Annotated in this window: 93 protein-coding genes, 1 tRNA gene and 1 pseudogene; 57 read left to right on the top strand and 38 right to left on the bottom strand. The window is 67.7% G+C overall.

Annotation, left to right across the window (positions count from 1 at the left end; translation table 11 throughout):
- Together ACI3KT_RS16960 and dapD are read right to left on the bottom strand one after the other, a co-directional pair.
- A partial coding sequence (locus tag ACI3KT_RS16960; RefSeq protein WP_404905667.1) for a DEAD/DEAH box helicase occupies positions 1–1308 on the bottom strand: 1308 nt, incomplete at its 3' end.
- A 227-nt stretch (positions 1309–1535) separates the two neighbouring features.
- On the bottom strand, positions 1536–2489 hold the full coding sequence (gene dapD / locus ACI3KT_RS16955; RefSeq protein WP_404905666.1) for a 2,3,4,5-tetrahydropyridine-2,6-dicarboxylate N-succinyltransferase: 954 nt from the start codon (positions 2487–2489) through the stop codon (positions 1536–1538).
- Positions 2490–2556: 67 nt separating this feature from the next.
- Here dapD and dapE point away from each other — a divergent pair, with 67 nt between their 5' ends.
- The 3 genes from dapE (at position 2557) to ACI3KT_RS16940 (ending at position 5097) form a co-directional block, all read left to right on the top strand.
- A complete protein-coding gene (dapE, locus tag ACI3KT_RS16950) occupies positions 2557–3630 on the top strand; it encodes a succinyl-diaminopimelate desuccinylase (protein ID WP_404905665.1) in 1074 nt (357 codons plus the stop codon).
- Complete coding sequence (locus ACI3KT_RS16945; protein ID WP_404905664.1) at positions 3612–4829, top strand: hypothetical protein; 1218 nt, start codon at positions 3612–3614, stop codon at positions 4827–4829. The genes dapE and ACI3KT_RS16945 overlap by 19 nt, the downstream gene beginning before the upstream one ends.
- Before the next feature lie 94 nt (positions 4830–4923).
- Positions 4924–5097 (top strand): DUF3117 domain-containing protein, encoded by a 174-nt coding sequence (locus ACI3KT_RS16940; protein ID WP_017203323.1) that lies wholly within the window; start codon positions 4924–4926, stop codon positions 5095–5097.
- Between the two features lie 91 nt (positions 5098–5188).
- Here ACI3KT_RS16940 and ACI3KT_RS16935 read toward each other — a convergent pair whose 3' ends face one another.
- Positions 5189–5824 (bottom strand): O-methyltransferase, encoded by a 636-nt coding sequence (locus ACI3KT_RS16935; RefSeq protein WP_307295706.1) that lies wholly within the window; start codon positions 5822–5824, stop codon positions 5189–5191.
- Between the two features lie 89 nt (positions 5825–5913).
- Here ACI3KT_RS16935 and ACI3KT_RS16930 point away from each other — a divergent pair, with 89 nt between their 5' ends.
- The gene (locus tag ACI3KT_RS16930; protein WP_404905663.1) at positions 5914–6300 is read left to right on the top strand and encodes a Sec-independent protein translocase TatB; all 387 of its coding nucleotides are present in this window, start codon (positions 5914–5916) and stop codon (positions 6298–6300) included.
- A gap of 17 nt (positions 6301–6317) precedes the next feature.
- Here the strand turns inward: ACI3KT_RS16930 and ACI3KT_RS16925 are convergent, their stop codons facing one another.
- The 4 genes from ACI3KT_RS16925 to ACI3KT_RS16910 are packed head-to-tail and all read right to left on the bottom strand — an operon-like array spanning position 6318 to position 9684.
- The gene (locus ACI3KT_RS16925; RefSeq protein WP_404905662.1) at positions 6318–6800 is read right to left on the bottom strand and encodes a YcxB family protein; all 483 of its coding nucleotides are present in this window, start codon (positions 6798–6800) and stop codon (positions 6318–6320) included.
- Between the two features lie 3 nt (positions 6801–6803).
- Positions 6804–7922 (bottom strand): Mrp/NBP35 family ATP-binding protein, encoded by a 1119-nt coding sequence (locus tag ACI3KT_RS16920; protein ID WP_404905661.1) that lies wholly within the window; start codon positions 7920–7922, stop codon positions 6804–6806.
- Positions 7919–8422, bottom strand: coding sequence for a DUF1003 domain-containing protein (locus ACI3KT_RS16915; protein WP_292907226.1), 504 nt, complete (start codon positions 8420–8422; stop codon positions 7919–7921). Before ACI3KT_RS16915 ends, ACI3KT_RS16920 begins: the two co-directional genes overlap by 4 nt.
- Complete coding sequence (locus ACI3KT_RS16910) at positions 8422–9684, bottom strand: magnesium transporter MgtE N-terminal domain-containing protein (RefSeq protein WP_292907228.1); 1263 nt, start codon at positions 9682–9684, stop codon at positions 8422–8424. Before ACI3KT_RS16910 ends, ACI3KT_RS16915 begins: the two co-directional genes overlap by 1 nt.
- Positions 9685–9771: 87 nt before the next feature.
- Between ACI3KT_RS16910 and ACI3KT_RS16905 the strand changes: the two genes are divergently transcribed.
- The 4 genes from ACI3KT_RS16905 to ACI3KT_RS16890 all read left to right on the top strand — a co-directional run bounded on the left by ACI3KT_RS16905 (position 9772) and on the right by ACI3KT_RS16890 (position 12866).
- Complete coding sequence (locus tag ACI3KT_RS16905) at positions 9772–10428, top strand: general stress protein (protein ID WP_404905660.1); 657 nt, start codon at positions 9772–9774, stop codon at positions 10426–10428.
- Between the two features lie 16 nt (positions 10429–10444).
- Positions 10445–11095: an alpha/beta family hydrolase gene (locus tag ACI3KT_RS16900; RefSeq protein ID WP_404905672.1), complete on the top strand. Its 651-nt coding sequence runs from the start codon at positions 10445–10447 to the stop codon at positions 11093–11095.
- A 15-nt stretch (positions 11096–11110) separates the two neighbouring features.
- Positions 11111–12295 carry a MalY/PatB family protein gene (locus tag ACI3KT_RS16895; protein ID WP_404905659.1) on the top strand — a complete coding sequence of 395 codons (1185 nt, stop codon included), beginning with the start codon at positions 11111–11113 and terminating at the stop codon, positions 12293–12295.
- A gap of 178 nt (positions 12296–12473) precedes the next feature.
- Positions 12474–12866, top strand: a complete 393-nt coding sequence (locus ACI3KT_RS16890; RefSeq protein WP_404905658.1) for a VOC family protein — start codon at positions 12474–12476, stop codon at positions 12864–12866.
- 112 nt (positions 12867–12978) lie between these two features.
- Here the strand turns inward: ACI3KT_RS16890 and ACI3KT_RS16885 are convergent, their stop codons facing one another.
- Both ACI3KT_RS16885 and ACI3KT_RS16880 read right to left on the bottom strand, forming a co-directional pair.
- Positions 12979–14400 (bottom strand): aminopeptidase P family protein, encoded by a 1422-nt coding sequence (locus tag ACI3KT_RS16885; RefSeq protein WP_404905657.1) that lies wholly within the window; start codon positions 14398–14400, stop codon positions 12979–12981.
- Positions 14401–14521: 121 nt separating this feature from the next.
- A complete protein-coding gene (locus ACI3KT_RS16880; RefSeq protein WP_404905656.1) occupies positions 14522–15547 on the bottom strand; it encodes an endonuclease/exonuclease/phosphatase family protein in 1026 nt (341 codons plus the stop codon).
- A 58-nt stretch (positions 15548–15605) separates the two neighbouring features.
- On the opposite strand from ACI3KT_RS16880, the gene ACI3KT_RS16875 reads away from it, so the two are divergent.
- A complete protein-coding gene (locus ACI3KT_RS16875; RefSeq protein ID WP_404905655.1) occupies positions 15606–16475 on the top strand; it encodes a PHP domain-containing protein in 870 nt (289 codons plus the stop codon).
- A gap of 57 nt (positions 16476–16532) precedes the next feature.
- Positions 16533–17522, top strand: coding sequence for a DUF817 domain-containing protein (locus ACI3KT_RS16870; RefSeq protein WP_404905654.1), 990 nt, complete (start codon positions 16533–16535; stop codon positions 17520–17522).
- Here the strand turns inward: ACI3KT_RS16870 and ACI3KT_RS16865 are convergent.
- Positions 17435–18940, bottom strand: a complete 1506-nt coding sequence (locus tag ACI3KT_RS16865; RefSeq protein ID WP_292909888.1) for a DEAD/DEAH box helicase — start codon at positions 18938–18940, stop codon at positions 17435–17437. The genes ACI3KT_RS16870 and ACI3KT_RS16865 overlap by 88 nt on opposite strands.
- 166 nt (positions 18941–19106) lie before the next feature.
- Between ACI3KT_RS16865 and ACI3KT_RS16860 the strand changes: the two genes are divergently transcribed.
- Entirely contained in the window at positions 19107–19823 is a 717-nt protein-coding gene (locus tag ACI3KT_RS16860) for a ferritin-like fold-containing protein (RefSeq protein ID WP_292909890.1), read from the top strand.
- An 11-nt stretch (positions 19824–19834) separates the two neighbouring features.
- Here ACI3KT_RS16860 and ACI3KT_RS16855 read toward each other — a convergent pair whose 3' ends face one another.
- Positions 19835–20122: a hypothetical protein gene (locus ACI3KT_RS16855; RefSeq protein WP_404905653.1), complete on the bottom strand. Its 288-nt coding sequence runs from the start codon at positions 20120–20122 to the stop codon at positions 19835–19837.
- A gap of 3 nt (positions 20123–20125) precedes the next feature.
- Positions 20126–20350 carry a DUF3107 domain-containing protein gene (locus ACI3KT_RS16850; RefSeq protein ID WP_292909894.1) on the bottom strand — a complete coding sequence of 75 codons (225 nt, stop codon included), beginning with the start codon at positions 20348–20350 and terminating at the stop codon, positions 20126–20128.
- Between the two features lie 156 nt (positions 20351–20506).
- Between ACI3KT_RS16850 and ACI3KT_RS16845 the strand changes: the two genes are divergently transcribed.
- Both ACI3KT_RS16845 and ACI3KT_RS16840 read left to right on the top strand, forming a co-directional pair.
- A complete protein-coding gene (locus tag ACI3KT_RS16845) occupies positions 20507–23716 on the top strand; it encodes an ATP-dependent helicase (protein ID WP_404905652.1) in 3210 nt (1069 codons plus the stop codon).
- Between the two features lie 11 nt (positions 23717–23727).
- Entirely contained in the window at positions 23728–27228 is a 3501-nt protein-coding gene (locus ACI3KT_RS16840) for a UvrD-helicase domain-containing protein (protein ID WP_404905671.1), read from the top strand.
- On the opposite strand, the gene ACI3KT_RS16835 is transcribed toward ACI3KT_RS16840, so the two are convergent.
- Entirely contained in the window at positions 27174–28478 is a 1305-nt protein-coding gene (locus ACI3KT_RS16835) for a phosphotransferase (RefSeq protein WP_404905651.1), read from the bottom strand. The genes ACI3KT_RS16840 and ACI3KT_RS16835 overlap by 55 nt on opposite strands.
- A gap of 79 nt (positions 28479–28557) precedes the next feature.
- Between ACI3KT_RS16835 and nudC the strand changes: the two genes are divergently transcribed.
- A complete protein-coding gene (gene nudC / locus ACI3KT_RS16830; protein ID WP_404905650.1) occupies positions 28558–29424 on the top strand; it encodes an NAD(+) diphosphatase in 867 nt (288 codons plus the stop codon).
- Complete coding sequence (locus tag ACI3KT_RS16825) at positions 29421–31142, top strand: ATP-dependent helicase (protein WP_404905649.1); 1722 nt, start codon at positions 29421–29423, stop codon at positions 31140–31142. Before nudC ends, ACI3KT_RS16825 begins: the two co-directional genes overlap by 4 nt.
- 890 nt (positions 31143–32032) lie before the next feature.
- Here the strand turns inward: ACI3KT_RS16825 and ACI3KT_RS16820 are convergent.
- Positions 32033–33463 carry a zinc-dependent metalloprotease gene (locus ACI3KT_RS16820; protein ID WP_404905648.1) on the bottom strand — a complete coding sequence of 477 codons (1431 nt, stop codon included), beginning with the start codon at positions 33461–33463 and terminating at the stop codon, positions 32033–32035.
- Positions 33464–33571: 108 nt separating this feature from the next.
- Here ACI3KT_RS16820 and ACI3KT_RS16815 point away from each other — a divergent pair, with 108 nt between their 5' ends.
- The 9 genes from ACI3KT_RS16815 to ACI3KT_RS16775 all read left to right on the top strand — a co-directional run bounded on the left by ACI3KT_RS16815 (position 33572) and on the right by ACI3KT_RS16775 (position 41392).
- Complete coding sequence (locus tag ACI3KT_RS16815; protein ID WP_404905647.1) at positions 33572–34651, top strand: PDZ domain-containing protein; 1080 nt, start codon at positions 33572–33574, stop codon at positions 34649–34651.
- Positions 34652–34723: 72 nt separating this feature from the next.
- Entirely contained in the window at positions 34724–35062 is a 339-nt protein-coding gene (locus ACI3KT_RS16810) for a hypothetical protein (RefSeq protein WP_404905646.1), read from the top strand.
- Positions 35062–35382 (top strand): hypothetical protein, encoded by a 321-nt coding sequence (locus ACI3KT_RS16805; RefSeq protein WP_292909912.1) that lies wholly within the window; start codon positions 35062–35064, stop codon positions 35380–35382. Before ACI3KT_RS16810 ends, ACI3KT_RS16805 begins: the two co-directional genes overlap by 1 nt.
- A complete protein-coding gene (locus ACI3KT_RS16800; RefSeq protein ID WP_292909914.1) occupies positions 35379–36206 on the top strand; it encodes a hypothetical protein in 828 nt (275 codons plus the stop codon). The genes ACI3KT_RS16805 and ACI3KT_RS16800 overlap by 4 nt, the downstream gene beginning before the upstream one ends.
- A gap of 2 nt (positions 36207–36208) precedes the next feature.
- Entirely contained in the window at positions 36209–36610 is a 402-nt protein-coding gene (locus ACI3KT_RS16795; RefSeq protein ID WP_404905645.1) for a hypothetical protein, read from the top strand.
- Entirely contained in the window at positions 36597–37358 is a 762-nt protein-coding gene (locus ACI3KT_RS16790; RefSeq protein ID WP_404905644.1) for a hypothetical protein, read from the top strand. Before ACI3KT_RS16795 ends, ACI3KT_RS16790 begins: the two co-directional genes overlap by 14 nt.
- A gap of 57 nt (positions 37359–37415) precedes the next feature.
- The gene (locus ACI3KT_RS16785; RefSeq protein ID WP_292909919.1) at positions 37416–40319 is read left to right on the top strand and encodes a UPF0182 family protein; all 2904 of its coding nucleotides are present in this window, start codon (positions 37416–37418) and stop codon (positions 40317–40319) included.
- 101 nt (positions 40320–40420) lie between these two features.
- Positions 40421–40494 (top strand) — tRNA-Met (locus ACI3KT_RS16780).
- Between the two features lie 88 nt (positions 40495–40582).
- Complete coding sequence (locus ACI3KT_RS16775) at positions 40583–41392, top strand: carbon-nitrogen hydrolase family protein (RefSeq protein WP_404905643.1); 810 nt, start codon at positions 40583–40585, stop codon at positions 41390–41392.
- 110 nt (positions 41393–41502) lie between these two features.
- Here the strand turns inward: ACI3KT_RS16775 and ACI3KT_RS16770 are convergent, their stop codons facing one another.
- On the bottom strand, positions 41503–42696 hold the full coding sequence (locus ACI3KT_RS16770; RefSeq protein WP_404905642.1) for an aminotransferase class I/II-fold pyridoxal phosphate-dependent enzyme: 1194 nt from the start codon (positions 42694–42696) through the stop codon (positions 41503–41505).
- A gap of 100 nt (positions 42697–42796) precedes the next feature.
- Between ACI3KT_RS16770 and ACI3KT_RS16765 the strand changes: the two genes are divergently transcribed.
- From ACI3KT_RS16765 to ACI3KT_RS16755, 3 genes are all read left to right on the top strand, one after another.
- Positions 42797–44437, top strand: coding sequence for a trypsin-like peptidase domain-containing protein (locus ACI3KT_RS16765; RefSeq protein WP_404905641.1), 1641 nt, complete (start codon positions 42797–42799; stop codon positions 44435–44437).
- A 78-nt stretch (positions 44438–44515) separates the two neighbouring features.
- Positions 44516–45769, top strand: coding sequence for a CDP-glycerol glycerophosphotransferase family protein (locus tag ACI3KT_RS16760; protein WP_292909927.1), 1254 nt, complete (start codon positions 44516–44518; stop codon positions 45767–45769).
- A complete protein-coding gene (locus ACI3KT_RS16755) occupies positions 45766–47202 on the top strand; it encodes a CDP-glycerol glycerophosphotransferase family protein (RefSeq protein WP_404905640.1) in 1437 nt (478 codons plus the stop codon). Before ACI3KT_RS16760 ends, ACI3KT_RS16755 begins: the two co-directional genes overlap by 4 nt.
- Positions 47203–47205: 3 nt before the next feature.
- Here ACI3KT_RS16755 and ACI3KT_RS16750 read toward each other — a convergent pair whose 3' ends face one another.
- A complete protein-coding gene (locus tag ACI3KT_RS16750) occupies positions 47206–48228 on the bottom strand; it encodes a glycosyltransferase family 2 protein (RefSeq protein WP_404905670.1) in 1023 nt (340 codons plus the stop codon).
- 177 nt (positions 48229–48405) lie between these two features.
- Between ACI3KT_RS16750 and ACI3KT_RS16745 the strand changes: the two genes are divergently transcribed.
- The 6 genes from ACI3KT_RS16745 to ACI3KT_RS16720 all read left to right on the top strand — a co-directional run bounded on the left by ACI3KT_RS16745 (position 48406) and on the right by ACI3KT_RS16720 (position 54435).
- The gene (locus ACI3KT_RS16745; RefSeq protein WP_404905639.1) at positions 48406–49686 is read left to right on the top strand and encodes a CDP-glycerol glycerophosphotransferase family protein; all 1281 of its coding nucleotides are present in this window, start codon (positions 48406–48408) and stop codon (positions 49684–49686) included.
- A gap of 4 nt (positions 49687–49690) precedes the next feature.
- Positions 49691–50458, top strand: a complete 768-nt coding sequence (locus ACI3KT_RS16740; RefSeq protein WP_404905638.1) for a biotin--[acetyl-CoA-carboxylase] ligase — start codon at positions 49691–49693, stop codon at positions 50456–50458.
- Positions 50459–50509: 51 nt separating this feature from the next.
- Complete coding sequence (locus ACI3KT_RS16735) at positions 50510–51055, top strand: PH domain-containing protein (protein WP_404905637.1); 546 nt, start codon at positions 50510–50512, stop codon at positions 51053–51055.
- A gap of 125 nt (positions 51056–51180) precedes the next feature.
- Positions 51181–52344, top strand: coding sequence for a 5-(carboxyamino)imidazole ribonucleotide synthase (locus tag ACI3KT_RS16730; RefSeq protein ID WP_292909945.1), 1164 nt, complete (start codon positions 51181–51183; stop codon positions 52342–52344).
- A 154-nt stretch (positions 52345–52498) separates the two neighbouring features.
- Entirely contained in the window at positions 52499–52966 is a 468-nt protein-coding gene (purE, locus tag ACI3KT_RS16725) for a 5-(carboxyamino)imidazole ribonucleotide mutase (protein WP_292909947.1), read from the top strand.
- Positions 52963–54435: an LCP family protein gene (locus ACI3KT_RS16720; RefSeq protein ID WP_404905636.1), complete on the top strand. Its 1473-nt coding sequence runs from the start codon at positions 52963–52965 to the stop codon at positions 54433–54435. Before purE ends, ACI3KT_RS16720 begins: the two co-directional genes overlap by 4 nt.
- Positions 54436–54704: 269 nt before the next feature.
- Here the strand turns inward: ACI3KT_RS16720 and ACI3KT_RS16715 are convergent, their stop codons facing one another.
- Together ACI3KT_RS16715 and ACI3KT_RS16710 are read right to left on the bottom strand one after the other, a co-directional pair.
- On the bottom strand, positions 54705–55286 hold the full coding sequence (locus ACI3KT_RS16715) for a hypothetical protein (protein ID WP_404905635.1): 582 nt from the start codon (positions 55284–55286) through the stop codon (positions 54705–54707).
- A 142-nt stretch (positions 55287–55428) separates the two neighbouring features.
- Positions 55429–57192 carry a DUF4012 domain-containing protein gene (locus ACI3KT_RS16710; RefSeq protein ID WP_404905634.1) on the bottom strand — a complete coding sequence of 588 codons (1764 nt, stop codon included), beginning with the start codon at positions 57190–57192 and terminating at the stop codon, positions 55429–55431.
- A 123-nt stretch (positions 57193–57315) separates the two neighbouring features.
- Between ACI3KT_RS16710 and ACI3KT_RS16705 the strand changes: the two genes are divergently transcribed.
- Positions 57316–58389, top strand: coding sequence for a glycosyltransferase (locus tag ACI3KT_RS16705; protein WP_404905633.1), 1074 nt, complete (start codon positions 57316–57318; stop codon positions 58387–58389).
- 90 nt (positions 58390–58479) lie between these two features.
- Here the strand turns inward: ACI3KT_RS16705 and ACI3KT_RS16700 are convergent.
- Both ACI3KT_RS16700 and rfbB read right to left on the bottom strand, forming a co-directional pair.
- Positions 58480–59037, bottom strand: a pseudogene (locus ACI3KT_RS16700) (dTDP-4-dehydrorhamnose 3,5-epimerase family protein); the annotation flags it as partial.
- A complete protein-coding gene (gene rfbB / locus ACI3KT_RS16695) occupies positions 59034–60032 on the bottom strand; it encodes a dTDP-glucose 4,6-dehydratase (protein WP_404905632.1) in 999 nt (332 codons plus the stop codon). The pseudogene ACI3KT_RS16700 and the gene rfbB, both read right to left, overlap by 4 nt.
- Positions 60033–60102: 70 nt before the next feature.
- Here rfbB and rfbA point away from each other — a divergent pair, with 70 nt between their 5' ends.
- Positions 60103–60978 carry a glucose-1-phosphate thymidylyltransferase RfbA gene (gene rfbA / locus ACI3KT_RS16690; protein ID WP_404905631.1) on the top strand — a complete coding sequence of 292 codons (876 nt, stop codon included), beginning with the start codon at positions 60103–60105 and terminating at the stop codon, positions 60976–60978.
- Positions 60979–61041: 63 nt separating this feature from the next.
- Here the strand turns inward: rfbA and ACI3KT_RS16685 are convergent, their stop codons facing one another.
- Entirely contained in the window at positions 61042–61887 is an 846-nt protein-coding gene (locus ACI3KT_RS16685) for an NAD-dependent epimerase/dehydratase family protein (RefSeq protein WP_404905630.1), read from the bottom strand.
- A 139-nt stretch (positions 61888–62026) separates the two neighbouring features.
- Between ACI3KT_RS16685 and ACI3KT_RS16680 the strand changes: the two genes are divergently transcribed.
- Both ACI3KT_RS16680 and ACI3KT_RS16675 read left to right on the top strand, forming a co-directional pair.
- Positions 62027–62941 (top strand): ABC transporter permease, encoded by a 915-nt coding sequence (locus tag ACI3KT_RS16680; RefSeq protein ID WP_404905629.1) that lies wholly within the window; start codon positions 62027–62029, stop codon positions 62939–62941.
- A 65-nt stretch (positions 62942–63006) separates the two neighbouring features.
- Positions 63007–64140 (top strand): ABC transporter ATP-binding protein, encoded by a 1134-nt coding sequence (locus ACI3KT_RS16675; RefSeq protein ID WP_404905628.1) that lies wholly within the window; start codon positions 63007–63009, stop codon positions 64138–64140.
- A gap of 41 nt (positions 64141–64181) precedes the next feature.
- Here the strand turns inward: ACI3KT_RS16675 and ACI3KT_RS16670 are convergent, their stop codons facing one another.
- Complete coding sequence (locus ACI3KT_RS16670) at positions 64182–65567, bottom strand: glycosyltransferase family 4 protein (protein ID WP_404905627.1); 1386 nt, start codon at positions 65565–65567, stop codon at positions 64182–64184.
- Positions 65568–65788: 221 nt separating this feature from the next.
- Here ACI3KT_RS16670 and ACI3KT_RS16665 point away from each other — a divergent pair, with 221 nt between their 5' ends.
- From ACI3KT_RS16665 to ACI3KT_RS16655, 3 genes are read left to right on the top strand one after another with little or no spacing between them, the layout of a single operon-like run.
- A complete protein-coding gene (locus ACI3KT_RS16665; protein WP_404905626.1) occupies positions 65789–67669 on the top strand; it encodes a rhamnan synthesis F family protein in 1881 nt (626 codons plus the stop codon).
- Positions 67666–68895: an acyltransferase family protein gene (locus ACI3KT_RS16660; RefSeq protein WP_404905625.1), complete on the top strand. Its 1230-nt coding sequence runs from the start codon at positions 67666–67668 to the stop codon at positions 68893–68895. Before ACI3KT_RS16665 ends, ACI3KT_RS16660 begins: the two co-directional genes overlap by 4 nt.
- Positions 68892–70109: a hypothetical protein gene (locus tag ACI3KT_RS16655; RefSeq protein WP_404905624.1), complete on the top strand. Its 1218-nt coding sequence runs from the start codon at positions 68892–68894 to the stop codon at positions 70107–70109. Before ACI3KT_RS16660 ends, ACI3KT_RS16655 begins: the two co-directional genes overlap by 4 nt.
- 133 nt (positions 70110–70242) lie before the next feature.
- Here the strand turns inward: ACI3KT_RS16655 and ACI3KT_RS16650 are convergent, their stop codons facing one another.
- Positions 70243–71772 (bottom strand): DUF2142 domain-containing protein, encoded by a 1530-nt coding sequence (locus ACI3KT_RS16650; protein WP_404905623.1) that lies wholly within the window; start codon positions 71770–71772, stop codon positions 70243–70245.
- A 61-nt stretch (positions 71773–71833) separates the two neighbouring features.
- Positions 71834–72847, bottom strand: coding sequence for a glycosyltransferase (locus tag ACI3KT_RS16645; RefSeq protein WP_404905622.1), 1014 nt, complete (start codon positions 72845–72847; stop codon positions 71834–71836).
- 288 nt (positions 72848–73135) lie between these two features.
- Here ACI3KT_RS16645 and ACI3KT_RS16640 point away from each other — a divergent pair, with 288 nt between their 5' ends.
- Genes ACI3KT_RS16640 through ACI3KT_RS16625 form a run of 4 tightly spaced genes read left to right on the top strand, consistent with a single transcriptional unit; the run spans position 73136 to position 78516 of the window.
- Positions 73136–74026 (top strand): glycosyltransferase family 2 protein, encoded by an 891-nt coding sequence (locus ACI3KT_RS16640; RefSeq protein ID WP_404905621.1) that lies wholly within the window; start codon positions 73136–73138, stop codon positions 74024–74026.
- Between the two features lie 53 nt (positions 74027–74079).
- On the top strand, positions 74080–75216 hold the full coding sequence (locus ACI3KT_RS16635; RefSeq protein WP_404905620.1) for an NAD-dependent epimerase/dehydratase family protein: 1137 nt from the start codon (positions 74080–74082) through the stop codon (positions 75214–75216).
- On the top strand, positions 75213–77363 hold the full coding sequence (locus tag ACI3KT_RS16630) for an acyltransferase family protein (RefSeq protein WP_404905619.1): 2151 nt from the start codon (positions 75213–75215) through the stop codon (positions 77361–77363). Before ACI3KT_RS16635 ends, ACI3KT_RS16630 begins: the two co-directional genes overlap by 4 nt.
- A 52-nt stretch (positions 77364–77415) precedes the next feature.
- Entirely contained in the window at positions 77416–78516 is a 1101-nt protein-coding gene (locus ACI3KT_RS16625) for a glycosyltransferase family 4 protein (protein ID WP_404905618.1), read from the top strand.
- On the opposite strand, the gene ACI3KT_RS16620 is transcribed toward ACI3KT_RS16625, so the two are convergent.
- The 4 genes from ACI3KT_RS16620 to ACI3KT_RS16605 all read right to left on the bottom strand — a co-directional run bounded on the left by ACI3KT_RS16620 (position 78506) and on the right by ACI3KT_RS16605 (position 83692).
- Positions 78506–79750 (bottom strand): hypothetical protein, encoded by a 1245-nt coding sequence (locus ACI3KT_RS16620; protein ID WP_404905617.1) that lies wholly within the window; start codon positions 79748–79750, stop codon positions 78506–78508. The two genes, ACI3KT_RS16625 and ACI3KT_RS16620, sit on opposite strands and share 11 nt — an antisense overlap.
- On the bottom strand, positions 79747–80145 hold the full coding sequence (locus tag ACI3KT_RS16615) for a DUF2304 domain-containing protein (RefSeq protein ID WP_404905616.1): 399 nt from the start codon (positions 80143–80145) through the stop codon (positions 79747–79749). Before ACI3KT_RS16615 ends, ACI3KT_RS16620 begins: the two co-directional genes overlap by 4 nt.
- Positions 80142–80879 (bottom strand): glycosyltransferase family 2 protein, encoded by a 738-nt coding sequence (locus tag ACI3KT_RS16610; protein WP_404905615.1) that lies wholly within the window; start codon positions 80877–80879, stop codon positions 80142–80144. Before ACI3KT_RS16610 ends, ACI3KT_RS16615 begins: the two co-directional genes overlap by 4 nt.
- A 62-nt stretch (positions 80880–80941) precedes the next feature.
- A complete protein-coding gene (locus ACI3KT_RS16605) occupies positions 80942–83692 on the bottom strand; it encodes a hypothetical protein (protein ID WP_404905614.1) in 2751 nt (916 codons plus the stop codon).
- A gap of 233 nt (positions 83693–83925) precedes the next feature.
- Between ACI3KT_RS16605 and glf the strand changes: the two genes are divergently transcribed.
- From glf to ACI3KT_RS16590, 3 genes are read left to right on the top strand one after another with little or no spacing between them, the layout of a single operon-like run.
- Positions 83926–85062: a UDP-galactopyranose mutase gene (gene glf / locus ACI3KT_RS16600; protein ID WP_404905613.1), complete on the top strand. Its 1137-nt coding sequence runs from the start codon at positions 83926–83928 to the stop codon at positions 85060–85062.
- Between the two features lie 10 nt (positions 85063–85072).
- Positions 85073–85891 carry an ABC transporter permease gene (locus ACI3KT_RS16595; RefSeq protein WP_404905612.1) on the top strand — a complete coding sequence of 273 codons (819 nt, stop codon included), beginning with the start codon at positions 85073–85075 and terminating at the stop codon, positions 85889–85891.
- Entirely contained in the window at positions 85891–86628 is a 738-nt protein-coding gene (locus tag ACI3KT_RS16590) for an ABC transporter ATP-binding protein (RefSeq protein ID WP_292905417.1), read from the top strand. The genes ACI3KT_RS16595 and ACI3KT_RS16590 overlap by 1 nt, the downstream gene beginning before the upstream one ends.
- A 115-nt stretch (positions 86629–86743) precedes the next feature.
- Here the strand turns inward: ACI3KT_RS16590 and ACI3KT_RS16585 are convergent, their stop codons facing one another.
- The 4 genes from ACI3KT_RS16585 to ACI3KT_RS16570 all read right to left on the bottom strand — a co-directional run bounded on the left by ACI3KT_RS16585 (position 86744) and on the right by ACI3KT_RS16570 (position 91108).
- Positions 86744–87355 (bottom strand): hypothetical protein, encoded by a 612-nt coding sequence (locus ACI3KT_RS16585; RefSeq protein ID WP_404905611.1) that lies wholly within the window; start codon positions 87353–87355, stop codon positions 86744–86746.
- Positions 87352–88308 carry a glycosyltransferase gene (locus ACI3KT_RS16580; RefSeq protein ID WP_404905610.1) on the bottom strand — a complete coding sequence of 319 codons (957 nt, stop codon included), beginning with the start codon at positions 88306–88308 and terminating at the stop codon, positions 87352–87354. The genes ACI3KT_RS16585 and ACI3KT_RS16580 overlap by 4 nt, the downstream gene beginning before the upstream one ends.
- Before the next feature lie 89 nt (positions 88309–88397).
- Positions 88398–89696: an O-antigen ligase family protein gene (locus tag ACI3KT_RS16575; protein ID WP_404905609.1), complete on the bottom strand. Its 1299-nt coding sequence runs from the start codon at positions 89694–89696 to the stop codon at positions 88398–88400.
- A complete protein-coding gene (locus ACI3KT_RS16570) occupies positions 89693–91108 on the bottom strand; it encodes an O-antigen ligase family protein (protein WP_404905608.1) in 1416 nt (471 codons plus the stop codon). Before ACI3KT_RS16570 ends, ACI3KT_RS16575 begins: the two co-directional genes overlap by 4 nt.
- A 56-nt stretch (positions 91109–91164) precedes the next feature.
- Here ACI3KT_RS16570 and manA point away from each other — a divergent pair, with 56 nt between their 5' ends.
- From manA to ACI3KT_RS16550, 4 genes are all read left to right on the top strand, one after another.
- A complete protein-coding gene (gene manA, locus ACI3KT_RS16565; protein ID WP_404905607.1) occupies positions 91165–92331 on the top strand; it encodes a mannose-6-phosphate isomerase, class I in 1167 nt (388 codons plus the stop codon).
- Positions 92332–92447: 116 nt separating this feature from the next.
- Entirely contained in the window at positions 92448–92765 is a 318-nt protein-coding gene (locus ACI3KT_RS16560; RefSeq protein WP_292905405.1) for a WhiB family transcriptional regulator, read from the top strand.
- An 82-nt stretch (positions 92766–92847) separates the two neighbouring features.
- The gene (locus ACI3KT_RS16555) at positions 92848–95886 is read left to right on the top strand and encodes a glycosyltransferase (protein ID WP_404905606.1); all 3039 of its coding nucleotides are present in this window, start codon (positions 92848–92850) and stop codon (positions 95884–95886) included.
- Entirely contained in the window at positions 95883–97265 is a 1383-nt protein-coding gene (locus tag ACI3KT_RS16550; protein ID WP_404905605.1) for a DUF5719 family protein, read from the top strand. Before ACI3KT_RS16555 ends, ACI3KT_RS16550 begins: the two co-directional genes overlap by 4 nt.
- A gap of 33 nt (positions 97266–97298) precedes the next feature.
- On the opposite strand, the gene ACI3KT_RS16545 is transcribed toward ACI3KT_RS16550, so the two are convergent.
- Entirely contained in the window at positions 97299–97727 is a 429-nt protein-coding gene (locus ACI3KT_RS16545; protein ID WP_292905399.1) for a hypothetical protein, read from the bottom strand.
- Positions 97728–97799: 72 nt separating this feature from the next.
- Here ACI3KT_RS16545 and ACI3KT_RS16540 point away from each other — a divergent pair, with 72 nt between their 5' ends.
- The 5 genes from ACI3KT_RS16540 (at position 97800) to ahcY (ending at position 102453) form a co-directional block, all read left to right on the top strand.
- Positions 97800–98006: a DUF3499 family protein gene (locus ACI3KT_RS16540; protein WP_292905397.1), complete on the top strand. Its 207-nt coding sequence runs from the start codon at positions 97800–97802 to the stop codon at positions 98004–98006.
- Positions 98007–98085: 79 nt separating this feature from the next.
- The gene (locus ACI3KT_RS16535) at positions 98086–99012 is read left to right on the top strand and encodes an efflux RND transporter periplasmic adaptor subunit (RefSeq protein ID WP_292905395.1); all 927 of its coding nucleotides are present in this window, start codon (positions 98086–98088) and stop codon (positions 99010–99012) included.
- Positions 99009–99776, top strand: a complete 768-nt coding sequence (locus tag ACI3KT_RS16530) for an ABC transporter ATP-binding protein (protein WP_307295892.1) — start codon at positions 99009–99011, stop codon at positions 99774–99776. The genes ACI3KT_RS16535 and ACI3KT_RS16530 overlap by 4 nt, the downstream gene beginning before the upstream one ends.
- Positions 99773–100987, top strand: a complete 1215-nt coding sequence (locus ACI3KT_RS16525; protein ID WP_404905604.1) for an ABC transporter permease — start codon at positions 99773–99775, stop codon at positions 100985–100987. The genes ACI3KT_RS16530 and ACI3KT_RS16525 overlap by 4 nt, the downstream gene beginning before the upstream one ends.
- A 20-nt stretch (positions 100988–101007) precedes the next feature.
- Positions 101008–102453 carry an adenosylhomocysteinase gene (ahcY, locus tag ACI3KT_RS16520; protein WP_307295896.1) on the top strand — a complete coding sequence of 482 codons (1446 nt, stop codon included), beginning with the start codon at positions 101008–101010 and terminating at the stop codon, positions 102451–102453.
- 30 nt (positions 102454–102483) lie between these two features.
- Here ahcY and ACI3KT_RS16515 read toward each other — a convergent pair whose 3' ends face one another.
- Complete coding sequence (locus ACI3KT_RS16515; protein WP_292905387.1) at positions 102484–103293, bottom strand: RDD family protein; 810 nt, start codon at positions 103291–103293, stop codon at positions 102484–102486.
- 16 nt (positions 103294–103309) lie between these two features.
- Between ACI3KT_RS16515 and ACI3KT_RS16510 the strand changes: the two genes are divergently transcribed.
- Positions 103310–104302, top strand: coding sequence for a stage II sporulation protein M (locus ACI3KT_RS16510; protein ID WP_404905669.1), 993 nt, complete (start codon positions 103310–103312; stop codon positions 104300–104302).
- Positions 104303–104330: 28 nt separating this feature from the next.
- On the opposite strand, the gene ACI3KT_RS16505 is transcribed toward ACI3KT_RS16510, so the two are convergent.
- The 4 genes from ACI3KT_RS16505 to ACI3KT_RS16490 are packed head-to-tail and all read right to left on the bottom strand — an operon-like array spanning position 104331 to position 108444.
- A complete protein-coding gene (locus tag ACI3KT_RS16505) occupies positions 104331–105638 on the bottom strand; it encodes a DUF58 domain-containing protein (RefSeq protein WP_404905603.1) in 1308 nt (435 codons plus the stop codon).
- 1 nt (position 105639) lies between these two features.
- The gene (locus ACI3KT_RS16500; protein WP_404905668.1) at positions 105640–106563 is read right to left on the bottom strand and encodes an AAA family ATPase; all 924 of its coding nucleotides are present in this window, start codon (positions 106561–106563) and stop codon (positions 105640–105642) included.
- Between the two features lie 31 nt (positions 106564–106594).
- Complete coding sequence (locus ACI3KT_RS16495; RefSeq protein ID WP_404905602.1) at positions 106595–107806, bottom strand: DUF4350 domain-containing protein; 1212 nt, start codon at positions 107804–107806, stop codon at positions 106595–106597.
- Positions 107803–108444, bottom strand: coding sequence for a DUF4129 domain-containing protein (locus ACI3KT_RS16490; RefSeq protein WP_404905601.1), 642 nt, complete (start codon positions 108442–108444; stop codon positions 107803–107805). The genes ACI3KT_RS16495 and ACI3KT_RS16490 overlap by 4 nt, the downstream gene beginning before the upstream one ends.
- Between the last annotated feature and the right edge of the window lie 85 nt (positions 108445–108529).

Genomic DNA, 108529 nt, shown 5'->3' with positions numbered 1-108529 from the left:
GCCCTGGCCGCCGCCCTGACCCGAGCGGGGCCGGCGACGACGGGCAGGAGGCGTGGAGGCGCCGCTGCGCTCGCCACCGGCCGGGCGCTGCTTGGCCTGGCGCTGCGGCTGCGCCTGCACGGGCGCAGGGCGCACGTGCGCGGCGCGCTCGGGGACGAGCTCGGTGACCGCGGCCGCGGTGACGTCCTCGAGCGGCGCGGTGATCGCGGCCTTGCGGAGCAGATCCTTCACGTCGCGACGCTGCTCGGGCAGCACGACGGTGACGACGGTTCCCGCAGCTCCCGCGCGGGCGGTACGTCCTGAGCGGTGCAGGTACGCCTTGTGCTCCATGGGCGGGTCGACGTGGACGACGAGGTCGACGTTGTCGACGTGCACGCCGCGAGCGGCGACATCGGTCGCGACGAGAACGCGGACTCCGCCGTCTTCAGGAGCGGAGGAGAAGGCGCCGAGGTTGCGCTCGCGGGCGTTCTGCGACAGGTTGCCGTGCAGATCGACGGCGGGGATGCCGGCCGCGGTGAGCTGCTTGGCGAGCTTCTTCGCCTGGTGCTTCGTGCGGGTGAAGAGGATGCGGCGACCGGTGCCGGAGGCGAGATCGCGCACGAGCGTGGTCTTGTTGTCCGTCGAGTCGACGACGAGCACCCGGTGGGTCATCTCGCCGACGGGCACGCTCTCTTCGTCGACCTCGTGGCTGACCGCGTTCGAGAGGAACCGGCGGGCGAGCGTGTCGATGCCGCGGTCGAGCGTCGCGCTGAAGAGCAGTCGCTGACCACCGGCGGGAGTGGCGGTGAGGATGCGGGTGACGCCGGGGAGGAAGCCGAGGTCGGCCATGTGGTCGGCCTCGTCGAGCACGGTGACCTCGACGGCGTCGAGCTGCACGACCTTCTGCTTCATCAGGTCTTCCAGGCGGCCAGGGCAGGCGACGACGATGTCGACGCCGTTGCGCATCGCCTGCTCCTGCGGACGCTGGCTGACGCCGCCGAAGACGGTCGTGACGCGCAGGCCCTTGGCCTCTGCGAGCGGGGCGATGGTCGCGGCGATCTGCGTCGCGAGCTCGCGGGTCGGAGCGAGCACGAGGCCGCGCGGGTGACCCGGGCGGCTCTTGCGCCCCGACGCGGCGAGGCGCGAGACGAGGGGAAGTGCGAACGCGATCGTCTTGCCGCTGCCGGTCCGGCCGCGGCCCAGCAGGTCGCGCCCTGCGAGGGAATCGGGAAGCGTGTCGCGCTGAATCGCGAACGCCTCGGTCTTGCCGTCCTTGGAGAGGACAGCGGCGAGGTCGGCGGGCACGCCGAGATCGAGGAAAGAGGTCATGAAGTATCTCCGAGATTGCACGCACGGAACCGGGCCGGGTGCGGGGAAAGGTGGGCGACGGCGCGGGATCGCGCATCGTTTCGCCGTTCGAAAAGGCCAGAACCAAGCAAGTGGCGCGGGAGCGTGTCGACGACGCAGACGTCTCGCATAACGAGTGGCGTCACCCTGACACTATCACGCGTCCATGGCAGAAGGCTGGGACGAGGTCCCGTCAGCGAGTCGTGAGGTCAGGCGTGCAGAGCGTCGTTGAGAGTGACGCCGACGCCTGCGCGCTGCACGGCCTCGACCGCACCGCTGAGCGAGTTGCGGCGGAACAGCAGCCCGTTCCGGCCCGACAGCTCGGCCCCCTTCACGGTGGCCCGGCCGCCATCCGCGGTCACGGGGCCGTCGACCATGACGATCTTCGTGCCCGCCGTGACGTAGAGACCCGCCTCGACCACGCAGTCGTCGCCGAGCGAGATGCCGATGCCCGAGTTCGCGCCCAGGAGGGTCCGCGCACCGATCGAGACACGGTGCTGTCCGCCGCCGGACAGCGTCCCCATGATCGAGGCGCCGCCACCGATGTCGCTGCCGTCGCCCACCACGACGCCCTGAGAGATGCGCCCTTCGACCATCGAGGCGCCCAGGGTTCCTGCGTTGAAGTTCACGAAGCCCTCATGCATGACGGTTGTGCCGGGGGAGAGGTGGGCGCCGAGGCGCACGCGCGACGCATCAGCGATGCGGACGCCCGCGGGCTGGACATAGTCGGTCAGACGAGGGAACTTGTCGAGTCCCTGCACCTGGATGCCGGCGCGCTGCAGCAGCGGGCGCAGGCGGTTGGCGTCGTCGGGGTGCACCGGCCCGGCGTTCGTCCACGCGACAGTGGGCAGGTGCGCGAAGATGCCGTCGAGGTTCAGCTCGTTCGGGCGGACGACGAGATGCGACAGCGCGTGAAGACGCAGGTAGGCGTCGGCCGTCGAAGTGGGCGCCGCGTCGAGATCGATCACCAGGTGCACGGATTCGACGGTGACGTTGCGGCGCTCGTCGGGACCCGCCAGCGCCTCGACCGTCATGATCGCTGCCGCGGCGTCCGCGGCATCCGGGGTACCAGCGCCCACTTCCGGGAACCAGGCGTCCAGAACGGTGCCGTCGCCGGCGATCGTCGTGAGACCTGTACCCCATACCGTGCGTGCGTCAGTCATGGCTACAACGCTAGCGCTCCGCGGCTTCGCACTCGGCGCATATGTCGCCCTGAGTAGGCTTGAGGGCATGGCGCTCGATCTCACCTCGTCCTCCGTCGACCTGACTCGCGCGATCTGCGACATCCCGAGCGTCTCGGGCGACGAACTCGCGCTGGCGGACGAGATCGAGCGGGCCGTGTCGGCCTATCCGCACCTCGAGGTGATCCGCCACGGCAACACGATCGTCGCCCGCACGGATCTCGGACGAGCGCAGCGGGTCGCGATCGCCGGCCACATCGACACCGTGCCGATCAACGGCAACGTCCCGGTGCGCGATATCGAGATCGACGGCGTGCCGCACCTGTGGGGGCGCGGAACCGTGGACATGAAGGCCGGCACCGCCGTGCAGCTGAAGCTCGCCGCCGAGCTCGTCGATCCCGCGGTCGACATCACCTGGATGTGGTACGACAACGAAGAGGTCGAGGCGTCCAAGAACGGCCTCGGTCTGCTCGCCGCAGTGCGACCCGATCTGTTCGTCGCGGACTTCGCCATCCTCGGGGAGCCGTCCAACGGTGAGGTGGAAGGCGGATGCAACGGCACGCTCCGCGCCGTCGTGCGCACCCACGGCGTGCGTGCGCACGCCGCCCGCGCGTGGATCGGAGAGAACGCGATCCACGCCGCCGCTCCGATTCTCACCCGGCTCGCCGAGTACCGTCCTCGGGAGATCGAGGTCGAGGGACTCGTGTACCGCGAGAGCCTGAGCGCCGTCCGTATCGCAGGGGGAGTGGCGGGCAACGTGATCCCCGATTACTGCGAGGTCGAGATCAACTACCGCTTCGCGCCGAGCAAGACCGCCGCAGACGCGGAAGCGCACATCAGGAGCATCCTCGAAGGGTTCGAGGTCGAGATCACGGATGCTGCCGAGGGTGCCCGTCCGGGGCTCGACGCTCCGATCGCCCGGCAGTTCGTCGCGGCGGTCGGCGCCCAGCCGCGTCCGAAGTACGGCTGGACCGACGTTGCGCGGTTCTCCGCGCTCGGCATCCCGGCCGTGAACTACGGGCCGGGCGATCCGCACCTCGCCCACCATGACGAGGAGCGGGTACCGCTCGCGCAGATCGATGCCGTCGAACGCGGGCTGCGCGCATGGCTCAGCTCGCGCTGAACGTCGCGCGCCGTTGGGCGCACGCCCCGCACGCCCTGCGCATCGCGATCATCTACCTGTGCGCGCGCTTCATCACCACGGGCTTCCTGATCGTCGCCGCAATGCAGTCGACATCGCTGTCGCGCTTCGGAGCACAGCCCGGGCTCGGGGACTTCGTGCTCGGCTGGGATGCGCAGTGGTACTGGTCTGTGGCCGACTTCGGCTACCCGACGACCCTTCCGCTGACCGCCTCGGGCGAGATCGCGGAGAACACCTGGGCCTTCATGCCGATCTACGCATACGCGGCGAAGATCGTCGGGCTGCCGTTCGGATCGTGGGGGTTCGGCGCGTTCGTGATCTCTTTCGTCTCCGGGTATCTCGCCTGCCTTGCGCTGCACAGGCTTCTGCGCGAGCGCATCGGCCGTTCTGCGGCGACGTGGGCGGTCGTGTTCTTCGCCGCGGGTCCCCTCGCGGCGATGTTCCAGGTGGGTTATGCCGAAACGCTGTTCCTGCTCCTGCTGTTCCTTTCGCTCGAGGCCGTCGCGCGGCAGCACTACGCCAGGCTCTACGTCCTCATTCCACTGATGGCGTTCACCCGACCGGGGGTGCTCGCCTTCGCGCTGTACCTCGGACTTCACGGCGTCATGCGCTGGATCCGCCGCCGGGAAGAGCCGCTGCAGCCCTCCCACGTCGTGCACATCATCGCGTCGGGCCTGCTCGCCACGCTCTGCGGCTTCGCGTGGCAGGTGATCGCCGGCATCGCGACGGGCGATGCCGGCGCGTATCTCGCGACAGAGCTGGCCTGGCGACGGCACTGGATCCTCGGCGGAGTCGACGGTTTCATCCCCTTCGAAGGGTGGATCCAGGGTGCGCAGTTCTGGTTCGCGCAGTGGGGCATGCCGCAGTTCTGGGGTCCGATCGGACTCGCGCTGCTCGTCGTCGCCGTGGGCGGGGCACTGATCTACTCGAGGCACGTGCGAGCGCTGGGTGGGGACATCCGCCTGTGGAGCGCGAGCTATCTGCTGTACCTGCTCGCCGTCTTCTTCCCGCAGTCGAGCACTTTCCGCCTGCTGCTGCCACTGTCGCCGCTGTGGGGCGCCGTGGCGGTGCCACGATCGCGACTCTGGAGAACATGCGTGCTGGTGGCCTGCCTCGCCGGTCAATGGGGGTGGATCCACTTCGTCTACGCGCTCGGCAACACCTACTGGCAGGTGCCGTGAATGTTAATGATTGATGCATTTATCCACATGCGAACTCCTGGCGTGAGTAACACCCGATAAACTGGTTGCATACCACCGAGGAAAAGGAGCCACGATGGCAGCGATGAAGCCGAGGACCGGAGACGGACCCATGGAGGCTGTGAAAGAAGGACGACTCATCATCGTGCGCGTCCCGCTCGAAGGCGGTGGGCGCCTGGTCGTCTCCGTGAACGATGCGGAGGCCAAGGAGCTTCACGACGTGCTCGCCGCTGTCGTGGCGCCGGCCTGATACTTCGACGAGCTCAGCAGCCCAAGGGGCGAGTTCTACGAAGGAGGGCGACGGATCAACTGATCCGTCGCCCTCCTTCTGCGTTCCGGGCTCAGTCGTTGTCGACGCTGACGAGCTGGAGCAGACCCTCGCCCGTGGTCGACACCGTGGCGAGCACGGCGGACGACTCCTGGGTCTCCTGGATGAGCGAGCGGTAGGCAGAGGTGACCTCATCGCGCTGCACGGGGTCGGCGACCCGCCCGCCGGCCAGCACGCGGGGAACCAGAACCATGCCGCCGGTGCGCGCCAGTCGGAGTCCGTGCTCGACGTACTCGATCACGTTCTCGGAGTCGGCGTCGATGAGGACGATGTCGTAGGAGGCTTCGTTCATGCGCGGCAGCACATCGGAGGCGCGACCCGTGATGAAACGCGCCTTGGTGGCGGGTATCCGTGCATCGGCGAACGCCTGGCGTGCGGCGGCGAGATGCTCGGGCTCGTTGTCGATGGAGGTGAGCACGGCCTGCGGGGCGCCGTGAAGCAGCCAGAGGCCGGAGACTCCCGCCCCGGTGCCGATCTCGACGATCGATCGGGCGGCGGTCGCGGCGGCGAGAACGGCGATCTGCGATCCGACCGCCGCGCTGACCGGCGCCGCGCCGAGTTCGATCGCGTGCGCACGGGCGCGGGCGATGGATGCAGGCTCGACGATGGATTCGCGGATGAAGCGCGCGTTTGCGTCGTGCTCGCTCATAGCCCTGGTTCTCCCACCTGGATGTGTGTGTTCTCAGCGTATGCGCTCGGTGTGCGGCGCGAGGGCAGGCGCGGCGGTAGCCTGGGGAGATGGGATTCGGGCTCACCTTCGAGAAGATGCTGCTGATCGGTCTGATCGCTGTGCTGCTCGTCGGCCCCGAGCGCCTGCCGAGGTACGCCGAGTCGTTCGCCAAGCTGGTCCGTCGCGGCGGTGAACTGCTGCGCGACACGAAGTCTCGCGTGCGCGAGGAGATGGGCCCGGAGATCTCGGACGTCGACTGGCGCAAGCTCGACCCTCGGCAGTACGACCCGCGGCGCATCATCCGCGACGCTCTGTTCGAAGACGACCCGGCTCCCGTCACGGCCGCGACTGCGCTCGTGGAGCCGGCGGCCAGCGCATTCCCGGTGCGGCCGCCGATCGAACGCCACGAGTTCTCGCGGGCCAGCCTGCCTCCGTACGACCCCGAAGCGACGTGAACGTCGGCGCGCGGTGATCAGCCGATCTTGGCGCGCAGCGCGGCGAGCTCCTCGTCGGTGAACAGCGCCCGCGGCAGCGCGGTCACGACCGAGGCGTTCCGCACCTTCAGCAGCACCGCATCCCGGCCCGCACGCAGGCTCTGGAATTCTTCGTAGGGGATCTCCGACCGGCGTCGGGCGGCGCCGATGCGCAGGAGACGCTCGCCGACCTCCACCCACACGGTCGTCTCGGGCGGCATGGCGGCGCGAACGGCACGACGAGCGTTCGCGATGGTCAGCCAGATCGCATACGCGGCGAGGGCGACGACGGCAACCGGCATCCATGCTGTGAGGACGTCGGCATCCGTCCCCGCCGAACTCAGATTCAGGATGCTCGTGATCAGAGCAGCCGCGAGCGCCGCCCACATGACGATCGCCCAGGGACGGGTGAGCGAGTAGACAGAGGCGTCACGTGCCATCCCGCGCAGCAGAGGCTCGTCGACCGTCAGCGATGCAGGCACGGCTCACCCCACCCGCATGGGCAGGGAGCGTCCGGCGAGCCCGCGGCCCCGGCCGCTCAACGTGCGGGCGAGATCGCTGATCGCGAGAGCTGCAGCATCCGTCGGCTCGCCGATCACGACCGGCACGCCGTCGTCGCCGCCTGTGCGCAGCGCGGGGCTCAGCGGTATGGACGCCAGCAGCTCGACGGACGCATCCGCAGAGAGCGCCTCGGCGACCGCCGTTCCGCCGCCCGAGCCGAACAGATCGATCACCGTGCCGTCGGGCAGGGTGAAGGCAGCCATGTTCTCGACGACGCCGATCACCTGCTGACCGGTCTGGCGCGCCACGAGCCCGCTGCGGATCGCGACGTCGGATGCGGCGGTCTGAGGTGTCGTCACCACGAGGACCTCGGCGTGCGGGAGGATCTGGCCGATCGAGATCGCGATGTCGCCGGTGCCCGGGGGCATGTCGATCAGCAGGACGTCGAGGTCGCCGAAGAACACATCGGTGAGGAACTGCTGCACCGTGCGATGCAGCATCGGCCCTCGCCAGGCGACCACGGCTTCGCCGTCGCGCAGGAACATGCCGATCGAGATCGTCTTCACCCCGTACGCGACAGGGGGCAGCATGAGGTCGTCGATGCGGGTCGGCTGGGTGCCGGCCGGGATGCCGAGCAGACCGGGAATCGAGAAGCCGTGCACATCGGCGTCCACCAGGCCGACTGCGAGTCCCTGTTCGGCGAGTGCGACGGCCAGGTTCGCCGTCAACGTGGACTTGCCGACGCCGCCCTTGCCGCTGGAGACGAGGATCACCCGGGTCAGCGAGTCGGGGCCGAAGGGCATCTGCCTGGCCGGCCGGCCCTCACGGAGCTTCTCTGTGAGCGCTTTGCGCTCGCCCGGTGTCATCACCCCGACAGACACCTCGACCTCGTCGACGTCGGCGACGGATGCTGCCGCCGACCTCACATCCGATTCGATGCGGGCAGCCGCCGGGCAGCCGACGATCGTGAGCACGATCGACACGCGAGCCGTCGAGCCGTCGACGACGACGTCGCGCACCATGTCCAGCTCGCCGATCGGTCGGCGCAGCTCGGGGTCGGTGACAGCCGCCACCGCCTGCCTGACGGCGTCCGCGGTCGTCATGACGCCTTGTCGTCGTGGTCGTCGAGCTCTGCCAGCAGGGCCTTCAGCTCCTGACGCAGCACGTCGCGGGTCACGACCTGCGCGTTGCGCTCCTCGAGAGACATGCGCAGGGCGACGATCTCGCGGGCGAGGTACTCGGTGTCGGCGAGGTTGCGCTCGGCGCGCTGCCGGTCCTGCTCGATCTGCACGCGGTCTCGGTCGTCCTGGCGGTTCTGGGCGAGCAGGATCAGGGGAGCGGCGTACGACGCCTGCAGCGACAGCATGAGGGTGAGGGCCGTGAAGCCGAGCGCCGCGTCGTCGAAGCGGACGCTGTCGGGCATCAACGTGTTCCAGCCGATCCAGGCCACGCAGAACAGGCTCAGCAGCAGCAGGAAGGCGGGGGTTCCCATCGCGCGGGCGATCCACTCGGTGAAACGGCCGAAGCGGTCACGCGATACGGGTCGCTGGCGCGTCGTGCCGCGGCCGAGCGGCGCGTCGAGCCGTGCACTGTTCTTCGCCATCAGCGCACCTCCTTGGCGGGCTGCTCGTCCTCGTCGTGCGTGCGCCAGTCGTCCGGCAGCAGGTAGTCGAGCACGTCGTCGACGCTGATCGCACCGACGAGACGATGGGCCGCATCGATGACGGGGAGCGACACGAGGTCATAGCTCGCGAGCATCCGGGCGACCTCCGCGGCCGATGCGGTCACTGGCACCGGCTCGAGGCTGTCGTCGACGATCGCGCCCAGGCGCTCGTGCGGGGGATAGCGCAGCATCCGCTGGAAGTGAACCATCCCGAGCAGGCGACCCGTGGGTGTCTCGAACGGAGGCAGCGTCACGAACACGGCCGCGGCGAGGGCCGGGTGCAGCTCGTGGCGGCGGATCAGAGCGAGAGCCTCTGCGACCGTCGCATCGGCCGACAGGATGATCGGCTCGGGCGTCATCAGACCGCCCGCCGTGTCGGGACCGTAGCGCAGCAGCATCCTGACGTCCTCGGCCTCCTCAGGCTCCATGAGGGCGAGCAGGTGCTCGAGTCGCTCGGGCGGAAGCTGGGCGAGAAGATCGGCAGCGTCGTCAGGCTCCATCTCGTCGAGCACATCGGCGGCGCGCTCGTCGCCGAGGCGGTCGAGGATGTCGACCTGATCGTCCTCCGGCATCTCTTCGAGCGCGTCGGCGAGGCGATCGTCGGAGAGCTCCTCGGCGACCTCGATGAGGCGTTGCTGAGGCAGATCGAGAAGCGTCGTCGCGAGATCGGCGGCGTGCAGCTCGGAGTACGAGGCGACGAGCTGCTCGGCCGACTGCGATTCGCCGGGGGAGTGCCGCTCGGAGACGTCGTTCCACGCCGCGAAGGTCGTCGGGCCCTTCGCGAACGGAGAGGCGCTGGTCTTCGGGCGCCGCAGGAAGAGCTGACTGATCGCCCACTCTCCGAGGCGGTTCGGCTCGATCGCGACGTCTTCGATCACCGCGGTGCCGCTGCCGTCGACGAGGTTCACCCTGCGTCCGAGCATCTCGGCGAGGATGCGCACTTCACCGGCGCGCGGCGAGAACCGTCGCACGTTGATGAGGCCGGTGCTGATGACCTGGCCGGCGCGGATCGAGCTGACGCGTCCGATCGAGAGGAACACCTGGCGGCGCCCGGGGATCTCGACCACGAGACCGATCACGCGCGGGGTGGCCGTACTTCGGTACACGACGACGACGTCCCGGACTTTGCCGAGCCGGTCGCCCACGGGGTCGAAGACGGCGCAGCCTGCGAGGCGCGCGGCGAATACCCGTTGTGTGCTCACTGTTCCAGCGTAGTGCGCGACCATGATCGGGGTGGCCCTGATCACGGTTCCGCGCCGACGCGCAGGGGGACGTGGAACAATGGCCGCATGAGCATGATGAATCGTCCTGCAGCTGGCGTCGACACCGGCGAGGTGGTCGCCTCGATGCGCGACTACGAGGGTGCGCAGAAGACGGTGTCGAAACTCATCGCCGAAGAGGTCCCTGCGCGAGACATAGCCATCATCGGACAGAGCGTGCGCACGGTCGAGCGGATCACCGGACGCCTCGGCTACGCGGCGGCGGCGCGCTCCGGCGCGATCAACGGCGTGCTGATCGGTCTGTTCCTCTCGGCGATCCTGGTGCTCGGAAACCCCGATGTGCCGATGCAGCTGTTCGTCGGCTTCGTCTTCATCGGCGTCGCGCTCGGCATGCTGCTGAGCCTCGTCACCTATGCGATCGTGCGCCGTCGCCGCGACTTCGCGAGCGTGACGCAGTTCGCCGCCGACCACTACGAGGTGACCGTGCAGCCGGCTTCGGTCGCCAAGGCCAAGAAGGTCCTGGGCACCGCGACGCAGACGACCGTTGTACGGCCTCCTGTCGACCTCGACGAGCCGCCGCGGTACGGCGAGCGCATCCCCGCGCCCGGCGCCCCCGCACCGGCCGCCCCTGTGATCCCGCCGCGTCCTGCCGACCCGGTGCCCCAGCCGCAGGAGCCCGAGCAGGCCGATTCTGAGGGAGAGTCGACCGAGCCTCGGCAGCCGTGACCGGCATCCGCTCGTGATCGTCTCGATCCCTGTCGAGCTGCCCACGGGTCCCGTCGCCGTCTCCGGCGACTGGCATCGCGGAGCGAACGGCGTGACGGCGATCGTCGCGCATGGCGCGGGCGCCGGCATGGATCATCCTTTCCTCACCGGCTTCACCGCAGCTCTGCACGACCAGGGGTTCTCGACGCTCCGGTTCAACTTCCCGTACGTGGAGCAGGGCAGGCGCATGCCGGGGCCGGCCTCGCACGCGATCGTGACTTGGCGGGCAGTGGCCGACTTCGCCAGGGGGCAGGATGCCGACGCTCCCGTGTGGGCGATCGGAAAGTCGTACGGCGGGCGCATGGCGTCGATGGCCGTCGCCGAGGGGATGGAGGTCGCGGGCCTGGTCTATCTCGGCTATCCGCTGCACGCGCCCGGCAAGCCGGAGAAGCCGCGCGCCGAGCATCTGCCGTCGATCGGCGTGCCGCAGCTGTTCATCGAGGGTGAGAACGATCCGTTCATCCAGCCGGTGTCGCAGTTCGAGGAGGTCGTGGCGACGTGCCAGGACGCGACCGTGGTGTGGATCGAGGGCGGCGGGCACACTTTCGAGGTGAAGGGACTGCGGCGCCCGGCATCCGAGATCGGGTCATCATTGGTCACATTCGTGACGGAGTTCCTGACCCGCTGACAGCATGGAGGTGCAATGGGCACCTCACACCACTACGACGCGATCACGCTCGACCAGCTCCGGGCGACCGGAGCCTTCAAATGGTCGACCCATCCCGAGGCGATCGGCGCGTTCATCGCCGAGATGGACTTCGGCGTGGCTCCGGCGATCGGCGACGCGCTGACCCGATCGGTCGAGGCGCTCGTCGGCTATCCGACGCCGGGGCTCGTGAACGCGATGTCCGAGGCGACGGCCCGATGGCTGCGCGACGAGTACTCCTGGGAGGTGCCGCCGGCGAGGATCAGACCGGTCGGCGATGTGCTCATCGCGATGCGGGCGACGATCGATCACTTCACCGAGCCCGGGTCGAAGATCATCCTCCCGACGCCCGCGTACATGCCGTTCCTGAAGATCCCGCCGATGCACGACCGGGAGATCATCGAGGTGCCGTTGCTCCTCGATGAAGGTCGCTACGTGTTCGACCTCGACGGCCTCGAGCGCGCCTTCGCCGACGGCGGCGGGATGCTGATCCTGTGCAACCCGTACAACCCCGTCGGACGCGTGTTCACGCGCGACGAGCTGCTCGCCGTCTCCGAGATCGTCGAGCGGCACGGCGGACGGGTGTTCGCCGACGAGATCCACGCCCCCCTCGTGTTCGCGCCGCATCACCACATCCCATATGCGAGCATCAGCGCGGCCGCAGCTGCTCACACGATCACCTCGACCAGCGCGTCGAAGGCGTGGAATCTGCCGGGGTTGAAGGCGGCGCAGGTGATCCTCAGCAACGACGCCGACGCCGAGATCTGGGCGACCCCGGTCGTCACCCGCAACGAGCTGCTCGCGAGCAATCCGGGCATCATCGCGAACACGGCGGCCTACGACCACGCTCGCGACTGGCTCGCGGACACGCACGCCTACCTCGACGGCAATCGCACCCTGCTGGGTGAGCTGCTCGCCGAGCACATCCCCGACATCGGATACACGCCCGCCGAGGGCAGCTACGTCGCCTGGCTGGACGCGCGTGGTCTCGGCATCGAGGGATCGCCGGCCGACTTCTTCCGTGAACAGGCGGGGGTCGCGCTCACCGATGGCATCGCGTGCGGAGCGGCTGGAGAAGGGTTCCTGCGCTTCATCCTCGCCACGCCGCGCCCGATCATCGAGCAGGCGGTGCGGCAGATGGCGGCGGCGCTGGCTCGGCGCGGGGTTCCCGTCGGCGTCTGAGGCCCGGCATCCGCCCTCCGTCGCCACGACGTCCGCCCCGTCGCCTTGACGCCTCCCCTTCTGCTTCGCTGCGCTCGCGAAGGACAACCGCAGCAGAGAAGGACGATTCTGCTCAGTCGGTCCTTCTCAAGCGCAGTTCTCCGTCGCTGACGGTGGTTTCGGATGAGAGGATGAGCGGATGACGGCGAGGAGAGGGCTGCATCACGTCGAAATCTGGGTCGCCGAACTCGGCACGTCATGGTCGTGGATGCTGGCGCGACTGGGGTTCTCGCTGTCGGCCGCATGGGACGGCGGCCAGACGTGGGATGCCGGGGGCGCCTACATCACGCTGACCACCTCGCCGACTCTGACGGATGCCGCGCATGATCGTCGTCGTGCGGGCGTCAACCATCTCGCGTTCCGGGGCGGATCGCCCGCGGACGTCGACGCGCTCATGCAGGCAGCTCCTGCACACGGGTGGGCGCCCCTGTACGACGACAGATACCCGCATGCCGGCGGTCCCGACCACTACGCGGGCTGGGTGGAGAACGCGGAGGGCTTCAAAGTCGAGATCGTCGCCGAGACGGCCTGACACCGCCGCCGAGAAGAGGTCGACCGCTCCAGATCAGGACGATCCACGAAGGATGTCCTTGTCCGGAGCGGTTGACCTGTTCTCGCGTGGGGCGGGCGTGGCGGGAAGCGGCTCAGGCCTGCTGTACCCGAGCGATCCACGCCTCGACCTCGTCGGCCGTGCGGGGGATGCCGGCCGAGAGGTTCACGGGGCCGTCTGCGGTCATGAGGATGTCGTCCTCGATGCGCACGCCGATGCCGCGGTATTCGGCGGGAACCGTGAGGTCGTCGATCTGGAAGTACAAGCCCGGTTCGATCGTGAAGACCATGCCGGGTTCGAGCACGCCGTCGTAGTACATCTCGCGCCGGGCCTGTGCGCAGTCGTGCACGTCGATGCCGAGGTGATGCGAGGTGCCGTGCACCATGTAGCGGCGGTGCTGGCCGCCGGCATCCGCGTCGAGCGCCTCTTCGGCCGTCACCGGCAGCAGTCCCCACTCGGCGGTGCGAGCGGCGATGACCTGCATGGCGGCGCCGTGCACGTCGCGGAACGGCACGCCGACCTGAGCGGCGGCGAAGGCCGCATCGGCTGCTTCGCGCACGGTCTCGTAGACGCGGCGCTGCACCTCGGTGAACGTGCCAGAGACCGGCAGTGTGCGGGTGATGTCCGCCGTGTACAGGCTGTCCGCCTCGACACCGGCGTCCACGAGGATCAGGTCTCCCGGGACCACGGTGCCGTCGTTGCGGGTCCAGTGCAGGTAGCAGGCGTGCGGGCCCGACGCCGCGATGGTGTCGTAGCCCTCGCCGTTGCCTTCTTCACGTGCGCGACGGTGGAAGACACCCTCGACCACGCGCTCGCCTCGGGCGTGCTCGATCGCCTGAGGGAGGGAGCGGATGATGTCGTCGAAGCCGCTCGCCGTGATCTCGACGGCACGGCGCATCTCGGCGATCTCGAACTCGTCCTTGATCAGTCGCAGCTCGGAGACGAAGCGGGAGAGCTCTGCGTCGTCGAGCGTGACGTCCTCATCGCCGGCTTCGAAGGCGTCTAGGTGATCGGTGGCGACGCCGAGGTCGGCCGCGACGCCGGCGAGGGCGGGACGCGGTCCGATCCAGAACTCGCCGATCGTCGCATCCGCGTAGAACTCGGTCGTCGTGCGGTCGGCGCGCTCGCGGAAGTACAGCGTGATGTCGTGTCCGGCATCCGTCGGCTCGAAGACGAGCAGAGAATCGGGTTCGGCATCCGACGCCCAGCCGGTGAGGTGCGCGAAGGCGGAGTGCGCGCGGAACACGTAGTCGGTGTCGTTGCTGCGCTGCTTGAGGGCGCCTGCGGCGATCACCAGGCGCTTCCCGGGGAACGCGGCCGAGACGGCGTCGCGCCGAGCTGCTGCGTACGGCGCCTGAGCGCGCGGCGCGGGCAGCGACTCGGGGCGCTCGGCCCAGCCTGTCGAGATGGTGTCGAGGAAGCCGCGCGGGAACGGCTGCTTGCGGTTCGTCGTGCTGTTCTCGGTGGTGGGCTCAGCCGTGGGCTCGGCGATCGTGTCGCGTTCTCCGGTGTTCATGGATCAAGTCTGTCACCCCGTCGGCCGATTCGCTCGGCTCGCAGGAGAGGGGGAGCGGATGCCGGCGATTCGTCTCGTCCGAGGCACGGATGCCGGTCGCGATCGAGCGTTTCGTCTGGGCTCAGCCGGCTGCGGGCTCGAGCTGCACGACGAGTCCACGGTGATCGCTGCCGCTGGCATCCGAGATGATCATCGATCCCGTCGGAGTCCAGTTCTGCGATGCCATCACGTGGTCGATCGGTGCGCTGAGCAGTTCGGGCAGCGAGCTCGGCCAGGTGCCGCTGAGGCCGTTGCCCGTTCGGGACGCGACATCCCGGCAGTAGCCCAGGTCGCCGCCGCCCACGCCGAAGGGAGCCATGTGGTCGATCGTCGCGTTGAAGTCGCCGGCCAGGATGAAGTCGCCCTCCGGGCACTGATCGGCGATCCACTGCAGGTCGCTGCGCCACTGGCCCATCTCCTCCCGACGCGGCGCGACGGCATGAACCGCCACGATCGTGGGACCGGTGCCGTCGACCGGCATCAGCACGACGCTCGGTACGGAGCCGGTGTTGCTCGACCCGTCCTGAGCCGATTCGATGACCGAGTATTGGCCGAGATCGGCCGCCACCAGCACGGTCGTCTGCCACGATTTGGGCCCGTCGACGACATCGGGATTGAACTGCACGGTGTGCACCCACATCGGGTGCCCCTGTTCTCGGAGCATCACGGCGATCTGTTCGCCGACGGCCTCGGTCGTCTCGGGCAGGGCGACGATATCGGCACCGCTGTCGACGACCTGCTGCGCGATGGTCTCGGCGGAGACCACTTCGCCCGCCGTGTTCCAGCTGAGAACTCGGATGCTGGTGTCGGTCGCCTCTGGCAGGGTGTCGCGCCCGAATCCTCGGTTCATCCCGATGAGCGCAGTCGCCCCGGCGCCCAGCAGCGCGGTGATCAGAACGGATGCCGCGAACCCGCGCAGGGTCTTCGAGAACATGAGCAGCAGGGCGAGCACGGCAAGCAGGAGGAGGGCGCCCAGCACCGCACCGCGAGCCGCGACGATCTGCGTGAACGGGTACGTCTGCTCGAGATGGAAGAACTGCGGCCACACCGCGATCGCCGTGGCGATCGCGAGCAGCACGGTGACGAGTATCCCCAGTAGTCGAAGCATCGCATCCAGCCTAGAAGCGCAGTCTGTGAAGTCTCTGCCGCCGGGATACGCTCGGAGCATGTCGCACCTGTTCTCCGGCCCCGCGGATCTGCATCTGCACTCCAACCATTCGGATGGCACGGAGGCTCCCGCCGAGGTCATGCGCCAGGTGCACGGGTACGGCGTGCGGACGGCCGCGCTGACCGATCACGATCGCACGACAGGGTGGGACGAGGCGGCTGACGCCGCGAACGCGCTGGGAATGACGTTCATACCGGGTATGGAGCTGTCCGCGAAGCACGAGTGGCGCAGCGTGCACGTCCTGGGGTATCTGTTCGACCCGACCGACGCGGCGCTCGTCGCGGAGACCGAACGCATCCGCGGTGACCGGATCGGCCGGGCGGAGCGCATCGTGCGCAGCATCGGCCGCGACTACGACCTGCGCTGGGACGACGTGCTCGCGCAGACCACCGCGGATGCGACTGTCGGCCGCCCGCACATCGCCGACGCGCTGGTCGCCCGCGGGATAGTGCGCGACCGCACGGAGGCGTTCGACGGCATCCTGCACCCGCGAGAGGGGTACTACGAGCCGCACTACGCGCCCGACCCGCTCACGGCCGTGCGCCTGATCACAGAGGCAGGGGGAGTCGCGATCATCGCCCATCCCTCGACGGCGGGACGCGACCGGATGATGCCCATGCCGTTCGTCGAACAGCTCATCGCCGCCGGCCTCGGCGGGTTCGAGATCGAGCATCGAGAGAACACGGCGTCCGGCAAGCGCGTGCTTCGCGAGATCGCGCACAAGCACGACCTCATCGTCACGGGTTCGAGCGACTACCACGGCGCGGGGAAGCCGAACCGTCCGGGGGAGAACACGACGTCGGACGACATGGTGGCGCGTCTGATCGATCGTGCGTCCGGTACCACACCCCGGTACCCGCGAAGCTGAGGGTGCTGTCGGCACTCTCCCGGGCATCTGTCGACCTGCGGGCCTAGTCTTCGACGCATGCAACGGGGGACCACTCTCGAGCGGCGCATCGATGCGGTCGCTCACCGCCTTCTCAAGGACGCGCCCGGTGGGGGCTTGCGGGCGGCGCTCATCGAGGTCGCGGTGTTCGTGCTCAAGCAGGCGTGGGCGTGCGTGTTCGGCGCGACTCTGCTCGCCGCGATCGTCGCGGCCCGCCTCTGGTACCCCGATGACGCGATCGTCGCCCGTAACGACGCGCTGACGATCACGGCGGTGCTCATCCAGGTCGCGATGCTCGTCTTCCGACTCGAGACCGGGCGCGAGCTGTGGGTGATCGTGCTCTTCCACATCACCGGAACGGTGATGGAGCTGTTCAAGACAGACGTCGGCTCGTGGGCATACGCCGCAGACGGAGTGCTCCGCATCGGCGCCGTCCCGCTGTTCAGCGGTTTCATGTACGCCGCCGTCGGCTCGTACATGGTGAGAGTGCACAGGCTGTTCGATCTCGGCTTCACGCGCTATCCGCGCCGCTGGCTCACGACGGTGCTCGCGGCCGCCGTCTACGTGAACTTCTTCACCCACCACTGGTGGTGGGATGCGCGCTGGGTGCTGCTCGCCGGCGTCGTCGTGCTGTGGCTGCCCACCGTGATGCATGCGAGAGTGTGGCGGCGCACGCTGCGGCTTCCACTGGTGGCCGTCTTCGCCGGAGTCGCGGTGTTCATCTACCTGGCGGAGAACATCGGCACCTGGGCGGGGGCGTGGGCGTATCCCGACCAGGCGGTGAACTGGCAGCCCGTGTCGCTCAGCAAACTGAGTTCGTGGTTCCTGCTGATGATCATCTCGGTCGTGATGGTCACCTGGGTCTATCCGCCGCGGAGGCCGGACATCGCGCAGGACGACGATGGGGCGGATGCCGCAGCATCCGCCCCATCGGAGATATCTCAGGCGCCGGTGACGGGAGCCGCTCCCGCGCCCCCTGCGCCGCGGCGGCGACGGCGACGGCGCGCCGGAGCCGGCTTGCCGTCGTGATGCTCTTTGCCCGCACCGTCATGCGTGCCTGCGCCTTCGGCGCTGCGGTCGGCGGCGGGCGCGGGGGACTCGGTCGAGTCGGATGCGGAGCCTTCGACGAAAGTCGATCCGACCGCTTCGGAGCCGCGGCGGCGACGGCGACGGCGAGTGCCGCCCTCCGCAGTGCCTTCGGCGGCGACATCCGCCGCCCGCTCCGCGCGAGGAGCGCGTGCCGGCTTCTCAGCCTTGGGCGCCGTCACGAGACGACCCTTCGTGCCGGCGGGGATGTCGAGGTCTTCGAACAGCTGCGGGCTCGACGAGTAGATCTCGACCGGCTCGGGCTGGCCGAACTCGAGGGCGCGATTGATCAGGGCCCACTTGTGCAGGTCCTCCCAGTCGACGAAGGTGACCGCGATGCCGGTCTTGCCTGCGCGGCCGGTGCGGCCTGCGCGGTGCAGGTACGTCTTGTCCTCGTCCGGGATGGTGTGGTTGATCACGTGCGTCACGTCGTCGACGTCGATGCCGCGCGCGGCGACATCGGTGGCGACCAGCACGTCGCGCTTGCCGGCCTTGAACGCCGCCATCGAGCGCTCGCGCTGATCCTGGCCCATGTCGCCGTGCACACCGCCGACGTTGAAGCCGCGGTCGCCCAGCTCGTCGACGAGGCGCTGCGCCGCACGCTTGGTGCGCGTGAAGATCACCGTCTTGCCGCGGCCCTCGGCCTGCAGGATGCGGGCGATGATCTCGTCCTTGTCCATGGAGTGCGCGCGGTACACGAGGTGCTTGATGTTCGCCTGCGTGAGGCCCTCATCGGGGTCGGTCGCGCGGATGTGGATCGGGTTCGACATGAACCGGCGCGCCAGGGCGACGATCGGGCCGGGCATGGTCGCCGAGAACAGCTGCGTGTGCCGGACGGCCGGGACCTTCTGGAAGATCTTCTCGATGTCGGCGAGGAAGCCGAGGTCGAGCATCTTGTCGGCCTCGTCGAGGACGACCTCGGTCGCGTTCGACAGGTCGAGCAGCCGCTGACCGGCGAGGTCGATCAGACGCCCGGGGGTTCCGACCACGATCTGGGCACCGGCCTTGAGCTGATCGATCTGGCCCTCGTACGCCTTGCCGCCGTAGATCGCGACGACACTCGTGGAGCGGTTGCTGGTGAGCAGATCGATGTCTTCGTACACCTGCACCGCGAGCTCGCGGGTGGGCACCACGATGAGCGCCTTCACTCCGTGCTCCGGGTTCAGGCCGAGGCGCTGGACGACGGGGATGCCGAATCCGAACGTCTTGCCGGTTCCGGTCTTGGCCTGGCCGATGATGTCCTGGCCCGGAAGGCCGAGGGGGATGGTCTGCTCCTGGATGGGGAACGCATCGACGATGCCTTTGGAGGCCAGCGCGTCGATGATGTCCTGATCGATACCGAGATCAGCGAAAGTTGTCACTATGTTCAGATGCCTGTCCGGCGACATGGGAGAGTCGCCTCGTCATGGATCCACGCCGTCTGCGTGCCACAGGCGCGGGGCCCCGCTCCGACGGCGGGGACGACACCAGCCTACCCGAGGGGCCGTCGCGCCCTCGAGGGATGGCCGCCCCGAGTAGTGTGAAGCCGTGGTGAACTGGTTCTGGAATCGCAGCAAGACCCCGCGGCGCACGCTCGCGCTGCGCAGCCGCGGAGAGCAGAGCGGCGCGACCCGCGTCGACTTCGCAGAGCTCGCCCCCGAGCTGAACCGCTTCCTCGGGCAGGCCGCGTACCTGCAGCTCGGCTACTTCGAGACGCTCACGCGTCTGATCCGCGCGACGCCCGAGCTCTCCGAGAAGGAATCGCTCTCGCGAGCGGCCGGCGCCACCCTCACCAAGCACCGCGCGATCGTCGATCTGATCACCGCACGCGGCGAAGATCCCACGCAGCTCATGCTGCCTTTCCGCGAGAACCTCGACGCGTTCCGTCGCAAGACGATCGGCGCGCGTCCGCGCGAGACCATGCTGGCCGTGCACATCACCGCCGGCATGCTCGACGACTTCTATCTCGCGCTCGCCGCGAGCTATGGCGAGACAGGGGAGAAGGTGCGCCGGATCCTCAGCGAGGACGACGCCCGCCATGAGATCGTCGCGATCATCCAGGAGACGATCGAGAGCGATGAGGAGTGGCGCTCGCTGCTGTCGATGTGGGCCAGACGCCTCGTCGGCGACACGATCCTCGTGTGCCGCTCGGCGCTGCGCCCCGACGCGCTCGCGGCCGCTGACGACGAGCGCATCGAACCGGTCTACACCGAGCTCATGGGCGCGCACGCTCGACGTATGGACGCGATGGGGCTCGCCTCTTAGCGCTGCTCGCGTCAGATGCCGAGTGCGGCCTTCGCCGCGGCATCCGACCGCCGACGCGCCGCGACGATCGCGACGGTCGCGAGGGCGGCCACGAGCACCGAACCGAGGACGCTCGCGAGCCACAGCCAGACGCTGTCCTCGCCGACGCCTGCCCACTGGGAGCCGGTGTAGACGATCGCGGCCAGCGCCGTGGCGATCGCCGGCGTCACGGCGACGCCGCGCAGCTCACGTCCGCCGATCATGTAGTGGGCGGCGATGCCGAGCGCGCACGCCCCGATGAGCGCGAGAAGGATGTACACGACTCAGGCGACGAAGCCGACGCGGCGGGACTCTTCGGTGCCCAGCTCGATGTAGGCGAGGTTCGCGGTCGGAACGAGATAGGAGTTTCCCTTGACGTCAGCGAAGTCGAGGTGCGTCGAGCTCTGCTCGAGGGCGGCCGTCACCTTGGTGCGCACCTCATCGGCGCTGGCGGAGGTCTCGAAGTTCAGTTCGCGGCCGGTGTTGACGATGCCGATGCGGATTTCCACGCGTGCTCCCTGTGTATGAGGCTACTGACTGCGCCCAACTCTACCCCGGGCGACCGTCGCCGGATCTGTCCCGGCGCCGGTTACGCCGTGAGCGCACAGAAGGGCGGACGAGGCGGGCCGATCCTGATGTCCGCGCATCCCAGTAGCGTGGAATCCATGACACGGGATGCTGCGCAGGGGGCCGTCGTCGGTGCTGCCGTGACGGCTTCCGGCGTGATCATCGGCGCTCCTGGTACGGGCAAGACCCGCGCGCTCGTGGACCGCGTGGTGCACCTGCTCGACGAGGAGGGGCTGTCGCCGGAGGAGCTGATCGTGCTGACCCCCAACCGCCAGGCGGCGACTGCGCTGCGCGATCGCATCGGCGTGCGGATCGGACAGGCCACACCGGGGCCGCTGGCCCGTTCGCTGGGCTCCTTCGCCTTTCAACTCGTGCGCGGCGCGATGGTGCGGGCCGGTCTCGAGCCACCGGCACTCCTCACCGGCGCCGACCAGGACCGACTGATCGCCGAGCTGCTCGCGGGCGACGCGGAAGACGAGCAGGTCGCCTGGCCCGAAGCGCTCAGCCCGTCAGTGCGCGCCTCGAAGGGGTTCCGGTCGGAGCTGCGTGCTTTCCTCGCCGAATGCACCGAGCTCGGCGCGCATCCCGCCGAGCTCAGAGCGGCGGGAGACCCGGTGTGGTCGGCGGTGGCCGACTTCCTGGTCGACTACCGTCGCGTGCTCGACGCCGCGCGAGCGGCGCACCGCGATGCCGCCGATCTTCTCGCCGAGGCATCCGCGATCCTGCAGAGCGCCGATGCCGCGACCCTGGGGCCTCTGTCGGCCCTCCGGGTCGTTCTCATCGACGATGCACAGGAGCTCACGCGCGGCGGCGTCGCCATCGTCCAGGCGCTTCGGGAGCGAGGAGTCGCCGTGCTCGCCTTCGGCGACCCCGACATCTCCTCGGGCGCGTTCCGCGGTGCGAGCCCCGAGCTGTTCGCCCGACTCGCCGGCGCGCTCGGCGAGGTGCACGTGCTCGAGAGCCCGCACCGGCAGGCGCCCGCACTCACTGCGCTCACGCGCACGGTGACGCAGGCGATCGGTGCGTCGGGGCGGGTCGACCATCGCCGCGCGCCGGTGCCCGTGGCCGAATCGGAGACGGATGCCGCGGTGACCGCTTTCATCGCACCGTCGCCCTACGAGGAGCTCGACCGCATCGCCGGCGTCATGCGCGGGTGGCATCTCACCGACGGAGTGCCCTGGGACCGCATGGCGGTCATCGCGCACGACACCCGTCAAGTGACGACGCTGGAGGCGGAGCTCGCGGCGCGCGAGATCCCGACCCGCGCCGCCGGCGTGCAGCGTCCGCTCGGCAGCGAGACCATCGTGCGTGACATCGTGGGCGTCGTTCGCCTGGCGTTGACCCCGGTCGACCAGCGCACCTCGCAAGAGCTCGAGGAGGCGCTGCGCACCCCGTTCGGCGGGATGGACGCGATCGGCCTGCGGCGCCTGCGCGCCCGGCTGCGACACATCGAGCTCGAGAACGGGGGATCGACACCGGCGCGCGAGCTGCTGCGGCAGGCCTTCGCCTCGCCTGCGCATTTCGACCTCATCGACGCGGCCGAGTCGCGCACGGCCGCGCGCTTCGCGACGACCATCGCCGAGGTCTCGGCGGCGGCCGAGCGCGGAGAGACGATCCACGATCTGCTGTGGCGCGTGTGGGACCAGTCGCGCGCGATCGACGGGAGACGCCTTCATGTGGCCTGGCGCGAGATGGCGCTGCAGGCCAGCGGTGCGGAGACCGCGCGTGCCCTCGACGCGCTGGTCTCGCTGTTCGACGCGGCGAAGAGGTTCGTCGAGCGCACGCCCAACGAGAAGCCCGAGATCTTCGTTCGCGACGTCCTCGACAGCGAGGTGCCCGAAGACACCCTGTCGAGTCCCGAACGGCCGGGTCGGGTCACCCTTCTCACGCCGGCGACGGCGCTCGGGACCGAGTTCGATGCGGTCGTGGTCGCAGGCGTGCAGGACGGCGTCTGGCCGAACGTGCGGCTCCGCGGGGGGATGCTGCAGACCTGGCGTCTCGCCGATGTCCTCACGGCGGCGCGCGAGGGACTGGCGATCGAGGAGCCGGGGGCGCTCGATCGACGCCGTTCGGCTCTGCACGACGAACTGCGTCTCTTCGTGCGCGCGGTGTCGCGCGCGCGGCGGCGCCTGCTGGTCACCGCAGTCGAGGACGATGACATGACGCCGAGCGCGTTCTTCGGCTTTCTGCCTCAGCCGGGCCCGCCTGAGATGCACGCCTCCGCCGAGCATCCGCTCACCCTGCGAGGGCTCGTGGCGCGTCACCGTCGTGCGCTGACGACGTCCTCGTCCGCGTCGGTCAGGGCGGATGCCGCGCAGCAGCTCGCGGTCCTGGCGCGTGAAGGCGTACCGGGCGCCGACCCCGCCGACTGGTACGGAGTGCTGCCGCCGTCGACCGACGCCCCGCTCCGCGACCTCGCGGTCGATGGAGCGAGGGTGTCGCCGTCGAAGATGGAGTCCTTCGAGGAGTGCGGCGTCAACTGGGTGGTCTCTGCCCTCGGCGGAGACACGGTGATGCCGCCGACCGCGGGTATCGGCACGATCGTGCATGAGGCGATGGAGAAGGTTCCGGACGGCGACCTGGAGCGTATGCGGGCGATCGTCGACGAGCACTGGCCCGAGCTCGACTTCGAGACCGAGTGGATCGGACGCAAGGAACGGCGCCGCGCGGACCTGCTGGTCGACCGTCTGCACGCCTACCTCGGCGACGTCCGAGCCGACGGAGGGCGGGCGATCGCGAGCGAGGTGGAGTTCCGCTTCGCGGTCGACGTCGGCGACGAGCCCGCCGTGCGTGAGGTGGGAGACGACCGAGGCGGTCAGGCGATCATCCACGGATTCATCGACCGTGTCGAGGCGTATCCGGCGGGAGCAGGCGACCACGGCCACGCGCGGGGGCGCGGGTCGGAGCCCATCACGGCGCAGGCTGAGAACGAGAGGGTGGTCGTCGTCGACCTCAAGACAGGCAAGAACGACCCGGAATCCGACTCCGGGGTGATCGAACACGCACAGCTGGCCGCCTATCAGGTGGCGGTGCAGCAGGGACTCATCGACGGGGCGGACCCTGCGGCGCTCGCCGGAGCGAGGCTCGTCCTCGTGTCGAAGACGCTGGCCAAGAGCGACTACCGGATCGCCCATCAGCACACCCTCGATGACGACGGGCGGACCGCCTTCCTGCTCCGCGTGGCCGAAGCCGCCCGCGGCATGGCCGCGTCCAGCTTCACGGCCCAGGTCGAGGCGCACTGCGCCGACACCCAGGGGAACCGTGTCAAGCCGTGCCGCATCCACACGGTGCCGGCGGTGAGCGCGTGAGCCTTCTGCAGATGACGGAGCCGAGCTGGCCGGGCACACTCGACCTCTCCGCGACCGACGTGGCGGCCGCGCTCGGACAGCCGTCGCCGACCGCGGCTCAGCAGCGGGTGATCCAGGCGGCTCCCGTTCCCGCTCTCGTGGTCGCCGGAGCCGGCAGCGGCAAGACCGAGACCATGTCCGGCCGCGTCGTCTGGCTCGTGGCCAACGGCCACGTGCGGCGAGACGAGATCCTCGGTCTCACCTTCACGCGCAAGGCCGCGGGAGAGCTCGCTGAGCGCATCGGCGCCCGTCTCGCCGTGATCGACGAGTACGGCCGGCGGGGGCTCCTCCCGTATCTCTCCGAGATCGTCGCCTCTGGAGTGCTGCGTCGTGTCGATGACGCGGCGTCGGGGCGACAGCGTGAGCTCGTGCGACGGCATGTGCTCGACGAACTCGCAGATTCCTACGAGACCGGCTGGGATCCGACCACGCCGCCCTCGGCTGAGGATCTGATGATCCGACCTCGGGTGTCGACCTACAACGCGTTCGCCGACGGGATCGTGCGCGAGCACGCCGCACGCATCGGCCGCGACTCCGATGTCGCGATGCTCAGCCAGGCGGCATCGTGGATGCTGGCGCGCGAGGTCGTGCTGCGCAGCGACCTGCCAGAACTCGAAGGAATCGACTACACCCTCGGCACCGTGATCGATGCGGTGCAGCGGCTGGCGGGCGACGCGCTGGATCATCGGGTCGACCTCGACGAGGCGGAGCGCATCGCGCGTGCGCAGGCGCTCGCGTTCGAGCCGTACCGGAGCAACGCCGACATCGACAAGGCGACGGCGAATCTGCTGAGTCTGCCCACGCTCGGCACGCTCGTCCGCGAGTACATCTCCGAGAAGGCGCGACGCGGAGTGCTGGACTTCGCCGACCAGGTCGGCGGCGCCTACGACATCGTCGAATCATCGCCCGACGTGCGGGACGAGCTGCGCGAGCAGCACCGTGTGGTCCTCCTCGACGAGTACCAGGACACTTCGGTGATCCAGACCCGGTTCCTCGCCGAGCTGTTCCGCGATTCGGCGGTGATGGCCGTCGGGGATCCGCATCAGTCGATCTACGGCTGGCGCGGTGCCAGCGCCGACAACCTGTACGCCTTCTCGGGGGCGTTCTCGAGCTCCCGACCTGCGCAGACGTACAGCCTGATGACGAGCTGGCGCAATGACCGCCGCATCCTCGACATCGCGAACGAGGTGCTGGTGCCGTTGCAGCGCCCCGGTCTCGATGTGCCGCCGCTGGAAGCGCGTCCGGGTGCAGGCGAGGGCCGTGCGGAGGTCCGCTTCGCGTTCACGGTCGACGACGAGGCCGACGAGGTGGCGGGGTGGTTCGCCGAGCGTCGCTCAGAGCACGACGCCACTGCGGCCGGACGGCCGCACACGGGCGCGATCCTCTTCCGCTCGAAGAAGCACATGCAGACGTTCGCCGCCGCCCTGGCCGCCCGCGGCATTCCTCACCGCATCCTCGGACTCGGCGGGCTGCTGTCCACTCCAGAGGTCGTCGACGTCGTGTCGACGCTGCGGGTCGTGCATGATCCGACAGCCGGTTCCGCGCTCATCCGTGTGCTCACGGGACCTCGATTCGGCGTCGGCGTCGCCGACATGGCCGCGCTCTACGACCTCGGCCGTCGCCTCTCCGAGACCGACACCGGCATGGGACCCCTGCCGGAGGAGGTACGCATGCGTCTGCGCTCCTCGCGCGGAGCCGACGAAGCGATCTCGATCGTCGACGCCGTCGACGTCGTACGCGCCGTGCGGGACGACTACCGCATGCTCGAGGGAATCAGCGCGGAAGGACGCTCGCGCATCAGAGCAGCGGGGGAGATGCTCGAGCGGCTTCGCCGGGCGTCGTCGCAGCCCATCCCCGAGCTGATCAGATTGATCGAGCTCGAGCTGCGCCTCGACGTCGAGCTCGCCGCGAACGAGACCCGGGGACCGGCGCGCGTCGCGGCGACGCAGTTGAGAGCCTTCGCCGACGAAGTGCGCGCGTTCCTGTCGGCCGACGAACGCGGGACCATCGGGAGCCTTCTGGCCTGGCTCGACAAAGCCGAGAGCACCGATGAGCTGATGCCGCGGCCCGAACCGCCAGAGCCGGGAGTGGTGCAGCTGCTGACGATCCACGGCTCCAAGGGGCTGGAGTGGGATGCGGTAGCCGTCGTGCGCCTCGTCGCGGACGAGCTGCCCAGCCGTCCCACCGACACCTCGGGGTGGTTCGGGTTCGGGGTCGTCCCGTTCGCCCTGCGCGGAGACCGTGATGCGCTTCCGTGCTTCGCGTGGGATCCGGATGTCGCGGTCGCGGGCGAGACCGATCCGGCCAGGAAGCTGAAGGCGGGAATCGCCTCGCTGACGAGCGCGAGCAAGAACGCGCCTGGCGCCCTCACGGTGTTCAAGGCGGCATACCGCGACTATCAGCAGCAGGAGGAACGCCGGCTCGCGTACGTCGCGGTGACTCGCGCTCGCACGGATCTGCTGCTCTCAGGAGCCCATTGGGCCGGGCAGAAGAAGCCTCGTGTGCCGAGCCCGTACCTGCGCGAGGCGATGGACGTGCTCGGACTCGACCCGATCGGAGAGATCGACCCCGAGGAGAATCCGTACGACGGCCCCGGTGCCACCCTGGCATGGCCGCTCGACCCGCTCGGCGCCCGGCGCAGTCGGGTCGAGGCAGCAGCGGATGCCGTTCGCGAGGCGCATCAGCGGGATCCCGAGCCGAGCACCGAGCTCGCGCGCCTGCTGGCCGAGCGTGCCGCCCGCCTGCGGGGGACGGACGTGCCGCCCCCGACACGCGTCCCTGCGTCGAAGTTCAAGGACTACGTCACCGACTTCGGCGGCACGCTCTCATCGATCGTGCGGCCGATGCCCGAGCGCCCCTATCGCCAGACGCGGCTCGGCACCCTGTTCCACGCCTGGGTGGAGCAGCGCAGCGAGCAGGTCGGCGTAGGCAGCCGGGTGGACGAGGCGCTCTGGGAGATCGACGACGATGAGATGACCGCGGCAGCGGATGTCTCGGCCGCGGACGCCGCCGACCTCGGTACGCTGCAGGAGATCTTCGAGCGCAGCGAATGGGGCCCGCTCAAGCCGATCGCCGTCGAGATCGAGATCGACTTCGCTCTCGGCGGACAGCCAGTCGCCACGTCGTCGAGCGAGCGAAGCGAGCCGAAACCCGACGAGGAACCGGCAGGAGTCGGCGCCCACGTCGTGATCTGCAAGCTCGACGCCGTCTACCGGCGGGAGGATCGCGGGGGGCGGATCGAGATCGTCGACTGGAAGACCGGCAAGGCTCCGCGCACTCCGGCCGAACGCGAGGAGCGGATGCTCCAGCTCGCTCTGTATCGACTGGCGTATCACCGCCGGTTCGGGGTGCCGCTGGAAGACATAGACGTCGCGCTCTACTACGTGGCCGACGATCTCGTGATCCGCGGAGACCGGATCTACTCGGAGTCTGAGCTCTTCCAGCGCTGGAGCGCGGCGCGCGCGGCGCGCTGAGCCTCGTCTTCGGGCGACGAACTGTCGTCGTCGGCACGCTCGGGAAGACCCGGGCCCGATCCCGCGTCGCCCGACGTCGTCGACGCCCTCAGGGAGGAGAGGTCTTCGGTGTCGAGACCCGCGACCTCCGCGCGATGCGCGGCGTCGTCTCTGGCCGGGTCGTCGCGGTCGGCAGTGTCGAGGTCTTCATCTCGCCAGAGCTCGTTCGGGTTGTAGGCGTCCGTCCGCATAGACGTGTCGGCGGTCGGAACAGCGCCCGCGGGCACGCTGTCCAGCGCATCCATCGCCGAGTCCACGCCTTCGCTGCGTGCTGCGATCACGGTCAGATCGCCAGCGTGAAGACCGTCGGCGAGAGCCTCGAGCAACGCGGCCGCGTCGTCGACGATGTCGGGGCGGCGCAGAGAGTCGCCGTGTACGAGCCAGCGCGCGAACTCCAGCTCGGCGAGCAGGCGGGCGCGCACGTCGAGCGCCGCGTCGGGCGTGCGCGCCGAAGCCTGCGCGTACGCCGCCTGTACGTCGTCGGCCGCTTCCGGTGCTGCCGAGAGCCACGCGAGGTCGACAGCCGGGTCGCCGACCGACAGTGCGTGCCAGCCGACGATGCCGGAGACCTGCGGCCCCCGATCGGCATCGTCGGTGAAGAGGAACGACGTGGACTGCACCCCACCGAGGGTCACGGCGGACTCGAATCGCCATAGGTCGTCGTCAGCGACGGCCTCGCGCCACCGCACCGTCAGGCGCGCGGGGACACGCCCGGTCGATGCGGCCGCGTCCACCACGCGGGCGATCTCATCGCGGCTCTCCTGGGCCGAGCGGGCAGGCAGACCGGCGCCGCGCACGACGGAGGTCGGCATGGAGTGCACGGCGGCGATGGCCGCGCCCATCGACTCGGCCGCTCCTCGCCCAGCAGGCACATGGGCGGCTTCGATCTGGAATCCCGGCAGCAGTTCGGTGACGAGAGCACGGCCGTCGCTCACGCGCGTTTCGCCGATGTACTCGGGAACGCGGAAGGGCAGCATCGCGCGCGCGCCGGCGGTCAGCGCGCGCAGCGCCAGAGCCTCTGCGGCCAGCTCCGTGGCCGCATCATCGTCGTCGGCGACGCGGATCGCGAGCTCGCGTCCGTCGCTCAGCGATGCGACGGCGGAGTCGAAGCGGCCGTCGCCATCGGCGGTCAGGGCACGCGCGCCCGTCACCTCCGCCCCGGGCAGTGCGGCCGTCACTGCCGCGGCTAGAGTGAAAGGAGAGCGTCCCATCCCCCCAGGGTAGGTCGGCTCAGGGGCGGTCCTGCCTCCGCCACGCCCGTGAGAGAGGGAGTCGATGACCATTCCGCCCATGTCCATCGATCGCGCAGGCGATCTGCGTGACATTCCGGGCATCCTCGAAAGGCTGCGCGCCGATCCGACGACGACGGTCGTCGCAGTGCGCGACAGGCGAGTGCGGATGGATGGCGATCTCCTGGTGCGGGTCGGCCCTGCCGAGGTCACGGACGCGACCTGGGCGCTTCTCGGACGCGACCCCGACGGAGGCGCCGTCCTCCTGGCGTCACTGGCGCCCGAGACCGGGAGCATCGATGCCGCCCCCGAAGAGACCTGGCTCGGACTGCGCGACGTCGGAGGACGGCTCGGCGACGTCGAGACGGAGCTTCTCATCGAAGCGCTCGCGCTGGCCGGATGGCTGCGCGACGCCCCGTTCTGCCCGAGCTGCGGCGGCGGAACCGAGCTCCGGCAGGCGGGCTGGTCGCGTCGCTGCCTGGCGTGCGGTCGCGAGCACTTCCCCCGCACCGACCCCGCCGTCATCGTCGCGGTCGAGAGCCGAGATGGCGAACGGCTGCTGCTGGGAGCCAACGCGAACTGGGGCGGGCGCATGTACTCGTGCTTCGCCGGGTTCACCGAGGCGGGGGAGTCTCTCGAAGCGACTGTGCACCGCGAGATCGAGGAGGAAGCGGGTGTCCGTCTGCACGCCCTCCGCTACGTCGCCTCTCAGCCCTGGCCGTTCCCGCGGTCGCTCATGCTCGGCTTCCGCGCCGTCGTCGACGACGAGGCCGCGGCGCGCCCTGACGGCCAGGAGATCATCGACGTGCGCTGGTTCACCAGAGCCGAGATCGGTTCATCGCTCGACGGTGAAGGGCCGGTCGGACTGCCTGGAAGAGCGTCGATCGCCCGGGCGCTGATCATGGACTGGTACGGGGAGCGCGCGTGAGCGCGCTGGACGCGCTCGACGAACGGCAGCGGGAAGCGGCATCCGTGCTGCGAGGTCCCGTCGCGGTGCTCGCCGGCGCCGGCACAGGCAAGACCCGGGTGATCACGCACCGCATCGCCCACGGGGTCGACACCGGCGCCTATTCGCCGTCGCGCGTGATGGCGGTCACCTTCACCGCAAAAGCCGCGGGAGAACTCCGTGGGCGTCTGCGCGCACTCGGGGTGGAGGGGGTGGCCGCCCGCACCTTCCACGCGGCCGCGCTCGCCCAGCTGAACTTCTTCTGGCCCACTCTCGCCGGTTCCCCCGCGCCCAGCATCATCGACAACAAGGTGCGGATGCTTGGCCAGGCGGCCGATGCCATGCGTCTGCGTCCGAGCACCGCCACGCTGCGCGACATCGCTTCGGAGATCGAGTGGCGCAAGGTCTCGATGCTGTCGATCGATCAGCACGCAGCTCTCGGCAGGACGGTGACCGGCGTCGACGCCACGCAGCTCGTCGAGCTGCAACGGGCGTATGAGGCGCTCAAGGACGAGCGTCATCAGCTCGACTTCGAGGACGTCCTCCTGGCGTGTGCGGGGATGCTGGAGGCGGAGCCGCGGGTGGCGGCATCCGTCCACGAGCAGTATCGGCATTTCACCGTGGACGAGTTCCAGGACGTCTCGCCGCTGCAGAACCGGCTGCTCGAGTTGTGGCTGGGCGATCGTCGAGACATCTGCGTCGTGGGAGATGCCAGTCAGACCATCTACTCCTTCGCCGGAGCCGAGCAGCGGTTCCTCCTCGAGTTCGGGCGCCGTCACCCCGACGCCACCGTCGTGCGCCTCGAGACGAACTACCGTTCGCAGGCGCCGATCCTCGCCGCTGCCAACGCCCTGATGCACGGCCGACCCGGCGCTCTCGAACTGGTGCCGGCGCGAGACTCCTTCTCCGCCGATCCGCCGACGGTCACCGCCTACGAGACCGAGGGCGAAGAAGCAGCAGGCATCGCCGCAGAGATCGCCGCACGCATCGAGGGCGGATCGTCGCCGGCCGAGATCGCTGTGCTCTACCGCGCCCACTCCCAGTCCGGCGTGCTGCAGCAGGCGCTCGCGGCACAGGGCATCCCCACGTCCGTCCTCGGCGGAACCCGGTTCTTCTCGATGCCCGAGGTCCGCCAGGCGATCCTGGCCCTCCGGGCCGCCGCCGTGGCGCCGACCGAACAGGGCTTTCTCCCCGGTGTGCAGCGGGTACTGCGAGAACTCGGTCTCACGGATGAGCCGCCCGCTGCCGGTGGTGCGCAACGCGACGGCTGGGAAGCGCGGCGCGCGATCCTGCGACTCGCCGAAGAAGCCGGCCCCCAGGAGACGCTGCGCAGTTTCAGCGACGCGCTCATGGCCCGGGCGAAGGACCAGCACGAGCCGACTCTGCGAACGGTGACCCTGTCGACTCTGCACGCGGCCAAGGGGCTGGAGTGGCCGCACGTGCACCTCGCCGGATGGGCCGAGGGTGCGCTTCCGATCTCGTACGCCACGGGGTTCGAGGCGATCGACGAGGAACGGCGGCTGGCCTACGTGGGCGTCACGCGCGCTGCGCGGACGCTGTCTCTGTCGTGGTCGCGGACGGCAGGGCGGGGCGAGCGGGCGCCGTCGCGCTTTCTCGCGGAGATCGGAACGGCTGCTCGCGGCACCGGCATTCTCCGTGAAACGCCACCGAGCGCCACACCCGGCCGCCGGACTCGCTGACCTCGACGTACGAACCCGTGGCGGCGTCGTCGGCCAGCAGCCGAGCGGCGAGAGCAGCCGCCTCCGCGAGCTGAGCCGTGCCGATCGGCCCCGGGTCGCGGCCGATGAGCTGAGCGTGCATGCGCGGCCAGGCGGAATCCCGGTCGCGCTCGTGTCCGTCGCGACATGTCAGGCAGGGCGTCTCGCCCGGGATCACGAGCGGTCCGACCGTCGTGCGTCCGCGTTCGAGGGCAACCGGAAGATGGGCGACGTCGTCCCTGAGATAGCGAGCGAGGTGCAGGGCGGCTGCAGCGCCCCGCACCAGGATCACTCCGCAGTCATGCGGATCCCGGCGATCACCCGGTTCGACGCCCTCATCGGCGAGGGCCTCGCGCATCCGGTACTCGCAGCGCCCATCCGGCATCCCGATGCTCTCGACCCACGCTGCGCGCGAGGTCGCTGCATCGTCGATCAGCAACGGGCGCAGCCGGGCCAGAAGCATCTGCGCCTCGTGCCGAGGGGCGCCGGCGCCGTGCGCGATCACATCGAACGAGTTCATCCGGAATCCAGCGGCCATACGAGACAGCAACGGCACGACCCATGGCGCGTCGACGGTCAGCCTGACATCGCCGTCGACTCCCAGCTGCACCGTCTCGCTGTCACGCCACAGCAGCGGCACCCCGGGGTCCAGTCGGGTGATCGTCTTCGGGCTCAGCGGTGACATGTCCCGATTCTGCGGAATGCTGCGCACCGACGGGGCGCGTCGGAGGGGATCGGTGGAGAACAGCCGCCCTTTTCGAAGCCTGTGCAGGAAGAGTGACCACCCCGACTCGCGGCCATCCGGAGCTTCTGCGGCCGTGCCTGCGATGCAGGGCCGCAGAAGCTCGAATACACCGAGTCGCGGCCTCCGCTCAGACTGGCCTGTCGTCCCCGCCCGCGTCGCCTTCCGTGGAATCGCCCTCGGGGGTTTCGCTCGGGGAGGAGCTCTCGCTCGGGGAGGAGGTTTCGCCCGCCGAGAAATCCTCGCCGTCGAGCAGTCTCGCCAGCGCCTCGTCCATCTCATCGGCGACCGGCTGCTCGCCGCGGGCCGTGGCCTGCAGGCGTGCGATCAGAGCGGACGGGTCGTCGATGTCTGATGCCTGCGGCATGAGGTCGGGGTAGTCCCACAGCGAATCGCGGGCCGAGATGCCGACGGCATCCGCCACCGCCTGCCACATCGCCGACGCCTCGCGAAGTCGACGAGGGCGCAGCTTCAAGCCGACCAGGGCGCCCAGGGCGTCTTCGGCCGGACCACCCACCGCGCGACGACGGCGAGCGGCCTCGGCGATCCTCACGCTCTCGGGCAGGCGGGAGGTGGCCTGTGCGGTGACGACGTCGACCCATCCGTCGATCGTGGCGACGAGGTTCTCGAGCCTGTCGAGCGCTTCGCGCTGCGCCTCGGTCTGCACCGGGAGCAGCGCCCCGCCCTCGATCGCCGCTCGCAGCTCCTCGGGATTGTTCGGGTCGAGGCGGCTCGCGACGTCTTCGAGGGCGTCGACGTCGACGGTGACCCCGCGCGCGAAGTCGGTGATCTGCGACATCACGTGCAGGTGAAGCCACCTCGCGTGTCGGTAGAGCCGCGCGTAGGCGAGTTCGCGGGTCGCGAGGTAGAGCGCGATCTGGTCCTCGGGGATCTCGAGGCCCTCGCCGAACGCAGTGAGGTTCTGCGGGATCACCGCTGCGGTGCCCGCGGGAAGTACAGGAATGCCGACATCGCCGCCCGAGACGACCTCGAGCGACAGGTTGCCGAGAACCTGCCCGAACTGGGCCGCGAACACCGAACCGCCCAGACCCCGCATCAGCTTGCCGGCGCCCTGGACGAGCCCGCGCATCTCCTCGGGCACCTGGGTGTCGAGAGCGCTGGTCAGAGCATCCGCGATGCTCGTCGACACGGGGTCGGCGATCTCCTTCCATACCGGCAGGGTCGCCTCGACCCACTCTCCGCGGGTCATCGCCTTCGGAGCGTCGGCGAGTTCGGAGATCGTCGTCACCTCGCCCAGCCACAGGTCCGCGAGCGCGAACGAGTCGACCAGCGAGGTCCGCGACCCGTCGCCTATGCCCTGGCCGTCGCGGTTGGCGATGTGCAGCGCCTGCCGGAGGGCGTTCTCCCACGGGTCACCGCCGAACGCGCCCTGGAGCTGCGACATGATGGTCTGCATCATCGCCGGGTCGAACTGGATGCCCTCCATGCCGCCGAGCATCTCGCGCAGCTGTTCGGGGTCGATGTCACCGCCGCCCTGCCCGGACATCATCCGTCGCAGGAACTCCTGGAAGTCCTCGGGTGTGGGGTCGTTGTCTGACATGTCGCTCGCCCTCTCAGCACGCCTATAGCCGTGGCATCTACGCTAGTCACAGAGACAGGCTCGCGACCCCGATCGCTGTACGCCGCTCGCGAACGACGGAGGAATGCTGTGGATCGAACCCGGTCTGTGAAGGTCGGACTGGGCGTCTGGTCGCTGATCGTCGCGCTGATCGCGCTGGTCGTGCTGACCTTCCTGCCGACGCCCTACGTGATCCAGCGTCCGGGGCCCGTGTACAACACGCTCGGCACCGCAGCCGACAAGGACGGCGAGCAGCTTCCGCTGATCGCCGTAGAGGGCGCCGAGACCTTCGAGACGGCCGGCTCTCTCGATCTGACGACCGTGCAGGTGGTCGGCAACCGCCAGCGCACGCCCAGCTGGTTCGAGCTCGCCCTGGCCTGGACGGATTCCTCCAAGGCCGTCGTGCCGCTCGATTCCGTCTTCCCCGAGGGAGTGACCACGGAGGAGCGCGACGCGCAGAACGCCACGCTCATGGTCGACTCCCAGCACGAGGCGACCGCGGCGGCGCTCGGCGAGCTCGGCTACGACACCGGGGCGCAGGTCGCCGTCGTCGAGGCCGTGAAAGATACGCCCGCCGACGGAGTGCTCGAGGCCGATGACATCATCACCGCGATCGACGGTTCACCGGTCGATTCCGCCAAGCAGCTCCGGCAGAAGATCCAGGATGCCGAGGGGTCGGCCGTCGAGCTGACGCTGCTCCGCGGCGGCGAGGAGAAGACGGTCGAAGTCACACCGCAGGAGCGCACCGCCGACGGCAAGACGACCTGGGTCGTGGGCGTGACGCTGCGCACGGATTACGACTTCCCGATCGACGTGACGATCCAGCTCGACAACGTCGGCGGCCCGAGCGCCGGCATGATGTTCGCGCTCGGGATCATCGACACGCTCACCCCCGGAGAGCTCAACGGCGGCGAAGACGTCGCGGGCACCGGGACGATCGAGGCGGACGGGACCGTCGGCCCGATCGGCGGCATCCGTCAGAAGCTCTACGGAGCACGGGATGCCGGGGCCGACTACTTCCTGGCTCCCGAATCCAACTGCGACGACGTCGTCGGGCACGTGCCCGACGGGCTCACGGTCGTCAGCACCTCGACCCTGGAGGAATCGGTGCACGCCCTCGAGGTGATCGCCGACGGGGGAGACGTCAGCGCCCTGCCGACCTGCGACTGAGCGACAGGTCCTCTTCCGGATGGGGAGATCTGCCCTCACCGGATCCGCAGGCTCACCGCTAGCATCGCAAGCATGCACACGGATGATCTCGCGACCGTTCTCGCCAGCGGGTACGCGACCTTGAAAGAAGCTCGCGCCGTCGAAACGCCGCAACCCGCCGTCGGCACCCGAGGACAGGATCGTGCGGGGCACGTCGAGGTCGCCGTCGACGGCCACGGGCTGTTGACCGGGGTCGTCTTCTCCGATGGCATCGACGAGCTGCGGCCAGCCGAGCTGGAGTCCGCTCTGCTCGAAGCGCTGCAGAGTGCTCACGACGCGACAGGGCGCACCCGCGTTCGCTCTCTGCCTGAGATCGGGAACAGCGAAGTGAGCTCTCAGGCACGACGGATTGTCGGAATGGAGGGCGACTGATGGAGGGTTTCGAGGTCGACTACGAGCGCCTGGCGGCAGAGGTCTCGGATCTCTTCGTCGCGAGCGACGGGCTCGCCGAGGCGGTGGACGGCGGGATCGCCGCCCAGCAGATGTCGGAGAACGCCTTCGGGCTCCTGTGCATCGCCATGGTGCCGCCGTCGCAGCTGGTGCAGAGCATCGCGGTCTCCGCGCTGAAGGCCGAGGCCGCCGCTTTCGAGGCTGCCGCGATGAACCTGCGCAACACCGCCATCGACTACGAGACGGCAGACATGGAGTCCGTGCTGCGTCATCGCGCGATCATGATGAAGGTGCGCCGATGAGCCTGGTCGTCGAACCCGAGCAGTGGCAGGCGCCCGGATGGTTCGAGGGAAGCGCGTTCGGGATTCCGGTCGTCGGCTCGCTGTTCTCCACGGGCTACAGCCTCGGCTCCGGCGATTGGGCCGGGGCTCTCGCCTCCGGAGTCGGAAGCGTCGGCGATCTCGTCGGAGTGGCAGTCGATCCGCTGGGGACCCTGGCGTCGAGCCTCGCCGGCTTCCTCCTCGATCGCTTCGTCTGGTTCCAAGAAGCGCTCGACGTGCTCGTCGGAGATCCGGCGATCGTCACGGCGGTCGGGCTGACGTGGGCGAACGTCGGTGCGGCGCTCGCCTCGCAATCGGAGCGGTTGATCGCGATCCGCGACCGGACGGTCGAGTACTGGCAGGGCCCGGCGGCCGAGGCGTTCCGGCGTCGGATGACGGAGATGGCGCAGCGTGCAAGTGTCGAAGCCTTCGCATGCCGGTGCTTGAACACCGGCTTCGCGATCGGCAGCGGCATCGTCACCATCGTCCGTCAGATCGTCTCCGCCATCTGCGCAGAACTCGTCGGCAAGCTGATCGTCTGGGTTGGGGAGGCGATCGCCTCCCTCGGATTCGGCACACCCGTCATCGTCGCGCAGGCGACCTCGGCCATCGCTCGATGGGTCGATGACGCCGCGAAGTGGACCGACGAACTGCTCCAGTCCTCTGGCCGGTTCTGCGATCTGCTGCAGAAGCTGTACCGCGGGTTCGACGATGTGGGACTGTACAACCTCGGCATCGGACCGGATACCGTCATCGGGGCCGGCGCCGAGGGCGTCGACCAGGGCGCGCAGACGGCAGGAGCGTGAACATGGTCATGGACGACGCACGGCTCACGGCCGCTCGCGAGCGGCTGGAGAAGCTCCGCCAGGAGGCGCATTCCGCAGCTGAAGAGACCGCACTGATAGCCGCGCGGATCGAGCAGACCACGTACAGCGCGTGGTCGCGAGGACGCGAGGTGAGGATCACGATCGGTCCCGACGCATTGATCCAGGGTGCAGAGTTCACCGAAGACGCGATGACGAGATCGCCCCGCTCACTCGCTGCTGCGACCATGGATGCCCATGACTGCGCCATCGCCTTGCTGCGGTCGTCGGTCGAGGTCGCTGTCGGGGCGGCGTCTCATTCGGTGCAGGGACTCGCGGACACGGTCCTCTCAGAGGCGGAGGCGATGCTGTCCTCCGCCGAGCCGCGGCCTGATGATCGGCACTGAGACGGCGCCCCTCCGAACCGGGCTGACCCGCCGGGCGTGGACGAGGGCTGCGGGCATCATGCCGGTGACCGCGGTCGCCGTGATCGCCGGTTGCTGCCTCGCGGCGGCGTTCACCAGCGGTCAGGTACGATTCGTCGCGGTCGCGGTCGTGATTCTGGTCGGTGTGGTCGCAGGTCTCCTGTGGACGAAGCATGGAGGCGTGGACGCCGTCCATCGTCGTGTGGCGGCCGCGCGCTCTGCGTGGTCCGGCAGCCGAGATGGTGCCGCGAGCGTGCAGGACGGCGCGGCGGATGCTCGCGATGTCGCTCTCGCGCTGCCGCGAGGATGGCGCGTCGAGGCGGCGCGGGGCAGGATGCGGTTCCCCCTGGGGGAGGTGACGGTGCGTGGCGAGACGTGGGTGCTCCGTGCCGTCGTCGGGTCACGTCGTGCCCCTCGGCGCCGTGAGGTGGTCGGTGTCGATGCGCCGACCGACGGCGCGTTCCTGTCCATCCCGGTGGGCACGACGGCGGACTCGATGCTCGTGGCGCCTGCCTGGGCGGGGAACACGAGCGCCTCCGCGCCCGTCTGGCTGCCCACGGTCCGCGACCGGGTCGCAGAGCACGAAGATCTTCTAGCGTCTCTCACGGTCGGCGACGACCGGGTGATCCTGTTCGCGCTCGACGACCCGCGTCCCGAGACGATCCTGAACAGAGCCCGACTGGTCCGTGACGTGGCCGCTATCATCCAGGCGGCGCACGGGCGTCCGTGATCTCGCTGTGACCGGACCAGGAGCCGCCCCATAGTAAGGCATGCCTAGGATGGGAGCGTGACCTCGACCTCATCCCCGAATCCGGCCGCGCCTCGAACATCGCGGAGGATCGTCGGCATCTCGCTGGTGATCCTGGCAGCGCTGATCGCGGCCTTCTTCGTCTTCGCATCGCTGTACACCGAATTCCTCTGGTTCGACCAGCTGGGCTTCACGACCGTGCTCACGACGCAGTGGTTCGCCACTGCTCTGATGTTCACCCTCGGGTTCCTCGGCATGGCGGTGCCGCTGTTCGTCGTGATCCAGCTCGCGTACCGGCTGCGCCCCGTCTACGTCAGGCTCAGCTCGCAGCTCGACCGGTACCAGGAGGTCATCGAGCCGCTGCGGCGTCTGGCCATGTGGGGGATGCCGGTCTTCTTCGGCCTCTTCGCCGGCTTCTCGGCCGCGAGCCAGTGGAAGACCGTCTGGCTCTGGGCGAACGGCGTCGCCACCGACTCGGTCGACCCGCAGTTCGGGCTCGACACGGGCTTCTACATGTTCGCGATGCCGTTCTACTCGATCCTCCTCGCGTTCGTGTCGGCCGTCCTGCTCCTGTGCCTGCTGGTGACGGCTCTCGTGTCGTACCTGTACGGCTCCGTGCGCATCGGCCAGGGCGAGTTGCGCATCTCGAAGCCTGCACGCATCCAGCTCGCCGTCATCGCGGGGCTCTATCTCCTCGTGCAGGCGGTGAGCCTGTGGCTCGACCGCTTCAAGACGCTGGTCGCGCCCGAGGGGCGCATCACGGGCGCCGCGTACACGAGCGTCAACGCGACGATCCCGGGTCTCGCGATCGTCGCCGTCATCGCGGCCGTCGTCGCGGTGCTCTTCTTCGTCACCGCCGTCATCGGCCGTTGGCGCTTCCCGCTGGCGGGCACCGCGCTGCTGATCGTCGCCTCGCTCGTGGTCGGCGTCGGCTACCCCTGGATCGTCACCACCTTCCAGGTGAAGCCGAACGAGAACGCGTATCAGGCCGAGTTCTACCAGCGGAACATCGACGGCACCAAGGACGCGTACGGCCTCTCCGACGTCGAGATCACGTCCTTCACGGCCAAGACGGACGCCGAAGCAGGCCAGTTGCGCGAAGACGCCGACACCACGGCGTCCATCCGCATCATCGATCCGAAGATCGTCGACGACGTCATCCGTCAGCAGGACCAGGCGCGCGACTACTACCAGTTCCCGCAGACCCTCGACGTCGACCGCTATCAGATCGACGGCAAGAGTCAGGACGCCGTCGTGGCTGTGCGCGATCTGGACATCAAGAACCTCGGCGACAGCGACACCTGGAACAACCGCGTCGCGGTGTACACGCACGGCTACGGTCTGCTCGCGATGGCGGGCAACGACCGCACCGCGTCCGGCGAGCCGGTGTTCCTCGAGCGCGGCATGCCGACCTCGGGCGCTCTGAGTTCCGCGGAGGAGTACGAGCCGCGCATCTACTTCGGCGAGAAATCGCCCGAGTACTCCATCGTGGGCGCCCCCAAGGGTTCGGACCCGGTCGAGATCGACTACGCGAGCGGCACCGACGGTGAGAGCAACACGACGACGACCTTCACCGGCAACGGTGGACCGGCGATCGGCGACACGTTCACCAAGCTGCTGTACGCACTGAAGTTCCAGTCCGAGCAGATCCTGTTCTCGAACCTCGTGAACGAGAAGTCCCAGATCCTCTACGACCGCGACCCGAAGACTCGTGTGCAGAAGGTGGCGCCGTACCTCGAAGTCGACAGCGACCCGTATCCCAGCGTGGTCGATGGCCGCATCGTGTGGATCGTCGACGCCTACACGACGAGCGACTCGTATCCGTACTCGAAGAGCGTCAGCCTGTCCGAGGCGATCGCCGACTCCAGCACGCCGACGCCGACGCTCGCGATCGACGAGATCAACTACATCCGCAACTCGGTCAAGGCGACCGTCGACGCCTACGACGGTTCGGTCACGCTGTACGCATGGGACGAGACCGACCCGGTGCTGCAGACCTGGCAGAAGGTGTACCCGTCGACGCTGAAGCCGATCAGCGAGATGTCGGGCGACCTGATGAGCCATGTGCGCTACCCGACCGACCTGTTCAAGGTGCAGCGCGATCTGCTCGGGATCTACCACATCGACGATGCGGGGTCCTTCGCGCAGCTCGACAACCGGTGGCAGACGCCCAAGGACCCGCGCAGCAAGGACCTGCTCCAGCCGCCGTACTACCTGAGCATGAAGATGCCGGGTCAGGACACCGCGCGGTTCTCGATGTTCTCGACGTTCATCCCTGCGTCGGGGACGTCCGGCAGTTCCCGCGATGTGCTGATGGGCTATCTCGGAGTGGATTCGGATGCCGGTTCAGAGGCGGGGGTGAAGGCGGAGGGCTACGGCACCCTGAGGCTGTTGGAGATCAACGATGCGACGACGGTGCCGGGCCCCGGTCAGGTGCAGAACTCGTTCGACACCGATCCCTTCGTCGCTCCCAAGCTCAACGTGCTCGCGATCGGAAAGTCCGAGGTCGCCTACGGCAACCTCTTGACGCTTCCGGTCGGTGGCGGCCTGCTCTACGTGCAGCCGGTCTATCTGCAGTCGACCGACAACACCCAGGTTCCGAAGCTCCGATCCGTGCTCGTCGCCTTCGGTGGGAATGTGGCGATCGAAGACACGCTGACGGCCGCGCTGGATTCGCTGTTCGGCGGTTCGGCAGGAGCGACGGGTGGTGACGATCAGGTGACCCCGACCACTCCGCCGGACACGGGAGAGACGCCCGGCACCGGTGAGACGCCGCCCGCCACCGATGCACGCGCCGAGGCGCTCGCCGCAGCCGGTCAGGCTCTCTCCGACCGCGAAGCGGCACTGAAGTCGGGCGATCTGACGAAGTTCGCCGAAGCCGACGAGCGGCTCACCGACGCCGTGCAGACGCTGATCGAGCTCGACGACGCCGCGGGAGAGTAGACCTGCGGCAGACGAATGGGCGTTCCCGTGAGGGGGCGCCCATTCGCGTGTCGGCCCTCGATTCGCGCCTGCTGAAATCGCGTGTTAGGCTATTGATGTGCCGCGGGGTGGAGCAGTTCGGTAGCTCGCCGGGCTCATAACCCGGAGGTCGCAGGTTCAAATCCTGTCCCCGCAACAAGAAGAAGAGGCTCGATCCGCAAGGATCGGGCCTCTTCTGCGTATGCGACCGTCTGCGGGCAGGCGGATGCTGGGAGGATGGGCACATGTCAGAGAACGTTGCCGTGCCCGTCGCCGTGTGCCAGTTCGCACCCACCGCGTCGCGGGAGGCCAACCTCGAGCGGATCGCGGAGCTGACGGCGGATGCCGCGGCACGCGGCGCCCGCCTGGTCGTGTTCCCCGAGTACTCCAGCTACTTCGTCGACCCGATGGACGCATCGCTCGCCGAGAACGCGGAGGACCTGGATGGTCCGTTCGTGTCGACGCTCAGCGCCCTCGCGGCCGAGCATGCCGTGGTCATCGTCGCAGGTCTCGTCGAGCGCGCGTGGGATGCCGGGCACGTGCGCAACGCGGTCGTCGCCGTACGAGGCGACCGCGTGCTCGCGGTCTACCGCAAGCAGCACCTGTACGACGCGTTCGGGCAGACCGAGTCCGACTGGATCGAGGCGGGCGAGACCGGGGGAGCCGCGATCTTCGAGGTCGCCGGCATCCGCTTCGGGCTCATGACCTGCTACGACCTGCGATTCCCCGAGGTCGGACGCACACTCGCGGATGCCGAGGTCGACGTGATCGTGGTTCCGGCCGAGTGGGTGCGCGGACCCCTCAAAGAGCACCACTGGACGACCCTGCTGGCCGCCCGCGCCATCGAGAACACGGCGTACGTGGTCGCGGCTGATCATCCGGCGCCGATCGGGGTGGGCCATTCGCAGATCGTCGATCCGCAGGGAGTCGTTCTCGCGGGCGTCGGAAGCGCCGAGGGCATCGCAATAGGCGTGGTCGAACGCGCGACGGTCGGACGCGTCCGGGCGGCGAACCCCGCTCTGCGGCTGCGCCGCTACCGCGTGATCCCTGCCTGACCGGCCTGACATCCGTTCCGCTTGCCGTTTCCGGTCGCGATTCCTGCCGCTTCTCGCCTCTCACGGCGGCACGAACTGCGACCGGAAGCGCCGATGCGTGCTGTGCGCCGTCAGCGGGCCAGGCGGGCAGCGGCCTCTTCGAGGACCTCGATGCGCTTGCATGCTGCGAACCGCACGAGGCCTGCGTAGCGATCACGGTGCCCGGGGGAGACGAAGGCGCTCAACGGGATCGCGACGACGCCGGAGCGCTCGGGGAGCGCGCGGCAGAATGCGGCGGCATCCGCCCCGCCCAGCGCGGTCGCATCGGCGACGGTGAAGTAGCCGCCCTGTGGAGCATGCACCTCGAAGCCCGCCGCGCGAAGCCCCTCGCCGAGGATCTCGTGCTTGCGGGCGAGCAGAGCGGCGGCGTCCGCGAAGTACGACTCCGGCAGGCGCAGTCCCACCGCCACCGCAGGCTGGAACGGCGCGCCGTTCACGTAGGTGAGGTACTGCTTGACCGTCAGCACCGCCGTGATGAGGTCGGCCGGGCCATGAACCCAGCCGATCTTCCAGCCGGTGGCCGAGAAGGTCTTGCCGGCCGACGAGATGGTGAGCGTCCGCTCCGCGGCACCGGGCAAGGTCGCGATCGGCGTGTGCGCAGCATGGAACGCGAGGTGCTCGTACACCTCGTCGGTGACGATGACCGCATCGTGCAGGTGCGCCAGACGCACGACCTCGGTGAGGACCTCGCGTCTGAAGACGGCGCCCGTCGGGTTGTGCGGATCGTTCACGAGGATGATGCGGGTGTGGTCGGAGACGGATGCTGCGAGCTGAGCGAGATCGGGCTGGAAGTCCGGGGCCCGCAGCGGCACCGTGACCAGCTTCGCCCCCGCGAGGGCCACCGCCGCGGCGTAGGAGTCGTAGTAGGGCTCGAACACGACGACTTCGTCGTCGGGACCGTCGATGAGCGCGAGCAGCGTCGCGGTGAGGGCCTCTGTCGCTCCGGCCGTCACGATCACCTCGGTGCCCGGATCGACGTCGAGAGAATAGAAGCGGCGCTGGTGCTCGCTGATCGCCAGGAGGAGATCCGGCATCCCACGGCCGGGCGGATACTGGTTCACGCCGGCCGAGATCGCCTTGCGTGCGGCCTCCAGGACCTCGATCGGACCGTCTTCGTCGGGGAAGCCCTGGCCGAGGTTGATGGCGCCGGTTCTCACCGCCAGTGCAGACATCTCTGCGAAGATGGTGGGCGCGACGCCCCCGTCGGATGCCAGCAGTCCTGCGCCCGCTGCCGCGCGCCTCCATGCGCCGGGAATGACACTCATGAAGAACAGGCTAAGGCCATAGCGGAAACTCATCTTCGACATAAGGAACGCACAGACACGGGCGGCACTCTGAAGAGGCGTTGCTGAAGGAGCAGACACCATGAACGAAGACAACACCCAGGACAACCCGGCACTCCCGTCGAACGACGTCGTGCCGTCCACCGATGCCGCACCGTTCGTCGACCGTTCGACGAGTGATGCGCCCGTACAGAACCCCGGCATTCCCGCCGCACCGATCGCCTCGGCTGGGCACGAGGTGCCTCATACGTTCGCCTCGGCTCCGGCAGCACCAGCCGCCCAGCCGGCACCGACCGTCCCGGCTCCGGCCGCCCCCGCGGTGCAGACGGCTCCGGCCTTCTCCGCCCCGGGCTACGCGGCACCCGGTGCGCCGCATCCGTACGGCGCACCGGCGCCGCAGGCCACCGTCCCCGGCGCCGCGTTCGGTCTCCACAACGGCGCTCAGCCGGCCCAGCCCGTCGATCCGACTCAGCCCATCGGCTTCGGCGATCAGCCGGCGGGCGACGGCGCCAAGACCAAGGAGCAGAAGCCTCGAGGCGTGAAGTTCGCGGCGATCGTCGTCGCGGCCGCGCTCGTGGGCGGTGTCGCCGGCTTCGGAGGAGGGGCGCTCGTCAACAGCCTCGGCAGCACCCCGTCGACGGGCGTCGCCGAAGGCCCGGAGACCGTCACGGTGAACAACCCCGGCTCGGTCAACGAGACGACCGCGGTCGCCACCGCGGCGCTGCCCTCGGTCGTCACGATCGAGGTCGCGGGCACCGACCAGGCCGGCAGCGGCTCGGGCGTCATCATCGACAAGGACGGTTACGTGCTCACCAACACGCACGTCGTCACCCTCGGCGGTGCCGTGGCCGACCCGACGATCAGAGTCACCACGTCGGACGGACGCATCTACGAGGCCACGGTCGTCGGCACGGATCCGATCTACGATCTCGCCGTGATCAAGCTGAAGGACGCGAAAGACCTCACTCCGATCACGTTCGCCAACTCGTCGAAGCTCAACGTGGGCGACACCGCGGTGGCGCTGGGAGCGCCGCTCGGACTGTCGAACTCCGTGACGACGGGCATCGTCAGCGCTCTGAACCGCAGCATCCAGATCGCCTCTTCGGCCCTGCCCGACTCGTCGAGCCAGGATGCACCGCAGGAGCAGTCGCCGCAGGACGGCCAGGGCCAGGGGCCGTTCCAGTTCGATCTGCCGGGCAACTCGTCCGCATCCAACGCCGAGTCGATCTCGATCGCCGTGATCCAGACGGATGCGGCGATCAACCACGGCAACTCCGGTGGCGCGCTCGTGAACAGCAAGGGCGAGCTGATCGGCATCAACGTGGCGATCGCGAGTTCGGGCAGCTCCGAGGAGTCCGGGTCGATCGGCATCGGCTTCGCGATCCCGTCGAACATCGCCGAGCGGGTCTCGAAGGAGATCATCGCTGACGGCGCCGCCACTCACGGCCTGCTCGGCGCGTCGGTGCGCGACGCGGCGTCGGTCGAGGGTTCGGATCAGGCCGGCGCCTACATCGCAGAGGTCACAGACGGCGGCGCCGCTGCGGCCGCAGGTCTCAAGGCCGACGACATCGTCACCGCCTTCAACGGCGTGCCGATCACGAGCGCGAGCGATCTGACGGCTCAGGTTCGTGCCGCCGCGGCCGGCAGCGACGCGAAGGTCACGTACGTCCGCGGAGGCAAGCAGTACGAGATCGAGGTCACGCTGGGCACGCTCTCGAAGTAGCCCTTCGACAGGCTCGGGGACCGCGCGTCGACGAGCCCCTCACAGAGAAGGACGCCACCCTCGCGATAGGCTCGCGGGGTGGCGTCCTTCTCTTTCGGCTCCGGCAATGCGGCCAAGCTGCTCCGGATCCCGCTGTACGTCGCCGGACGCGTCGGCACCCTGATCATCCCGCGGGGACGACGCTGGGTGTTCGGCTGCGGCGCCGGGATCGGCGACGGGGCCCTCGCACTTCAGCGCCTGGCGCAGGCCGAGGGGCACGACACCGTCTGGCTGACGTCCTCCCCGCGTGAGGAGCGTGAGGCAGCTGCCCTCGGCATCCGCACGATCCCCAAGAGCGGCCTGCGTGGTTGGTGGGCGACGGCACGAGCGGGAGTGCTCGTCGTGACCCACGGCTTCGGCGACGTCAACCGCTACGCGAACGGCGGGGCGTTCGTGGTGCAGCTCTGGCACGGCATCCCACTCAAGCGCATCGGCCTCGATTCGCCCGCGACGACGCAAGTGCCGAACGTGCCGGGTGCCGGCCTTCTTCAACAGGTCATCGGCTTCCTGTACCGAGCCTCGGCTCAGCGCATCCGCGTGCTCCCGGCCGCATCGCACCGTTCGCGCGGTCGGCTCGAGTCGGCGTTCGGCCTCGGTGACGACCGCGTGGTCGTCACCGGAGAGCCGCGTGTCGACGTGCTGTCTTCGGGTCCGTCCGATCGACGCCGTGCGGCAGCATCCGCTCTTCTCGTCTCCGCGATCGGAGAACTGCCCGAAGGCGCCCGCACGATCCTCTACGCCCCGACCTGGCGAGACGGTGCGGCAGACCCCGCCGTGCCGTCGGCTGCCCAGTGGGTGGAGATCATCCGTGCGCTCGAGGCGACCAACTCGGTGCTCCTCGTGCGCTCGCACCCTCTCGGCGAAGGCGGCTATGCGCCGCCGTTGCCGAGCAGACGGGTTCGGATGCTGGGCGCCGGTGAGATCGCCGATGTGACGCCTGTCCTCCCCGCGGTGGACGTGCTGGTCACGGACTACTCGTCCCTGGCCTACGACGTGGGCCTGCTGTCGACGCCGGTTCTCTACCTCGCTCCGGACGCCGTGGAGTACGACCTCTCGCGGGGCTTCTACGGGCGTTACGACGATGTCGCGGGTCACGATGCGGCGACGAGCTGGGAAGAGCTGGTGGCTCAGCTGGTGCCCCTGCTGGAAGACGACCGGGTGTTCGCCGAGCGGGCTGCACGTTCCGCTACGCTCAGCGCTCAGATGCATGCGTTCCGCGACGGCGGCAACACCCGGCGCGTGTACGACGTGATCCGTGCGCGGGGTATCCCTGCGCCGAAGGGAGCAGCATGACGACGGCCCGCATCGATGAGGCGGCCGAGGCGCTGATCATCTCCGGAACCGGTGCGCGTCCGGAGGAGGCGACGCTCACCGGTCCTCGTGCGCGCGTTCAGGCCCGTATCACCGGCGGTGGCAAGACCTGGAAGGCGACGCTTCCGCTGCGAGCTTCACGCTGGGGTGGTGCCGAGCTTCCGCTGCCGGCAGGAGAGTACGAGCTCGCTGTCCCCGGGGCCGGGCTCGAGACCCTCGAGCTGGCGCCGACTCTGCTCGCGGGTCTGCGGATCGCCGTGGCTGGCGCCGCCGTCTCGATCGCCGCGCCGATCGACCCCGTCTACGAGACGACCGAGGGACAGTCGACGCTGGAGGAGCGCTACGTCGCGCAGACCGGCGGCACTGAGAACGCGGTCTTCTTCGAGAGCTTCTACGGGCGCACGGTCGGCTGCAACCCCCGCGCCATCGACCGCGCACTCGCGGTCGCCGCCCCAGGGGTCGCACGGTACTGGAGCGTCGTCGACCTGTCGGTCGCGGTGCCCGAGGGGGCCATCGCCGTGGTCGAGGGGAGCCCCGAGTGGTGGCGTGCTCGGGCGGCTGCGCGCCTTCTCGTGGTGAACGACTGGCTGCGGCATCGATTCGCCCGCAAGGCGGGCCAGAAGGTTCTGCAGACCTGGCACGGCACGCCGCTGAAGCGGCTCGCCCTGCACCGGCCGGGTTTCGACCCTCGCCGGATGGCCGCGGTCGTGAAGGAATCGCGTCGATGGGACGTGCTGCTCGCGCAGAACACGTACTCGGAGCGGATCCTCCGCAAGGCATACGCATTCTTCGGACGCCCGATCTGGGTCGAGGGGTACCCTCGCAACGACACCCTCGTGACCGGAGACGCGGCGGCGGTGCGTGCGGCGCTCGGCATCGAAGAGGGGGAGCGGGTGCTGCTGTACGCGCCGACCTGGCGCGACGACCGCACCGAGATGGTCGACTTCGTCGATCCGGAGGAGCTCGCGCAGCAGTCGGATGCTGTCGTGCTCGTGCGCGGGCACTCTCGTACTCTTGCTGCGGGGCGCGACCGGGTGGGCGCTCGGGTCATCGATGTCACGGGATTCCCCGAGACCTCGCAGCTGCTGCTCGCCGCCGATGCGCTCATCACCGACTACTCCTCGGTGATGTTCGACTTCAGCGTGACCGGCAAGCCGATGTTCTTCCTGGTTCCCGACCTCGACCATTACCGAGGACAGCTGCGCGGCTTCTACTTCGACCTCGAATCGCACGCCCCCGGCCCTCTCGTGCACACGCAGGACGAGCTCGTCGAGGCGCTTGCGGACCCTGAGGGCGCCACCGCGTACTCGGAGCGGTACGAGGCGTGGAGAGCGCAGTTCAACCGCCGTGACGACGGTCGTTCCGCCGAACGCGTGGTCGCGCGCATCCTCGATCAGGGCTACGTGGCGCGCTGAGCGCTAGGGCAGGGGGGTGTTGCGTGTGCCCAGGCGCGAGGCGTCGACGGTATCGCGTGCGCCGCTGAGCACTCCGCCGATGAATCCGATGCCCCACGACAGATGCATCGTGGGCAGCACGGCCAACGTCCACAGCCGCTGGCGGATGCTGCCACCGCCGGGGGCGAGTGCGACGGCGACATCGAGCAGCGCGTAGGCGGCGACGGGCAGGTACACGGCCGAGGCCACGAGCGACGCAGTGCCATCGAGCACCCCCGTCAGCTGCAGGATGCCGACCACGATCGCGAGACCGAGCAGCAGCACCAGGACGGGCGGAGCGAAATAGCGGATGCCGTTGCGCCGTCCGTATCGGCGGACGAGCTCGCCGCGCCAGGCGCCTGTAGCGCGGAACTGCCGCGCCAGGCGCAGCCAGCTCTCGCGGGGCCAATAGGTCACAGAGAGCCGGGGATCGAACCATACGCGATGACCGGCCCGGCGGATGCGGAGGTTCAGCTCCCAGTCCTCGCCGCGCCGGATCGTCTCGTCGAACAGACCCACCTCGTCGAGCACGTCGCGGCGCATCACGCCGAGGTAGGCCGACTCGGCCTCGCCCTCGGTCGCGCCGCCGTGGTAGGCGCCGCCGCCGAGTCCGATGGGGGAGTTGTACAGCCGTGCGACGGCCTTCTGGAAGGGCGTTCGACCTTCGGCACGCATGACGCCGCCGACGTTGGCCGAGCCCGTGCGCTCCAGCGTCTCCAGAGCGCGAGCGGCATAGCCGGACGAGAGCTCGGAATGAGCGTCGACACGGATGACGGTGGAGTAGCGGCTGGCGCGGATCGCCCGGTTGAGCCCGACCGGGATGTGGGCGGCGGGATTGTCGACCAGGCGGATGCGGTCATCGTCTGCGGCGAGGCGCTGCGCGAGCTCGGTGGTGCCGTCGGTCGACGGCCCGAGTGCGAGCACGAGCTCGGCCGGAACCTCAAGCTGCTGCCGCAGGACCGACGCCACGGCGTGCTCGAGATACGCGCGCTCGTTGAGCACGGGCATGACGAAGGACACCCCGTCGAGGGGTGCGGTGGATCCGTGGTCAGACACACGTCGATCATGTCACGCCGCCTGGGACGTTCGCTGACCGGCGATACTCCGGCTAACGGAAGCATCTCGTTTGGCCGCTGAGGCCGCCGCAGCACCGCTGTCGGGATACCGAATGGATAACCTGGACGGATGGGTGCAGTCCGCGACGCGAAGAAGGCCTACCGCCTGCTGAAGAAGGCGCTCAGATCGCGCAGCGCCGTGCAGCGGGTTCGCCGTCGCCTGGGCGATGGTGAACAGCATCCCCTCGAGCACTACAAGATCGCGGTGTACTTCGCCGACGGCGCCGTGAACATGTATCAGATGCGCCAGTGGTACCGACCGCTCGCAGAGCTCGCGAAGAAGTGGCCGGTGGTCGTGCTGTCGCGCAGCGCGACCGGAGCGGAGAAGCTGCTCGACGAGGACGCCCCGCCCGTCGCCTTCGTCCCCACCGTGCGCGACCTCGAACAGTTCATCGCCACGCAGGACATCCGCATCGTGCTGTATGTGAACCAGAACACCCGGAACTTCCAGATGTTCCGTTATGGCCGCCGCTGGCACGTGTTCATCAATCACGGCGAGTCCGACAAGATGTACATGACCACGAACCAGTACAAGGCGTACGACTACTCCTTCATCGCGGGTCAGGCTGCGCGCGACCGGCTCACGCGCACGCTCTGGGACTTCGACGTGAACCGTCGCACCTTCGAGATCGGCCGTCCGCAGGCCGATCACTACTCGGGCGCGCTCCCGTACACTCCCGACGAGCGCACCGTGGTGCTCTACGCCCCGACGTGGGAAGGGGATCGTCCGAGCGCGTACTACGGATCGATCGCGACGCACGGCGAAGCTCTCGTGAACGCGCTCCTCGCCACCGGGCGTCATCGGGTCATCTACCGCCCGCATCCTCGCAGCGGCGTCGTCGATCACGAGTACGGGGCGGCTCATCGCCGCATCATCGCGGCGATCTCGGCGGCCAACTCGGCCGACGCAGGAGCGCAGCACGTCTACGACGACGGGCCGGAGCTCGGCTGGCAGCTCGCCGCGGCCGATGTCGCAGTGGTCGACATCTCGGCGATGGTGTACGACCGGCTCGCGGTCGGGAAGCCGCTCATGATCACGCGTCCGGTCGACGATCGCGCAAGCGTCGACACGAACGGCTATCTGTCGGACTGCGAGTGGCTCACCGCCGAGTCCGCGCACGACATCGTCGCCGAGGTCGAGCGTGTTCATGCCGACAAGGCCGCGATCGCGCGCCTGCGCATGTGGGTGCAGCACTACTTCGGCGACACCACCCCGGGGGTCGCGACCGCGAAGTTCCACGCCGCCGTCGAGCAGCTCATGCAGAAGTGGGACGCCTGGCAGGCTCACGAGATGGGCGCCGTGCGTCCTGATGAGGACGACGACGACGAAGAGGCCGACGAGGACGACTGAGACCATGCACCTGCCGCTCGCCGCTGCGATCACTTCGCGCATGGACTACCTGCCTGAGGCGGGCTCGACGAACGCGGAACTGCGATCGCGCGTGGCTGATGTCCATGAATGGCCACACCTCTCCGTCGTCGTGACCGATAACCAGACCGCGGGCCGTGGGCGTCTCGATCGCATCTGGGTGGCGCCTGCGGGTGCTGCGCTCGCGATCTCCGTACTGCTTCGAGAGCTGCCTGCTCCCGACCTGCGCGGGTGGATCCCGCTCGCCGCGGGCGTCGCGATGGCGGATGCCGTCGCCGCACAGCTCCCCGAACACGATGTGTCGGTGAAATGGCCCAACGACGTGCTGGTCGACGGGCGAAAGATCTGCGGCATCCTCGCAGAGGCGGCGGCGGACGCCGTGATCGTCGGAACCGGCGTGAACACGGCGATGCCGGCATCCGTTCTGCCTGTGTCGACGGCCACCTCGTTCGCCGTGCTCGGCAGTGAGGCTGACGCGGACCGCCTGATCGCGGAGTACCTTCGCGCGCTCGACGGGCTGCTTCGGGCACTCGCGGCATCGGGCGACGCCGTCTCGAGCGGTCTGCACGCCGCCGTGACGGCCCGGTGCAGCACGCTGGGACTCGCCGTGCGTGTGTCGCTCCCGGGGGAGCGGATGCTCGAGGGCGTCGCGCGTGCGCTCGACGCCGACGGACGCCTCCTGGTCGACGAGAACGGCATCGCGTACCCGGTCTCCGCGGGCGATGTCGTGCACGTCAGGCCCGCGGCGGTCTGACACGCCCGGATTTCAGGGCCGGTTGAGCGCGGAGACGTGCACAATGGAGGGGTGACTCAGCCCGTGACGCTCGGCGGTCGGCCGACGATGCCGCCGCCCGGTGCGCCCACGGAGGAGTTGCTGATCGCGAAGTTCCGCGGTCACGCCCGTCGCCTGTTCTGGTCGGCACTGGTGCTGATCGCCGTGTTCGGGGCCACCGCGTACCTGTACGACAACCTTCCGGCTCCCTTCGAGAACTGGATGCTGCTGTCGGCGGCCGGCGCGGCGGTTCTGCTGCTCGTCGTCGTGCCGTACATCGTCTGGTATTCACGCACCACGACGGTGACGACGCGTCGAATCATCGTGAAGCAGGGGATCGGGTCGCGCAGCCGGCGCGAGATGTCGCACGCCCGCGGCTACACGATCGGCGTGCGACGGGGCATCCTGCAGCGCATGTGGGGTGTGGGGACGATCACGCTGACCAACGGGGTCGATGCGCCGCTGCGGCTCGCCAACGTGCCCAACGTCATCCTCGTGCACGAGACGCTCGCCGACCAGATCGAGGTGAGCCAGATCCTCGCTCACCGCGACGCGCAGGCCGGCACTGATTCCTTCTGAGGTGGTCACGGCGCGAACGCCCACCACTGGTCGAGTGAGCGAGGCGCCTCCACCGGTCGTGGAGCGAGCGAAGCGAGACGAAACGCGTGTCTCCGACCGGAACTGCGGTCCGACGCACCTCGGCCATGCGGGAGAATGGTCACGACGAATGGAGGCGGCACATGGCGCTGCGTGTAGGCGTGATCGGCGGAGGCCAGCTGGCCAGGATGATGATCGCTCCGGCGGTCGAACTCGGGCTCGACCTGCGGGTGCTCGCGGAGGACGAGGGCATGTCCGCCCAGCTCGCCGCCACGGCGGTCGGCGACTACCGTGACCTCGAGGTGGTGCGCGCGTTCGTCAAGGACGTCGATGTCGTCACCTTCGACCATGAACACGTGCCTCAGGCGGTGTTGCGTGCACTCGTCGATGAGGGGGTCGCCGTGCACCCCGGCCCTGACGCACTGCAGTTCGCTCAGGACAAGCTCGTCATGCGGGCGCGTCTTGCCGAGCTCGGCGTGCCGCAGCCCGATTGGGCGGCTGTGCGCGACACGAGCGAGCTCCAGGCGTTCCTCGACGATCATGAAGGGCGAGGCGTCGTGAAGACTCCTCGCGGCGGATACGACGGCAAGGGCGTGCGCGTCGTGCGTGCGGCCGCCGAGGCGCAGGACTGGTTCGACCAGCTTCCCGAGGGAGAGGCCCTTCTCGTCGAAGAACTCGTCGCCTTCGTGCGCGAGCTCGCACAGCAGGTGGCGCGGCGCCCCAGCGGCGAGATCGTCGCCTATCCGGTCGTCGAGACCGTGCAGCGCGACGGCGTGTGCGCCGAGGTCATCGCGCCGGCGCCCGCCGCCGCCGAGCGGCTGGCGCAGGTCGCGGAGGGCATCGGACGGTCGATCGCCGAGGGACTCGGCGTGACGGGGATGCTCGCCGTGGAGCTGTTCGAGACCGACGACGAGCGGATCCTCGTGAACGAACTGGCGATGCGCCCGCACAACAGCGGCCACTGGAGCCAGGATGGAGCGGTCACCGGGCAGTTCGAGCAGCACCTGCGCGCCGTGGCCGATCTGCCTCTCGGCGATACCTCGCCGCGCGCAGCCTGGTCGGTGATGGTCAACATCCTCGGGGGACCGGCGGCGGGAACCCTGGGCGAGCGGTTCGCCGGGGCGATGACCGAGCATCCTTCAGCCAAGATCCACACCTACGGCAAGGCGCCCCGCCCTGGCCGCAAAGTGGGTCATGTGAACGTCTCCGGCGACGATCTCGACGACGCCGTCTACGTGGCGCGGGCAGCAGCTGCGCACTTCCTCGACTGAGAGGCTCGACCGCCCGCGAAGCTGAGCGCGCACCAGGAGCCGTCGTACTCGGCAGTGAGGCGTGCCGTTGGGGGGAACTTCCAGGGGCAGACCGTACCCTGTTGAAGTGACCGAGCCTCTGCACTCCTCTGCTGTCCCCCTCGTCGGCGTCGTGATGGGTTCCGACTCCGACTGGCGTGTGATGAGCGACGCTTCTCAGGCGCTCACCGAATTCGGCATCCCGCACGAGGTCGAGGTCGTCTCGGCGCACCGCACGCCCGACAAGCTCATGTCGTACGCGCGCGAAGCGCGGGGGCGCGGCATCCGCGTCATCATCGCCGGCGCCGGGGGAGCAGCCCACCTTCCGGGCATGCTCGCGTCGATGACCGCTCTGCCCGTCGTGGGCGTTCCTGTGCCGCTCGCGTACCTCGACGGCATGGATTCCCTGCTCTCGATCGTGCAGATGCCGGCCGGCATCCCCGTCGCCACCGTCTCGATCGGAGGGGCGAAGAACGCAGGCCTCCTCGCGGCGCGCATCCTCGGAACGTCGGATGCCGCGCTCGCCGACCGCGTCGAGGCCTACGCGCGCGACCTCGAGGCGCAGGTCGAGGCCAAGAACGAACGGCTGAAGGAGTCGCTGTGACCCTGGCCGCGCCGCGCCTCACGGGTCGGCCGCTGATCGAGACCCGACCGATGCGGTATCCCGACATCGCTGACGCCGGCACGATGACCAAGCGCGGCTGGTGGCTCGTCGTCCTGAACGTGCTTCTGCCGGGATCTGCGCAGGTTCTCGCGGGAAGCCGGCGACTGGGTCGTTTCGGTCTTGGGGCGACGTTGACGGCGTGGTTCCTCGTGATCGTCGCGGTCGGGCTCGCTCTGTTCGCGCGCCCGACGCTGCTGTGGCTGACGGTGGGCGCTGGTTGGTTCTCGGGAGTCGTGCTCACGGCTGTGCAGGTGCTGCTGGTCGGCTACGTGATCCTGTGGATCGTGCTGACCTTCGACACCCTGCGGCTCGCACGGCTGGTGAAGATACCCGGGCTGTCGAAGTTCGCCCTTCCCGTCGTCGCCCTCGTGCTGCTCGGACTCGTCGGCTCGGCGACCGGAGTGGCGGCGTCGTATGTGGGCACGGCACGCAGCACGATCTCGACTATCTTCGGCAGCAGCGGTCCGAGCCTGCCGGCGAGCGATGGGTACTACAACATCCTGCTGCTCGGCGCGGACAGCGGCGAGGGCCGTGACTCCATGCGTTTCGACAGCATCTCGGTCGTCTCGGTGAACGCCTCGACCGGGGCCGTGACGATCACCGGCATCCCGCGCGACCTGCCCAACTTCCCGTTCGCGGAGGACAGCCCGATGCGCGACCCCGACCTCGTCGGATTTGACTACCGCAACTATTTCGAGGGTCACAGCGATCCCGACTGCGGGTGGAGCTCGGGCATCAACCAGCTGACCAACGCGGTGCAGGTGTGCCGAGAGGACGACGGCGCCAGCTTGTACCCCGATGCCGTGGCGCAGGGCTCCAACCCGGAGATCGAGGCGACCAAGGACGCCGCAGAGGGCATCCTCGGCATCGAGATCCCCTATTACGTGTTCCTCGACATGAAGGGCTTCGCCAACCTCATCGACGCTCTGGGCGGTGTCGACATCAACGTCACCGAGCGGCTGCCGATGGGCGGGCCGCCTCCCGGGTCGGGCGCACACGACGTCGAGTCGTGGGCGATCGGCTGGATCGAACCAGGGCAGCAGCATATGAACGGCGACACCGCGCAGTGGTATGCGCGCTCGCGGTACACGACCAGCGACTGGGACCGCATGCTTCGTCAGCGCCAGCTGCAGCAGGCGATTCTCGCGCAGTTCACGCCCCAGACCGTGCTCACCCGGTTCAACGAGGTCGCCACGGCGGGGACGGCGATCGTGCAGACCGATCTTCCGCAGGACAAGCTGCCCGAGTTCTTCGATCTGCTGACGAAGGCGAAGGATCAGCAGGTCACGACGATCGAGCTCACGCCTGACCATGGCGTGCCTGAGACGGACATCGACTTCTCCTTCGTGCATCAGCTGGTCCAGACCACGTTGCACCCGCCGACGGCGACGCCCACCCCGACGCCCTGAACGACTCTCCCGCTCGTAGAGCGAGGAGTGCAGCGGCGAAACCAGACACGCGTACTCCGAGCGCGACATCGGGTGAACGCGGGCCAGCGCGTCTCGTCTCGCTTCGCTCGCTCACCCAACGGAAGCGCACGAAAAAGCCCACGGCCACCACCTGAGAGTGAAGGTGATGGTCGTGGGCCTCCGGTGCATGCACCGGACTCACCAGACGACGGTGATCGGAGGGGGAGGGATCACCGTCGCCCGGTCGACCCCGCGAAGCGGGATCAGAATCAGGCGTTCTTGCGGCGAGTGATTCCCACTGCCACGAGAGCACCACCGGCGACGAGAGCTGCTGCTCCGCCACCGAGGATCCACGGCGACACGCTGCCGCCCGTCAGAGCCAACTCCGTGCCGGTCCCCGTGAGCGGAAGCTCGGAGCCGGCGGCGGCGACGGTTGGGTCGTGGTCGCAGTTCGAGACGGAGTCGTGCCCGTGCGAGACCGTGATGGTCGCGGTGTACGAGCGCGAACCGCTGAACGCGATGCCATATGCCCCGTCGCCGTCGGACGGCGGACGGAACGTGAGAACGAGGCTGCCGTCGGCAGCCGCCGTGTTCCCGGATACCGCCGAGTCGGCGGCATTGAGTCCAGACACCGACACACCAACATTCTCGGACGGCTGGAACCAGCCCGCGCCGAAGACGATGGTCGAAACCTCGCAGATGTCGATGATCGGATCATCGACACTGACACTCGGGGTCCCCGCGTAGGAGCCGGACGCGGCCGTTGTGGCCGTTGCGGCGTCGGCAGCGATAGGCGCAGAGAGCACCAGAGCTCCGACAGTCAGGCTGATTGCAGCCAGTTTCTTCAGCATGTTTCTCCCCAGAAATACACGCGGAATCGCACCGGACACACCCCTGCATCCGACTGCGTGAGTTCTCCTTGTCCCCACGACAAAGTTATAGAACCCAGATATTCCCCAGTGAAAGTGACACTACATCATCATCGGGTGAAAGTCACGATGCACAGTGAAGATCAGTGCGTCGGATCTTCGGATCGTTCACGAGCGGGGTGTGATCGACCTCGGTGAGACGCTCACCGGCGCCCGTTCCGTGGAATTCGACCGTGATCGAGGTGGACTCACCGGGTGCGAGCGTGACGTCGTGCTGCACCGCGAAGCGGTCGCCGAGCATCGTGGTCTGCACGGCATCCGACTTCCCGTCTCTGTCGATGTGCGATGCGGTGGCGCCTGCCGGGCCGTAGACGGCGACCAGGGTGCGTACCGAGCCGGGAGGCACTCCGTACCACCCCGCCGCGGTGACGTAAGCGGGTAGCGCCGTCGCGGCATCGACGGGGGCGTTGTTGGTCCAGGTGACCTGGACCTGCGTCGTGGGCTCGCCCTCGCATGTGCCGATCGACGTCGAGATCTCAGCGCCCATGTAGTAGTCCATCTTGCCGCCGGTCGCATCGTTGAAGAGCGCTCCGACGTACGTCGCGGATGCGGTGTCCCTGGGCAGTGCGCCGCTGAGCGTGGAGCGCTGGATGATCGTCTGCTCGTCCTCATGCGCGCTCCAGATGCGGATGCGACCTTCGGCGGACGACTGGGCGAGCGCGGTCACCAGCTTCTTCGGTTCGGCGCCCGACATCGCACCGCTGAACAGAGCCCCGGCGGCCTGGGCGAACACCTGGTCCTGCATCGTCGGATCGGGCACGGCGGCGTAGATCTCAGACAGGAGCAGACCGACGACGTTGTCCTCATCGGCTGTGAACGGCCCGAACGCGAGCGGACCGGTCGCCGCGAGCAGGTTCTTCGTCATGACGGCGTCGACGGCGATGACGCCGTCGACCGGCGTACCGAAGCGGTTCTGCCATCGGGCGGCGATGAGGGGCGCTGCCTCGGTGAAGTCGGGGATGTTCGTGATGTTCTGCAGGTAGCGGCCGGGTCGGTCCTCGAAGAGCGCGATCGTCGACTCGCTGAGCGGAAGAGCTGTGTCGAGCGACGGGAAGTCGGCCGTGGAGGCCTGCTGACTCAAGGTGACGTGCCCGTTCTCGGCGTGCAGGAGCGCGATCGCCCCGATGATGCCGCCCGAGGAGCGCAGCTCGGCGTTGTTCTGCATCGCGATCACGTAGTTGCGGGGTTCAGTCGCACCCAACATGCTCGGCAGCAGGGCGGAGGCGCCGTGCAGTGAGCCGACCAGAGTCGTCGCCTGGGTGACGTTCGAGCGCAGTTCGCGGATAGCGTCGGCCAGCGGGGGCAGGGTGGCATCGGCGTCGATCTGCCGCGCGCTGCTCTCCGCTTCGCGCAGCGTCGACGCCGCATCCGCGAGGGAGGGCTCGATCGCGGCGAACGGAGCGAGGTCGATGGTCCCGTTGGAGAAGCCCAGGCTGGAGAGATCGATGTCGCCTGCGGCGGACAGGACCGGTCCCACGGCATCCGTCGCCACCTCGTCCGCGATGGCGGCGACCTCGCTGACCGCGGTGAAATTCGGTCCGATCCAGGGGACCACGCCGTACGCCTGCCAGATCGGGTCCGCCGTGAGGTCGTGGGCGGAAGCAGCGTGATGGGAGATGCGCTTCGCGAGCGTCTGAGCCTTGTCGAGGTCGCCCTCGCCGACGGCGGTCTTCATCTGCGAAGAGATCGTCGCGACGTGCTGCAGGTCCATCACGGCGCCGATGCCTCTGATCGTCACCCAGCCGATGGACAGGATCAGAAACGTCAGGAGTGCGCCGATGGTCCAGCCGAGCCATCGGCGATGTACCGGCAGGCGTCCATCGCTCATCCGAGCATTCAAGCACGAAGGCGAGACCGCATGCTGGGAACGAAGTGCTTTCCCAGCAAGGTTTTCCGAAGTGGCGCGCCTGTCGCGAGTCGGCGGGCGACCGGTGCCTCTAATCTTGTGCTCATGGGTGCTCGGCTGCGTGTGGTTCTGGATCAGCTCGTGCATGTCGTCGACGCCGACCAGGCTGCAGCGGCGATCGACCTCGCGGCAGGTCTCATCGAGACCGCGCCGTCGGGCTGCGATGTCGCGGCGATCGTGCCGGCCGGCTCTGCGCCTGCTCTCCCCGGTCTCGCCGACGTGCGCACCCTTGGCCTGGCGCGGCGTGAGCTTGCGGCTTCGTGGCAGCTGGGCATCGCACCAGGTGTGGGAGGGGGTCTCATCCACTCGGCGTCGCTGATGGCGCCCCTCGTGCGCCACGACCGCCTCCACGACAACGACCAGACGACGGTGACGCTGTGGGACCTGCGGGCGTGGGAGACGCCGGACGCCCTGCCCAAGACGACCGTGGCCTGGCAGCGCGCGATGCTCAGGCGTGCGGTCAAGCATGCGGATGCCATGGTCGTGCCTTCGCACGCATTCGCCTCGCGTCTTGCGGACGTGGCGAAGCTGGGGGAGAGGATCCGCGTGATCCCCGGAGCGGCGCCGCGCGGCTTCGTCGTGCCGCTCGATGCGGCGGCTCGGCGAGATGCCCTGTCCCTGCCGACACGCTACGTGGTGCTGACCGGGTGCTCCACCTCGCTCGAATCAGGGTTCCGCGCGGCGATCGCTGCCGATGCGGATGCGGTCGTGCTCGACGCCCCGGAGGGCTCGGAACCGCGCATCGCCGAGATCGCCTCGGCGGCCGGTCTTCCCGAGTCCCGCGTGCACGTGCGCGGGGCTCTTCCGCTCGAGGACCGGGCCGCGATCTTCGCCGCCGCTTCTGCCCTCGTCGCGACGGACCCCGCGATCGCGTGGCCCTGGCGTGTCGTCGAGGCCATGACGCTCGGAGTGCCGGTCGTCGCCGTGTCGAGCGGGGTGCACCGAGACGTCATCGCCGACGGGGGAGCGATCGTGCCGGAGGAGGAGATTCCGGATGCCGTCGCGGATGCCGTCGGTGCGGGGGCGCGGAGGATGAGCGTGCTGGGGAGCGACCGTGCGCGTTCGTTCTCGTGGATGAGCTCGGCGGAGCGCGTGTGGGGACTGCACGCGGACCTGTGATCGCCGTGCGCTGATCTCCTGGGAAGACGAATGAAGAGCCTTGCCGCGCGGCAAGGCTCTTCATTCATCTGTCGTCTAGGCGATGCGCATGGGGCGGACTTCGCTCAGTCGCGGATGCTCCTGGTCTTTCGCCGATAGCTCTGCCTCTTCGAGCGGGACTGGCCAGCCGATGCCGATGGTCTCGTCCGCGAGGTTGAGGAACGTGTACTCGGCGTCGGGTGACCAGTGCTCGTTGACCAGGTACGAGTATGCGGTCGAGTCCTCCAGCGTCTGAAAGGCGTTGCCGACGCCTTTGGGGACGAAGATGGCGACGGCGGGGGTGATCACAGTCGTGTAGACGCTTCCGAACCCCGGGCCCTCGCGAAGGTCGACCCAGGCGCCGAAAACGCTGCCGGTGGAGACTGAGATGAACTTGTCCCACGGCTCCGCGTGGATGCCGCGAGTGGTGCCGCGTGTCTTGTTGAACGAAACGTTGTTCTGAACGGGACCGAGGTCCGGAAGACCGAGGTCCACCATCTTCTGGCGCTGCCAGTTCTCCTTGAACCATCCGCGGTTGTCGCCGTGGACCGGGATGTCCCAGCGCTGAAGACCCTCGATCGATGTCGTATGGAGAGCGAGTGGGAGACCGAACTCGAGTTCCGTGCTCACTGACCGGCCTCCGCGTACTTCGCCTCCGTGGCCGCCTTCTGCGGCCGCCACCAATCCTCGTTGTCGCGGTACCACCGGACGGTGTCCACGATGCCCGTGCTGAACTCCGAGAATCGAGGTGCCCAGTCCAACTCGTCGCGGAGCTTGGACCAATCGATCGCGTACCGCCGATCGTGTCCTGGCCGGTCGGCGACGAGGTCGTAGTCATCCGCCGGGCGACCCACGGCGGCGAGGATCAGTTCGATGACCTCGCGGTTGCTCTTCTCGCCGTCGGCGCCGATGAGATACGTCTCGCCGATACGGCCGGCGTCGAGGATACGCAGGACTGCCGACGAATGGTCATCGGCGTGAATCCAGTCGCGGACATTGAGTCCGTCGCCATAGAGACGGGGGCGGATGCCGTCGATGAGGTTCGTGATCTGTCGCGGGATGAACTTCTCGACGTGCTGGCGGGGACCGTAGTTGTTGGAGCAGTTGCTGATCGTGGCGCGGACGCCGAAGGAGCGTACCCAGGCGCGCACCAGCAGGTCGGAGCCGGCTTTCGTCGACGAGTACGGGCTGGACGGGTTGTACGGCGTCTCCTCGGTGAACCGGGAAGGGTCGTCCAACTCGAGATCGCCGTACACCTCATCGGTGGAGATGTGGTGGAAGCGGATGCCGGTGCGGCGCGCGGCTTCGAGGAGCGTGAACGTTCCGATGAGGTTGGTCTCGACGAACGGCGCCGGACTGCTCAGCGAGTTGTCGTTGTGGGACTCTGCCGCGTAATGCACGACTGCATCGTGGTCTGCGAAAAGTCCGCCGACCAGTTCCGCGTCGCAGATGTCTCCCTCGACGAGACGGAAGCGATCCGCGGGCAGGCCGCTGAGCGAGGCGCGATCGCCGGCATAGGTCAGCTTGTCGAGCACCGTCACGGTGTCATCGGTGTTCTCGAGAACGTAGTGGACGAAGTTGGAGCCGATGAACCCGGCGCCTCCGGTAACCAAGAGCTTTCGCATCCATCAATACTACTGGCCGCCGTAGCGGCAGATTTGGCGGGACACTGTGCGATGGATGACACTAGACGGCATGCGTGGCATTATTCTCGCCGGCGGTACCGGCTCGCGGCTCCATCCCATCACCATGGGTGTCTCCAAACAGCTGGTCCCGGTCTACGACAAGCCGATGATCTACTATCCGCTGACCACGCTCATGCTTGCGGGTATCCGGGACATCCTGATCATCACAACACCGCACGATGCTGATCAGTTCCAGCGTCTTCTCGGCGACGGCTCGCGGTTCGGTGTGTCATTGACCTACGTCCAGCAGCATTCTCCGGACGGGCTCGCTCAGGCCTTCACACTCGGTGCAGACCACATCGGCAACGATACGGCCGCGCTCGTGCTGGGAGACAACATCTTCTACGGGCCGGGCATGGGATCGCACCTGCGTGAGTACACCGACCTCACCGGTGCAGCTGTGTTCGGCTACTGGGTCGCCGATCCGACCGCGTACGGTGTCGTCGAGTTCGACGCTCAGGGACGTGCTCTTTCGATCGAAGAGAAGCCGGCGGTGCCGAAGAGCAACTACGCGATTCCGGGGTTGTACTTCTACGACAACGATGTCGTCGAGATCGCGAAGGATCTCAGGCCGTCGGCGCGTGGTGAACTCGAGATCACCGATCTGAACCGCGTCTATCTGGATCGTGGTGAGCTGCAGGTGCAGATCCTGCCGCGCGGAACCGCATGGCTTGACACGGGCACATTCGATTCTCTCAGCGAAGCGACCGAGTTCATCCGCACTGTTCAGAAGCGCCAGGGTCTCTCGATCGGCTGCCCGGAAGAAGTCGCGTGGAGGATGGGCTTCCTCAGCGACGACGAGCTTCGTGACCGAGCTGAACCGCTGGTGAAGAGCGGATACGGCAAGTATCTGCTCGAGGTGCTCGCTCACGGCGCCGTTCGCTGATTCTCATCGCGCCCGCGGTGCGGGCGCTGGCCGATCGTCGCGGACCGAGGTCGGTATCCGCCGTCAGCCCCGCGCCATCACCTCGCGAATGATGGCGGCGTCACCCCACACGCCGGGGGAATCGTAGGGCCGGTCGGGGAACGCGCCGTATTCGAGTGAGATCGGGAGTCCGTTCTCGGCTATGAACCTCTCGACCTGCTCCGCGAGCGACAGAGGCTCTCCGGTGCTGCAGTTCAGCGTGCCGGTGATGTCCACAGCATCCGTCAGTGCTGCGAGCTGACGCCCGAGCTCTTCGACGCGGATGAAGTCGAAGAGGTTCTTGCCGGTCGTGAACGGGAACACCGCCTTGCCTTCGTCGACGGCTTCGAGGAGCTTGCGGAAGATCGAGTTGCTCCGGCGATCGTCTCCATAGATGTAGTACGCGCGAGCCCAGGCGAGCGAGACGGAGTCGGGGAGCGCGAGAGGGAGCGCGCGTCGCAGCGCCTCCTTCGCGATGCCGTACTGGGACTTGGGATCGGTGGGCGTTTCGGCAGTTATCGCGCCTTCCCAGTAGCCGACCTCGTGCATGGTGCCGAGCGCCACGATCCTGGCTGTTCCTGCCGCAGCGGCCGCGTTCAGAAGGCGGTAGTGCGCGGAGAGCTGCCCCATGTGCGCGGGGGAGTTGTGGACGAAGCCGTCCTTCCACGCGAGGTGGACAAGGCTCCGGGCGTCGCCCCACGCATCGACGTCAAAGTCGGGCGCGAGGATGTCGGCCTCGAGACGACTGGCGCGGGGATCGATCTCGGACTGCGATCCGGGACGCACAACGGCGACCACCTCGTGACCTCGATCGGCCAGGGCGGTGACCACATGCGGACCGAGATACCCTCCGGCACCTGTGACGACCACGCGGGACGAGGATTCCGTCATAGTTCTCACCGTTCTCTTACCCGCGTCTACCGTGCGGCAGACGTTCTCGACGAGGCTACCGGATCGCAGAGCCCCGTCAGCGGCTCGACGGGATGGCTACGGTAGAGTGAGCAGGTTGGTTTGACGATTGTGGAGCAAGGTGGATACGGAAGCTCGATACAGGCTGCTTGCTGCTTCGCCGTTCACGCGCACGGACTCCTCAGGACTCGTCACAGAAGCGCGTGGCGGAAAGCTGCGCGAGATCTTCCATCGCCGTGAGCTGCTCGGACTCCTCGTGCGTCGCGACCTCCAAGCGAGGTACCGCGACAGCGTCCTCGGTTTCCTGTGGACGGTCATCAGACCGATCATCGTCTTCGTCATGTACTTCGTGGTGCTCGGGAAGTTCCTTCGCGCAGCCGAAGGGGTGCCGGATTTCGCGGTCTACCTGTTCGCTGGCCTCACTCTCTACAGCTTCTTCAGTGAGATGGTGGTGGGGTCGGCGAGTTCGATCATCGCGAATGCGGGCCTGGTGAAGAAGATCTATCTTCCCAGGGAGATCTTCCCTCTGGCCAGCGTCGGCGGCGCAGCAGTCATGTTCCTCATCCAGTGCGGCGTTCTGCTCGCGGCGGCGCTCATTTTCGGGGCACTGCCGGACGATCTCTTCCAGACCTTGTGGTTCTTCCCCTCCGTCGCGCTGATCCTCGTGTACGGGGTCGCGCTGGGCATCTTCCTCGCGGCGGTCAACGTATATCTCCGCGACGTGCAGTATCTGCTGGAACTGCTGATCATGCTCGCCATGTGGGCGTCCCCGATCGTGTACTCGTGGCAGATGGCGGCCAGCGCCTTCGCGAGCTTCAATCTTCCGTCGTGGCTGTTCGAGGTGTATCTGAACAGCCCGGTCACGCTAGGGGTCCTCGGGTTCCATCGAGCATTCTGGGGGAGCGGCACCGCTGCCGACTACCCGTCGCACCTGGGGCTGCGCATACTCATCGCGTTCGTCGTCGGTCTCATTTTGATGTTCTTCGCCCATCGCGTCTTCAAGCGACTGCAGGGCAACTTCGCACAGGAGCTGTGATGGTCGTCTCTGCTGAGCCCGGTCCCGTCGTCGTGCGCGTGGAAGAAGTCTCCAAGACCTTCCTCGTGCGCAAGGACAACACGCTCAAAGATCGCGTCTTCCATCTCGGCAAGCTTGGCCGAGAGCACCGGGAGCGGTTCACCGCCGTCGACGACGTGACCATCGACATACAGGCGGGCACCACGGTCGGTCTGCTCGGAGCGAACGGGTCCGGGAAGAGCACCCTGCTCAAGCTCATCGGCGGCATCGTCGCGCCCACAACGGGGACGATTTACTCCCGAGGCCGCATGGCAGCCCTGCTGGAGCTTGGGGCCGGTTTCCACCCGGATCTCAGCGGTCGCGAGAACGTCTATCTGAACGCGGCCATCCTCGGGTTGAGTCGAGACGAGGTCGACAAGCAGTTCGACGCGATCCACGACTTCAGCGGTATCGGCGACTTCATCGACACGCAGGTGAAGTTCTACTCCTCGGGGATGTTCGTCCGTCTCGCTTTCGCGGTCGCTGTCCACACCGATCCGGACGTGCTACTGGTCGACGAGGTGCTGGCTGTCGGCGACGAGGCATTCCAACGCAAGTGCATGGAGCGCATCGCGCAGTTCCGCTCGGAGGGCCGCACGATCGTGCTCGTGTCGCACTCGGCTTCTCAGGTGCAGGAGTTGTGCGATCGCGCGATCGTGCTCAAGGAAGGCGAAGTCGTCTTCGACGGAGATGTCAACGAAGGCGTCGCGGTCCTGCGGCACGTGTTGGAAGGTCGTCGCCACGACGGGCGATCAGATGATGATTCCGGCCAGCCGATCGAAGCGGTGGCCATCACGCTTCATGATGATTCCGGTGCCGAGGTCGACGCCGTGAGCGTCGGAGAGTCGCTCGTCGTGCGCATTCATGTCCGTGCGAATCAGGCGATGCCGAACTGGGCGGCCGGTTTCAGTATCGACACCACCGTAGGACAGATGACCATCGCCTCGAATACGGAGCGGCTGGGGATCACACTGCCGGAGATACCATCGGGGGAGAACCACGTCGATTTTCGTATCGAGGAAGTGTTCCTCAACTCGGGCCAGTACTACGTGAACGCCAACGTGTCCGAAGTGATCGACATCAATTCAAGCAGCCTCATGCAAGGCAAGATGTTCACCGTGCACGATCGGACGAAGACGCTCGGCTCGGTCGCGGCGAGGATCACGGCCGCAACTTCCTGAGTACGCGTCTCGACAGCGGAACTGGCGCTCCGGAGCAGTTGTCACCTGTTCCGGCGCGTCTTCATCCTGCTCTCGAGGTCGCTGATCTTCTGCGCCATTTCATTGTTGGCGCGGTCCAACTCGAGAATCTTCGCTTCGAGGGACTCGATGTGACGCCGATGGTGACCACCCATCGATTTGTCTCGTGACTCGGGATAGTCAGCGGCATGGACAGGCTTGCGAACGAAATCGATCAGCGGACCGAGCGACCTATCCCATGTCATCTCCAGTGCGAAGGCCCGCACGTTCTCGCGGATCGCAAGAACGTCGCCGCCGAACATCACCTCTTCGAGCGCGGCGGCCAGGGCATCGACGTCCTGCTGCGGAACGACGGCTCCTAGACGGTGGTCGCGGATGATCGGCGCGAACCCGTCGCCGTCCGTCGCAACGATCGGCAGTCCCGCCCAGAGGTAGTCGAGGATCCTCGTGCGGAAGCTGAAATCCGTCTCGATGTGCTGGTTGTGTGTGCTGACGGCCACATCGGCGTCCAGCAGGTAGTTGATGCGGTCGTCGTAGTCGACCCATTCCATGTTGAAGAAGACGTGCGAGTCGACGAGTCCGAGTTCTTCAGCGAGTCGCAGCGTGTCCGTCGCCATGCGGGACTCGTGGACGTCGGAGTTGGGGTACTTCATGCCCAGGAAATACAGTTTCACCTCGGGGCGACGCTGAGACAGCCGATGCACGGCTCTCACGAGGGTGAGCGGGTCGAACCAGTTGTAGATTCCGCCGCCCCAGATGATGACCTTGTCGTCGGAGCTGATTCCGTCGACCGAACTGCGGATGCCCTGTCTGGTCTGCACGGGCTCATCATCGGACACGCCGAACGGCACGACGTCGATGAGCGCGCGCAGGCTGTGATCGGCGTCGTAGCTCTCAGGAGAGATGCGCCCGAGCGCCCCCAGATGACCCAGCCAGAAATCTCTTTGCTTCTCCGACGCGCAGATGATGTAGTCCGCGCGTCTGAGCTGGGTCGTGAGCATGTCGACGCAGTAGTCGACGAGGAACTTCCTCGACTCCTCACCCTCGTCCTTCCCTGACTCCAGCACTTCGAGGTGCAGAGGGTCGTATGCATCGACGACGATGATGATTTCCGACTCGACGATCCAGGGGTGAAGCGCGAATGCCTCTCCCTGTCCGATGAGCACGTCAGCCCAGGCGACGTGCTCTCTCAGCTCTTCCGTGCTCGCGGTGAGGACTGGGAAAGCCGCATGCTCGAGAGCGGCGCCCTTGAGTGAGACCAGACGAACCTCCGCCAGTCGGCCGAGTCGTCTGGCGATCTCCCAGGCGCGGATAGCTGGACCGCCCATCCTCCGCCCGAGCGTATCGGGCGTGATGATCAGTATGCGTGGAGCCTCGGATGCCGATTCGGTGCGGGTGGGGTCCGTCATTCGGTACGCCTCTCGGTCCAGAGTTGGTGGTGGCGTCGGGGTGGTGGGCGAGCGACAACAGCGCCGCGCCTTTCTCAGTCGGGCAATACTATCCCGGCGCGCGTGCCTCGAATCGAACGGCCAGGTGGACGCGGTGGCGCGTGCGCGCGGCACCCCGCCACAGGGAGACGCCGGGAGCTACGGCTATACTCGACTGGTTGTCGATCCCGTGGAGGACCCCTGTGAAGCGCATCGCGTTCTACCTTTTCTGGGACAAGGACGGACGGGTCGATCGCTACGTCTCGTATTGCTTGGAGAAGCTGCGCGAACACGTTGAGCACGTCGTCGTCGTCTCCAACGGCCCACTCGACGATGCCGGGCGTGCGGAGCTCGAGCGCGTCGCAGACGACGTATGGGAGCGCGAGAACGTGGGCTTCGACGTCTGGGGTTACAAGGAGGGGCTGGAGAAGTTCGGATTCGACCGCCTGGCCGAGTACGACGAACTGATTCTGCTGAACTACACGTTCTTCGGGCCGATGTACCCGTTCTCGGAGATGTTCGATCGAGCGGACTCGTGGGAAGTGGATTTCTGGGGTATCACCGAGCACGCCGAGGTGCGCCCGCATCCGTTCGCCGCTAAAGGTGTGCTTGCCCGCCACATCCAGTCGCACTGGATCGCTGTGCGCAAGCCCATGCTCGCGTCGCCGGCGTTCCGCGAGTATTGGGCTGACATGCCCATGATCACGAGTTACGAGCAGTCGGTCGACCGGCACGAGGCGAGGTTCACCCAGCACTTCGAGGATCGCGGCTTCTCTTCAGACGTGCTGTTCCGCGGAGCCGACTACTCCAGCCTCAACCCGATACTGGACGAGGTCGTGCAGCTCACGGCAGACCGTTGTCCGATCCTGAAGAGGCGCACGTTCTTCCACAGCCCCTTGTACTTCTCGGACTACGCGATCATCGGGCGTGACGTGATGGAGATACTCGAGAGCACGTCGGACTACCCGCTCGAACTCGTCTGGGAGAACATCGCACGGACCGCCGAGCCGCGGGTCGCGGCGACGAATTTCTCGCTGTACCGCATCTACTCCGACGCGTTGGAGATCGGTTCCGAGCAACTCGATCGCGTGCGCAAGATGCGCGCTCTCGTAGCAGTGCACTGCTACTACGAGGACATGATCGATGAGCTCATGGACCATGTGGAGATGCTTCCCTGCGAGCGGCACGTGGCTGTCACCACGGACACCGAGCAGAAGCGCGAGTATCTGGAAGCGGCGCTGGCCCGTCGGGGGGAGTCCTCCTACGAAGTCCGGGTGACGCAGTCCAACGCCGGCCGCGACGTGTCCGCCTTCCTGCTCGGGTGCGCTGACCTGCTGCGCGATGACAGCTTCGACATCGTGGTCAAGCTGCACTCGAAACGCTCACCTCAAGACGGGGTCGTGGCGGGTGGATGGTTCAAGCGGCACTTGTTCGGAAACCTCCTGCACTCCCCGAACTACGCAGCGAATGTCGTGAGCCTTTTCGAGGAGCGTCCTGAGATCGGGATGGTGATTCCGCCGATCATCCACATCGGGTTCCCCACCCTGGGCAACTCCTGGTATCTGAACAAGGTGCCCGCGGCGCGCCTCAGCAAGCAGCTCGGAATCACGACGCCGCTTGACGAATCCACACCGCTTTCCGCGTACGGTTCGATGTTCATCGCTCGTCCGCGCGCGTTGCGCACCCTCGTCGACGCGGGGCTCACCTGGGCCGACTTCGAAGATGAAGAATACGGCGATGGTTCGCTGGCGCATGTCATCGAGCGCTTGTTCACCTACGCGTCACTCGGGGCGGGAATGCCTGTGTACACGGTGCAGAGCACCGAACTCGCATCGATCAACTTCGCTTCCCTGGAGTTCAAGTTGCAGAACTTCAGCCAGACTCTCGTCGGGACCGTGATGCAGCAGCGTGACCACCTCGATCGTCTCGCGAACGGGCCCACCATGCTCAGCGTAGGGAAACGGGTCGTCCATACGCGGCTGCCGTGGCTTTCTCGGTTGCTGTATCCGATGTACGACGCGGGACGAAGAACTTACGTACGGTGGAGGACTATGCGCGGGCCTGGAAAGAAGCAGACTTCGTGAGTGATGTGCGCGGACCGCTGAGCATCGCTCAGGCGTTCAATCCCAGATCGAACTCGCTGGACTTCCTGCGGTGGCTGATGGCCTTTCTCGTCATCTTCTCGCATTCCGGTCCGGTCGCCGGATTCTACGGCGGCCATGACCTCGGTGTTCAGATCTCTGATGAGCAGTCCCTCGGCGGGGTTGCGGTGGCCGGATTCTTCTTCTTCTCCGGTTTTCTCATCACGAAGTCCCGGATGGGGAGATCGACGATCTGGCGATACTTCTGGAGGCGCTGCCTGCGGATCTTCCCAGCCTTCTGGGCGGCGCTCGTCCTCACAGTGGTGCTCCTGGCCCCGATCGCGTGGCATTTGGAGAAAGGCACGTTCGACGGCTATTGGTCCGCCGCGGTCGAGGCGCCGACGACGTACTTCATCGACAACATGTTCCTCACCCTCGGCCAGCGCAACATCGCCGGACTCGGGGAGACGGTTCCGTACTTCCTCAACCATGGAGCGCGCGACTGGAACGGGTCGGCGTGGACGTTGTCGTACGAGTTCCTCTGCTACATCGTCGTGGGCCTGCTCGGTCTCTTCGGGGCGCTGGCGTCCAAGCGGTTCGCCACGGCGTTCGCCGTGGTCGTGATCGCCCTGAACGCCCTGCAATGGCTCGGCGCGGGAAACATCGCCGGACTCAACCGCGTGCTCGCCGACCCCTTCATGCTGATGTTCTTCGCGCCGTTCGCATTCGGGATGCTCTTCGCGCTCCATGGAGACAAGATCATCATCGATGATCGCATCGCCATCGGGATGCTGGGGCTCGGGTTGTTCACCTACGCTTTCGGGGGCTGGAACGTCATCGGTCAGTACGGCTTTCTCTACTTCCTCATGTGGGTGGGCGTCCGTCTTCCTCTGACGCGATGGGCACGTTTCGGGGACTTTTCCTATGGCATCTACATCTATGCGTGGCCGCTGATGACGCTCGCGACGTACTTCGGGTTGCAAAAGTACGGCTGGATCGTCTATCACGTGGTGATCGTGGTCGCCGTGCATCTCCTGGCGATCGGTTCGTGGCACCTCATCGAGAAGCCGGCCATGTCACTCAAGGACTGGACGCCCAAGCCGCTGACCGCATTCCTTCGCTGGATGTCGCCGATGACGACCAGAGTCAAACGCCGCATCGTCAACCCTGACTTCTCGTCGACCCGTTTCGCCGAGACTCTGCGCACGAGCGAAGGTTCGAAGTCGTGACCGCCGCTCCTTCATTGCACTCCATGCACAGCGTGGAGCGGGACAAGCCGCGTTCGCGCGCGCAGCGCATCGCCTACTACCTGCCGCTGACGATCTTGATGGTTGCGGTGCTCGTGATGACGATCATCGGCCTCGGCGCTCGCCAGGCTACTCGGGCCGAAGCAGCCCAGCAGCAGGAGACGGCGCTCGCGCAACCATCCCAGTCGAGCACCCTCCCCGACAGTTGTGTATCTCCGGGCTTTCCCACCCACCCCGCGGACCTCTGGACGGGGGAGCAGACGGCAGCGTCGGAGGCAGCGTTCGCCGCGCACCCCGACGTGCTCGGGATGCGCGCCGAAGGACGCGATGGTTTCGAGTTCTGGGGTGATGCGCAGTCGTACAACATCTCTCAGGCGCTGGGGCGCGCCCCGTGGCTGGACAGCCAGCTCGCGCAATGGCTGACCTACTTCGGCGATCTCGATGCGAAGCTGCGAGAGGACGGTCGCGAGTTGCTGATCGTGGTGGCTCCCGCGAAGTGGGAGTTGTATCGGGACAAGCTGCCCGAGTGGACTGACGCGCTGCAGGGGAAAACTCACCTCGAGCAGTTCCTGGAGCATTCGGGCGAGCTGCCCGTCGTCGATGTACGGGCGGCGATGCGTGATGCGAAGCAGGACGCCCCCGTGTACTCGGCGGTCAACACGCACTGGACACCGTTCGGCGCCTATGCGGCCTGGGAGCAGACCGTTCTCTGCGCGTCTGCTCTCTATCCGGACTCCGTCTGGTCGCAGCTTCAGCTTCCGGCGACGGAGGGCGTCGAGCTCAGCACCGCACCGAACGAGTTCACGGCGTACGGCAGTACGGCAACCGCCGACGACTGGGCGACACCGGTATTGCCGGCCGGCGACCCCATCCAGTCGACCATCACCGGAGCAGACGGCGTGAAACGGGACGGTCCCGTTGACGGATCGGTTGGCCTCTTGGAGATGCCCGCGCTGACGCAGTCGCCCTCGGGCATCGGCCGGGCCCTCATCATGCGCGATTCGATGGGCGAGGCGCTCGCCCCGGCATGGGCGCAGGCGTTCGAGCAGACCTGCCAGGTGCGCCACATGTTGGACTATCCGGATCAGCGACCCGACGTCGTCGCAGAGGCGGAGAAGTGCGATGCCGACACGGTGCTCTACATCTTCACCGAGCGCTATTTCGCGCAGATGCCCCCGACGGTCCCAGTCGGCTGAGCTGCTCTGCTGATCTCGGTCGAGGCTGCCGGGGGTATCCGCGTGGAGGCGAGACCAGGGAGCCCCTTGTCTCCGGCCGGCGGCCGGAGAGACGGGGAGGACGAGCGATTCGCGAGCGCCTCCGGGCCCCTGATCAGCGATTGATCGCGGTCGCACTGCTCCGGCGGGTGAAGACACCGGCGGTGAGGAGCAGGAGCGCGGCGAATGCCGCCGAGCTGAGGAGCCAGAACGCACCGGGCGGAACTGGCATGCTCTGCCACCACCATTCGATGCCGTTGTTGAGATTGAACCCGTGGTAGTCGGTGCCCGTGAGGTACCGACGCATGTTCGTGTACAGGGCGATGCAGTTCGCACCGGTGAGACCGAGCACGATGATCCATCGCTGCAGAGGTGACAGATGAGTGCGCGGATCACCCGCTCCGAACAGGAGCAGTCCTATGAGGATGACCTGCAACGGCAGGACATACCGCGGCTGCACCAGCACGCCGACATCGACCGCGTTCTGCACGATGACCCAGCTGGGAACCATCACGAGGGCGATGCCCGCGAGCAGGATGGCGATGTTCATGCGAGCGCCCCGCGGCCGCGACAAGGTCCAGAACGCGACCGCAGCGTACAGCACCAGCGTCGTGAACCAGACGACAGTGGGCATCGTGGTATCACCCCAGCCCAGCGGCTGTGTGCCGAAGTTGCCGACCCAGAGCAGAGGAATGTTCAGAAGTGTGCGGATCAGGCCGCTCACGACATCGACTTTCTCCGGCGCCGCGCCGGTCATCTCGCCCTCCAGCGCCGCCCCCACCTGATTCGAGCCGAGGTAGAACGCCGCTGCGATAACTGCGGCGACCACCGGGAGGATCAAGCAGAGCAGGAAACGACGGCTGCGCTCGAAGGAGATGATCGCCGCCAGAACTGCGCCGAACGCCACGTAGACCGCCGAGTCTCCACGTGAGCCGGCACCCATGAGAGCCGCGATCAGTGCGAGTCCACCGAGCGCGATGCGTCGGGTTGCGTTCGGGGCGCGGAAGTACCCGACCAGCGCGACCCACAATGTGCCGGCGGACATGATCGCCCATCCGCTCGGATTCACGCTGGCGACGAGGAAGACACCTGCTGGGATCGCGGTGAGCAGGAGGCCCCAGAGCATCGGAGCGCGAAGCCTCCGGTCGACGAGGAGGTAGATAGAGCTGACCAGCGTGACGGCCAGCAGCGCATTGAACGCCCGCATGAGGAGAACGGAAGTCTGCACGTCCTCGGACGCGAACATGCTCATGGTGCCGTAGTAGATAGGAGGGTACACGCCAGTGAAGTTGCCGTGATTGGTCGTGACCATGCCGGTCAGCGGAGTGTCGCAACGACCGCTGTGCTCAGCCACGAACGCGTAGCAGACCGAAGAGTTGGCGACCGCCGCGGGGACCGCTTTCGAGCCCGGCTCCTCGGCGCTCTCACACAGACCGGGACGGTCGCCGGGCGCGCACCAGATGCTGGTCATGTGGAAGTTGTCATCCGGGCTCGCGCCGACAGGGGATGCATAGCTCCAGCCGAGCAGGGCCGCGAACCCCAGCAACGCGCACACGATGACCCTTAGGATCAGCCGCCGATCATCAGGTTCGACGGCTCCTTCGCCGTCGGCGCGTATGGTGTCTGAGTCGGTCGTGAATGCCACGAGCCATAGTCTATTCGGCCGATCCCGAGCAGACGCCACAGGCCGTCGTCCGTCAGCGCACTCAGCGCCTGCGATGTACCGTGCGGTTGTAGACGACGACCTCAGCCTGCCGGATCATGCATGCTGCGATGCATCGGACTCGTTGCATCGGGCCGAGACGTGCCGCCAGCGATCGCACCAGTGCGCGATCGGATCTGTACAGAGCGGCGTCGGCAGAAGAGCGCACGCTGCGTTTTTCGAACCGGAGCGCGGTCAAACCGTAGTACGCTCGCGCCGGGAGGATGCGGTGGGCGAGTGCTGCCTCGAAGGATCGTGCATGCGCGCGAACGATATCGTGGTAATACGACGCGGAGCGCAAAGAGTGCGAGACGCTGTCGCCGCGCTGGACCCAGTAATACAGCCTGTCGCTGCAGGAGGACACTCTCCGCATGTTCAGGTAGAGATCCATCGCGACTGCGACATCCTGTGCGAATCGACCGGGAGGGAAGCGGATGCCGTCGAACAGAGCCGCACGGTAGAGCTTTCCCCAGTTCGCCTCGCTGAAGTACCGGAGCTCCTGTTTCCTCAGGCGGCGAAGCGCGGCGCTGAAAACACTCTGGTAGCTTCGGGCAGCATCATCGATCGTGATCGCGATGCCCGGCGGATCATCGGCGTGCTGTGCGAGTGCGGCCGTCGCCGCGCTCGCACCGACGTTCCACCATCGGCAACAACTCATGTCTGCATCTGTCTGTATGAGTATGCTCAGCAGCCGCTCGATGAGATGCGGGCTCATCAGATCGTCGTTGTCGCAGAACGTGATGTACTCGCCTCGAGACGCGTCCAGCCCAGCGTTCTGAGCTGCTCCGATGCCGCCGTTGATCTGGTGGATGACGCGGACGCGCGAGTCGGCGGCGGCGAGTTCATCGCACAGATCGCCAGAACCATCCGTCGAGCCATCGTCGACGAGGATTACGTCGAGGCGCTGGTGCGTCTGCGACAGTATCGACGCGATGCAGGCGCCGAGATGATCGACGGCGTTGTAGACCGGGACGATGACGGAGACGGTGCGCTCGAACGCGGGTGGATCGATGGACATCACAGCAGATTCTACCTGTGGCATGGCCAGGTCCGTCCGTCGGGGTCGCAACCGTGCAGGGCCGGGCTGGGCTTGACACGGACCTCTTGGGCTGCGGGCCGTGTCACCCGACTCGCGGCACGTCACGGTCTCGAACGCCCGTTCCCGCCCGGCCGCATGATCACCGGACGGTGCCGGAAGCCCGCCTGAACGTCCATCAGACCGTCCTCCCGTAGTATCGGGGAAGATGTGAGCCGAGACTTAGACGGGAACGCCAGATGGACGGCGGCCCGCAGACGGAGTGAATCGATGATCCCCGAGATCTTTGTACCGTTCTGGGGCGAACCCGAACTGCTGTACAAGACGGTCGAGTCCGTGCGTGCGCAAACACGTACGGAGTGGTCGATGACGATCCTGGACGACTGCTATCCGGACGAGTCTGTCGCGAAGTTCTTCGAGAAGCTCGACGACCCCCGCATCATCTACGTGCGCAACGACGTCAACCTCGGCATCACGGAGAACTATCGCGAATCTGTTCGTCGAGCGCGCGGCGAATACGTCACGATCCTCGGATGCGATGATCTGATGCATCCGAACTATCTGGAACTCATCGAGCGCACGATCGCCGCAGTCCCGGACGCGGACGTCATCCAGCCCGGAGTCGAGGTGATCGACGGAGAGGGCAACTCTGTCAATCCGCTGGTCGATCAGGTGAAGCAGCGGCTGCTCGCGCCGCACGGAGGCACGGGCATCGCGGTGCTCAAGGGGGAGGCGATGGCGACGAGCCTGATCCGCGGCGATTGGCTCTACTGGCCGTCCCTCACCTTTCGCACCGAGACGATGCGCCGGATCGACTTCCGAGACGGGCTTCCGATCATCCAGGATCTTGCGCTGCTGATGGACATCGCCTTCAACGGCGGATCGCTCGCGTACAACCCGCAGGTCGCCTTCTCCTATCGGCGGCATGCGGGAAGCGCATCGCAGAAGACGATCTTCGACGGGCGTCGCTTCCGCGACGAACGCACGTACTTTCAAGAAGCCGTCAAGATCGCTCAAGGACGTGGCTGGCGGCGCACCGCGGTCACGGCGAGGGTTCGGTTGCTGTCTCGGCTGCACGGGCTCGTGGAATTGCCTGCGGTCATCAGGCACGGTGCGCGACCCGGGATACAATCGACGCTGGCCCATATCTTCGCCCCCTGAACGCGGAAGCGCGGAGTGTATCTCGCACCGTATGACTGGAGACTTCCTCTTCCATGACTGAACACGTTCTCATCACCGGCGGCGCTGGCTTCATCGGAACCCGACTTGCCAGACGTCTCGTCGGCGCCGGGCACACTGTGACGGTGCTGGACGCGCTCATCCCGCAGGTTCACGGCGAGGATCCCGTCGAGACATCGCCTCTGCTCAAGTCGTTGGACGGAATCGCCGAAGTCATTCACGGAACTGTGACCAGTTCGGCCGACCTCCGCAAAGCCCTCACGAACGCCACTGTCGTCGTGCATCTCGCCGCCGAGACGGGAACCGGGCAATCGATGTACGAGATCGACCGCTACGTCGAGGCGAACGTCGGCGGAACAGCCAAACTCCTCGATGTTCTGACGAACGAGACGCACTCCGTCAAGCGGATCGTCGTCGCATCTTCCCGGTCCATCTACGGAGAAGGAGCCTACGAGACTCGGGAAGGCCAGATCGTCTATCCGCCGCATCGTGCGGACGAGGCCATGGCCAGAGGCGATTTCAGGGTTCTCGACGTCGATGGCCAGGAGCTGCGGCTGATCCCCACTGACGAGAACGCGAAGCTCCACCCATCCTCCGTCTATGGGATCACTAAGCAGATGCAGGAATCGCTGGTCATGACGGTCGGACCGACGATCGGCGTCGAACCCGTCTCATTGCGCTACCAGAACGTGTACGGTCCCGGCCAGTCGCTGAAGAACCCATACACCGGGATCCTGTCGATATTCTCGACCCTCATCCGCCAGGGCAAGGGCATCAACATCTTCGAAGACGGGCTTGAGAGTCGTGACTTCGTGTACATCGATGACATCGTGGAGGCGACGTTCCTGGCGTCGGTCGTGCCCGCGGCTGCCGGGGAAGTGTTCAACGTGGGCTCCGGCGTCGCGACGACCGTGCTCGAAGTCGTCGATGCACTGCAGAAGGCATACGGCGTCGAAGTGCCCGTCACCATCTCGGGCCAGTACCGCCTGGGTGACATCCGTCACAACATCGCCGACACGACCAAGCTTCGCGACATCCTGGGCTTCACCCCGGCCGTCACATTCTCAGACGGTGTGCGGAACTTCGCCGAGTGGGTCCTCACCGAGCCGATCGAGGGCGACATGTACGAGAAGTCCCTCCAGGAGATGGCAGATCGGAAGCTCCTGAAGTGACGGTGGTCGCTCAGGCGTCGCGAACGGCGAAGACGCACTCTCGCGCCTTCCTGCCCGAAGTGCAGGCGCTGCGTGCGGCCGCCGTCTTGCTCGTCGTCGTTTACCATCTGTGGCCAGGACGACTGCCGGGTGGATTCGTCGGAGTCGACGTCTTCTTCGTGATCTCCGGCTTTCTGATCACGCTGCATCTGCTGGGCTCCCTGCTGGAGAGCGGCCGAGTGAGGCTGCTGCGTTTCTGGGCTAACCGGATCTGGCGACTACTGCCGGCATCCCTCGTCGTACTCGCCGTCTGCTGGGTGTTCACGGTGATGTCAACGCCGCTGACGACCGCGTCGAACGCGCTCAAGCAGATCGGTGCCGCGTCGGCATACGTCGTCAACTGGGTACTAGCTTTCGACTCGGTCGACTACCTCGCCAGAGACAACGTGCCCACGATCGTTCAGCACTACTGGTCTTTGTCTGTCGAGGAGCAGTTCTATGTGCTGTGGCCTCTTCTACTGACCGCGATCGTCGCATGCGCCGGATTCGTTCTGACTGGCAGGCGCCGCGAGATCGACCGTGACCGGCGGGCCAACTGGCTGTTGGCCGTCATCCTGATCCTTGCGATCTCCTCGTTCGCTTACTCGATCCTCACGACGCATTTCATCCCTGCCCGCGCCTACTTCGACACCTTCACGCGAGCTTGGGAGTTCGCCGCCGGCGGGTTGCTGGCGGTCGTCGTGACACGCTTCCCCGCGGCGGTGCAGTCGCTCCGGGCGCACCCGCTCGTCGCCGCGGCGGCCGTTCCTCAGATCGTCGGATTCATCCTGATCGGCGCATCCGGGCTGCTGATGAGTTCGTCGACGCCGTTCCCCAGCGGGTGGGCAGGCATACCGGTCCTCGGCACGGTGCTCGTCATGCTGGGCGGTGCGCCGCGCGCGGGGTGGTTCACCGGCACCGTCGGTTGGCGTCCCGTACAGTTCATCGGAGACATCTCCTACTCGCTCTACCTCTGGCATTGGCCGCTCATCATCGGATTCTCGATCGTGGCCAGCCGCCGCCATTCGATCGTTGAGGGCATTGGGCTGCTCGTAGCGGCGTTCGTCCTTGCATGGCTGACGAAGATCCTGATCGAGGACCCTGTCCGTCGCCGTGGTCGTCGCACCGTCGCAGTCTGGCCCGCGTTCCTGGTCGCGGTGGTCGGCGCTGCTGTGCTGATCGCCGCCTCGACGACCGTCGTGCAGGCGAGAGCTGCCCAAGCCGAGGCTGTCGCTCAACAGCAACTGGAGCAGATCGTCGACGAGACGGGCTGCACCGGAGCGAACGCCACTCTCGGCACCAGCGAATGCGAGACTCCCTTCGCCCTGACACCCGGTGCGAATCCCGTGCACGCCGAGAAGGATCTCGACCCCGGCTGGTGTCTCACGTGGTTCGACCAGGAGTGGCTCTCGTGCGACTTCGGTGACGCGGGCGGGGAGGCGGGCACGGTCGCGATCGTGGGCGACTCGCATGCGGCCGCACTCACGAACCCCTTCGGCGACTACCTCGCCGACAAGGGTTGGCGGTTGGAGACCTTCACCCGGTTCGGGTGCCCTGGTCTGAGCCAATCGTCCATCGGCCTGCGGGCGCAGACCCCGGAGACCGAGCAGGCTTGCGCCGACTGGTCACAGCGGGTTCTCGATGAGCTCACGACCCGGGACGATATCGACATGGTCGTGTTCACCTCATTCGAGTCCGCTTATGCTCAGCCGGAAGCGCCGGGCGCGGCACAACTCACGTCAGGGTCGATCGAGAGGACGCTCGGCGCCGTGGCCGACTCGGGGAAGCGCGTCGTCCTGATGCGCGACTTCGCGGCTACCGGCGGAGTCGACATTCCAACGTGCGTCGCATCGACCAAACGACCCGATGTGGACTGCAGCATGCCTGTCGAATCGGCATATCCTCCCGGGCCGTTCGATCAAGCGATCGCCGACCTGGGCGATCGGATTTCGGTTGTGAGTCCGCAGCCTTCGAGCTGCGATGCGGAGCGATGCTACGGCGTCGTCGGTGATGTAGTGGTCTACGCCGATGACAATCACGTCTCCGAGACCTTCGCTCGATCGCTGATGCCGTACCTCGGACCCGCTCTCATCGACGGGGTCGCGCTCGAGGCGCGTTCCCGCGGCTGAGCGCCCCCGCCAGCGGCCAGACGGCCGACGATCCCTGAGGAGAAACGACGCAATGCCCCGAGTACTCGTCGACCTGCTGTCCTATACCGGCACCAAAGGCGGTATGGAGACCTACACCCGGAGTCTCTACCGCGCCCTCGGTGCGTTGGAAGGGGACTGGGAGTACGTGGGCTACGTGTCCCGTGAGGGTGCCGCACTGGATCTCAGCTGGTTCCCCGGGCGCATCGTCGAGTCGGGGATCAGCGGTGAGAATCGCTTCATCTGGGCATGGGGCGAGCTCACCCAGGTCGCCAGGGCGGCTCACCGCATCGAGGCGGACCTCATTCACTCACCGGCGACACTGGGACCCCGCAAGACCGCGATTCCGACGGTCGTCACCATGCACGACATGCTCTACTGGAGCCATCCGGAACTCATGAGCACGCCGCTCTACACGGCTCCGGTCAAGTGGATGGAGAAGCAGGCCGCGTCGAACGCCCGGCGCATCATCACCATCAGTCCCACGTCCCAACGCGAAATCGCGAAGTATCTCTCCGTCGACGTGGACCAGATCGACGTGATCCCGCTTGCGGGCGCGGCTCCCGCCGGCGTCGATCGTTCCCTCGCGGGTTCGGAGGGGCCGATGATTCTGGCGATGGGCAATCGTCGACCGCACAAGAACTGGGCCGCTCTGATCAGGGCGGTCGCCCTGCTGCAGGCAGAACAGCGACCGCGCATCGTGATCACCGGGGGGAGGGGAGACGATCCGCTCGCGCCGCTCGTCTCATCGCTGGGGGTCGAGCAATGGGTCGATCTGCGAGGCTGGGTCGATGACTCCGAGGTGGCGCGACTGTACTCGATCGCGTCAGCGTTGGCGATTCCGTCCTTTGCCGAGGGGTTCTCGCTCCCCACGCTCGAGTCGATGGGGGCAGGCGTGCCTGCGCTGTTGAGCGACATCGAGGTGCACCGGTATGTCGGAGGATCCGCCGCACGCTATTTCGATCCGTCGGATGATCGTGCACTCGCCGACCTGCTGCTCGAGGTCACATCGGATGCTGACGTCCGCGAGGAGATGACAACCGCCGGTCTCTTGCGTGCGGCGGAATTCACCTGGGCGCGCACGGCAACCGAGACGCGGCGTGCGTTCGACGAGGCGCTCGGCGCTACTCGCTGAGTGCCGCGCCGACTTGAGGGTGCTGCCGCCTCATTGCGACGAGGTGCACGAGCACCCCGAGGACTGGGCCGGCCAGCAGCGCGACGAGGATACGCGAGTGCGGGTCGAACGGAAGCATGAGCACGACCACGGTGATGATTGCGCTTGTCGTCCATCCAGCCGTGTACCAGGCATGACGACCGGCGACCAAGACTGCGGGGCCGGTGATGCACAGAACTCCGGTGAATCCCGCACCGACGACGATGAGTGCGAAGTCGATGGGCGTGAGCTGCACGAATGACGCATAGAGCCAGGCCATCAGCGGTGGCCCGGCGAGGGCTGCGAGCGCCGCCAGTGCGAGGACAGCGGCGAGGACGACGCCGACCCATCTCAGGATGGCACTGTTGACGGTGTCGCGTCGATCGCGGAAACTCACGATCAGGTAGCCCTGCAGCGCGACCAGAGGAACCACCAACGGTGCGCGCGTGAGAGTGATGACGAGGACCAAGGAGGCCAGCATGTCGGCACCCGCATCAGCAGCGAAGGTCTTCAGCAGCAGAGGAAGGCCACTGATGAGAGCGCCGGTCGACAGGGATGCGAGCACAGTCGCCCCGGCATTGCGCATGAGCGCGGCCAAGCCGACGTCGAGCGTCAAGTTGGCCCGGACCCGTCGTCCCACCCACAACCAGATGGCCGCTGCTGCGAGGAGGAAGGGAACCGCTGTGGCCCAGGCGAGCGTCACCGCACCAGCGCCGGCGATGAGTGCGAGCCCGATCGTGACCCCGCGTATGGCCGAATCCGCGATGGTCATGCCCGCGACGGCGGACCAGTCCTTCAGGCCGTATATCGCTCCGCTGATCGCGGCGACCAGGGCGTATCCGATCGCGGCGAGGGCGATCGCGGCGACGATGAGCGCGGTGTCGTCGGGAAACAGCTGAGCACCGATCACGGCGAAGACGACCACTACCGCCGCAGCTGCAGAGAGAGCGGCCGCCAGTGTGAACCATGCCCACGGCCGAAAGCCGGAGCCTTTGTCGTCGTAGCGCGCCGCCCGGGTGATCTCCTGTTGGATGCCGGAGAGACAGGTGACGATGAGGTACGTCGCGGACCACATGGTCGCGAAGGTCAAGTACTCCTGGGGGGCGAGCACGGGAACGACGAGCTGGATCGCGTAGCCGATGCCGCCGGCGATGATCGTCGCCAGAAGGATGTGGCGGAGGCCGCTCGGCGCCGCGTCCGAGCGAATGTCGGTCATGCGGTCTGGTCGTCCGGACGGTGCTCGACCGGACGGGCCTCGATCGCCGAGACACGGCGGAGCAGAGCGTCGTGATCCGCGCGCAGGATGGCGAGTTCTTCGGCGGCTCGCCTGATCTCATCCTCGGCCTGCGACTGCTCCCACGAAAGGTGCAGCGAGACACCGAGGAGCAGGAGGATCGCCATGGCGAACAGAAGGTTTGCCGGTAGCACTATCCCGAGCAGGGCAGTGAGACCGAGCAGCAGTTGGGGGAAGATCCCCAGCGCGAGCATGGCCAGTGCGATGACGATCCAGAGCGTCGCGTACTTCTCTCGCAGGCGGCGCGTCAGCAGCATGGTGAAGACGACGACGAGCATCACGACGGCGAGGACGATCCCCGTGATGGCGATGGTCATGCTGTTTCCTCCGTGCTGCGTGGCCGCCGCGGACGCCGCAAGAGCGCGAGCCCGAGGGCGAGGACCGAGCGGGCGAGGTAGATGGTGGATCCCAGCGCCCCTTGGCTGGGGACGCCGTGCATTCGAGGGCGCATCGCGACGGGCACCTGAGTCACCGTCAGCCCGGCATGGCATGCCACGACCAGGGAGTCGAGGGTATCGCCAAGGTATTCAGCCGGGTAATACCTGACGTACTGGGCGATCGCCTTCTCGTTTGCAGCGCGGAATCCGCTGGTCACGTCGGTGAGACGAGTCTTGGCAACGTGCGAGACGATGCCGGCGAGTACGATCATCGCCCACCTTCGCGGACCGCGGACCTTGTAGTCGCCGACATCGCTGAATCGGGCACCGATCGAGATGTCCGCATCGTCGAGCCCCGCGAGCACGCGCTCGATGTCCACCGGATTGTGCTGACCGTCAGCGTCGACCTGGATAGCTCGTCGATATCCCTTGCGTTGGGCGTAGGTGAATCCGGTGCGCATCGCACCGCCGACGCCAAGGTTGAACGGCAGACGCAACACCGTGGCACCTGCCGCCTGCGCGACGTCGCCGGTGTCGTCGATCGATCCGTCGTCGATGACGGCGACGTGATAGTCGGCGTCGGCGGCCAGGATCTCGCGGACAGTATTGCCCACGTTCTGAGACTCGTTCCAGGCTGGCACGATCACCAGCACGGTGTCATGGGCGTGCGTCATAGTGAGCCCAGTCTATCCGCAGTCGTTCGTGTGCCCCGTCTTCCGCCCACGGCCGACTGGGCTCAGCGGACGACGACAGAGCCGTCCGCTGAAAGGTAGATCGTGCCGTTCTGGAATTGCTGTCGAGCTCCGCCGTCGGCGCTGACCTCATTCGACACGGGCCACCCAAGCGGTCCGGTAGGCCCGCCACGGTTGATGTACTCGCGGTGAAGAACACCTCGGGTGACGGTCAGAGCCGTGGGGGTGACGTATGCCGAGCCTCTCTCGAATCTCTGCACAACTCCCGAGCCGACCGGCGTTTCGGCCGCGACCGGGAAGCCTAGCGGGCCTAGGTACGCGCCGGCGCTGGCGAACACGATCCGCATCGCCCCCCGGACCGCGAATGTCCCTGCCGAACTTGTTCCGATCGAGCCGTACTGGAAGTACTGCACCTGACCGGTCCCCACCGGGGCGAGCGGACCCGTGGCGAAGCCCATCGTGCCGCTTCCGCCGACGCGTTCGAACTCCGTGAGCGTGGGACCGAGGACGGCGGAGGAGACGCCGGCGAAAGGAACGTACACCACTCCGTTCTCGAACCGCTGCACGACGCTGTCTGTCCCGGGCTTCTCCGGCTCGATCGGGGCACCCAGGACTGCGGCGCCTCCCGAGCTGACGAACTGCTGCAGGATCGCGCCGTATACGGCGAAGGACGCGCCGCTGCGCGAGGTAAGCACGTATCCGCCGACGAAGCGCTGCTGAGTGATGCCGTTGATCATTGCGGGCCCGCCGAGCGGGAGGCCGAGTCGGCCGGTCGGCCCGCCGAGCTGGTCCCAGACCTTCACGACGGATGAGGGGAGTGCGACCAGCGCGTTCGCGGTGCAGACTATCCGACCACTGTCGAAGTCTTGAACAGCGCCGGCGCCGTTTGCGAGGGGTTTCTCGGCGGCGATGGCGGTGCCGAGAGAACTCTTGGCACCGCCGAGGGAGTCGTAGTGCCGCTTGATCACACCGCGGACGGTCTGCTGACCACCCGCACCGGAGGTCAGGGTCATGGTCGTGAAGGCCTGCGAGGAGGCGGCGGCCTGGGTGATCGTCGGGCCTTGGGGGAAGCCGACGGCCGTGTGCCCGCCGAGCTGACTCCAGGTCGAGAAGAAACTCGTCACCGCGAATGCGCCGCTGGCGGAGGAGATGATGGTCCCTCCGACGAAGGGCTGGGATGTGCCCGCTCCCAATGGCTGTGCGTCGCCTGTCGGCATGCCGAGCGGGCCGCCGTCAAGCCCTTGCGCCTCGAACGGAGCGTAAAGCGGATCGGCGACCACCCGCCACGTCGATCCGGCCAGGTACAGCGCGCCCTGGGAGAACAGCATCCGCACAGTGCCCGACGCCAGTGTCTCGAGATTGCTCTTCGGGAAGCCCAAGCGTCCCGAGGGGCCGCCGAGCGAGAGATACTTCTCCTCCCAGGCCTTCGTGAGAGTCACGACGTTGTTCCCCGATCCGATCTGGTACATCGCACCCTGATCGAATTTCTGCGTCGAGCCGCCTGTCACGGGGTAGGCGCGTCCAGTCGGCCAGCCGAGAATTCCCCCCGTCCCTCTGACAGTGACGTAGTTGGCGTACATAGGATTGCCGATCGCGAAAGCGCGGCCGTCGGGTCGTTGATAGATCCGTCCGTTTTCGAACGACTGGTACGCGCCCCCTGACTCCGCATACTGGACGCTGTCCGGCCAGCGCAGTCCGCTAGCCACTTCACCCACGAGCCGGTACTCGGAACGGACGGCGCCGGCGACGGTGTATCCCGGCTGTCCGGCCTTAGCGAAGATGTCGGCGTTCGAGAACTGCTGCGACACTCCGGGGTCGGTCGTCCAGTTGCGCATGCTGGAGGTCGCGGCGCCGATCCATCCGGACGCGCCACCATTCGCGTTCCACACGTCTGCGATCACTCCGGAGACCGCGTTCGGATCCTTGCGCGGGTCGCCGAACCAGTCGCTGAAGAGCTGGAAGAAGTTCCGGTTGCCGTAACTGGAGCATCCGTCACCGGTGCCGTAGCCCGCGCTGAGAGCGGCGCCGTTCGGCTGATAGGGCGTGTAGTAATAGAGAGCCGCGGTCGCGGTGTTCTGAACGTACACAGGTGCCGAGCCGCACGCACGGTTCGGGTGGTACAGGATGTTCCAGGTCTTCCCGGGGGCGTAGTACGTGAACCAACGCCCCTCCGCGTAGATCTGCATCTGACGGGCAGCTCCGTAGATCTGGTAGAAGAATCCGGCATAGGCGGGGTCGCAGGGAGCAGTGTCGGGGCAGCCCTGTCCGAGTGCCTTGTCGAAGCGCCAAGTGCTCGGCCAGGTATGAGTCACCAGGCTCTGCTCCTTCTCGAGCATCACTATGAGCACCTGGGGGTTGATGCGACACGATGCCGCCACTCGCGCGATGATCGTCGCAGCAGACTCGTTCGCCGCACCCGAGTACCCGTTGCAGTATGCATCGGCCGGACGGTTCGGGGTGTTCTGCCGATAGTCCTTCAAGCACACGTAACCTGTTTGGCAGGTTCGGACCTTGCTTCGGAAGAACGAATCGATCTGCGACCCGGAGAGTGCGCCTGCGTTGAAGAAGACGGAGTCGGAGATGAGGTTGCCTGGTGTGAACGTGGAGAGATCCGCGGAGGCGACGATACCGGTGGATGCGCCGTCTGCCGAAGGGGCGGAAGCTGCCGCGTGAGCGATACCGCCCACTCCCACGTCGGCATTCGCCGGGGTCGCGACGAGGAACGACGCGGCGACGAGAACGGCCGCGGCGCTCGAGATCAGTCCGCGTGCGCGGGAAGAAAGTGAGCTGCTCACTCGCTCATTGTGACGGAAATACACAGATGATGCCAGTGTGAAAGGTGGGACGCAAGTCGTTCGCGCATTCGCGCGCTTCGCGGACCCCGATGAGCAGGTCGTTCACCGCTTCGGAACTCAGCGGGGTTTGCGGCTGCGTGGCTGACAGGCGATCGCAAGATTGCCGCCGCTAGAGTTGTCTGCTGTGTCCTGGGGACGCACTCCTGGGCCTCATCGATGGAAAGCAGTGTTCAATGGATCTCCTCGTCGTAGGCTCGGGCTTCTTCGGCCTCACCATCGCAGAGCGCGCCGCTGAAGCCGGCCGCATGGTCACGGTCATCGACCGGCGTCATCACATCGGCGGCAACGCCTACAGCGAGGCGGAGCCGGAGACCGGCATCGAAGTGCACCGCTACGGGGCCCACCTCTTCCACACGTCGAACCCGACGGTCTGGGAGTACGCCAACAGATTCACCAGCTTCACGAACTATGTGCACCGCGTGTACACGACCCACAGGGGCACGGTCTTTCCGATGCCGGTGAACCTCGGCACGATCAACCAGTTCTTCCAGGCGGCGTACACACCGGACCAGGCCCGTGCCCTGCTGCGCGAGCAGGCAGGGGAGTTCGATGTCAAGACAGCGGCGAACTTCGAGGAGAAGGGCATAGCCCTCATCGGACGCCCGTTGTTCGAGGCTTTCTTCCGCGACTACACGGCGAAGCAGTGGCAGACAGACCCGCAGAAGCTCTCCGGCGACATCATCAGCAGGCTCCCCGTGCGCTACACGTACGACAACCGCTACTTCAACGACACCTGGGAAGGTCTGCCGACCGACGGCTACACTGCGTGGCTCGAGCGCATGGCCGATCACCCCAACATCGAGGTGAAGCTGAACGTCGACTACTTCGACGAGTCGCAGCCGCTCAACAAGAAGGCCACCGTCGGGCAGCTGCCCGTCGTCTACACCGGTCCGGTCGATCGCTACTTCGACTACGCCGAGGGCGCCCTCAGCTGGCGCACGCTCGACTTCGAGCAGGAGGTCCTCGACATCGGCGATTTCCAGGGAACCAGCGTCATGAACTACCCCGACATGGACGTGCCGTACACCCGTATCCACGAGTTCAAGCACTTCCACCCGGAGCGCAAGGACGTCTACGAGTCCGACAAGACCGTCATCATGCGTGAGTTCTCGCGTTTCGCGAACCGCGACGACGAGCCGTACTACCCGGTGAACACCTCCACCGATCGCGACGGGCTGCTGGCATACCGTGAACTGGCGAAGGGCGAACAGAGCGTCTACTTCGGCGGGCGCCTGGGTACCTACCAGTACCTCGACATGCACATGGCCATCGGCTCGGCGCTGTCGATGTGGAACAACACCCTCTCGTAGACTCGACACTGTGAGTCACACTGCTGTCGGGGCCCCGGGGACGCCCCGGAGATACCTGCATTCGCTGTGGCTGCTGTCTGCCCGGGATCTGAAGGTCCGCTACTCCACGAGCATGCTCGGGTACCTGTGGTCTGTGCTCGATCCGCTGGTGATGAGCGCCATCTACTGGTTCGTCTTCACGCAGGTGTTCCACCGCGACGTGGGCGAGGAACCGTACATCGTGTTCCTGATCAGCGCGCTGCTGCCGTGGGTGTGGTTCAACGCCGCGGTCAGCGATTTCACCAGAGCGTTCAAGAAGGACGCTCGGCTGGTCCGCTCGACGGCGATCCCCCGCTCGATCTGGGTGAACCGCATCGTGCTGAGCAAGGGCATGGAGTACCTGTTCTCACTGCCGGTCCTCGTCCTCTTCATCGTGGTGAACCTGCTGATCGAGAAGAACCCCGACCAGGTGGTCCAGGTCGGGTGGGGTGTGCTCTGGCTGCCGGTGGCCATCCTTCTCCAGACGGTCCTTCTCGTGGGCCTCGGTCTCCTGATCGCCCCGCTCTGCGTCATGTACGTCGATCTCGAGCGCACGACCGCACTCATCCTGCGTGCGATGTTCTACGCGACGCCGATCATCTACAACGTCACCGATCTTCCGGGCATCGCGCAGACGCTGGGAGCGTTCAACCCGCTCGCGGGCATCTTCATGCTGTATCGGATGCCGTTCTTCCCCGAACAGTGGAATCCCTTCGCCCTCATGATCAGCGTGCTGATGAGCCTGTTCATCCTCGTGCTCGGCGCCTGGGTGTTCCGCCGTCTCGAGCGCCCCGTGCTGAAGGAGCTGTGATGACGGCTGCGATCGAAGTCCACGACCTCGGCGTGCGGTTCCGGCGCAACCGCCGTGGCCGTCGCAGTTTCAAAGACCTGTTCGCCGGTGCCAAGCGCCGTTCGCGCCCCGGCGAGTTCTGGGCCCTGCGCGGAGTCTCCTTCTCGGTGCAGCAGGGTGAATCGATCGGCGTCGTCGGGCGAAACGGTCAGGGCAAGTCGACTCTGCTCCGCCTCGTCGCCGGTGTCCTCCTGTCCGACGAGGGAACCGTGACGGTCAACGGGGGAGTGGCGCCGCTGATCGAGATCACGGGCGGCTTCGTCGGAGACCTCAGCGTGCGCGAGAACGTGCGCCTCACCGCGGGACTGCACGGCATGTCCCGCGACGAGGTGTCGCGGCGATACGACGGCATCATCGAGTTCGCCGAACTGGGCGGCTTCGAGGACACCCCCTACAAGCATCTCTCCAACGGCATGAAGGTGCGCCTCGCGTTCTCGGTCGTCTCCCAACTCGACGAGCCGATCCTGCTCGTCGACGAGGTCCTCGCCGTGGGCGACAAAGCGTTTCGCGAGAAGTGCTATAAACGCATCGACGAGCTCCTCGCGGAGGGGCGCACCCTGTTCTTCGTCAGCCACAACGAGCGCGACCTGCGGCGTTTCTGCACTCGCGGCCTCTATCTCGACAAGGGCGGTCTCGTGCTCGACGCCCCGATCGCCGAGGTGCTCGACCGCTACAACAAGGACCACAACGGCGGTTAGCGGTCAAGCCTGCTGCTTTTCGTTCGCTGTGCTCGCTCGACGACTGATGGAGCGCTGAAGTTCAATGAGTCGGGCAGACTAGCTCTAGGCTCGACGGCGAGCGGGGCATTGGGGCTCAGAGCCCGACAAGCGCCTTCAGACTCGCAAGCTCGGTGCGCGCCGCGTCGACGGCACCGGATACCCCCGAGCCGGCAGAAACCGCCGAACGCAGTTCCTTGAGCTTCTGGGAGTAGGCGTCGATGCCGCCGTACCACTGCTCCAGGATCGAGGCAGGCGGCTGAGCATCCGACAGCCGTTGCGCGTCCTCCTGCAGTGTGTCGATGACGGGGAGCGCGTCCTGGCCGCTCGACTCCGCGACGATGTCGAGTCCGCGCCCGCCGTCGCCGAGCCATCCGCTGACCTGACCACGGAACGCCTCGACGCTCGGGTCGACGACGGGAGGTTCGGTCTGCACCGGCGTAGTGGGCTCGGTCGTCGGCTCGACGGATCCGCTCGGAGAGGGGGAAGGCATCGCCGTAGACGTCGCAGATGTCGAGGGACTCGGTGACGCCGTCCCTTCGGCGTCCGGATTCCCGTTCTGGTTCAGCACGAAGAACAGCACCACGCCGGCGACGACCAGGGCCGCGACGACGAGACCGATGATGAGCCACATGCGTCGGCTGTTGCGCGGCTTGGGCTCGATCGGCGCCCAGCGGAGCTCTGGCTGCTGCTCGTCCGTCATCTTCATGCCTCCAGCGGTGCCATGGGCTGCCAGGAGCGGTCGCGGCTGAGCTTGCCGCCCTCTCGAAGCCCTCGGAAGAGGTTGCTCGTGCCGCGCACCGTGCGCTCGACGAAGAACAGCCGGATGATCTCCTTCGCGAAGGTCATGGCGGTGCCGAGGCCGAACAGCACGGGGTTGTAGTTGCCGTGCACGCGGTAGTACTTCTTGATGTATGCGCGGTTGCGCATGATGTAGAAGCGGTAGGCGTTGCTCGACGCGTTCATGTGGCGGATGCCCATGTCCCACTGCTTGATCTCACGCGTGCGGCGCAGCACGAACTCATTCACGATCACGGCCGTGGTCAGGCGCGACGCCAGCCATCCGTACATCTGATCGTCCCAGTAGATGAAGAACCTCGGATCGGGCAGCCCGATCTGCTGCACGATCGAGCGGTGGATGAACATGCCCTCGAAGCATCCGCTGTTCATCTCCTTGAAACCGGACTCGTCGAATCCGGACGGAGCGAACGGGATCGGGATGCCCATGCGCTCAGCGATGCGGTACTGCCAGTAGAACTCGCTGCCGTCGTAGTCGTAGCGGCGGCCCTGGATGCTCTTGAATCGCGGAGCCCACTTGCCCATGCGGGCGAGACCGTCGGGCATCACCTCGACGTCGTCGTCCATCATCCAGATCCACTCGGAGGCCAGCTCGTATGCGGTGCGCATGCCTTCGCTGAAGCCGCCCGATCCGCCGGTGTTGGTCTCGAGGCGGCGGTAGACGAGTTCGGTGCCGAGGCGAGGGCGGAACGAGTCGACGACCTCGGTGGTGTCATCGGAGGAGGCGTTGTCGATGATCACGACGTGGCCCGGCTTCGGGTCCATCACGGTGATGCTCTCGAGAAGGCCGGTGAGAAGGTGCGAGCGGTTGAACGTGACGATGACGATCGTCGCGGATGCCGGGTCGAAGGGGACGTTGGTCACGAGTGGGATCTCCGGAAGCGTTCGGCCCGCAGGACGCCGCGAGCAGCTACCAGCCTACCGGGCGCACCCGTGGAATCCGCCGGGCGCGCTCAGCCCTCGGCGCGCAGGGTCGGGATCACTCCGGTCTGCGCGGCGTCGATGTTCTCGCGCCACGACCGCGACTGTCCGGCGCGCAGCGCGCACAGCACGAGCAGGAACCAGCCGGCGCCCACGATCGTGAAGCTCTCGAACATCGACTCGACGGCAAGGGTGACGAGCATGAGCGGCGTCCACGCGTAGACGACCGAGCGCCGCACGCTCGCGACGAGCCATGAGCGCACGGTGGCGATGCCGCCCAGCAGCAGGAACAGCACGAATCCTGCCGTTCCGAGCTGGAGCAGCACGTCGAAGTACGAGTTCAGAGCGCTCTGGTGGTGGTCGTCGAGGGAGAAGTTGATGTAGTTGAACGGGTACTCGCCGGCCGGCCAGCCGCCGAACCAGCCCCAACCCTGGATCGGCTTCACCGCGACGAAATCCAGGATCGTGTTCCACAGGGTCGCTCGGATCGAGAAGTCGGATCCGGCATCCATCAGGGCGATGATCGGATGCCGCAGAGCGAATGCCGCCGCCAGGGCCATCGCCACGAGTGCGCCGAGCACCCACTGCACGGCGTCCCGGCGCTCGGCCGGAGCGTGCCTGACGATCGTGAGCGCCACCGTCACGACTCCGACCGCGAACGCGAGCACGAGAACCGTGGGAGAGGCCGAGAGGATGGCGAGCATCGTCGCGAGCGCGATCGACGGAACCGCGATCCTCGCCTCGAGAGACTGCGACCGCCATTCGATCGCGAAGGTGATCAGCGCGATCACCGCGACGAAGCCGAGCATGTTGCGGCTGCCGAAGATGCCCTGGATGGGACCACCGAGGGCGAGATTGCCCTGTACCCCGAGGAAAGTGAACGGCACGTCGAACAGCACGCCGGACAGGATCTCGATCCCGAGCGACACCAGCAGCAGCACACGCAGAGTGTCGCCCAGGGCTCGCACGGTCTGCAGGGTGTCGCGGATGTGCCCGACCGTGATCGCAAGGAACGCGTAGCCCAGCAGTGCCATCCATGCGAACAGCGTGTCGGACTTGTCGGTCGTCCAGACCAGGCTCACCAGCGCCCATGCGAGGAAGACCAGCAGCGACGTCGGGGCGACTCGCAGCAGCGAGAGCTCCTCCCGGCGTACCCAGAGGATTGCTGCGCCGAGGACGCACAGCAGCGAGATCACGGTCGCAAGCGTGACCGGCGACGACATCCGCTCGATCGACAGCGAGGAGAACACCGCCGCCAGCACCGCGATCGTGAAGGCTCTGGCCATCTCCGCCGAGCCGAGCAGGCCGCTGATCCGGTGGCCAGCCGTCACGGCACCCGCCGACGGCGTTCGCCGCGTTCGATCACGCGCTCGCGCTCGCCGACCCCGAGAAGCGGGGTGGTCTTGAGCTTGAACGACAGCAGGATGAGCAGCATCCAGCCCCACAGCATGATCGGCGTCGACTCGGTGAGACCCTGCACGAGCAGGACGACGGTGAACAGGCTGGGCAGCAGCGTGAGCGGCGAGTAGGAACGATGGGAGGTGAGGTCCCACCGCGGCCGGTCGACCGCGAAGAACCACGATCTCCAGAGCAGGCTCAGGAACGCGATCGCGATCAGGATCGCGCCGAGCACGCCGAGCTGCATGAGGACGTCGAGCCACATGTTGTGCGCGTGGAAAACGGGGATCCCGTGATCTTTGATCCACTTCGCGAACGCCGGGTCGGATGGCAGCCAGGGACTCGAGAAGCCGTTGCCGAAGAGTGGATGGTGGTGCCACCGCTCGATGACGGATGCCCAGATCTTGTTCGACCGTCCGGTGAGATCTGCGCTGCGGCCGATCAGGCCCAGCAGCGGCTCGCGGAGGAACCAGGCCGCTGCGCCGACGACGAGGGCACCGCCGATCGCGACCGTGTAGATCCGGGTTCGGGCACCGGGAGTCGCCGCGCGGCGCATCAGGAGCGCGACGACAAGCACGACGACGGCGGCGGCAGCGCACACGTATGCCGTCGCCGAGGCGGCGCGGAAGAGGAAGAACACGGCGAGCAGCGTCCACAGCGCGAGCGTCGTGCGCCAGCGGACGCGAGCGGCGTACAGCACGCCGAAGGTGATGATCGCGAAGAGGCTGATGAAACCGAGGAGGTTCGCGTTGCCCACGATGCCCTGCAGGCGCCCGCCGTCGAAGAGGTTGTCACGCACCCAATACCACTGCGGGTCGATCTTTCCGGGCGGCAGGTCGAGGAAGTTCGGCAACAGGGCGTGCTGGAGCACGAGAGACACCCACAGCTCGAGCGCCAGCGACAGCCCGAGGATCCACTTGAACGCGGAAGCCAGCGCTCGCACGATCTCGCGCCACGTGAGCACCTGGGCGATGAAGAGCGCGGTCACTGTCACGGCGCCGAGCAGGAACCACGTGATGAGGGTCGCCTCGCGCCACTGCGACCAGGCGACCGACACGAGCGCAAGCGCGGTGTAGCCCACGGCCGACCACGGCAGCCGCCGCCATGCGAAGGGCTGAGGGTGCTTTCTCGCGAGCATCGGGACGCCGATGCCGAGAGTCGCCAGCAGGAACGCACCGAGGACGATTCCCGCTCCGTACGGGCCGACCAGGTTGTACACGGCGGCGTGCGCGAACGTCACGATCAGCACGAGGATGATGTAGCCGCGCAACAGCAGGTGCCCCGTCGACTCGCGCTCTGGCGCGGTGGGCGGGGCGGCTACCGGGTGCTTGGTGTATTGCGCCATCGCGTTCAGGCTACCGCGCTGTGCTGTGCTCGCGCCGTAGCCATACGCTGGGGGGCATGCTGCTGAGCCTGTCGAACGTGCCCCGCGACTACGCGTGGGGATCGCACACTCTTCTCGCGGAACTCGAAGGGCGGGCGCCGTCGGCGGAACCCGAAGCCGAGGTCTGGTTCGGGGACCACCCGGGGGATCCCGCAGACGTCGCCGGCGACGGCACGCTCGATGCCGTGACGGGCGGAACCCTGCCTTATCTGCTGAAGCTGCTGGCGGCGGCATCCCCGTTGTCTATCCAGGTTCATCCGACAGTCGAACAGGCGCGGGCCGGGTGGGAGCGGGAGACCGGTCTGTCCCTGGATGACCCTGAACGCAACTACCGCGACGCGAATCACAAGCCCGAACTCATCGTCGCTCTCAGTGAGCGGTTCGAGTCGCTGAGCGGCCTGCGGCCTGTCGCTGAGACTCTGCGGCTGCTGGAGATCGTCGGCTCGTCCGCCGACCCGTTACGGGCACGCCTCTCGGGAGACGGTGACGTGCTGCGGGACGCGATCGGGTGGCTGCTGTCGGGCGAGGCACAGGGCGACGTCGATGTGATCGCCGCCGCAGTGGGCCAGGCGTCCGAGACCGAATCGGGGGAGTGGGCGGATGCTCTCAGGGCCGTGGCCGGAATCGCCGACGCGTACCCGGGAGACCCCGGCGTCGTCGTCGCTCTGCTGATGAACCATGTCGTGCTGTCGCGCGGCGAAGGCGTCTTCCTGAAGGCCGGGCTCCTGCACGCGTACATCTCGGGGCTGGGTGTGGAGATCATGGCCGCCAGCGACAACGTGCTGCGCGGCGGGCTCACCCCCAAGCGGATCGACGTGCCCGAACTGCTGTCGATCCTCGACACGACGCCCGGCGCCGTGCCCGTGCTGAGGCCGTCGACGGGCGGGGCGATCACGGAGTACCCCGTCGGGGTGCCGGACTTCGCCCTGCGCCGCGTGACGCTGGCGGGAGAGCCGCTCACTATGCCTGTGCGCGGGCCCGCCATGGTTCTTGCGACCGCGGGCGATACCGCGGTGAGCGGAGCGGATGCCGTCTCGCGCGCTGTTCCGGTCGGTCACGCGGTCCTCGCGACCGAGGACGAGTCGTCCCTCACCCTCTCCGGCACGGGTGAGGTGTTCATCGCCACACCCGGATCGCTGCCGGAGGAGCGAGAGCGAGCGCGACACGCCGACGAGGCGTCATGAACCTTCAAGACAATATTGAGGGTTTACTATCCGCGACTTGACCGATGGGAATCACACGGGTGTAATTAGTTGAGCACGGCCCGCCGGGGGGCGGAGATAAGGGTTGGAGGATCGAGATGACGGGTTACCGTTCCGATGTACCTGAGAACTGGTTCGTCGATCCGATCAACCTCGGAGTTCCAGGGGTTCGCAAGGTCGAGGGAGACGACGACACCGCTCTCGCCTGGCAGAGCGAAGCGCTCTGCGCGCAGACCGATCCCGAGGCGTTCTTCCCTGAGAAGGGCGGCTCGACCCGCGATGCCAAGCGCATCTGCACCTCGTGCGATGTTCGAGGAGAATGCCTGGAGTACGCGCTTCAGAACGATGAGCGCTTCGGCATCTGGGGCGGCCTCTCCGAGCGCGAGCGTCGCAAGCTCAAGCGCCGCGCCAGCTGAGCCGACGCTCTCTCACAGCTTCGCGGGCGCGCCGCACGCGCTGCATTCGCCGTCGGGATCGCGAGCATAGGCTGACCACGTCATGCCAGCCCGAGTTCACGCCATCATCGTCGCGCGCCCCGGATCGTCGGCCCGTGCTCAACTGCTCCGCACCCTGGACGCGCTGCGCGCCCAGACGACTCCGCCCGCCGCGATCACGCTTGTGATGTGCGGCGATGCGGCAGGGATCCGTGAGAGCGAGACCGTCGCCGGGCTCGTGGAGGGCGTCATCGAAGCTCGCGGCGGCACGTCCTTCGCCGACGCGGTCGAACTCGCCCGCCCACGAATTCTCGAAGGCACGGCCGTCTGGCTGCTCGCGCAGGACACTGCGCCGCACCCGCGGGCGCTCGAGAGGCTCGTGGGAAGCCTCGAACGCTCGCCCTCCGCGGCGATCATCGCCCCGAAGCTCGTGCAGGTCGACGACGACCGCGAGGTCGTGTCGCTCGGCGTCAGCATGACGGCGCTCGGACGCTCCGTGGAGCTCGCGGCGGGCGAACTCGATCAGGGGCAGCACGACGGACGCGATGAGGCGCTCGGCGCCGACGTCCGCGGACTCCTGATCCGCGGCGAGGTCCGAGGCGAACTGCGCCCCGACCGTGCGCTCGCCGGTGCCGACGAGGGCCTCGACCTCGGCATCCGCGCCCGCCTGGGCGGCGGTCGTGTCGTGCTGACGCCGTCGGCGCGCATCTCGGTCTCACCCGACGGGCCGGCCGCGCTCCCCACCGGTCGTTCCCGCCGCGCCTTCGTCACGCGCCTCGCGCAGCTGCACCGCCGACTTGCCTACGCTCCGGCGTTCGCCTTGCCCCTGCACTGGCTCGCTCTGCTTCCCCTCGCGCTCTGGCGATCCATCACGCATCTGATCGGCAAGCGACCGGAAGCCGTGCTGCCGGAGTGGGGTGCAGCGCTCACCGCGATGTGCAGGTTCGGAGCCGTGGCGCGATCGCGGCGCAGCATCCGATCCTTCCGCACATCGAGCTGGTCCAGCATCACTCCGCTGCGCGTCACCCGAGGAGAGCTGCACCGGCGACTCGACGACGGCCACGGCAGCGAGGGCGGCGCCGTCAGCGAACTGCACTTCTTCTCGGGCGGCGGCGCATGGGCCGTGCTCGCAGCCTTCGTCGTCAGTGTCGCGGCGTTCACCGAGATGCTGGCATGGCCGGTTCTCGGCGGCGGAGCTCTGCTTCCGCTGCGCAAGACGGTCGCGGCACTCTGGAGCGATGCGGCCTGGGGCCTGCGGGGCGTCGGCGTCGATCTCGTCGGCCCCGCCGATCCGTTCGCCTCGGTGCTGGCGGTGCTCGGGTCGCTGTGGCCCGCGGGGCCGTCGTTCTCGCTCGTGCTGCTGTGGATCCTCGCCCTGCCGCTCGCGGTGCTCGGCGGCTGGTTCGCCGCCACGCGCGTCACCGACAGGGCCGGACTGCGGATCTTCGCCGGAGTCGCCTGGGCGTGCGCCCCGACGTTCCTCACCGCGCTCGTCGACGGACGACCGGCTGCGGTGCTGCTGCACCTCCTCCTGCCGTGGCTGTTCCACACCGCTGTCGTCGCGCACCGCTCGTGGGGCGCCGCCGGCGCCGCATCCATCGTCTTCGCCGCCGTCGCGGCCTGCTCTCCCTCGCTCGTTCCCGCGCTCCTGGTGCTCTGGGCGATCGCGCTGGCGATCACGCTGGGAGGCGCGCGCTTCCGCGGAGCCGTCAGGCTGCTGTGGCTGCCGTTCCCCGCCGCAGCCCTCTTCGCGCCGTTGATCGTCTGGCAGCAGTCGGATGGCAGCCTGATCGCTCTGCTCGGCGACCCCGGGATGATCTGGGCCGGCCCGCAGGCGACGGCGGATGCCGCCGGCCGGCTCGCGCTCGCGATGGGATTCCCGACGAACGAGCTCGGTGGCTGGGCGGGTGTGCTCCCCGCCCCGTTCGGAGTCTGGGCAGGCATCCTCCTCGCCCCCCTCGCTCTGCTGGCCCTGATGTCGGCGATCGCGCCCCGTTGGCGCGCGGGCATCACCTTGCTCCTGGTGGCGGTTCTCGGTTTCGGAACGGCCTTCGCCGCCGTGGGCGTGGCGGTCTCGTTCGCGCAGGGGACTCCCGTCGCGATCTGGCCGGGCGCAGGTCTGAGTCTGGCGTGGATCGGCGTCACCGGCGCAGCGCTCGTCACGCTCGACACGATGCTCACGGTGCCGCGCCTTCGACTCCTCAGTGTGACCGTCGCGGGCATCGCCATCGTCGTCAGCGCTGCACCCGCGCTGCTGTCATTCCATCTCGCGAGCGAGGAGCGGGTGCTGACGAACGGTCCCGAATCCACTCTGCCGGCGTACGTCGCCGCGCAGGCCGCAGCGGAGCAGCCGGTCGGAACCCTCGTGCTGACGCCGCAGAACGATGGCGGCCTGGCTGCCGAGGTGGTGTGGGGCGCCAGCGAGACGCTGGGAGCACAGACGACGATGATGTCGACCGCGACGGGGATCCAAGGCAGCGACATCACCGCGCTCTCGGTCGATCTCCTCTCGGCGCGCGACTTCGATGCGGCTGGCCGGCTCGGCGAGAACGGGATCAGCTACGTCCTCCTCGCCACGACGCCGAAAGCCGACGATCGCGCGGTCGCTCTGAACTCAGCGGCCGTGGCGGCCCTCAACCAGCGCGACGGCTTCGTGCACGCAGGTGCGACGGCGAGGGGGGAGCTGTGGAGTCTCCAGGAGGATGCTGCTGACCGCACCGCCTTGACCGCCGGGCAGCACGCCACAGCGCGTGCCGTGATCACTGTGCAGCTCATGCTGTTCATCGCCGCACTGCTTCTGTCCATCCCGACGCGGGCATCACGCCGCGCTGCACGTGCGCAGTCGCGCATCGTCGGACGGGCGCCGGAAGAGCCCCTGGTCCTTCCGCGGCACCCCGAGGATGCGCAGTCGGACGCGGTCGCCGAACCCCGAGAGCAGGACGAGGACGTTCCGTCTCGTGCTGCCCCGGAGACGGATGACGAAGACGGGGGAGCGCCCCTGCCGTCCGAACGACAGACGCCCGGCGATGCGCTTCGAGCAGGGGATGAAGACATGCCGTCGCCGGACGCGAGCGAAGACCCCGAGCAGGAGGAGAAGCGATGAGCGGCAACCGTGCGATCCGGGTTGCGGCGACGAGTGCTCGCCTGCTCACGGGAGCCGTCGTCGCGGCGGCCTGCGCGGTGGGGATGGTGGTCGCGATCACCGCGCCCTGGCCCACGCTCGCGCGCGAACCCGCTCAGGCCGTGGTGACTCCGCAGCCCGGTGACACGGTCCTGGTGTGCAACGGCGACTTCCGCGCGCTCGGCCGCGACTCATCGAACCCTCTGCAGATGGAATCCGCGGCATCCGCCCGCTTCATCGCCGACGGCTCCGCCGGCTCGCCCGACGTGACGCCCCTCTCTCCGAGTGACCTGCCGGGCAGCGGCGAACTGCGCCGGCTGTCGTCCGAGGTCGAGGGCGACGCGGCTCCCCTGATCGGGGCCGCCGAGTCGACCACGCTCGACGCTGAGGACCTCGCAGGCTTCGCTGCCGCGCCCTGCCGAGCCGCGACCAGCGAGTCCTGGCTCGTGGGTGGCACCGTCGCGATCGGCTCGGAGGACCTGGTCGTCCTCACCAACCCGGGCTCCGTGCCTTCCACCGTCACCCTCTCGGTCTACGGAACCGTGCGGGGAACGAGCACGTCGATCGTCCCCGCGGGCGGACAGCTGGCGATTCCGCTGTCGTCGATCGCGAGTGGTTCAGAGGCCCCCGTGGTGAAGGTGTCGGCTGATGGTGCTCCGGTCCGCGCGGTGCTGCAGTCCTCCCTCACCCAGACTCTCGACCCCATCGGCATCGACCTGCAGGACTCCGTCGCGGCTCCGCAGCAGCATCCCGTGATCCCCGGCGTGCAGCTCTTCCCCGATGAGAGCGACGACTCCGCCGCCGCGATCCTGCGGCTGCTCTCACCCGGCGCCGACACCACCGCCCATGTCACGGTTCGCGAAGTCGGCCAGTCGCGCGTCGCGAGCTCCTTCGACGTCGAGCTGGCGGCGGACACCCCGACGCAGGTCGGACTGTCCGAACTCGAACCGGGGCTGTACACGGTCGCCGTGGATGCGGAGTCGAGCGTGCTGGCGGGGGTGCGCGTACAGGACGGCGTCGCGCCGGGGAACGATTTCGCCTGGGTGCTGCCCGCACCGGAGATCGCCGACGAGGTGCTCGTCGCGGTGCCGGCCGGGCCGGCCGCCACGCTGTATCTCGCGAATGACGGTGAATCCGACGTGACGGTCGCGCTCGAGCCGACCGCGGGAGGCGAGGCGCAGCAGATCACCGTTCCGGCAGGATCGTCGGCGTCGGCCCAGATCGATGCCAGAGCGGTCTATGCGCTCGACCCCTCCGGGCCGGTGCATGCGGCTGTCGCCATGACCGCGAAAGGCGCCCTGGCCGCGTGGCCGGTGTGGCCGGGGGCTGCCGCGCAGCAGAGCATCGTGGTCTATCCCTGACGCGCCCGTCGAGCCGCGTCGCCGGCGGGGCGGTCAGTGATCGTGGCCCAGATCCCAGGGTTCGCGGCCGACGTATTCCGCTGCGGCACGGAAGACCGCGCCCTCGATCGCCATCCGCCGATGTGCGGCGTCGTCGTGGCCAGGGGGCAGCAGTCGCTCGATGGGCAGGCGGAACAGCACGATGCGCCTGTTGTCACGGTCGAGGTGCCACCGCGGCACGTCTTCGCCTGCCTCGTGCATCGGCATGGCGCCGATCTCGAAGCGCACGTCCTGCAGTTCGGCCCAGCTGCCGCGCAGGAACTCGACGGCCGTGCCTACGATCAGGTCGAACCGGTCGATGCGACCGTCGAGCGGCGCGAGGGGAGGACGCACGACCTCGCTGCGACCCAGTCGGCCGTGACGGCCGTGACGGTCACCGCGACGCGGAGCTGCGGCAGCACGATCGGCACGACGACGAGGCATGTTCAGAAGTCTAAGGCGTGGTGCGGCGCGGCATCCGCTCTGCACCCTGCACTCGGTCGTAGCCTGGCGGAGATGGACGGAAGACTCTGCTCGAAGGTCGGCTGCGCGCGCGAAGCCGTGGCGACGCTCACCTATGACTACGGCGACCAGATGGCGGCGCTGGGTCCGCTCGGACTCGAGGCGCACCCGAACGCGCACGATCTCTGCTCTCCGCACGCCGAACGTCTCTCGGTCCCGGCCGGCTGGCTCGTGGTCCGCCACGAAGCGCTGCGCGCCTGAGCAATCTCTATACCCGAAAACTATTTTCTGGATATGCTGATTCCGGATGCACCACGGTGGCGCGTCCGGAAAGGCTGTCGTGATCGTCTGGCGTCGCTGGATCTTCCCCCTGCTTCTCGTGGTCGTCCTCGCCGCCAGCGCCGCTGCGCTGGTGAAGATCGCGTTCTTCCCCGACCGCACCGTCGCCCAGATCGCCCCGGAGGCGTCGATCACGGATCCGGTGGTGGCCGTCGAACGGGGATCGGTCGTCAACGCGCTTTCGCTCAGCGGGAACGTCGCACGCGATGAGGACTACACCGTGCGCAGCGAGGTCACGGGCGCGGTGACCGCCGTCCACGTGAGCGAGGGCGCGACCGTGGCGGCCGGACAGAAGCTGTTCACCGTCAAGCAGGACGACCCCAAGAAAGACGTCGACGTCCTCGCTCCCGAGGCGGGAGAGGTGTCCGAGATCGCACTCGTGAAGGGGCAGACGACGAGCGTCGGAACCGAGATCTACAAGATCACCCCCGCGCGCTACCACGTTCTCGCGACCGTCGAGCCGGTGCAGCTCTATCGGCTCGTGAACGCACCGACCGACGCCTCCGTCACGATCACCGGAGGGCCGGCGCCCTTCACCTGCACGGGCGTGCGGGTCGAAGTGGGGGCAGAAGGCACGGCGAGCGTGCGGTGCGCGATTCCCGTCGATCAGGTGGTCTTCGCCGGTCTGCCCGCCGCTCTCGACCTCGCGCTCGGACAGGTCGACGATGCCCTGGTGATCCCGGTGACGGCTGTCCAGGGCGGTTCGGGAACGGGGAACGTCTGGGTCGACGCCGGTGACGGGTCCGACCCCGAAGAGCGCGCCGTCACGCTCGGCGTCAACGACGGCACGATCGTCGAGATCGTCTCGGGTCTGGAGGAAGGGGAGTCGATCAGGCAGTTCGTGCCCGGATTCGTCGCCCCCGTGCAGGAGAACTGCTACGAGGTCGCACCCGGAGTCGAGCAGTGCGACAGCGGGATGAGCTGGTGAGCCTCGTCAGACTCGACGGCGTCACCAAGAGCGTGACGCTCCCCGACGACTCGACGCTCGAGATCCTGCGCGGCATCAGCCTCGAGGTCAGCGCTGGCGATCACGTCTCGATCGTCGGCCGGTCGGGGTCGGGCAAGTCGACGCTGCTGAACATCCTGGGGATGCTCGACGCGCCGACGACGGGCACCGTCGCCTTCGAGGATGCTGAGGTCGGGCGCATGAGGTCCGGCAGACTCGATCGGCTGCGGGGGGAGAACGTCGGCTTCGTGTTCCAGCAGTTCAACCTGCTGCCGGGGCGGACGGCGCTCGACAACGTGATGATGCCGCTCGGGCACGCGAAGGGACGCCTGTTCTGGAACCGGCGTCGGATCGCGGCCGACATGCTGGAGCGCGTGGGCCTCGGCCATCGCATCGAGCAGATCGCCGACCGGCTGTCGGGCGGCGAACAGCAGCGGGTCGCGATCGCCAGGGCACTGGTGCGCAGGCCGGTGCTGATCCTCGCCGACGAGCCGACCGGCGCGCTCGACATCGACACCGGAGCCTCCGTGATGGGACTCCTCGACGAAGTGGCCACCGAGACCGATGCCGCGCTGGTCACGATCACCCACGATCTCCATGTCGCCGCACGCGCTCGAAGGCACTACCGACTCGATGCGGGGCGTCTCGAGACCGCGGACCTCAGCCGGGCCTTCGAGGCGTCCACGCTCGCGGCTTCCGTGCCGTCGTCCGGTGCGGTCGTGCCCGCCGAGGCGGTCGCATCATGACCGGCATCCTGGGAGCTCTCGCCGACGCCTGGGCGGAGATCCGGGTCCACAAGCTGCGGGTGCTGCTCAGCCTGATCGGCATCGCGGTGTCGGTCGCGGCCCTCACCGCCGTCTTCGCCTTCTCGGAGTATCAGCGCCAGTATCAGACGGAGCAGTCGGACCGATCGGGAGGGCGGGCGGCGACCCTGGTGGTCAGCCAGATGAACGACGACGGCACGTCGGCCGACATGGACGCGTTCGAGGAGCGGGTGGCGGCTGCGGCGGCCCGGTTCGAGTTCAGCCACACGGCGAGGGTCGTGCAGGGGCTCACGGTGCCCGTGGCCCTGTCGGGCGGCATCGTCGACGCCTATGCGCGGCTGTACGACCCGGTGTATCCGCAGATCCACCGCGAGGAGCTGCTCGACGGACGCTGGTTCACGGACTCGGACGTCGAGGCGCTCGCACCGCCCGCGATCATCACGGAGGCTCTGTGGGATCGGATCGGACGCGTGCCGCTGGCGCAGCACCCGACCCTCGCGCTCTCGGGGCCGGCCGGGGGAACGTACCAGGTGGTCGGCGTCGTGCCCCGCGAGAGCTACATGGACGAGTCGCTCCGGGTCGATCTGCTCTTCGACGCATATCGGTCGCGTGTCGACGCCTTGCCCGAGGGTGCACAGGTGCAGTTCGAGGTGTGGGTCCCACAGGGCAGCGTCGACGAGATCGCACCGGTGCTCGCGATGGATCTTCGGGCAGGGCTGCCCGAAGGACAGACGATCATGGTGAACCGTTCCGACTGGGCCGCGCAGCCGGGGAGTGTGAACGCGATGGCCACCTTCGAGATGGTGGTCGGCGGGATCGGCGGCATCATCCTCGCGCTCGGTGCGCTGAGTCTGATCAACATCCAGCTCGTGGCGATGCGGCAGCGCGTGCGCGAGATCGGCGTGCGGAGGGCGTTCGGGGCGAGTTCTGGGCGGGTGTTCGTGTCGGTGCTGCTCGAGAGCCTCGTCGCCACGACCGTCGCGGGTGTCATCGGGATCGCGATCGTCGTCGCGATCCTGCGATCGGAGTGGGTCGTCACCTCGATGTTCTACGGGATCCAGGACATACCGCCGTTCCCGATGCGAGCCGCGATGATCGGTCTGATCGCCTCGGTCGTGGTCGGAGCAGTGGCCGGTTTCATCCCCGCTCTCGTCGCTCTGAGGGTGAAGGTCATCGACGCGATCCGATTCTGAGGTGATGCGAGAATAGGTGGATGCCTGAGCTCGAGTACCGCGTCGCCGATCTGTCCCTCGCCGAAGCAGGCCGTCACCAGCTGCGCCTCGCAGAGAACGAGATGCCCGGTCTCATGTCTCTGCGTGCGGAGTTCGGCGCTGCGCAGCCTCTGAAGGGCGCCCGCATCGCAGGCTCCCTGCACATGACCGTGCAGACCGCGGTGCTCATCGAGACGCTGACCGCGCTCGGGGCGCAGGTGCGCTGGGCGAGCTGCAACATCTTCTCCACGCAGGACGAAGCGGCCGCGGCCGTCGTCGTGGGGCCGGAGGGCAGCCTCGACGCACCAGCAGGCGTGCCCGTCTTCGCCTGGAAGGGCGAGAGCCTCGAGGAGTACTGGGCGTGCACCGAGCGGATCTTCGACTGGTCGTCAGAAGGCTTCGACGGCCCGAACCTGATCCTCGACGACGGGGGAGACGCCACCCTGCTCGTGCACAAGGGCGTCGAGTTCGAGAAGTCCGGAGTCGTGCCGGCGGCGACGGATGCCGATTCGCACGAGTACACGATCATCCTCGACCTGCTGCGTCGCTCACTTGCGTCCTCCGCCGACCGTTGGTCGAAGCTCGCTGCCGGCCTCATCGGCGTCACGGAGGAGACCACGACGGGCGTGCACCGACTCTACGAGCTCGCAGCATCCGGCGAGCTGCTCTTCCCCGCGATCAACGTGAACGACTCAGTCACCAAGAGCAAGTTCGACAACAAGTACGGCATCCGTCACTCACTGCCCGATGGGCTCAACCGTGCCACGGATGTGCTCATGGGAGGCAAGGTCGCGTTCGTGTGCGGCTACGGCGACGTCGGCAAGGGCGCCGCGGAGGCGCTGCGCGGTCAGGGCGCGAGAGTCATCGTCAGCGAGGTCGATCCGATCTGCGCGCTGCAGGCCGCGATGGACGGCTTCCAGGTCGCACGTCTGATCGATGTGGCCGGCGAGGTCGACATCGTGGTGACCGGAACCGGCAACCGCGATGTGGTCACCACCGAGCACCTGCTCGCGCTCAAGCACCTCGCGATCGTCGCGAACGTCGGCCACTTCGACAACGAGATCGACATGGCGGGACTCGAAACCCTCGAGGGCGCCGAGAAGATCGAGATCAAGCCGCAGGTGCACGAGTGGCGTCTGCCCACCGGTCGCAGCGTGCTCGTTCTCAGCGAGGGACGACTGATGAACCTCGGCAACGCCACAGGGCATCCCTCGTTCGTCATGAGCGCGTCGTTCACCAACCAGGTGCTCGCGCAGCTCGAGCTGTTCACGAACATCGAGGCGTATCCGACCGGCGTCTACGTCCTGCCGAAGGCGCTTGACGAGAAGGTCGCGCGTCTGCACCTCGACGCCCTCGGTGTGCAGCTCACCGAGCTGACGCCCGATCAGGCCTCGTACATCGGCGTGCCAGTCGAAGGCCCGTACAAGCTCGATCACTACCGGTACTGACTCGGGTCCTCTCCAGCGGAGGGGACCCGCTCAGAGGGTGACCCGGCGGCCGGTGAGTTTCTCTGTGCGGGCGTTCGCGAACTCCAGTGCGCGGCGCTCGCGTTCGCGACGAAGCACCGTGATGCCCACCAGCACCATCTCGGGCGGTGCGGCGGGGACCGGTGACACGAAAGGCGCTGCGTCCGCCAGCAGGTTCTGCGCGACCCGTGAACGCGCGGCCGGAAGCATGTTCGGCGCGGTCTGCAGGAACTGCGAGATGCGGCGGGCGAGCCTGTCCGGCATCCGCGCCACATCCGCGATCTGCGCCCAACCGGCCAGCGCAGGGGGAAGCACCGGTACGACCGGGACGAGACGCGGCGTCCGCACCCGCTGACTGTACGTGCCGGCGACCAGGTCGCCCAGTCGCTGCGAACGTGCGGTGAAGGCGCCCACGAGCACGGCCAGGCCGCCGAAGGTCATGTATATCTCGAGCACGCCGAGGATGCCGCGGATGAAGGCGTGCCGGAATCCGATGGCGCCGCCGTCGAGTCGCACGATCCGCCCGCCCACGGCGAGCTTGCCGACGCTGCGGCCCTTGGTGACGACCTCCACGGTCACGGGCAGGATCAGAAAGCAGAACACGGTCGCGACGACGTTCGCGATCCGGTCGGTGGCCTCGTCGAGCAGACCCGCATCGAGCAGCCACAGCCGAAGGAAGATCCAGAGGATCAGCGCGGCGAATCCGATCACCATGTCGATCAGAGCACCGGCCGCTCGGAGCAGGAACCCGATCGGCTGCACGTCGAGGACGACAGCCTCGCCGGAGAGCACCTCGTCGGACGTATCGATCGGCACGGACATGAGTACAGTAAATCAGGTGGATGCCGATGCGCTGACAGATGCACGCCGCGCCGAGTGGGAGCGGCTCGACCAGCTCAGTCGCGCCTCGCTGGACGGTTCGGCTGTCGACGAGCTGATCGTGCGGTATCGCGCCGCATCCGCGGATCTCGCCGATCTGAAGACCTCGGTCGGCGAGTCGCCGCAGGGCGCATACCTCTCGACGATCCTCGTGCGAGCACGATTGCGTCTCACCGGCGCGAGCGACAACGTCCTGACGCTGATGGGGCGGTTCTTCGCCCGTCAGCTGCCCGCCGCTCTCTATCGGCTGCGATGGACGACCCTCGCGATCGCGATCGCATTCGTCGCGATGGCCGTGGGCTTCGCGGCGTGGATCTCGAGCGACCCTGCGCTGCTCGCGCAACTGGGCACCCCTGACTTCCTCAAGCAGATGGCGGAGGAAGACATCACGGGGTACTACACCGAGAATCCGGCCGCCGTGTTCGCCGGGATGGTCTGGACGAACAACGCGTGGATCGCGATGCAGTGCGTGCTCTTCGGCATCACGGGTTTCTGGCCGATCTACCAGATCGTCATCAACGCCCAGAACGTCGGGTACATCGGCGCGATCATGGCCGCCCACGACCGTGCCGACATCCTCGTGCTCTACCTCCTGCCGCACGGCATGCTCGAACTCACCTGTATCTTCGTCGCGGCCGCGGGCGGTCTGCACCTGTTCTGGGCGTGGGTGGCTCCGGGGAACCGCTCACGCGGTGAGGCTCTCGGCTCGGAAGGGCGCTCGCTCGCGACGGTCTCGATCGGCCTGGTCTTCGCGCTGTTCCTCGCAGGCCTCATCGAAGGCTTCGTGACGGGCTGGTCGCTGCCGTGGCCGGTGAAGATCGGAATCGGAGCGGCGGCGCTCGCCGTGTTCCTGATCTACATGCTCGTGATCGGCGGGCGTGCCTATCGACAGGGCGAGACCGGCGACCTGGTCGAATACGAGGCGGGCACGCCGAGGCTCGTCGCGGGCTGATGCCCGCTGCGTGGCCGGTGCCCGGGGCTCAGAGCCGACCGGCCGCTTTCAGCTCGAGGTATCTGTCGGCGATGCGCGGCGGCAGCGTCTCGGGATCGGCGGCCAGCGCCTCGCCGCCTGCGCGTCGGATGGCGTCCGCGACGTTCTCCGCATCGCGCATGGTGCGCTCGGCGGCAGCCGCCAGATAGACCTCCTCGCGCGATCCGCGTTGCTGTGCGAGATCGGCGATGCCGTCGTCCGTCACGGACCCGACGAGGATCGTCGTCGACCGCGAGGCATCGGGGAAGGCGCCGAGGAAGCCTCGGGCGGACTCCGCGGCATCCTGCGCCGTGAGCACGACGATGAGCGAGGGGCGGGTGGTGAGCGTGCGCACCGCGGTGAATGCGCCCGACCAGTCGGTGTCGACCAGCCGCGCGTGCACGGGAGCCATGGCGTCGGTCAGAGCAGGGAGGAGGGCGGTGCCCTCCACGCCGGTGACGCGAGCGCGCACGGCCCGGTCGTACATGAGCAGATGCACGTGGTCGCCGGCGCGTGCGGCGAGGGCCGCGAGCAGCAGCGTCGCCTCGAGAGCGGCATCGACCCTCGTGCCGTCGCCGACACGTGCAGCGGCGGTGCGGCCCGTGTCGATGATGATCACGACGTGACGGTCGCGCTCAGGCCGCCACGTGCGGAGCATGGTCGTACCGGCGCGCGCCGTGGCTCGCCAGTCGATCGAGCGCACGTCGTCGCCGCGGACGTACTCGCGCAGAGAATCGAACTCGGTACCCTGACCGCGCACCTGGATGCTGGTGTTGCCGTCGAGCTCGCGCAGTCGCGCGAGACGCGACGGGAGGTGCTTCCGCGAGGAGAACGCAGGCAGCACGCGGATCGCCCCCCGCACGCGGTGCCTCGCCTGGCGCCCTGCGAGGCCCAGGGGACCGCGCGAGCGGACCATCACGAACTCGCTCACGAGTTCGCCCCGGCGGCGGGGGAGCAGGGGGATGTCGACGCGACGTCGCTCGCCGGCGGGGATGCTGAGGCGCTGCCGCTCGGATGGCGCACCGGCCGTCGGCTGCCACGCATCGCGGATCACCGCATGGAGGGTGCGCGCGCCGATGTTGTGCAGGGCGACGCTCACCGGCACCGGCTCGCCGATGCGGCTGCGAGCGGGCACGCGGCGCGTCACGACGACTCTGGCAGGGCTCGCGGCGAGCAGCACGTCGAGCAGCACGAGCACGCCGCACAGGAGCACCCAGATACCGAGCGCGGCGTAACCCGAGAAGCCTGCCAGTCCCGCGAGGACCAGCGGGACGACGCCGACGCCGAGTGCGATCGCGAGACGACCGGTGACGAACACCTTAGATCGGGACCCTGGTCTGCTGCACGACGGATGTCAGCACCGCATCGGCCGAGACGCCCTCCATCTGCGCGTCTGGGCGCAGCTGGAGACGATGCCGCCACACCGAGACCAGCATGGTCTGGATGTGGTCGGGGGTCACCGCCGTCGACGCGTTCAGCCACGCCCACGCCTTCGCAGCCGCGAGAAGGCCGGTCGATGCGCGCGGGCTCGCGCCGAGCTCGACCGAGGGGGACTGCCTGGTGGCTCTGGCGAGATCGACGACGTAGCCGAGCACGTCGTCCGTGACGTCGACGCGCGCCGCAGCATCCTGCGCGGCGCGGATCTCGTCGGCGGTGACCGCCGCCTCCACGCCCGTGAGTTCGCGAGGGGAGAACCCGGACGCGTGCTTGCGCAGCACCGCGACCTCGGAGTCGCGCTCGGGCATCCCGACGACCAGTTTCATCAGGAAGCGGTCGAGCTGCGCTTCGGGCAGGGAATAGGTGCCCTCGTGCTCGATCGGGTTCTGCGTGGCCGCGACGAGGAAGGGGGCCGGAAGCGCCCGGCTCACGCCGTCGGCCGAGACCTGGCGCTCCTCCATCGCCTCGAGCAGAGCCGCCTGCGTCTTCGGAGGGGTGCGATTGATCTCGTCGGCGAGCAGGATGTTGGTGAACACGGGGCCCGCGCGGAAGTCGAACTCTCCGGTGCGGGCGTCGTAGACGAGCGAACCCGTCACATCGCCCGGCATCAAGTCGGGGGTGAACTGCACGCGCTTGGTGTCGAGACCGAGGGCGCGGGCGAAGGAGCGGACGACCAGCGTCTTCGCGACACCGGGCACGCCCTCCAGGAGCACGTGACCTCTCGCGAGCAGCGACACCAGAAGCCCGGTGACGGTGCCGGCCTGGCCGACCACGGCCTTGTCGACCTCGGTGCGCACGCGGTGCATCGCCTGCCGAAGCTCGGCGTCGTTGAAGTTCTCAGCGGTCACGTGGGTCCTCCGTGTGGGTGTCTGGCATGGTGCGCGAGGCGTCGATCGACGTCTCCAGCTCGGTCAGCTGACGAGCGAACAGGATGAGCGATGGATCATCGGCCGGCAGCGGGCCGGCCAACAGGGTCTGCAGGGTTCCCCGGGGGATGCGCAGCCGATCCGATGCGGCATCCGCGATCTCGTCCGGCGTCGCGGTCACGGCGAGGCCGAGCCGACGTGCGAGCCGGCGTCTGCTGCCGTCTCGCAGCGCCTCCGCGGCGTGTGCGGAGTCTGCGGCCTTCGCGGTGAGCCGGGCACGTCCGTGCATGGTCTCGGAGGCGCGCACGGTGACGGGCAGAGTCTCGGCGACGAGCGGTCCGAAGCGGCGGCCGCGCCATAGCGCGGCGGCGACCCCGGCGAGGAGCAGGAGGAGGATCGCCGGCGTCCACCAGTCGGGGGTCATCGATCCCAGAGTCTCGGGCGACTCCGCTTCGATATCCGTGTCGTCGTACGACGGCACGTACCAGGCGACCTTGTCGGTCTGACCAAGCAGTGCGAGTCCGAGGGCCGCGTTGCCGTTTTCGGCGAGGTAGGCGTTGCTGAAGAGGCGCGCTCCGTCGACGACGGAGCGGCGGACGCCGTCTTCGTCATCGACCAGCACCGCGGCGGCGTCCGAGTCGCCGAAGCAGCCCTCGACGCCGTCGGCAGGAGAGAACAGCCGATCGGGGCGGATCGAACCGGTCTTCGCGAACTCGGGAACGTCGCACTGCGCGGTCACGGCCTCGGAGGAGCCGGGGGCGCTGTCGCCCATGTCGAGCAGTGTGAGCAGGTGGGTCCCGGCCGAGAGGAACACGACGCGGTCGGCCGGTTCGATCAGCTCGTTCACGCCGTCGTCGCTCAGCGAGACAGGATTCGCCATCACCAGGGTGGTGTCGTCGTCGATCGCCGCGCGAGCCTCGGTCCGCGAACGGTACACGTTCACCTCGACGCCCTGATCACGCAGGATCTCGGCCAGTGCCATGGCGCCGGTGTCGCCCGCGCCCTCGGGATCGAGTGCGTCGCGCCAGGCGGGCGCCGACACCGCGACGCGGAGCATGAGGACGGCGCCGCCGATCACGAGCGCCGCGACGACCAGCCAGCCGACGAGCGTGCGGATGCGCTTCGCACGCGGCGGGCGCTCGGCTGTCGATGCCGAGGGCGGTGCGTCATGGGTGAGGGTCATGCCGGCACCGCCTCGGGGCGCAGTGCGCTCAGTCGATCATCCGCGGCGGCGAGCTGCGCATAGCTCTGCGGAGAGGCCGGATGCCGGAGATAGCGGACGTCGTCGAACGACACCGCGGCGGCACGGACGGAGGCGGTCTCCGCGGGGAAGACCATGCCGACCTCGCGCGCGATCCCCTGGGCGGTGGCGCCGGGGGTCGGATCGATCAGATCCCGCTCCAGCAGCCCCCGTGCGAGGGCGCGGAATCGCAGGATCGTCGCCTCGTCCCAGTCTTCCGCCTTCGCGGCGCGATCCGCATCTGCGCGCAACTGGGCGGCGGAGCGGTCGTCCTCGGCGCCGAGGAGGCCACCGTGCAGCCGGCGCACGGCGCTCGGCCGGCGAGGCCTTCCCCAGATGATCAGCACCGTCACCAGCGCGGCGAAGATCAGCACGCTCACGATGATCAGAGCGGACGGTCCGACGTTGGCGGTGTTGTCGGAGTTGAACAGGTCGGCGATGAAGCGGGCGATGTCGCGGGCCAGCAGGTCGAACCAGGTCGGCTTCGCCTCGGCGTAGCGCTGATTCGAGAGCTCCTCCTCGGCCCAGCGGCGGGCGTCATCGCCGTCGGGGACGAACATGTCGTCGAAACGCAGGATCATGCCCGGGGATCGCCTGTGCTCGGCGGAGCCCAGCTCGATTCAGGCTGCTGAGGGGGAACAGGTGGCGGCTCGAAGGGGGCGGGAG

The sequence above is a fragment of the Microbacterium sp. ZW T6_19 genome, assembly GCF_044987465.1.
GTDB classification, from domain to species: Bacteria; Actinomycetota; Actinomycetes; order Actinomycetales; family Microbacteriaceae; genus Microbacterium; species Microbacterium natoriense_A.
Note: the sequence above shows the minus strand (reverse complement) of the source record. Positions and strands in the feature narration are given on the sequence as shown.

Excerpts from the sequence above, each read along its gene's own strand:
- dapD (WP_404905666.1), bottom strand. The coding sequence starts at position 2,489 with ATGACTGACGCACGCACGGTATGGGGTACAGGTCTCACGACGATCGCC.
- dapE (WP_404905665.1), top strand. The coding sequence starts at position 2,557 with ATGGCGCTCGATCTCACCTCGTCCTCCGTCGACCTGACTCGCGCGATC.
- ACI3KT_RS16945 (WP_404905664.1), top strand. The coding sequence starts at position 3,612 with ATGGCTCAGCTCGCGCTGAACGTCGCGCGCCGTTGGGCGCACGCCCCG.
- ACI3KT_RS16940 (WP_017203323.1), top strand. The coding sequence starts at position 4,924 with ATGGCAGCGATGAAGCCGAGGACCGGAGACGGACCCATGGAGGCTGTG.
- ACI3KT_RS16935 (WP_307295706.1), bottom strand. The coding sequence starts at position 5,824 with ATGAGCGAGCACGACGCAAACGCGCGCTTCATCCGCGAATCCATCGTC.
- ACI3KT_RS16930 (WP_404905663.1), top strand. The coding sequence starts at position 5,914 with ATGGGATTCGGGCTCACCTTCGAGAAGATGCTGCTGATCGGTCTGATC.
- ACI3KT_RS16920 (WP_404905661.1), bottom strand. The coding sequence starts at position 7,922 with ATGACGACCGCGGACGCCGTCAGGCAGGCGGTGGCGGCTGTCACCGAC.
- ACI3KT_RS16915 (WP_292907226.1), bottom strand. The coding sequence starts at position 8,422 with ATGGCGAAGAACAGTGCACGGCTCGACGCGCCGCTCGGCCGCGGCACG.
- ACI3KT_RS16905 (WP_404905660.1), top strand. The coding sequence starts at position 9,772 with ATGAGCATGATGAATCGTCCTGCAGCTGGCGTCGACACCGGCGAGGTG.
- ACI3KT_RS16895 (WP_404905659.1), top strand. The coding sequence starts at position 11,111 with ATGGGCACCTCACACCACTACGACGCGATCACGCTCGACCAGCTCCGG.
- ACI3KT_RS16890 (WP_404905658.1), top strand. The coding sequence starts at position 12,474 with ATGACGGCGAGGAGAGGGCTGCATCACGTCGAAATCTGGGTCGCCGAA.
- ACI3KT_RS16885 (WP_404905657.1), bottom strand. The coding sequence starts at position 14,400 with ATGAACACCGGAGAACGCGACACGATCGCCGAGCCCACGGCTGAGCCC.
- ACI3KT_RS16880 (WP_404905656.1), bottom strand. The coding sequence starts at position 15,547 with ATGCTTCGACTACTGGGGATACTCGTCACCGTGCTGCTCGCGATCGCC.
- ACI3KT_RS16875 (WP_404905655.1), top strand. The coding sequence starts at position 15,606 with ATGTCGCACCTGTTCTCCGGCCCCGCGGATCTGCATCTGCACTCCAAC.
- ACI3KT_RS16870 (WP_404905654.1), top strand. The coding sequence starts at position 16,533 with ATGCAACGGGGGACCACTCTCGAGCGGCGCATCGATGCGGTCGCTCAC.
- ACI3KT_RS16845 (WP_404905652.1), top strand. The coding sequence starts at position 20,507 with ATGACACGGGATGCTGCGCAGGGGGCCGTCGTCGGTGCTGCCGTGACG.
- ACI3KT_RS16840 (WP_404905671.1), top strand. The coding sequence starts at position 23,728 with ATGACGGAGCCGAGCTGGCCGGGCACACTCGACCTCTCCGCGACCGAC.
- ACI3KT_RS16835 (WP_404905651.1), bottom strand. The coding sequence starts at position 28,478 with ATGGGACGCTCTCCTTTCACTCTAGCCGCGGCAGTGACGGCCGCACTG.
- nudC (WP_404905650.1), top strand. The coding sequence starts at position 28,558 with ATGTCCATCGATCGCGCAGGCGATCTGCGTGACATTCCGGGCATCCTC.
- ACI3KT_RS16820 (WP_404905648.1), bottom strand. The coding sequence starts at position 33,463 with ATGTCAGACAACGACCCCACACCCGAGGACTTCCAGGAGTTCCTGCGA.
- ACI3KT_RS16810 (WP_404905646.1), top strand. The coding sequence starts at position 34,724 with ATGCACACGGATGATCTCGCGACCGTTCTCGCCAGCGGGTACGCGACC.
- ACI3KT_RS16805 (WP_292909912.1), top strand. The coding sequence starts at position 35,062 with ATGGAGGGTTTCGAGGTCGACTACGAGCGCCTGGCGGCAGAGGTCTCG.
- ACI3KT_RS16800 (WP_292909914.1), top strand. The coding sequence starts at position 35,379 with ATGAGCCTGGTCGTCGAACCCGAGCAGTGGCAGGCGCCCGGATGGTTC.
- ACI3KT_RS16795 (WP_404905645.1), top strand. The coding sequence starts at position 36,209 with ATGGTCATGGACGACGCACGGCTCACGGCCGCTCGCGAGCGGCTGGAG.
- ACI3KT_RS16790 (WP_404905644.1), top strand. The coding sequence starts at position 36,597 with ATGATCGGCACTGAGACGGCGCCCCTCCGAACCGGGCTGACCCGCCGG.
- ACI3KT_RS16775 (WP_404905643.1), top strand. The coding sequence starts at position 40,583 with ATGTCAGAGAACGTTGCCGTGCCCGTCGCCGTGTGCCAGTTCGCACCC.
- ACI3KT_RS16770 (WP_404905642.1), bottom strand. The coding sequence starts at position 42,696 with ATGAGTGTCATTCCCGGCGCATGGAGGCGCGCGGCAGCGGGCGCAGGA.
- ACI3KT_RS16765 (WP_404905641.1), top strand. The coding sequence starts at position 42,797 with ATGAACGAAGACAACACCCAGGACAACCCGGCACTCCCGTCGAACGAC.
- ACI3KT_RS16755 (WP_404905640.1), top strand. The coding sequence starts at position 45,766 with ATGACGACGGCCCGCATCGATGAGGCGGCCGAGGCGCTGATCATCTCC.
- ACI3KT_RS16750 (WP_404905670.1), bottom strand. The coding sequence starts at position 48,228 with ATGCCCGTGCTCAACGAGCGCGCGTATCTCGAGCACGCCGTGGCGTCG.
- ACI3KT_RS16745 (WP_404905639.1), top strand. The coding sequence starts at position 48,406 with ATGGGTGCAGTCCGCGACGCGAAGAAGGCCTACCGCCTGCTGAAGAAG.
- ACI3KT_RS16740 (WP_404905638.1), top strand. The coding sequence starts at position 49,691 with ATGCACCTGCCGCTCGCCGCTGCGATCACTTCGCGCATGGACTACCTG.
- ACI3KT_RS16730 (WP_292909945.1), top strand. The coding sequence starts at position 51,181 with ATGCGGGAGAATGGTCACGACGAATGGAGGCGGCACATGGCGCTGCGT.
- purE (WP_292909947.1), top strand. The coding sequence starts at position 52,499 with ATGGGTTCCGACTCCGACTGGCGTGTGATGAGCGACGCTTCTCAGGCG.
- ACI3KT_RS16715 (WP_404905635.1), bottom strand. The coding sequence starts at position 55,286 with ATGCTGAAGAAACTGGCTGCAATCAGCCTGACTGTCGGAGCTCTGGTG.
- ACI3KT_RS16710 (WP_404905634.1), bottom strand. The coding sequence starts at position 57,192 with ATGAGCGATGGACGCCTGCCGGTACATCGCCGATGGCTCGGCTGGACC.
- ACI3KT_RS16705 (WP_404905633.1), top strand. The coding sequence starts at position 57,316 with ATGGGTGCTCGGCTGCGTGTGGTTCTGGATCAGCTCGTGCATGTCGTC.
- rfbB (WP_404905632.1), bottom strand. The coding sequence starts at position 60,032 with ATGCGAAAGCTCTTGGTTACCGGAGGCGCCGGGTTCATCGGCTCCAAC.
- rfbA (WP_404905631.1), top strand. The coding sequence starts at position 60,103 with ATGCGTGGCATTATTCTCGCCGGCGGTACCGGCTCGCGGCTCCATCCC.
- ACI3KT_RS16685 (WP_404905630.1), bottom strand. The coding sequence starts at position 61,887 with ATGACGGAATCCTCGTCCCGCGTGGTCGTCACAGGTGCCGGAGGGTAT.
- ACI3KT_RS16670 (WP_404905627.1), bottom strand. The coding sequence starts at position 65,567 with ATGACGGACCCCACCCGCACCGAATCGGCATCCGAGGCTCCACGCATA.
- ACI3KT_RS16645 (WP_404905622.1), bottom strand. The coding sequence starts at position 72,847 with ATGTCCATCGATCCACCCGCGTTCGAGCGCACCGTCTCCGTCATCGTC.
- ACI3KT_RS16640 (WP_404905621.1), top strand. The coding sequence starts at position 73,136 with ATGATCCCCGAGATCTTTGTACCGTTCTGGGGCGAACCCGAACTGCTG.
- ACI3KT_RS16635 (WP_404905620.1), top strand. The coding sequence starts at position 74,080 with ATGACTGAACACGTTCTCATCACCGGCGGCGCTGGCTTCATCGGAACC.
- ACI3KT_RS16625 (WP_404905618.1), top strand. The coding sequence starts at position 77,416 with ATGCCCCGAGTACTCGTCGACCTGCTGTCCTATACCGGCACCAAAGGC.
- ACI3KT_RS16620 (WP_404905617.1), bottom strand. The coding sequence starts at position 79,750 with ATGACCGACATTCGCTCGGACGCGGCGCCGAGCGGCCTCCGCCACATC.
- ACI3KT_RS16615 (WP_404905616.1), bottom strand. The coding sequence starts at position 80,145 with ATGACCATCGCCATCACGGGGATCGTCCTCGCCGTCGTGATGCTCGTC.
- ACI3KT_RS16610 (WP_404905615.1), bottom strand. The coding sequence starts at position 80,879 with ATGACGCACGCCCATGACACCGTGCTGGTGATCGTGCCAGCCTGGAAC.
- glf (WP_404905613.1), top strand. The coding sequence starts at position 83,926 with ATGGATCTCCTCGTCGTAGGCTCGGGCTTCTTCGGCCTCACCATCGCA.
- ACI3KT_RS16590 (WP_292905417.1), top strand. The coding sequence starts at position 85,891 with ATGACGGCTGCGATCGAAGTCCACGACCTCGGCGTGCGGTTCCGGCGC.
- ACI3KT_RS16585 (WP_404905611.1), bottom strand. The coding sequence starts at position 87,355 with ATGAAGATGACGGACGAGCAGCAGCCAGAGCTCCGCTGGGCGCCGATC.
- ACI3KT_RS16570 (WP_404905608.1), bottom strand. The coding sequence starts at position 91,108 with ATGGCGCAATACACCAAGCACCCGGTAGCCGCCCCGCCCACCGCGCCA.
- manA (WP_404905607.1), top strand. The coding sequence starts at position 91,165 with ATGCTGCTGAGCCTGTCGAACGTGCCCCGCGACTACGCGTGGGGATCG.
- ACI3KT_RS16560 (WP_292905405.1), top strand. The coding sequence starts at position 92,448 with ATGACGGGTTACCGTTCCGATGTACCTGAGAACTGGTTCGTCGATCCG.
- ACI3KT_RS16555 (WP_404905606.1), top strand. The coding sequence starts at position 92,848 with ATGCCAGCCCGAGTTCACGCCATCATCGTCGCGCGCCCCGGATCGTCG.
- ACI3KT_RS16550 (WP_404905605.1), top strand. The coding sequence starts at position 95,883 with ATGAGCGGCAACCGTGCGATCCGGGTTGCGGCGACGAGTGCTCGCCTG.
- ACI3KT_RS16545 (WP_292905399.1), bottom strand. The coding sequence starts at position 97,727 with ATGCCTCGTCGTCGTGCCGATCGTGCTGCCGCAGCTCCGCGTCGCGGT.
- ACI3KT_RS16540 (WP_292905397.1), top strand. The coding sequence starts at position 97,800 with ATGGACGGAAGACTCTGCTCGAAGGTCGGCTGCGCGCGCGAAGCCGTG.
- ACI3KT_RS16525 (WP_404905604.1), top strand. The coding sequence starts at position 99,773 with ATGACCGGCATCCTGGGAGCTCTCGCCGACGCCTGGGCGGAGATCCGG.
- ahcY (WP_307295896.1), top strand. The coding sequence starts at position 101,008 with ATGCCTGAGCTCGAGTACCGCGTCGCCGATCTGTCCCTCGCCGAAGCA.
- ACI3KT_RS16515 (WP_292905387.1), bottom strand. The coding sequence starts at position 103,293 with ATGTCCGTGCCGATCGATACGTCCGACGAGGTGCTCTCCGGCGAGGCT.
- ACI3KT_RS16500 (WP_404905668.1), bottom strand. The coding sequence starts at position 106,563 with ATGCACCGCGTGCGCACCGAGGTCGACAAGGCCGTGGTCGGCCAGGCC.
- ACI3KT_RS16495 (WP_404905602.1), bottom strand. The coding sequence starts at position 107,806 with ATGACCCTCACCCATGACGCACCGCCCTCGGCATCGACAGCCGAGCGC.
- ACI3KT_RS16490 (WP_404905601.1), bottom strand. The coding sequence starts at position 108,444 with ATGATCCTGCGTTTCGACGACATGTTCGTCCCCGACGGCGATGACGCC.